At 72.1% G+C, this 110912-nt stretch carries 103 protein-coding genes and 4 pseudogenes; 54 read left to right on the forward strand and 53 right to left on the reverse strand.

The features are described from left to right. Window positions 1-107 precede the first annotated feature (107 nt). Window positions 108-605, forward strand: coding sequence for a hypothetical protein (locus AC3ETA_RS31390; protein WP_432196269.1), 498 nt, complete (start codon window positions 108-110; stop codon window positions 603-605). Between the two features lie 239 nt (window positions 606-844). Further along, complete coding sequence (locus AC3ETA_RS31395) at window positions 845-3079, forward strand: glycoside hydrolase family 95 protein (RefSeq protein ID WP_432196270.1); 2235 nt, start codon at window positions 845-847, stop codon at window positions 3077-3079. A 4-nt stretch (window positions 3080-3083) separates the two neighbouring features. Here AC3ETA_RS31395 and AC3ETA_RS31400 read toward each other — a convergent pair whose 3' ends face one another. Next, window positions 3084-4982 carry an N-acetylmuramoyl-L-alanine amidase gene (locus AC3ETA_RS31400; RefSeq protein WP_432196271.1) on the reverse strand — a complete coding sequence of 633 codons (1899 nt, stop codon included), beginning with the start codon at window positions 4980-4982 and terminating at the stop codon, window positions 3084-3086. A 347-nt stretch (window positions 4983-5329) separates the two neighbouring features. Then, window positions 5330-6472, reverse strand: coding sequence for an aminoglycoside phosphotransferase family protein (locus AC3ETA_RS31405; protein WP_432196272.1), 1143 nt, complete (start codon window positions 6470-6472; stop codon window positions 5330-5332). 244 nt (window positions 6473-6716) lie between these two features. Between AC3ETA_RS31405 and AC3ETA_RS31410 the strand changes: the two genes are divergently transcribed. After that, window positions 6717-8210 carry a DNA-binding protein NsdB gene (locus tag AC3ETA_RS31410; protein WP_432196273.1) on the forward strand — a complete coding sequence of 498 codons (1494 nt, stop codon included), beginning with the start codon at window positions 6717-6719 and terminating at the stop codon, window positions 8208-8210. An 88-nt stretch (window positions 8211-8298) separates the two neighbouring features. On the opposite strand, the gene AC3ETA_RS31415 is transcribed toward AC3ETA_RS31410, so the two are convergent. Further along, the gene (locus AC3ETA_RS31415) at window positions 8299-9696 is read right to left on the reverse strand and encodes a PP2C family protein-serine/threonine phosphatase (RefSeq protein WP_432196274.1); all 1398 of its coding nucleotides are present in this window, start codon (window positions 9694-9696) and stop codon (window positions 8299-8301) included. A gap of 430 nt (window positions 9697-10126) precedes the next feature. On the opposite strand from AC3ETA_RS31415, the gene AC3ETA_RS31420 reads away from it, so the two are divergent. Beyond that, on the forward strand, window positions 10127-10540 hold the full coding sequence (locus AC3ETA_RS31420; protein WP_432196275.1) for an SsgA family sporulation/cell division regulator: 414 nt from the start codon (window positions 10127-10129) through the stop codon (window positions 10538-10540). Window positions 10541-10606: 66 nt separating this feature from the next. On the opposite strand, the gene AC3ETA_RS31425 is transcribed toward AC3ETA_RS31420, so the two are convergent. Continuing rightward, the gene (locus tag AC3ETA_RS31425) at window positions 10607-11704 is read right to left on the reverse strand and encodes a baeRF3 domain-containing protein (RefSeq protein WP_432196276.1); all 1098 of its coding nucleotides are present in this window, start codon (window positions 11702-11704) and stop codon (window positions 10607-10609) included. 65 nt (window positions 11705-11769) lie between these two features. After that, a complete protein-coding gene (locus AC3ETA_RS31430) occupies window positions 11770-13353 on the reverse strand; it encodes an alpha/beta hydrolase (RefSeq protein WP_432196277.1) in 1584 nt (527 codons plus the stop codon). A gap of 270 nt (window positions 13354-13623) precedes the next feature. Here AC3ETA_RS31430 and AC3ETA_RS31435 point away from each other — a divergent pair, with 270 nt between their 5' ends. Further along, window positions 13624-14274, forward strand: coding sequence for a chaplin (locus AC3ETA_RS31435; RefSeq protein WP_432196278.1), 651 nt, complete (start codon window positions 13624-13626; stop codon window positions 14272-14274). 248 nt (window positions 14275-14522) lie between these two features. After that, window positions 14523-15377: a GNAT family N-acetyltransferase gene (locus tag AC3ETA_RS31440; RefSeq protein ID WP_432196279.1), complete on the forward strand. Its 855-nt coding sequence runs from the start codon at window positions 14523-14525 to the stop codon at window positions 15375-15377. A gap of 130 nt (window positions 15378-15507) precedes the next feature. On the opposite strand, the gene AC3ETA_RS31445 is transcribed toward AC3ETA_RS31440, so the two are convergent. Beyond that, complete coding sequence (locus AC3ETA_RS31445) at window positions 15508-15993, reverse strand: nucleoside deaminase (RefSeq protein WP_432196363.1); 486 nt, start codon at window positions 15991-15993, stop codon at window positions 15508-15510. A gap of 135 nt (window positions 15994-16128) precedes the next feature. On the opposite strand from AC3ETA_RS31445, the gene AC3ETA_RS31450 reads away from it, so the two are divergent. Beyond that, window positions 16129-16905 (forward strand): GNAT family N-acetyltransferase, encoded by a 777-nt coding sequence (locus AC3ETA_RS31450; protein WP_432196280.1) that lies wholly within the window; start codon window positions 16129-16131, stop codon window positions 16903-16905. Between the two features lie 110 nt (window positions 16906-17015). Continuing rightward, entirely contained in the window at window positions 17016-17960 is a 945-nt protein-coding gene (locus AC3ETA_RS31455) for an NAD-dependent epimerase/dehydratase family protein (protein ID WP_432196281.1), read from the forward strand. 77 nt (window positions 17961-18037) lie between these two features. Here the strand turns inward: AC3ETA_RS31455 and AC3ETA_RS31460 are convergent, their stop codons facing one another. Together AC3ETA_RS31460 and AC3ETA_RS31465 are read right to left on the reverse strand one after the other, a co-directional pair. Next, the gene (locus AC3ETA_RS31460; RefSeq protein ID WP_432196282.1) at window positions 18038-18301 is read right to left on the reverse strand and encodes a GlsB/YeaQ/YmgE family stress response membrane protein; all 264 of its coding nucleotides are present in this window, start codon (window positions 18299-18301) and stop codon (window positions 18038-18040) included. A gap of 70 nt (window positions 18302-18371) precedes the next feature. After that, window positions 18372-18947 carry a nucleoside/nucleotide kinase family protein gene (locus AC3ETA_RS31465; RefSeq protein WP_432196283.1) on the reverse strand — a complete coding sequence of 192 codons (576 nt, stop codon included), beginning with the start codon at window positions 18945-18947 and terminating at the stop codon, window positions 18372-18374. Window positions 18948-19026: 79 nt separating this feature from the next. Between AC3ETA_RS31465 and AC3ETA_RS31470 the strand changes: the two genes are divergently transcribed. Next, on the forward strand, window positions 19027-19767 hold the full coding sequence (locus tag AC3ETA_RS31470) for a phosphotransferase (RefSeq protein ID WP_432196284.1): 741 nt from the start codon (window positions 19027-19029) through the stop codon (window positions 19765-19767). A gap of 21 nt (window positions 19768-19788) precedes the next feature. On the opposite strand, the gene AC3ETA_RS31475 is transcribed toward AC3ETA_RS31470, so the two are convergent. Beyond that, entirely contained in the window at window positions 19789-20160 is a 372-nt protein-coding gene (locus AC3ETA_RS31475; RefSeq protein ID WP_432196285.1) for a hypothetical protein, read from the reverse strand. Window positions 20161-20348: 188 nt separating this feature from the next. Here AC3ETA_RS31475 and AC3ETA_RS31480 point away from each other — a divergent pair, with 188 nt between their 5' ends. Then, window positions 20349-21116 carry an ArsR/SmtB family transcription factor gene (locus AC3ETA_RS31480; protein WP_432196364.1) on the forward strand — a complete coding sequence of 256 codons (768 nt, stop codon included), beginning with the start codon at window positions 20349-20351 and terminating at the stop codon, window positions 21114-21116. 114 nt (window positions 21117-21230) lie between these two features. Here AC3ETA_RS31480 and AC3ETA_RS31485 read toward each other — a convergent pair whose 3' ends face one another. Further along, window positions 21231-21671 (reverse strand): SPW repeat protein, encoded by a 441-nt coding sequence (locus tag AC3ETA_RS31485; RefSeq protein ID WP_432196286.1) that lies wholly within the window; start codon window positions 21669-21671, stop codon window positions 21231-21233. A gap of 229 nt (window positions 21672-21900) precedes the next feature. Between AC3ETA_RS31485 and AC3ETA_RS31490 the strand changes: the two genes are divergently transcribed. The 5 genes from AC3ETA_RS31490 to AC3ETA_RS31510 are packed head-to-tail and all read left to right on the forward strand — an operon-like array spanning window position 21901 to window position 27497. After that, the gene (locus AC3ETA_RS31490) at window positions 21901-23202 is read left to right on the forward strand and encodes an NAD(P)/FAD-dependent oxidoreductase (protein WP_432196287.1); all 1302 of its coding nucleotides are present in this window, start codon (window positions 21901-21903) and stop codon (window positions 23200-23202) included. Next, the gene (locus AC3ETA_RS31495) at window positions 23196-23930 is read left to right on the forward strand and encodes a DUF1365 domain-containing protein (RefSeq protein WP_432196288.1); all 735 of its coding nucleotides are present in this window, start codon (window positions 23196-23198) and stop codon (window positions 23928-23930) included. The genes AC3ETA_RS31490 and AC3ETA_RS31495 overlap by 7 nt, the downstream gene beginning before the upstream one ends. Further along, window positions 23927-25336, forward strand: a complete 1410-nt coding sequence (locus AC3ETA_RS31500; protein ID WP_432196289.1) for a class I SAM-dependent methyltransferase — start codon at window positions 23927-23929, stop codon at window positions 25334-25336. Before AC3ETA_RS31495 ends, AC3ETA_RS31500 begins: the two co-directional genes overlap by 4 nt. Further along, window positions 25333-26694 (forward strand): class I SAM-dependent methyltransferase, encoded by a 1362-nt coding sequence (locus AC3ETA_RS31505; RefSeq protein ID WP_432196290.1) that lies wholly within the window; start codon window positions 25333-25335, stop codon window positions 26692-26694. The genes AC3ETA_RS31500 and AC3ETA_RS31505 overlap by 4 nt, the downstream gene beginning before the upstream one ends. After that, complete coding sequence (locus tag AC3ETA_RS31510; protein WP_432196291.1) at window positions 26691-27497, forward strand: DUF1295 domain-containing protein; 807 nt, start codon at window positions 26691-26693, stop codon at window positions 27495-27497. Before AC3ETA_RS31505 ends, AC3ETA_RS31510 begins: the two co-directional genes overlap by 4 nt. A gap of 36 nt (window positions 27498-27533) precedes the next feature. Here the strand turns inward: AC3ETA_RS31510 and AC3ETA_RS31515 are convergent, their stop codons facing one another. The 3 genes from AC3ETA_RS31515 to AC3ETA_RS31525 form a co-directional block, all read right to left on the reverse strand. Further along, window positions 27534-28283, reverse strand: coding sequence for an anti-sigma factor (locus tag AC3ETA_RS31515; RefSeq protein WP_432196292.1), 750 nt, complete (start codon window positions 28281-28283; stop codon window positions 27534-27536). Beyond that, a complete protein-coding gene (locus tag AC3ETA_RS31520; protein WP_432196293.1) occupies window positions 28280-28864 on the reverse strand; it encodes a sigma-70 family RNA polymerase sigma factor in 585 nt (194 codons plus the stop codon). The genes AC3ETA_RS31515 and AC3ETA_RS31520 overlap by 4 nt, the downstream gene beginning before the upstream one ends. A gap of 256 nt (window positions 28865-29120) precedes the next feature. Further along, entirely contained in the window at window positions 29121-29738 is a 618-nt protein-coding gene (locus tag AC3ETA_RS31525; RefSeq protein WP_432196294.1) for a sigma-70 family RNA polymerase sigma factor, read from the reverse strand. Window positions 29739-29918: 180 nt separating this feature from the next. Between AC3ETA_RS31525 and AC3ETA_RS31530 the strand changes: the two genes are divergently transcribed. Then, window positions 29919-30974 (forward strand): MerR family transcriptional regulator, encoded by a 1056-nt coding sequence (locus AC3ETA_RS31530; protein WP_432196295.1) that lies wholly within the window; start codon window positions 29919-29921, stop codon window positions 30972-30974. Window positions 30975-30992: 18 nt separating this feature from the next. Here the strand turns inward: AC3ETA_RS31530 and AC3ETA_RS31535 are convergent, their stop codons facing one another. Beyond that, a complete protein-coding gene (locus tag AC3ETA_RS31535; protein WP_432196296.1) occupies window positions 30993-32363 on the reverse strand; it encodes a cryptochrome/photolyase family protein in 1371 nt (456 codons plus the stop codon). 83 nt (window positions 32364-32446) lie between these two features. Next, the gene (locus tag AC3ETA_RS31540; protein ID WP_432196297.1) at window positions 32447-33979 is read right to left on the reverse strand and encodes an SDR family oxidoreductase; all 1533 of its coding nucleotides are present in this window, start codon (window positions 33977-33979) and stop codon (window positions 32447-32449) included. Window positions 33980-34091: 112 nt separating this feature from the next. On the opposite strand from AC3ETA_RS31540, the gene AC3ETA_RS31545 reads away from it, so the two are divergent. The 3 genes from AC3ETA_RS31545 to AC3ETA_RS31555 all read left to right on the forward strand — a co-directional run bounded on the left by AC3ETA_RS31545 (window position 34092) and on the right by AC3ETA_RS31555 (window position 37093). Next, window positions 34092-34598: a MarR family winged helix-turn-helix transcriptional regulator gene (locus AC3ETA_RS31545; RefSeq protein WP_432196298.1), complete on the forward strand. Its 507-nt coding sequence runs from the start codon at window positions 34092-34094 to the stop codon at window positions 34596-34598. A 161-nt stretch (window positions 34599-34759) separates the two neighbouring features. Continuing rightward, window positions 34760-36835, forward strand: a complete 2076-nt coding sequence (locus AC3ETA_RS31550) for an MMPL family transporter (RefSeq protein WP_432196299.1) — start codon at window positions 34760-34762, stop codon at window positions 36833-36835. A gap of 90 nt (window positions 36836-36925) precedes the next feature. Further along, the gene (locus AC3ETA_RS31555; protein ID WP_432196300.1) at window positions 36926-37093 is read left to right on the forward strand and encodes a hypothetical protein; all 168 of its coding nucleotides are present in this window, start codon (window positions 36926-36928) and stop codon (window positions 37091-37093) included. 60 nt (window positions 37094-37153) lie between these two features. On the opposite strand, the gene AC3ETA_RS31560 is transcribed toward AC3ETA_RS31555, so the two are convergent. Beyond that, window positions 37154-38194, reverse strand: coding sequence for an acyl-CoA dehydrogenase family protein (locus tag AC3ETA_RS31560; RefSeq protein ID WP_432196301.1), 1041 nt, complete (start codon window positions 38192-38194; stop codon window positions 37154-37156). A 99-nt stretch (window positions 38195-38293) separates the two neighbouring features. Between AC3ETA_RS31560 and AC3ETA_RS31565 the strand changes: the two genes are divergently transcribed. From AC3ETA_RS31565 to AC3ETA_RS31590, 6 genes and pseudogenes are all read left to right on the forward strand, one after another. Next, window positions 38294-38665 (forward strand): YciI family protein, encoded by a 372-nt coding sequence (locus AC3ETA_RS31565; protein WP_432196302.1) that lies wholly within the window; start codon window positions 38294-38296, stop codon window positions 38663-38665. Continuing rightward, complete coding sequence (locus tag AC3ETA_RS31570; protein WP_432196303.1) at window positions 38662-39855, forward strand: RNA polymerase sigma factor; 1194 nt, start codon at window positions 38662-38664, stop codon at window positions 39853-39855. Before AC3ETA_RS31565 ends, AC3ETA_RS31570 begins: the two co-directional genes overlap by 4 nt. 64 nt (window positions 39856-39919) lie before the next feature. Then, window positions 39920-40123: pseudogene (locus AC3ETA_RS31575) on the forward strand (ABC transporter ATP-binding protein); the annotation flags it as partial. 411 nt (window positions 40124-40534) lie between these two features. Continuing rightward, window positions 40535-40663 (forward strand): hypothetical protein, encoded by a 129-nt coding sequence (locus AC3ETA_RS31580; RefSeq protein WP_432196305.1) that lies wholly within the window; start codon window positions 40535-40537, stop codon window positions 40661-40663. 321 nt (window positions 40664-40984) lie between these two features. Further along, window positions 40985-41598: pseudogene (locus AC3ETA_RS31585) on the forward strand (chitinase); the annotation flags it as partial. Between the two features lie 37 nt (window positions 41599-41635). Then, on the forward strand, window positions 41636-42541 hold the full coding sequence (locus AC3ETA_RS31590; RefSeq protein ID WP_432196306.1) for an aldo/keto reductase: 906 nt from the start codon (window positions 41636-41638) through the stop codon (window positions 42539-42541). 19 nt (window positions 42542-42560) lie between these two features. On the opposite strand, the gene sph is transcribed toward AC3ETA_RS31590, so the two are convergent. Both sph and AC3ETA_RS31600 read right to left on the reverse strand, forming a co-directional pair. Further along, a complete protein-coding gene (gene sph, locus AC3ETA_RS31595; RefSeq protein ID WP_432196307.1) occupies window positions 42561-43547 on the reverse strand; it encodes a sphingomyelin phosphodiesterase in 987 nt (328 codons plus the stop codon). 120 nt (window positions 43548-43667) lie between these two features. Continuing rightward, a complete protein-coding gene (locus AC3ETA_RS31600; protein ID WP_432196308.1) occupies window positions 43668-44126 on the reverse strand; it encodes a pyridoxamine 5'-phosphate oxidase family protein in 459 nt (152 codons plus the stop codon). Between the two features lie 134 nt (window positions 44127-44260). Between AC3ETA_RS31600 and AC3ETA_RS31605 the strand changes: the two genes are divergently transcribed. After that, window positions 44261-44647: a VOC family protein gene (locus AC3ETA_RS31605; protein ID WP_432196309.1), complete on the forward strand. Its 387-nt coding sequence runs from the start codon at window positions 44261-44263 to the stop codon at window positions 44645-44647. Between the two features lie 71 nt (window positions 44648-44718). Continuing rightward, window positions 44719-45789, forward strand: coding sequence for an adenosine deaminase (locus tag AC3ETA_RS31610; protein WP_432196310.1), 1071 nt, complete (start codon window positions 44719-44721; stop codon window positions 45787-45789). A 16-nt stretch (window positions 45790-45805) separates the two neighbouring features. On the opposite strand, the gene AC3ETA_RS31615 is transcribed toward AC3ETA_RS31610, so the two are convergent. Both AC3ETA_RS31615 and AC3ETA_RS31620 read right to left on the reverse strand, forming a co-directional pair. Beyond that, window positions 45806-46315, reverse strand: a complete 510-nt coding sequence (locus tag AC3ETA_RS31615) for a mycothiol transferase (protein ID WP_432196311.1) — start codon at window positions 46313-46315, stop codon at window positions 45806-45808. 25 nt (window positions 46316-46340) lie between these two features. Continuing rightward, window positions 46341-47228 carry a LysR family transcriptional regulator gene (locus AC3ETA_RS31620; protein WP_432196312.1) on the reverse strand — a complete coding sequence of 296 codons (888 nt, stop codon included), beginning with the start codon at window positions 47226-47228 and terminating at the stop codon, window positions 46341-46343. Window positions 47229-47365: 137 nt separating this feature from the next. Between AC3ETA_RS31620 and mgrA the strand changes: the two genes are divergently transcribed. Further along, window positions 47366-48358, forward strand: a complete 993-nt coding sequence (mgrA, locus tag AC3ETA_RS31625; RefSeq protein ID WP_432196313.1) for an L-glyceraldehyde 3-phosphate reductase — start codon at window positions 47366-47368, stop codon at window positions 48356-48358. Here mgrA and AC3ETA_RS31630 read toward each other — a convergent pair. Then, window positions 48348-48617 carry a DUF1905 domain-containing protein gene (locus AC3ETA_RS31630; RefSeq protein ID WP_432196365.1) on the reverse strand — a complete coding sequence of 90 codons (270 nt, stop codon included), beginning with the start codon at window positions 48615-48617 and terminating at the stop codon, window positions 48348-48350. The genes mgrA and AC3ETA_RS31630 overlap by 11 nt on opposite strands. 91 nt (window positions 48618-48708) lie before the next feature. Continuing rightward, a pseudogene (locus AC3ETA_RS31635) lies at window positions 48709-48891 on the reverse strand (nuclear transport factor 2 family protein); the annotation flags it as partial. Window positions 48892-49250: 359 nt separating this feature from the next. Between AC3ETA_RS31635 and AC3ETA_RS31640 the strand changes: the two are divergent. The 4 genes from AC3ETA_RS31640 (at window position 49251) to AC3ETA_RS31655 (ending at window position 53699) form a co-directional block, all read left to right on the forward strand. After that, window positions 49251-49661 carry a hypothetical protein gene (locus AC3ETA_RS31640; RefSeq protein ID WP_125528862.1) on the forward strand — a complete coding sequence of 137 codons (411 nt, stop codon included), beginning with the start codon at window positions 49251-49253 and terminating at the stop codon, window positions 49659-49661. An 83-nt stretch (window positions 49662-49744) separates the two neighbouring features. Continuing rightward, on the forward strand, window positions 49745-52093 hold the full coding sequence (locus AC3ETA_RS31645; RefSeq protein ID WP_432196314.1) for an FHA domain-containing protein: 2349 nt from the start codon (window positions 49745-49747) through the stop codon (window positions 52091-52093). Window positions 52094-52102: 9 nt separating this feature from the next. Then, entirely contained in the window at window positions 52103-52648 is a 546-nt protein-coding gene (locus tag AC3ETA_RS31650) for an SH3 domain-containing protein (RefSeq protein WP_432196315.1), read from the forward strand. Then, a complete protein-coding gene (locus tag AC3ETA_RS31655) occupies window positions 52638-53699 on the forward strand; it encodes a serine/threonine-protein kinase (protein WP_432196316.1) in 1062 nt (353 codons plus the stop codon). Before AC3ETA_RS31650 ends, AC3ETA_RS31655 begins: the two co-directional genes overlap by 11 nt. A gap of 12 nt (window positions 53700-53711) precedes the next feature. Here AC3ETA_RS31655 and AC3ETA_RS31660 read toward each other — a convergent pair whose 3' ends face one another. Then, entirely contained in the window at window positions 53712-54998 is a 1287-nt protein-coding gene (locus tag AC3ETA_RS31660; protein ID WP_432196317.1) for a streptophobe family protein, read from the reverse strand. A gap of 224 nt (window positions 54999-55222) precedes the next feature. Between AC3ETA_RS31660 and AC3ETA_RS31665 the strand changes: the two genes are divergently transcribed. The 4 genes from AC3ETA_RS31665 to AC3ETA_RS31680 all read left to right on the forward strand — a co-directional run bounded on the left by AC3ETA_RS31665 (window position 55223) and on the right by AC3ETA_RS31680 (window position 58115). Then, window positions 55223-56365 (forward strand): DUF6777 domain-containing protein, encoded by a 1143-nt coding sequence (locus tag AC3ETA_RS31665; RefSeq protein ID WP_432196318.1) that lies wholly within the window; start codon window positions 55223-55225, stop codon window positions 56363-56365. A 99-nt stretch (window positions 56366-56464) separates the two neighbouring features. Further along, window positions 56465-56920: an ATP-binding protein gene (locus AC3ETA_RS31670; RefSeq protein WP_432196319.1), complete on the forward strand. Its 456-nt coding sequence runs from the start codon at window positions 56465-56467 to the stop codon at window positions 56918-56920. Between the two features lie 57 nt (window positions 56921-56977). Next, window positions 56978-57559 (forward strand): DinB family protein, encoded by a 582-nt coding sequence (locus AC3ETA_RS31675; RefSeq protein ID WP_432196320.1) that lies wholly within the window; start codon window positions 56978-56980, stop codon window positions 57557-57559. A gap of 67 nt (window positions 57560-57626) precedes the next feature. Continuing rightward, window positions 57627-58115, forward strand: coding sequence for a helix-turn-helix domain-containing protein (locus AC3ETA_RS31680; RefSeq protein ID WP_432196321.1), 489 nt, complete (start codon window positions 57627-57629; stop codon window positions 58113-58115). 18 nt (window positions 58116-58133) lie between these two features. Here the strand turns inward: AC3ETA_RS31680 and AC3ETA_RS31685 are convergent, their stop codons facing one another. From AC3ETA_RS31685 to AC3ETA_RS31695, 3 genes and pseudogenes are all read right to left on the reverse strand, one after another. Continuing rightward, complete coding sequence (locus AC3ETA_RS31685) at window positions 58134-58736, reverse strand: ClpP family protease (RefSeq protein ID WP_432196322.1); 603 nt, start codon at window positions 58734-58736, stop codon at window positions 58134-58136. Between the two features lies 1 nt (window position 58737). After that, a complete protein-coding gene (locus AC3ETA_RS31690) occupies window positions 58738-59376 on the reverse strand; it encodes an ATP-dependent Clp protease proteolytic subunit (protein ID WP_432196323.1) in 639 nt (212 codons plus the stop codon). A gap of 85 nt (window positions 59377-59461) precedes the next feature. Next, window positions 59462-59887 (reverse strand): annotated as a pseudogene (locus tag AC3ETA_RS31695) (alpha/beta fold hydrolase); the annotation flags it as partial. Window positions 59888-60068: 181 nt separating this feature from the next. Here AC3ETA_RS31695 and AC3ETA_RS31700 point away from each other — a divergent pair. After that, window positions 60069-60551 carry a VOC family protein gene (locus AC3ETA_RS31700; protein WP_432196324.1) on the forward strand — a complete coding sequence of 161 codons (483 nt, stop codon included), beginning with the start codon at window positions 60069-60071 and terminating at the stop codon, window positions 60549-60551. A gap of 10 nt (window positions 60552-60561) precedes the next feature. Here AC3ETA_RS31700 and AC3ETA_RS31705 read toward each other — a convergent pair whose 3' ends face one another. The 5 genes from AC3ETA_RS31705 to AC3ETA_RS31725 form a co-directional block, all read right to left on the reverse strand. Then, window positions 60562-61482: an SGNH/GDSL hydrolase family protein gene (locus tag AC3ETA_RS31705; RefSeq protein ID WP_432196325.1), complete on the reverse strand. Its 921-nt coding sequence runs from the start codon at window positions 61480-61482 to the stop codon at window positions 60562-60564. Between the two features lie 118 nt (window positions 61483-61600). Then, on the reverse strand, window positions 61601-62479 hold the full coding sequence (locus AC3ETA_RS31710) for a geranyl diphosphate 2-C-methyltransferase (RefSeq protein WP_432196366.1): 879 nt from the start codon (window positions 62477-62479) through the stop codon (window positions 61601-61603). Window positions 62480-62529: 50 nt separating this feature from the next. Continuing rightward, window positions 62530-63579, reverse strand: a complete 1050-nt coding sequence (locus tag AC3ETA_RS31715) for a family 2 encapsulin nanocompartment cargo protein terpene cyclase (protein ID WP_432196326.1) — start codon at window positions 63577-63579, stop codon at window positions 62530-62532. Between the two features lie 16 nt (window positions 63580-63595). Further along, entirely contained in the window at window positions 63596-65032 is a 1437-nt protein-coding gene (locus AC3ETA_RS31720) for a family 2B encapsulin nanocompartment shell protein (protein WP_432196327.1), read from the reverse strand. 304 nt (window positions 65033-65336) lie between these two features. After that, on the reverse strand, window positions 65337-66344 hold the full coding sequence (locus AC3ETA_RS31725; protein ID WP_432196367.1) for a zinc-binding alcohol dehydrogenase family protein: 1008 nt from the start codon (window positions 66342-66344) through the stop codon (window positions 65337-65339). A gap of 150 nt (window positions 66345-66494) precedes the next feature. Here AC3ETA_RS31725 and AC3ETA_RS31730 point away from each other — a divergent pair, with 150 nt between their 5' ends. Together AC3ETA_RS31730 and AC3ETA_RS31735 are read left to right on the forward strand one after the other, a co-directional pair. Further along, window positions 66495-67295, forward strand: coding sequence for a VOC family protein (locus tag AC3ETA_RS31730; RefSeq protein ID WP_432196328.1), 801 nt, complete (start codon window positions 66495-66497; stop codon window positions 67293-67295). A gap of 74 nt (window positions 67296-67369) precedes the next feature. Further along, window positions 67370-68059, forward strand: a complete 690-nt coding sequence (locus AC3ETA_RS31735; protein ID WP_432196329.1) for a ribonuclease H family protein — start codon at window positions 67370-67372, stop codon at window positions 68057-68059. Between the two features lie 15 nt (window positions 68060-68074). On the opposite strand, the gene melC2 is transcribed toward AC3ETA_RS31735, so the two are convergent. Together melC2 and melC1 are read right to left on the reverse strand one after the other, a co-directional pair. Beyond that, a complete protein-coding gene (gene melC2 / locus AC3ETA_RS31740; protein ID WP_432196330.1) occupies window positions 68075-68899 on the reverse strand; it encodes a tyrosinase MelC2 in 825 nt (274 codons plus the stop codon). A 34-nt stretch (window positions 68900-68933) separates the two neighbouring features. Further along, a complete protein-coding gene (melC1, locus tag AC3ETA_RS31745; protein WP_432196331.1) occupies window positions 68934-69353 on the reverse strand; it encodes an apotyrosinase chaperone MelC1 in 420 nt (139 codons plus the stop codon). A 361-nt stretch (window positions 69354-69714) separates the two neighbouring features. Here melC1 and AC3ETA_RS31750 point away from each other — a divergent pair, with 361 nt between their 5' ends. The 3 genes from AC3ETA_RS31750 to AC3ETA_RS31760 all read left to right on the forward strand — a co-directional run bounded on the left by AC3ETA_RS31750 (window position 69715) and on the right by AC3ETA_RS31760 (window position 72645). Next, a complete protein-coding gene (locus tag AC3ETA_RS31750) occupies window positions 69715-70926 on the forward strand; it encodes an FAD-dependent monooxygenase (protein ID WP_432196332.1) in 1212 nt (403 codons plus the stop codon). A 172-nt stretch (window positions 70927-71098) separates the two neighbouring features. Continuing rightward, a complete protein-coding gene (locus AC3ETA_RS31755; protein ID WP_432196333.1) occupies window positions 71099-72082 on the forward strand; it encodes an aldo/keto reductase in 984 nt (327 codons plus the stop codon). A gap of 80 nt (window positions 72083-72162) precedes the next feature. Then, a complete protein-coding gene (locus tag AC3ETA_RS31760; RefSeq protein WP_432196334.1) occupies window positions 72163-72645 on the forward strand; it encodes a DUF6328 family protein in 483 nt (160 codons plus the stop codon). A gap of 30 nt (window positions 72646-72675) precedes the next feature. On the opposite strand, the gene AC3ETA_RS31765 is transcribed toward AC3ETA_RS31760, so the two are convergent. Next, entirely contained in the window at window positions 72676-73719 is a 1044-nt protein-coding gene (locus AC3ETA_RS31765) for a hypothetical protein (RefSeq protein WP_432196335.1), read from the reverse strand. Window positions 73720-73942: 223 nt separating this feature from the next. Between AC3ETA_RS31765 and AC3ETA_RS31770 the strand changes: the two genes are divergently transcribed. After that, window positions 73943-75379, forward strand: a complete 1437-nt coding sequence (locus tag AC3ETA_RS31770; RefSeq protein ID WP_432196336.1) for a serine hydrolase domain-containing protein — start codon at window positions 73943-73945, stop codon at window positions 75377-75379. Here AC3ETA_RS31770 and AC3ETA_RS31775 read toward each other — a convergent pair whose 3' ends face one another. The 7 genes from AC3ETA_RS31775 to AC3ETA_RS31805 form a co-directional block, all read right to left on the reverse strand. Continuing rightward, window positions 75380-76993, reverse strand: coding sequence for a serine/threonine protein kinase (locus tag AC3ETA_RS31775; RefSeq protein ID WP_432196337.1), 1614 nt, complete (start codon window positions 76991-76993; stop codon window positions 75380-75382). A gap of 157 nt (window positions 76994-77150) precedes the next feature. After that, window positions 77151-78110: a threonine/serine dehydratase family protein gene (locus AC3ETA_RS31780; RefSeq protein ID WP_432196338.1), complete on the reverse strand. Its 960-nt coding sequence runs from the start codon at window positions 78108-78110 to the stop codon at window positions 77151-77153. A 137-nt stretch (window positions 78111-78247) separates the two neighbouring features. Then, window positions 78248-79318, reverse strand: coding sequence for a polyprenyl synthetase family protein (locus AC3ETA_RS31785; protein WP_432196339.1), 1071 nt, complete (start codon window positions 79316-79318; stop codon window positions 78248-78250). Further along, a complete protein-coding gene (locus AC3ETA_RS31790; protein ID WP_432196368.1) occupies window positions 79315-80367 on the reverse strand; it encodes a tetratricopeptide repeat protein in 1053 nt (350 codons plus the stop codon). The genes AC3ETA_RS31785 and AC3ETA_RS31790 overlap by 4 nt, the downstream gene beginning before the upstream one ends. Before the next feature lie 204 nt (window positions 80368-80571). Next, window positions 80572-81249, reverse strand: a complete 678-nt coding sequence (locus tag AC3ETA_RS31795) for an AIM24 family protein (protein ID WP_432196340.1) — start codon at window positions 81247-81249, stop codon at window positions 80572-80574. A 64-nt stretch (window positions 81250-81313) separates the two neighbouring features. Continuing rightward, window positions 81314-82693 carry a CAP domain-containing protein gene (locus tag AC3ETA_RS31800; RefSeq protein ID WP_432196341.1) on the reverse strand — a complete coding sequence of 460 codons (1380 nt, stop codon included), beginning with the start codon at window positions 82691-82693 and terminating at the stop codon, window positions 81314-81316. Between the two features lie 89 nt (window positions 82694-82782). Beyond that, window positions 82783-84018, reverse strand: a complete 1236-nt coding sequence (locus tag AC3ETA_RS31805; RefSeq protein WP_432196342.1) for a serine hydrolase domain-containing protein — start codon at window positions 84016-84018, stop codon at window positions 82783-82785. A 235-nt stretch (window positions 84019-84253) separates the two neighbouring features. Here AC3ETA_RS31805 and AC3ETA_RS31810 point away from each other — a divergent pair, with 235 nt between their 5' ends. The 4 genes from AC3ETA_RS31810 to AC3ETA_RS31825 all read left to right on the forward strand — a co-directional run bounded on the left by AC3ETA_RS31810 (window position 84254) and on the right by AC3ETA_RS31825 (window position 90907). Continuing rightward, the gene (locus AC3ETA_RS31810) at window positions 84254-85441 is read left to right on the forward strand and encodes an ROK family transcriptional regulator (protein ID WP_432196343.1); all 1188 of its coding nucleotides are present in this window, start codon (window positions 84254-84256) and stop codon (window positions 85439-85441) included. 23 nt (window positions 85442-85464) lie between these two features. Continuing rightward, entirely contained in the window at window positions 85465-87282 is a 1818-nt protein-coding gene (locus tag AC3ETA_RS31815; protein WP_432196344.1) for an alpha-galactosidase D, read from the forward strand. A gap of 62 nt (window positions 87283-87344) precedes the next feature. Further along, on the forward strand, window positions 87345-89720 hold the full coding sequence (locus AC3ETA_RS31820) for a glycosyl hydrolase family 95 catalytic domain-containing protein (protein ID WP_432196345.1): 2376 nt from the start codon (window positions 87345-87347) through the stop codon (window positions 89718-89720). 26 nt (window positions 89721-89746) lie between these two features. Beyond that, the gene (locus AC3ETA_RS31825; RefSeq protein ID WP_432196369.1) at window positions 89747-90907 is read left to right on the forward strand and encodes an SGNH/GDSL hydrolase family protein; all 1161 of its coding nucleotides are present in this window, start codon (window positions 89747-89749) and stop codon (window positions 90905-90907) included. A gap of 16 nt (window positions 90908-90923) precedes the next feature. Here the strand turns inward: AC3ETA_RS31825 and AC3ETA_RS31830 are convergent, their stop codons facing one another. The 4 genes from AC3ETA_RS31830 to AC3ETA_RS31845 all read right to left on the reverse strand — a co-directional run bounded on the left by AC3ETA_RS31830 (window position 90924) and on the right by AC3ETA_RS31845 (window position 97392). Beyond that, window positions 90924-93866: an ATP-binding protein gene (locus tag AC3ETA_RS31830; protein WP_432196346.1), complete on the reverse strand. Its 2943-nt coding sequence runs from the start codon at window positions 93864-93866 to the stop codon at window positions 90924-90926. Window positions 93867-93929: 63 nt separating this feature from the next. Further along, window positions 93930-94283 carry a UBP-type zinc finger domain-containing protein gene (locus tag AC3ETA_RS31835; protein ID WP_432196347.1) on the reverse strand — a complete coding sequence of 118 codons (354 nt, stop codon included), beginning with the start codon at window positions 94281-94283 and terminating at the stop codon, window positions 93930-93932. After that, window positions 94280-95719: an ATP-binding protein gene (locus tag AC3ETA_RS31840; protein WP_432196348.1), complete on the reverse strand. Its 1440-nt coding sequence runs from the start codon at window positions 95717-95719 to the stop codon at window positions 94280-94282. The genes AC3ETA_RS31835 and AC3ETA_RS31840 overlap by 4 nt, the downstream gene beginning before the upstream one ends. Then, entirely contained in the window at window positions 95716-97392 is a 1677-nt protein-coding gene (locus tag AC3ETA_RS31845) for an NAD(P)/FAD-dependent oxidoreductase (RefSeq protein ID WP_432196349.1), read from the reverse strand. Before AC3ETA_RS31845 ends, AC3ETA_RS31840 begins: the two co-directional genes overlap by 4 nt. A 204-nt stretch (window positions 97393-97596) precedes the next feature. Between AC3ETA_RS31845 and AC3ETA_RS31850 the strand changes: the two genes are divergently transcribed. Then, complete coding sequence (locus AC3ETA_RS31850; RefSeq protein WP_432196350.1) at window positions 97597-98469, forward strand: universal stress protein; 873 nt, start codon at window positions 97597-97599, stop codon at window positions 98467-98469. A gap of 1 nt (window position 98470) precedes the next feature. On the opposite strand, the gene AC3ETA_RS31855 is transcribed toward AC3ETA_RS31850, so the two are convergent. The 5 genes from AC3ETA_RS31855 to AC3ETA_RS31875 all read right to left on the reverse strand — a co-directional run bounded on the left by AC3ETA_RS31855 (window position 98471) and on the right by AC3ETA_RS31875 (window position 101965). Further along, a complete protein-coding gene (locus tag AC3ETA_RS31855) occupies window positions 98471-99745 on the reverse strand; it encodes a DUF4032 domain-containing protein (protein ID WP_432196351.1) in 1275 nt (424 codons plus the stop codon). Window positions 99746-99785: 40 nt separating this feature from the next. Continuing rightward, window positions 99786-100532, reverse strand: coding sequence for an MBL fold metallo-hydrolase (locus AC3ETA_RS31860; RefSeq protein ID WP_432196352.1), 747 nt, complete (start codon window positions 100530-100532; stop codon window positions 99786-99788). Window positions 100533-100581: 49 nt separating this feature from the next. Beyond that, on the reverse strand, window positions 100582-101007 hold the full coding sequence (locus tag AC3ETA_RS31865) for a hypothetical protein (protein ID WP_432196353.1): 426 nt from the start codon (window positions 101005-101007) through the stop codon (window positions 100582-100584). A gap of 60 nt (window positions 101008-101067) precedes the next feature. After that, the gene (locus tag AC3ETA_RS31870; RefSeq protein ID WP_432196354.1) at window positions 101068-101235 is read right to left on the reverse strand and encodes a hypothetical protein; all 168 of its coding nucleotides are present in this window, start codon (window positions 101233-101235) and stop codon (window positions 101068-101070) included. Between the two features lie 103 nt (window positions 101236-101338). Next, window positions 101339-101965: an alpha-ketoglutarate-dependent dioxygenase AlkB gene (locus AC3ETA_RS31875; protein WP_432196355.1), complete on the reverse strand. Its 627-nt coding sequence runs from the start codon at window positions 101963-101965 to the stop codon at window positions 101339-101341. A 141-nt stretch (window positions 101966-102106) separates the two neighbouring features. Between AC3ETA_RS31875 and AC3ETA_RS31880 the strand changes: the two genes are divergently transcribed. Both AC3ETA_RS31880 and AC3ETA_RS31885 read left to right on the forward strand, forming a co-directional pair. Beyond that, window positions 102107-102736, forward strand: coding sequence for a TetR/AcrR family transcriptional regulator (locus AC3ETA_RS31880; protein ID WP_432196356.1), 630 nt, complete (start codon window positions 102107-102109; stop codon window positions 102734-102736). 108 nt (window positions 102737-102844) lie between these two features. Next, window positions 102845-104518 carry an FAD-binding dehydrogenase gene (locus tag AC3ETA_RS31885; protein ID WP_432196357.1) on the forward strand — a complete coding sequence of 558 codons (1674 nt, stop codon included), beginning with the start codon at window positions 102845-102847 and terminating at the stop codon, window positions 104516-104518. 63 nt (window positions 104519-104581) lie between these two features. Here AC3ETA_RS31885 and AC3ETA_RS31890 read toward each other — a convergent pair whose 3' ends face one another. Further along, window positions 104582-104929: a DUF488 domain-containing protein gene (locus tag AC3ETA_RS31890; protein ID WP_432196358.1), complete on the reverse strand. Its 348-nt coding sequence runs from the start codon at window positions 104927-104929 to the stop codon at window positions 104582-104584. Between the two features lie 115 nt (window positions 104930-105044). On the opposite strand from AC3ETA_RS31890, the gene AC3ETA_RS31895 reads away from it, so the two are divergent. From AC3ETA_RS31895 to AC3ETA_RS31905, 3 genes are read left to right on the forward strand one after another with little or no spacing between them, the layout of a single operon-like run. Further along, window positions 105045-105785 (forward strand): hypothetical protein, encoded by a 741-nt coding sequence (locus AC3ETA_RS31895; RefSeq protein ID WP_432196359.1) that lies wholly within the window; start codon window positions 105045-105047, stop codon window positions 105783-105785. 52 nt (window positions 105786-105837) lie between these two features. Beyond that, the gene (locus tag AC3ETA_RS31900) at window positions 105838-106533 is read left to right on the forward strand and encodes a response regulator transcription factor (RefSeq protein WP_432196360.1); all 696 of its coding nucleotides are present in this window, start codon (window positions 105838-105840) and stop codon (window positions 106531-106533) included. Next, a complete protein-coding gene (locus AC3ETA_RS31905) occupies window positions 106530-108353 on the forward strand; it encodes a sensor histidine kinase (protein ID WP_432196361.1) in 1824 nt (607 codons plus the stop codon). Before AC3ETA_RS31900 ends, AC3ETA_RS31905 begins: the two co-directional genes overlap by 4 nt. A gap of 30 nt (window positions 108354-108383) precedes the next feature. Here AC3ETA_RS31905 and AC3ETA_RS31910 read toward each other — a convergent pair whose 3' ends face one another. Next, a complete protein-coding gene (locus tag AC3ETA_RS31910; protein ID WP_393506357.1) occupies window positions 108384-108617 on the reverse strand; it encodes a WhiB family transcriptional regulator in 234 nt (77 codons plus the stop codon). Window positions 108618-108724: 107 nt separating this feature from the next. Continuing rightward, window positions 108725-109942 (reverse strand): saccharopine dehydrogenase family protein, encoded by a 1218-nt coding sequence (locus tag AC3ETA_RS31915; protein WP_432196362.1) that lies wholly within the window; start codon window positions 109940-109942, stop codon window positions 108725-108727. A gap of 137 nt (window positions 109943-110079) precedes the next feature. Here AC3ETA_RS31915 and AC3ETA_RS31920 point away from each other — a divergent pair, with 137 nt between their 5' ends. Continuing rightward, window positions 110080-110781 carry a TetR/AcrR family transcriptional regulator gene (locus AC3ETA_RS31920; protein WP_432196370.1) on the forward strand — a complete coding sequence of 234 codons (702 nt, stop codon included), beginning with the start codon at window positions 110080-110082 and terminating at the stop codon, window positions 110779-110781. The last annotated feature ends 131 nt before the right edge of the window (window positions 110782-110912 follow it).

The raw sequence follows: 110912 nt of genomic DNA on the forward strand, positions 1-110912 counted from the left end.
TAGCGGGCGGCGCGGAGGTCAACTCCCGCTGGTCGAGGTACCGGGGCGCACGTCTCCAACGGCTGCCCGCACGTCATGGAACGGGTTCGGCCACGTACCATGGCGACATGTCGTTCCTCCGCCGCCGCAGCGCCACGCCCGCCGGGCCCGACTTCGACGTACTGGCCATGGACCCCGGTGACTGGCCCGGCAATCTGGGCGCCGGGCTGCTGCCTGCCCCCGACGGCAGCTGCCAGGGCGTCTTCCTGCGCTACGACCTCTTCGGCGGCCGCGGCCCGGCGATGATCATCGGCAATCTGCCCGAGGGCTCCCCGGCCCGCGAGGTGGAGCAGGACGAGGTCCCCTTCGAGGTCGCGCAGCTGCTGCTGGCGCTGGAGAACGAAGAGGAGGTCACCGTCGTCGGCGGCGAGGACGTGCCGGTGATGCAGGGCGACAACCTCCTGATCGTGCGGCGCCTGAAGCTCTCCGAGAGCCGGATCTCCTGCGTGCAGTTCGACCGCAGCGACAATGTGCTCGTCACCATCGCCGCCTGGGACCGTCCCATCACCGACGACCTGTACGCGCTGCTCAAGCCGCTGCCCGCGGAGCTCTTCCAGCAGGGCTGAATCGTCTCCCCACCCGCGCCGGCCGGACCGTCCCCCTCGTTTGTCTTTGTCATGACCCTTGCCGCTGAGTCATCGGATCTCTAGCGTCAAGGGTCATGTCGTATGAGCCGCAAGGGATCACTCGAAGAGCAACTCTGAAGGCAGTAGCGGCGGTCGGAGGAGCCGGAGGGCTCGCTCTGGGAGCAGGGGCGGGAGAGGCCGGCGCCGCTGATTCCTCCGATGTGTCGAGCGCGCCGTCCGTGCTCTGGTACGCCGCCCCGGCCGCCGACTGGGAGCGCGAGGCGTTACCCATCGGCAACGGTGCGCTCGGTGCCATGGTGTTCGGAACCCTCGCCTCCGAACACCTCCAGTTCAACGAGAAGACCCTGTGGACCGGCGGCCCCGGCTCCGCCCAGGGCTACGACCACGGCAACTGGCGCACGCCCCGCCCCGGCGCGATCACCGCCGTACAGGACGACCTCGACACGGGCACCACCCTCGACCCCGAGTCCGCCGCCGACCGCCTCGGCCAGCCACGGGTCGGCTACGGCGCCCACCAGACCTTCGGCGACCTCCACCTCGACCTGCCCGACGCACCGACCACGCCCCCGCCGGACTACCGCCGAGAACTCGACCTCGACAACGCGATCGCCTCCGTCGCCTACACCCACCAAGGCGTGCGCCATCAAAGGGACTTCTTCGCGTCCCACCCCGATGGCGTGATCGTGGGACGGCTCGGCGCCGACCGTCCCGGCAGCGTCACCTTCACCTTGCGCCACACCTCGCCCCGCACCGACTTCACCGCCACCGCCGCCGACGGGACCTTGACCGTGCGGGGTGCCCTCGCCGACAACGGGCTGCGCTTCGAGGCACAGGTCCGGGTGTACGCCGAGGGCGGCACCGTGACCTCAGGGGCCGGCGGCACCCTCACCGTGAGCGGGGCCGACAGCGCCTGGTTCGTCCTGGCCGCCGGCACGGACTACGCCGACACCTACCCCGACTACCGAGGCCCCGACCCGCACGCCGCCGTCGGCCGAGCCGTGCGCCGCGCGGGCCGGAACTACGAGAACCTGCTCGACCGGCACGTCCGCGACCACCGGGCCCTGTTCGCCCGAGTCGCCCTCGACATCGGCCAGTCGCTCCCCGCCGACCTCCCCACGGACCGGCTGCTGTCCACCTACACCGGCGGCACGAGGGAGACGGACCGCGCCCTGGAAGCCCTCTACTTCCAGTACGGCCGCTACCTGCTCATCGCCTCCTCACGCCCCGGCTCCCTGCCCGCCAACCTCCAGGGCGTCTGGAACAACAGCACCACGCCCCCGTGGTCGGCCGACTACCACGTCAACATCAACCTCCAGATGAACTACTGGCCCGCCGAGGCCGCGAACCTCCCCGAGACGACGGCGCCCTACGACCGGTTCGTCGAGGCCCTGCGCGCACCCGGACGCCGCAGCGCACAGGAGATGTTCGGTTCGCGCGGCTGGGTCGTGCACAACGAGACCAACCCGTACGGCTTCACCGGTGTGCACGACTGGGCCACCTCGTTCTGGTTCCCCGAGGCGGCCGCCTGGCTCACCCAGCAGATGTACGAGCACTACAGATTCGGCGGCTCCACCGACTACCTGCGCTCCACCGCGTACCCGGTGATGAAGGAGGCCGCCGAGTTCTGGCTCGGCAACCTGCGCACCGACCCGCGCGACGCAACCCTCGTCGTCACCCCCAGCTACTCGCCCGAGCACGGCGACTTCACGGCCGGCGCCGCCATGTCGCAGCAGATCGTCCACGACCTGTTCACCAGCACCCTCGAAGCCGCCCGCACCCTCGGCGACGCACCCGACTTCCGGCGCCGTGTCGAGGACGCCCTGGAACGGCTCGACCCCGGTCTGCGGATCGGCTCCTGGGGACAACTCCAGGAGTGGAAGCAGGACTTGGACGACCCCGCCGACACCCATCGACATGTCTCGCACCTGTTCGCCCTCCACCCCGGACGGCAGATCGAACCCGGCAGCCAGTGGGCGCGGGCCGCCGAGGTCTCGCTGACCGCGCGCGGGGACGGCGGCACCGGCTGGTCCAAGGCCTGGAAGATCAACTTCTGGGCACGGCTGCGCGACGGCGACCACGCCCACACCATGCTCGGCGAACAGCTCAAGTCCTCGACCCTGCCCAACCTCTGGGACACCCACCCGCCGTTCCAGATCGACGGCAACTTCGGCGCCACGTCCGGTGTCGTCGAGATGCTGCTCCAGAGCCAGCACGACATCATCGAGGTGCTCCCCGCCCTGCCCGCCGCCTGGCCGACCGGCTCGGTACGCGGCCTGCGCGCCCGCGGCGGCGCCACCCTCGACATCGAGTGGACGGGCGGCCGGGCGACCCGCATCGCCCTGAAGGCCTCCCGAACCCGCGAACTCACCGTCCGCAGCGACCTGTTCGGCACCGGACAGCACTCCTTGAGAGCCGTGGCCGGGCGACAGTACACCTGGGAGAGGGAGGCCTGATCCGCTAGGACCCCGAAGGCACGACGTCCACATCCGCCGCCCGCACGAACGCCACCCGGTGGCCGTACTGGATCTCGTAGTACAGGTCCTTGCCGGCCACCACCCGGTGCGACGCCTGGTCGAAGTCCACCGCGTAGAAGTACTCGCCCGGCACCTTGCCGCCCACCGCGTACCGCTGGCCGGCCGGCAAGGTGTACGGCAGCGGCGACACCGACTGCACGGGCACGTCCGCCGGATAGGCCGAAGCCTCGGGATAGGCGCGCCCGTACACCGGGACGCTCGTCCTGCCGTTCTTCGGTGTCACCACCTCGCCGGAGGCGTTCACCGCGGCCGGACTCTCCTTGGTGTTCTCGAACCAGGCCTTCTGGCCCAGGTACCAGATCGCCGTCCAGTCACCCTCCTGGCCGGCGACCGCGTACTGCTGCCCGGTCGACACCCGGGAGGACAGGTCGTTCACGCCCTTGGTCGGGGTCGAGCCCAGCCCGGGGTCCTTGATCAGGGGATACGTCTCACCGGGCCCGGAGTACAGCCGCACCGCGCTCGAACCGTGGTCCGCGCAGGCCTGACCGGCGGTCACACAGCCCGTGAACTCGGGCCGGTTGGCCGCGTAGTCGGGGCGGATCGTCACCAGTCCGCCGTCCGGGCCGGCGCTCGGCTCGATGGGCCGGCCGAGCAGCTCGAAGTAGTGCCGCCAGTCCCAGTACGGGCCCGGGTCGGTGTGCATGCCCCTGACGTTCGCCGCGGTCGGGCCCGGCACCGTGTCGTGGCCGAGGATGTGCTGCCGGTCCAGCGGGATGTCGTACTGCTTCGCCAAGTACGCCACCAGCCGCGCCGAGGAGCGGTACATCGCCTCCGTGTACCAGGCGTCCGGCCGCGCGAGGAAACCCTCGTGCTCCAGACCGATCGACTTCGAGTTGACGTACCAGTTGCCCGCGTGCCAGGCCACATCCTTCGCCTTCACATGCTGGGCGATGTGGCCGTCCGTGGAGCGCAGTGTGTATTGCCACGACACATAGGTGGGGTCCTGCACCATGGTGAGAACACCCTCCCAGGCGCCCTCTGTGTCATGGACGACGATGTAGTCGATGTCCTGCGTCGTCGGACGACCCCCCAGGTCGTGGTTGCCGTAGTCACCGTCGCCGAACTCCTCGTACGGCGCCGGGATCCACTCACAGGACACCGTGGGCGGGCACTCGGTCTCCCCGGCCCTGAGCGTGCGAAGGCCGGCCCGGCGCAGCTGCCCGGTGTCGGGGGACAGACCCGGCTGCGCGGCCAGCGCCACCAGCTGGCCCCCGTCGGTCTCACGCTCCTGGCCCGTGCGCAGCACGGCGTAGACGTCGTTCGCGTACGCCGCCGCCGTCGCGGTGTCGTCGGCACCGGAGAAGCGGGCCACCGCCGCGTACCAGTCCGCCGGATCCGAGCTCAGCGGTTCGCCGAGCTCCTTCTGCGCGGCGGCGAGCAGCGCGGCACCGCCCGCCACGTTGGCGGCCGGGTCCGTCCGCAGCCGCTCCCGGCTCAGCCCGGTCAGCTCGGCCGCCCTGGGCAGCGTCCTGAGACGGGCCGGGATCCCGGAGCTGCTCGGCAGCTTCACCTTCGGGGCCAGAGCCTTGCGGGCACCGTCGCCGCGCGCGTCCTCCGTGCCGTCGCCGTGATGCGACCCGGACTCGGCGAGGGCGGTCCGGGCGTCGGTGAGGTGCATGGGGCCGTAGCCGCCGGTCACGCTGGGCGCCCCGGCATGCGTGTCCCAGCGGGACTGGAGGTAGGAGACGCCGAGCAGCACGCTCTGCGGCACGTGGTACCGGGCGGCGGCGGAGGTGAAGGCCGACTGGAGGGCGTGCTCCGAGCCGTGCGAGTCGGACGGGGCCGCGCCGATCAAGGGGAACAGCAGTGTCGCAGCGGCCAAGGTGGTGACGGATCCACGCAATGCAGCCTCCTGGGACGGTCGGGCGCGAAGAGCCGTGCGGGGCCGGGCGTGGGTCTGTGGTACCGGCTGTCCGACGATCCGTCAATCATGCCAAGAGCTGCGTGAATTACCTTGTCAAGCGGGATTCCCGGGAGTTTCGTGCCACCGGCCTCCTGGCCTGCGGGGCGTCAGAGGCGTACCCCAATGGCTGCGCCCGGGCTGCCGAGGGGCCGCGCAGATCTCCATCGGCCGCACACACGAATGCGGCCGGACGTACGAAAGCGCCCGGACATACGAAAGCCCGCGGTACGCCTGTCTCCAGGGCGCACCGCGGACCACCGTCCCCGTCAGCGAGTGCCGACCGCCGCACGTACGGCCCGCCGGGCCAGCTGGCAGTCGTCGTGCAGCCGCCGCAGGAGCAGCCGCTGTTCCTCGCCGGACGGCGCAGCACCAGGGTGGGCCACTCCCGATGCCGCCGGGGCCGAGTCGTGCATCGAACGCTGCACGGCCGTCTCGTACGTACGGATCTCGCGGGTCAGCACGAGCATCAGGTTCACCAGGAACGCGTCCCGGGAAGCCGGACCCGCCGACTGCGCGATCTGGCTGATCTGCCGCCGGGCCACCGGTGCGTCCCCGAGCACCGACCACAGCGTCGCCAGGTCGTAGCCCGGCAGGTACCAGCCCGCGTGCTCCCAGTCCACCAGCACTGGACCGGCCGGTGAGAGGAGGATGTTGGACAGCAGCGCGTCGCCGTGGCAGAACTGGCCCATGCCCTGCCGGCCCGCGGTCGCCGCGATGCCGTGCAGCAGCTTCTGGAGATCACCCATGTCCCGGTCGGTGAGCAACCCCAGCTCGTGGTACCGGGAGATCCGGGCCGCGTAGTCCAGCGGCGCGTCGAACGTGCCCGCCGGCGGCCGCCAGGCGTTGAGCCGGCAGATCGCACCGAGTGCCGCCCTGATGTCCGCCCGCGGCGGTACCTCGATCGGGTGCCGCTGAAGTGCCGCCACCCGGCCCGGCATCCGCTCGATGACGAGCGTGCAGTTGTCCGGATCCGCCGCGATCAGTCTCGGCACCCGCACCGGGGGGCGGTGCCGGACGAACGAGCGGTATGCCGCTATCTCGTGCCGGATCCGCTCGGCCCAGGCCGGCGAGTGATCGAGTAAACACTTGGCGACGGCCGTGCTGCGCCCGGTCGTGCCGACCATGAGTACGGACCGTCCGCTGCGGCGCAGCACCTGCACCGGCGCGAACTCCGGGCAGATCCGGTGCACCGACGCGATCGCCGTACGCAACTGGGCGCCCTGGGGGCCGGACAAGTCGAGTCTCCCGCTGAGCGGTTGGGTGCCGAGCCCCGGGGCGCGCAGCGGCCGGCCCGTGCCGAGCACGGGGGCGGCCGCCGGCCGCGCGGGGGCGAGGTAGGGGCCGCCACCCGCCGGGCGGGCACGCAGCGACCGGGGCGGGGCGGACACGGAGGACGATGCTGCGTACATGGGAGAAACAGATCCCTTCGTGTGCCTTCGACGTCATTGCGCTACCCGGCCCGGCCCCTCGGGTGCACCCTGGGGAGTGCGGCCCGTTGTTCAAAAGGCGACCGGGTCGGGGTGGCGCGTTCCTACCTGACACCCGTTGCCCAGTGGCACACCATCTGGCGCACCCTGGCGAACCCTGGCGAATAGTCCCGGGGCAACTCTCACCGGGCTACTGTCAACTCAGCCGAGAACCTGGGGGCTTGACGTGAGCGGAGAACCCAACACCCGCCTGGCGGACCTGTTCGGCCTGGCCGGCTGGTCCAAGGGCGAGCTCGCGAGGCTGGTCAACCGGCAGGCGGCGGCCACGGGCCACCCCCAGCTGGCGACCGACACCTCGCGGGTGCGGCGGTGGATCGACATGGGAGAGATCCCGCGCGATCCGGTGCCGCGGGTGCTGGCAGCTCTGTTCACCGAGCGTCTCGGCCGTGTCGTGACCATCGAGGACCTCGGTCTGGTCCGGCACGGGCGTACGGGGAAACGGCAGGACGCCGGGAGTGTGGAGCATCCCGACGGTGTGCCGTGGGCGCCCGAGCGAACCGCCGCGGTCCTCACCGAATTCACGGGAATGGACCTCATGCTCAACCGACGCGGCTTGGTGGGCGCGGGCGCCGCGCTCGCCGCGGGATCCGCACTCAGCAGCGCCATGCACGACTGGCTGCACTCCGACCCGGCCCTCAAGGCCGACGCCCCCCAGTTCGACGACCCCCTGCACGCCGACCCCGCCGGGTTCGACCGCTACGAGGCCGCCCCCATCGGGTCGCAGGAGATCGAGGAACTGGAGCGCTCGGTGGAGGTGTTCCGGGCCTGGGACGCGGCCCGCGGCGGCGGGCTGCAACGCAAGGCAGTCGTGGGCCAGCTCAACGAGGTGGGCGGCATGCTCGCCTACCGACACCCCGAACATCTCCAGCGGCGCCTGTGGGGCGTCGCCGCCAACCTCGCCGTCCTCGCGGGCTGGATGTCGCACGACGTCGGCCTGGAGCCCACGGCACAGAAGTACTTCGTCATCGCCGCCCACGCGGCCCGAGAGGGCGGCGACCGGCCCCGCGCCGGGGAGGCGCTCTCCAGAGCGGCTCGCCAGATGGTGCACCTCGGCCGGCCCGACGACGCACTCGACCTCATGAAACTCGCCCAGTCCGGCTCCGGCGACGAGGTGCTGCCGCGCACCAGGGCCATGTTCCACACCATCGAGGCCTGGGCGCAGGCGTCGATGGGCAAGGGCCAGGCCATGCGCCGCACCCTCGGACGGGCGGAGGACCTCTTCGTCTCCGACCGGAGCGACGTGCCCCCGCCGAGCTGGATGCAGACCTTCAAGGACGAGGATCTGTACGGCATGCAGGCCCTGGCCTACCGCACGCTGGCCGAGTACGAGCCGGGCGCGGCCGTACACGCCCAGCACTTCGCGGAGAAGGCCCTGGCCCTGCGCGTCGACGGGCGGGAGCGGTCGAAGATCTTCGACCATCTGTCCATGGCGTCCGCCTGCTTCATCGCGGACGACCCCGAACAGGCCGACCGCTACGCACGGCTGGCCCTGATGTCGATGGGATCCAACTCGTCCGGCCGCACCTGGGACCGGCTCCGGCAGATGTACCGGCTCACCGCCGAGTACTCCAGCTACCCGAGGATCCACGAACTGCGGGAGGAGATCCGGATGGCGCTGCCCAAGACGAAGAGGCCGGGCGGCGAGAGCGCACGGGCGTGACAGCGCACAGTCACAGGGGGACTGTGCCACTGACCGCAACGCCCATGCCAAGGCTCCTGCGGGGCAGCGCCCTCGGGAGCGTCACCTTCTAGTACGTCACCCTGGCCACGAGCACGCAGGCGTCGCCCTCGAGCTCACTCTCGCCGAACTCGTCGACGACCAGTCGTACGCAGTCCTGCGCCGTGTCCGTCCCACCCAGGCGGGGGCCCAGGTCGAGGAGGAGGTTCACGGAGTCCGCCGCGCTGTGCCCCGGCACCAGTCCGTCGGTGTGCAGCACCAGCAGGTCGCCCACCTCCAGCGTCTCCTCGGCCTGCGCATAGACGGCACCCGGGGTGGCGCCCAGCAGGACACCGTCCGGCGCGCTCAGCCTGCGTCCCGTCCCGTCGCGGAACAGCAACGGGGCGGGGTGCCCGGCCTGCGCCCAGGTCAGGGTGCGGGTGTCGGGCCGGTAGCGGCAGCAGACGGCGCTGCCGAGGGCCGGCTGGACGGTGGCGTCGAGTAACTGGTTCAGCCAGGACATCAGCTGGCCCGGCTGGGTGCCGGCCATCGCCATGCCGCGTACGGCGCCCAGCAGGGCCGCCATGCCGGAGGCCACGGCCACGCCGTGGCCGGTGAGGTCGCCGACGCTCAACAGCGTCTGGCCGTCGGCCAGTTCGAGTGCGTCGTACCAGTCACCGCCGATCGTCGCGCTCGTCGACGACCGCAGGCAGCGAGCCGCGAGGTCCAGTGTCTGCGGGCCCCGGTGCGGGAGCCGCAGGGAGCCACGCCACGGCGGGAGCACGGCCTCCTGCAACTCGACCGCCAGCCGGTGCTCGGTGTGCGCCCGGTGACGCTGGAGCGAGTCACGGGTCTCGCTCACGGCGCGTTGGCTCCGGCGCAGTTCACTGACGTCCCGCAGCACGGCCCACATCGAGGAGGTGCTGCCGTCGGAGTCGAGCACGGGCTCGCCCATCATGTGCACGGTCCGGGCCTCGCCGTCCGGCCGTACGATCCGGAACTCCCCGTCGATGGGCTTGGCGTCGACGAGGCAGTCGGTGACCATCGCCGTGAGCCGGCGGCGGTCCTCGTCGAGTACGACGGACGGCAGCTCGTCGAGGGTGAGCGGCGCGGCGGCGGGGTCGCGGCCCAGGATCTGGAAGAGCTCGCCGGACCAACTGGCCTCGTCCGTCAGCAGGTTCCACTCCGCGCTGCCGACCCGGCTGAGCAGCGAGTCGCGCTCGGGCGGGGGAGGGGTGGCCGCGGGGGCCGGGGGCGGGCCGTCGCGCAGCTGCCCCAAGTGCGCGTCGAGGTCGTCGAGTTGGTGCAGCGCGAGGTCGCACAGCGCTCGCTGCCACCGCTCCTGCGGGTCCGATCCGTCGCTCTGCGTGTCCCGCCGCACGGCGTCGACATCGCCCTTGAGCCGCCGTGCCTGCGATATGAGCGCATCGACGGAGCCGCGACCTGGCGGCTGAGCGGCGGGGCGGTCCGCAGAGAGATGGGGCGGCATGACGCACTCCGATGCGGGGACGGTACGACCAAGGCTGACGGAAGGACCGTTACGACTGTTGCACAGCCCGCGACGCGCTGTAAGGGATTTGGCAACACCCGATCCGGTGGTGCGTCCGGCATATGCCAGAGTCTCCCCGGAGGGCTGGTGCGGTACGAACGGCGTACGTCGCGGAGGGCTTCAAGTCGTAGGTGGCATACGGGTTTTGATGGTCCGCAAGGGGGCTCGTACCGTCCTCATGCAGATGTTCGACGGTCGTGTGTTCCAGACGTGGAGCGGCGGTCCCGGTGCGGCGGGTGACTCCTCGGCGAGGGAGTGATGCAGCTCACAAAATTGGTGGGCTCCCGGGTGTACTGCGAGGGGCGCCTGCGGAGTCGTAAAGACACAGCGGCAAAACCGTCCCGACCGCCGACCGCAGGGGAGACCGCCCATGGACATCGCCCTCGAGCAGCCCGCCCGCGCCCGCCTCATCACGGGCGAGGAGCGCGAGGTCCCCGTGCACGCCACACTGCGGTACGCCTCCACGGACCCGCTGGCGGTGTACATCGACTTCCCGGGCGAGGTCTCCCTCGACGGCCGGGGCGCCACCTGGACCTTCGCGCGCGGTCTGCTGGAGACGGGCCTGCGCGGCCCCGCCGGCGACGGGGACGTGCACATCTGGCCGTGCGGCGACGAGCGGACCGTCGTGGAGCTGCACTCGCCGTACGGCATGGCGCTGCTCCAGTTCGACACCGGCGCCCTGCAGCGCTTCCTGCTGCGGAGCTACGCGGTGGTCGCGTCCGGCGAGGAGGACCTGGGGGCGGTCGTGGAGCGCGGTCTGAGCGCGCTCTTCGACGGAGTGTGAGGCCAGGCGCGAGGTGCCGCGCGAGGAGGCCGGCGAGCCACTGCCGGCCTCCCGCCCACGTCCGCGTCAGTAACGCAGCACCCCCGCGATCCGGCGGGCCTCGCTGAGAGTGCCGTCCGGTACGAAGCGGACCTCGGCGCCGGTCTCCAGGCACTGCTCGACGATCTCGTCCACGATGTCCTCGCGGGCGTCGAGATCACCGCTCGCGGCCGGGATCAGATGGTCGCCGCCCTCGCCGCGCACCGTCGCCCGGTAGTTCTCCTCCACGGCCAGCAGCCGTACCCGGCCCTCCCGGGCGCTGCGCCAGACCTCGTCGACGCCGGCCGCGAACGCCTTGCGGCCCTGGGCGTTCTCGAGCTCGCGCATGACGGCGCCGGCGCTCTCGCGGGCCTCCGCGGTGATCCGTGGCTGGATCGCCTGCCAGACCGCGTCGTGCGTGCCGTGCGCGAGGCCGCCGTGCGGAATGTGGACCGCGACCTTCGTGCTGCCGCCGATCTCGTTCAGCAGGGACAGCGCCGCGGGTTCGCCGGTGACGTAGAGCGGCCGCGGATCGCGCCGCAGGATCGTGCTCACCGCCGAGTCCGCGTCCTTGAGGAAGTGGCGGGTGTCCTCGTCGCGGAACGTGCTCGGGGTGTCCCCGATCTGCTCCCGGCGTTCGGCGTCGAAGTTCTCGGCACGCCGGGTCAGCGGGAAGCCGCCGAGGCGGGCCTCGGTGATGCGGTCGAGGCTGCCGTTCCACAGGGTGACACGGTCGGCGGAGACCGACAGCACCCAGTACGGGCGTTCGGCTGCCTGGGCGGAGACCAGGTTGCGGGTGAGGAAGGTGTCCGAGAGCACCACGCGCTCGGGCACGCTGCGGGCGAGCGACCACACCTGGTGCTCACCCGGCGCGGCGAAGATGACCAGGCCGTCCTCAGCGTAGGTGAGATCGACCTCCGCGAGCGCCTGGTCGAGCTGTCGCCCGACGTCCGTGCGCCGCTCGCGGGTGACCGAGGGATCGGCCTCCAGCTGCTTCTTGGCCTCGGCGACGACATTGCGCAGCCGGACCTGGTCCTGGGCCCGATAGGGCTCGCGGCGATGTGTCGGCGTCAGCACGGACACGGCCGGATACGGGCGCGGGCGCCGCAGCTCGGTGAGGGTTGTGGGACTGAGTGCGTGCTCCATAACAGCACGATAGGACCGATTCGCCGATCGGGCATTAGGGGCAATCCGATCACCCTGCCCGGGGTCTACTCCCGGCCCTCCTCCGGCCCGCAGGAGCTGCCGTCGGCCGGCAGCGTGCCGTACAGCAGGAAGGCGTCGACCTTGCCGTGCACGCACTTGGAGGAGGCGTAACCGGTGTGCCCGCCGCCCTTGTTGTCGAGGACCACGGCCGACGGTCCGAGGCGGCCGGCCGTCTCCACGGTCCAGCGGTAAGGCGTCGCGGGGTCCCCGCGGGTGCCCACGAGGAGCATCTTCGGGGTGTCCACGTCCTTCACCTCGTCGCGGATGAAGTCCGTGCCCCGGGGGCGGCCGTAGCACATCAGCACCCCGCTGAGCCGGTACGGGCCGAAGACGGGCGACGCCCGGTAGTACTCGGCGCGCAGCCGGTCGAGGTTGTCGACGATCTGCCGGCCGGTGGGCCGGTCCGGGTCGTCCGCGCAGTTGATCGCCATCAGGGCCGCGGGCATGTTGTCGAGAGGGACGTCCTCCTCGTCCACCAGGGCGCCGTCGGGATCGTCGGTCTCCTCGCGCCGCGAGGGCGCGGCCCCGCCGACCGCGAAGGACTCGATCGCGTGCGTGTCGCCGTCCTCGACCAGCGCGGCCAGGGCCCGCTCCAGGGAGGGCCACAACTCCTCGCTGTAGAGCGCCTGTCCCAGCGCGCCGACCAGGTCCTGACCCGTGAACGGCTCACCGAAGGCCGACGGTACCGGGTCCGCGTCCAGCGACTCCACGAGGCGTACGACCTGCTTGCGGGCCTCGCGCGCGTCCTGCCCGAACGGACAGGCGATGTCCTTCACACACCAGTTGATGAACTCGTCCAGCGCCTTCTGCTGCCCCTGCGCGCCCGCCACGCCCTGCTCGGTCAGCGGCTCCGTCAGCGTGTCCACACCGTCGAGCACCAACCGGCCGACCTTGTCCGGGAACTGGGCCGCGTACACCGCGCCGAGCCGCGTTCCGTAAGAGAAGCCCAGGTAGTTGAGCTTGTCGTCGCCGAGTGCCGCGCGCATCACGTCCATGTCGCGCGAGGCGCTGACCGTGCCTATGTACGGGAGTACGGGGCCGGAGTGGCGGGCGCACGTGTCGGCCGCCTTCTTCAACTGGGACAGAACGGCCCGCGGATCGCGGCTGAGGTCGGTGCCGTCCTCCGGCAGCTCGATCTCCTCCTGGCCGTCGCCGCAGCTGACCGGGGAGGACCTGCCGACGCCGCGCGGATCGAAGGTCACGACGTCGTAGTTGTCGGTGAGCTCCATGAACTCCTTGCCGCCGGCCGTGAACTCGGGGACGCCGGGCCCGCCCGGCCCGCCGAAGTTCAGCAGCACCGAGCCCCGCTTGTCGCCCGTGGCCCGATAGCGGGCCAGCGCCAGGTCCAGCGTCCCCTTTCGGGGGTGGGCGTAGTCGAGCGGGACGGTGACCTGGCCGCACTGAAGATCCTTGGGCAGCCCTTCGCCCGGGCACTTCGACCAGGTGACCTGCTGCCCGTAGAAGCGGCCCAGGTCGGGATCGGAGTCGGCGGTGTTCGCGGACAGGCCCGTGGCGGACAGGGCGAGACCGACCGCGCAGGTGACCGTGCAGCGTCGCAGCATGGGCCGCGTGGACAGCTTGGCCAGCATGGATGCCTCCAGGACGCCCGTCGCGGACCGGGAAACGGCGTCCTCGATCACGATAAGCGGGCCCCGGAAGGCACGCCTCCCGGGATGCGAGGTCGTACGGGCAGTCGTACTCTGCGCCCCTTGCGTTCCTATCGGGCGTTTTTGCCGCTAGTTCGACAAACGTGACACTCGATGGGGTGAAAGGCCGATAAGCCATAACTCCAATGGTTCGCCCGCGTTTTATCCGATGCGGGCGAGTGCTCGTGACCAAGTCTGGAAGGCAGGGAACCTATGAGACGGGTTACCCGAAACGGTGTGATCGCCTTCGCCTCTGCCGGGGCGATGGCCGTGACGGTGCCGGCGTACGCCGATTCCGCGGCGGACGGTGCCGCGACCGACTCGCCGGGGCTGCTCGCCGGCAACACCATCCAGGTCCCGGTGCACGTGCCGGTGAACGTGTGCGGGAACACCGTGAACGTGGTGGGGTTGCTCAACCCCACCGCCGGCAACAAGTGCGTCAACGAGGACGGCGGGCACAAGACCCAGGCGCCGTCGGGCGGCGGCGGGGCCTCGGCCGAGGGAAGCGGAAAGGATTCACCCGGTGTCGTGTCCGGGAACGTCGTGGAGCTGCCGGTCCACCTCCCGGTGAACGTCTCCGGCAACAGCGTGAACGTGGTCGGTGTCGGCAACGCGGCGGTGGACAACGAGTCGGTGAACACCTCCGTCCCGCCCCGCACCACCAAGCCCGCTCCGAAGCCGTCCACGGAGCCCAGGTCGCATCCACCGAGGTCGGTGCCGCCCGCCCACGTGCCGCACGCACCCGAGGCGACGCTGGCCTACACCGGAGCGGACCACACCGCCCCCACCGTGGCGGGCGCCGCGGCCCTCGTTCTGGGCGGGGCCGTCCTGTACCGCCGCTTCCGCCCGAGGGTGATGCGCTGACCTGCGCCGTGTCGCGGTACGGCAGGCCCCACCGGGCGCACGAGCGGTGGGGCCCTTGTCGTACGGGGACAAGGGGTCTCGTGGCACGGCGGTCGCCCGCGGCCGTACGAACTGTTGCCCGGCGGGTCCCCCGTGAGGTGCCGCAACGGCTTGATCATGCCGTGACGCCCTCCCAGGCGATCCGCGAGGATGCTGCGTACGCGGATGATCACCGCGCGTACGCACCCCCCACGGAACGGAGCGCATCCATGGCCTCTCCGGCCCCCGCAGACCTCGTCATCACCCAGGCCGCCCTCGACGACTGGCCGGTCGTCCGCGGCTGGGCCGTCGACGAGGGCTGGAACCCGGGAGTGTCGGACAGTGCGGCCTTCTTCGTGCAGGATCCCGGGGGCTTCTTCATCGGCCGGATCGACGGCGAGCCCGTCTCGGCGATCTCCGTCGTCAACTACGGATCCGACTACGCCTTCCTGGGCTGGTACCTGGTCCGCCCCGACGCCCGCGGCCACGGCTACGGCCTCACCACCTGGAAGACGGCGCTGGCGCACGCCGAGAACCGCACGGTGGGCCTCGACGGGGTCGTCGCCCAGCAGGACAACTACCGCCGCTCCGGCTTCGAGCTCGCCCACCGCACCTTTCGGTACACCGGCACCGCACCCGCCCGCCCGGCCCCGGCGGACGTGCGGGCGGTCCGGCCGGAGGACGTCGAGGACATCACCGCGTACGACGCGACCTGTACGCCGGCCGACCGGCCCGGTTTCCTCGCGCACTGGCTCACCGGGCCCGGACACCGTGCCGTCGTGCGCCGTGCCGGCGACCGTGTCACCGGTTACGGCGTGATCCGGCCCGGCCACGACTGCCCGCGCATCGGTCCGCTCTTCGCGGACACGCCCGACGACGCTCGCGCCGTCTTCGACGCCCTGACCGCGCAGGCGGCCGGCGGGCAGGTCGCGATCGATGTGCCGGAGACCAACCCGGCGGGCGTCGCCCTCGCCGAGGAGGCCGGCTTCACGCCCTCCTTCGAGACGGCCCGTATGTACACGGGTCCGGTACGGCCGTACGCCCAGGGACACGTCTTCGGCGTCACCACGCTGGAACTCGGCTAGGGCCTGTTGCGAAGGTGCCGTCGTCGCCCGGAGGACGGCCGTGCCGGGCGTCGCGCGGCAGGCGCCGCTTTCGCAACAGGCCCTGGCGGGCTTCCGGGAACGTCGGCGCTCGGACCGGCGGTGTCCGCCGTCAGCCCGAGCGCCGGTGGAACCGGAAGTGCAGCGCGCGGATGTCCTCCGTCAGCTCGGGCACCGGGCCGTCCACGGCCACGCCCGGCGCGACCTCCTGGATCGACAGCGTCCGCACCGGCGGAGCCGGCACGCCCAACTCACCCAGCCATGCGGAGAGTTGTTCCGACGAGGCGACGTAGAAGATGCGTCCCAGGCCCACCCACGCGTGCGCGGCCGAGCACATCGGGCAGTGCTCACCGGAGGTGTACACCGTCGCGGCCGCACGTTCCTCGGGCGACATGTGGGCGGCGGACCACCGCGCCAGTTCGAACTCGGGGTGCCGGGTGTGATCGCCCGAGGCCACCCGGTTGTGGTCCTCGGCGAGCACCTTTCCGTCCGCCCCCACCAGAACCGAACCGAACGGTTCGTCCCCGGCCTCCAGCGCCTCCGCCGCGAGTTCGACGCAGCGGCTCAAGTGCGGCAGTTCGGTGTCCTTCACGACCATGGCTCCCGGCCCTCCAGACGGCACGACTTCTCCCTGCGCCTCCCATGGTCGCCCACGCCGGGCCGCAAGGAGAGGCCGGGCCGCTGGAGCCGTAAAGGTCTTGCCGCGGCGGCGGCGCGGTGCTGGAGTGGCCCCATGGATCATGCCGCGGTACTCGCCCTGTTCGACCGGGACATGCGTGAAAGCGCACAGCCGGACGGCCCCGACGCCCGGGTCGAGCGGGTGGGCCGCATCGTCCGCCAGGTGTCGTCCGGGCACGGCTGGAACGGCGTCGTGTGGTCCGACCTGGACGCGGCGGGCGCCGACGCGGCGATCGCCGAACAGATCGCCCACTTCTCCGGGCTCGGCCGCGAGTTCGAGTGGAAACTCTACGGTCACGATCTCCCGGTGGACCTCGGGCAGCGGCTCAGGGCGGCCGGCTTCGTGGGCCAACCCGAGGAGACCCTGATGATCGGCGAGGTCGCCGACCTGAATCTGGACGCCGAGCCCCCGGAAGGCATTCGGATACTGCCGGTGACGGACGGCGCCGGCGTCGACCTCGTCGCCCGGGTCCACGAGAAGGCCTTCGGCACCGACGGCTCCCGGCTCCGGCACCAGTTGCTCGCCCGACTCGCGGCCGACGCGGACACCGTGGTCGCGGTCGTCGCCCTGGCCGGTGACACGCCGGTGAGCGCGGCCCGGATGGAGCTGGTGCCCGGCACACGGTTCGCCGGGCTGTGGGGCGGCGGGACCGTCGAGGGCTGGCGGGGCCGCGGCATCTACCGTGCGCTGGTCGCCCACCGCGCCCGTGCCGCCGTGGACCGCGGCTACCGGTATCTCCAGGTCGACGCCATGAGCAGCAGCCGCCCCATCCTGGAGCGGCTGGGCTTCGAACCGCTGACGACCACGACGCCGTACGTGTACACACCGTAGGACCACCGACACGGTCCGTGACCCGGCGCGACGGCCTGCTCGCGGTGCGGTGGCAGGGTCCGCCCGCGCCCGGATGTCACATCCGGGCCCGGCCGGTTCGTCGCAAGGTCATGACGACGAACCACAGCGACGACGGGGCCACCGGCCTGACCGTCCTCCTTGCGGGCGCCGGGGGTGTCCTCGGCCGGCACATCACCCGTGCCCTGACCGAGGCGGGCCACGAGGTCACGGGGCTCGGCCGCGGCGCGCGCAACGACATCCGGGCCGACCTGACGGACCGGGACGCCCTGCTGCGTGCCGTCGACGGCCACCACTTCGACACGGTGATCCACGCCGCGACCGCGCTGAGCAGGCCGCCCATGCGCCACCGCGACATGCACGCCACCAACGCCCTGCGCACCGAGGGAACCGCCCACCTCGTGGAGGCCGCGCGGGCCACCGGTGCCCGGCGTCTCGTGGCCGAGTCGATGGTCTTCGGATACGGCTACGGCGACCATGGCGGCCATGCGGTCACCGAGGACGATCCTTTCGGGCCGCGCGGCCGCTCCCGGGAGCTGGAACGGCACATCGAGGCGATGCGCGTGAAAGAACAACTCACCTTCGAATCACCGGGGTTGGACGGCATCGCCCTGCGATTCGGCCTCCTCTACGGCCTCGGCGGCACCGACGCCCTCCTGCCCATGCTGCGCAAGCGGCAACTGCCCGTGCCCGCCGACCACGGCCGGGTCCTGCCCTGGATCGAGCTCACCGACGCGGCCCGCGCGGTGGCCGCCGCCGTCGAACGGGGGCGGCCGGGCCAGGCGTACAACATCGCCGACCGGACGCCCATGGGGTTCGGGAACCATGTCCGCTGCGTGGCCGAGGAGTTCGGGCTGCCGAAGCCGGTGACCGTACCGCTGTGGCTGATGCGGCCCATGTCGTACGCGCACACGATGATGTCCACGACGCTGCGGGTGTCCACGGCGAAGGCCGAGCGCGACCTCGGATGGACGCCGGCCCATCCGGCGGCCCGCGACGGCCTGGCCGCGATGCGGGCCGCCGCGGCGGTCGCCTGACGTGGAACCGTGCCGAGTCGGGCGCCGTGGAGCCCGTAGCGCCGGTGCGGCCCCGCTCGTTCTCGTCGGGTGTGGTGTCAGCGGCGTGCCTTCGACCGGTCCAGTGCCGCGACGCCGAGTGCGGCGAGGCCGATCTGGATGAGCCACTCGATCCAGTCGACTCCGTCGGTGTCGGCCACGTCGAGGCCGGCCGCGAGCGCCGAGCCGAGCAGCGCGGCCACGATGCCGACGAGGATCGTCCACAGGACACCGATGCGCTGACGACCCGGAACGACGAGCCGGCCGAGTACACCGATGATGATGCCGATCACGATGGCACTGATGATGCCCGAGATCTCCATTTCGCCCCTCTTCCTCCAGTCCCCGCAGTAAGGCGTGTTCCCCGTGGAGAGAGGGACAGTCCGCTGCGCTTCAGTCGGTGGTCCGTGTCCGACCGGTCGTCACCGCGGGAACGTCCACGACCCATCCCGTCGCCGCCACCAGCTCCGCGGCGATGTCGATCACCGCGCGGCCGTCCGTCGCCACCCTCCGCACGTCCGCGGGCGTGTGCTCGTCGAGCAGCCGGGCCTTGCGCCGGCTGCTGCGTACCTCGTGCTCCAGCTCGGAGCCCAGCTCACGCCCGGTCAGGCGTTGTGCGGCCGTCTCGTCGGTCGCGGTCAGCAGCACCCGCACGAGCCGTACGTCGTCCCCCATGGCGCGGCGGAACATCGGCACTGCCATGTCCAGCACGCTCGCGGTGTTGGTGTAGACGAGCCGCCGGTAACCGAGGGCGGTGTAGTTCGCCCACACCGCGGCCAGGTTGCGTGCCGTGATGCCGGACCGGTGCGCGTCGTCCGGCGGCGCCGGATGGACGGCTCCCATGAAGTCGCCGTCGATCACCGCGTGGGCGACCTGCGCGGCCCGCAGCCGGGCCGAGACCTCCCAGCCGGCCGTGGTCTTGCCGACCCCGGCCCGTCCTCCGATCAGCAGTGCCTCGGCGCGCTCCATACCGGCAGCGTGCCCGGGTGCGGGCTTGCTTCGCGAGTGGTTTTGTGGGCAGATGATCGTCTGATCGGCGGAGGTGCGAATGGCGGAGCGGGTGCTCGGCGGCGGAGCCGTGAACGAGGTCGTGCGGGTCGGGACCACGGTGCGGCGTCCACCCCATGGGCGGTCGGGCTATGTGCGGGAGTTGCTCGCGCTGTTCGAGTCCCGGGAGTGGGCGGGCGCCCCGCCCTACATCGGGACGGACAAGCAGGGGCGCGAGGTGTTCGGCTACCTGGAGGGACGGGCGGCCGTCACTCCCGAGGAACGGGCCGCGGCCCGCACGGACACCGCGCTGGTGCGGGTCGCCCGACTCGTGCGCGCCGTCCACGACATGACGCACGGAACCGCACTGGCCGGCGACCGGGACGTCGTGTGCCACAACGACCTCGCCCCGAAGAACACGGTCTACACGGTCGAGGGCGGCGAGTGGTGGCCGACCGCCTTCGTCGACTGGGACCTGGCCGCACCCGGTGAGCGGGTGCACGACCTCGCGCACCTGTGCTGGCAGTACCTGGATCTGGGGCCGGGTGTCACCGATGTGCCCGGGGCGGCCCTGCGGATCGCCCTCGTGCGTGAGGCCTACGGGCCGTGCGACGGCGCCGAGGACCTCGTGGACACGATCCTGTGGTGGCAGGACCGCTGCCGGCGGGGCATCGAGGAGGGCGCGCGGCGCGGCGATCCGGCCATGGTGGCGCTGCGGCAGCGCGGCGTCCTGGTCGAGGTGCGCGACGCCTATGCGTGGACGGCCGAACACCGGGGCGCGCTGGGGGCGTTGCTGCGCTGACGCGGCGCACGGGCGCGGGGGCTAGGCCTCTTCGCCCCAGGACGCCAGTCTGCCGTCCGGGTGGAGCATGACGTGCAGTCCGCTGTTCTCACCGTGTGCGGCGCGGCCGTCGGCGACGAGGGTGTCCCGCCGCTTGCCGTCGGCGAAGACCTCGGCCTCGTAGTGGTCGGCCGTCAGTCGGTAGATCTTGGCCGTCGTCGACCCGTCCGCCAGCGTCGACGTGCCGATCAGGACGCGCTCGTCGGCCGGCTCGGGCCTCGGCTCGGCGTGCGCCACCCAGGAGGAGGCCCGGCCGTCCGGACGGAGCGTGACGTGCAGCCCGTTGTGCTGGGCCACCGGCGGGACGTGCGCGGGGGCGGCGAGGGCGGTGCGGAAGGTGCGGGAAGCGCGCATCTGGGAGCCGTTTCCTTCGGTGGGGTTCGTTCCGACGCCTTCGAAGCTACGGACCGCCTGTCAAGGGATCCGATACGTCATGTAACAACTATTCGACACATAAGCCTCGTAACCGGCATAAAGCTTCGATTGACATGCAGGCAATTACCTGCATAACGTTGAGTGTGCGAGCAGAGAGCGACCCCGCGATGGACAAGATCTTCAAGGCGCTGGCCGACGACACGCGCAGACGGCTCCTGGACCGGCTGCACGAGGACAACGGGCAGACGCTGGGCGAGCTGTGCGCGCGCATCGACATGACACGTCAGTCGGTGACCCAGCACCTGGGCGTCCTGGAGGCCGCCAATCTGGTCAGCACGGTGTGGCGGGGGCGGGAGAAGCTGCACTACCTCAATCCGGTCCCGCTCCACGAGATCCAGGAGCGGTGGATCGACAAGTTCGAGAGCCCGCGCCTGCGCGTGCTCGGGGTTGTGAAACGACGAGCCGAGGAAGCCATGACCGACAAGCCCACATTCGTCTACGTCACCTACATCGAGAGCACGCCCGAGAAGGTCTGGGACGCCCTCACCGACGCCGACCTGACCGCCGCCTACTGGGGCCACAGCAATGTCTCGGACTGGCGGCCCGGCTCCCGCTGGGAGCATGTCCGCACCGACGGCTCGGGCGTCGCCGACGTGGTCGGCACCGTCGTCGAGAGCGAGCGTCCGACCCGGCTGGTCACCACCTGGGCTGCGCCGGACGACGAAGGGCAGGAGGACAAGTGCTCCCGGGTCACCTTCGACATCCGCCGGCACGCCGAGATCGTCCGGCTCACCGTGACCCACGAGGACCTCGCGGACGAGAGCGAGCGTGCCGACGTGTCCTCCGGCTGGCCGGCAGTGCTGTCCAACCTCAAGTCGCTGCTGGAGGCCGGCCACGTCCTGCCGCAGGAGCCGTGGCTGATGCCGGCGCACTGAGCGGGGCCGCCGGGGTGATGGTGCGGCCGAGCCGGTCGCGCCGGGTCCGAGAATGGGCGCAGGCCGGTCCGCGGGTGCGGTCCGGCCTGCGCGTCTGTCTCTCCCCGTCTGCCGCTACGGCCTTGGAGTGCTCTTGGCCGCCGCGCCGGCGCACATCAGTCCCAGGAGCACTGCCAGCGCGCCGATGATGATGTTGTTCACGACGACACCGGCGTCCGGGCTGTCGCCGACCACCCACGGCGCGATGATCATCCAGACACCGATCGCGCTGCAGGCCCAGCTGAGGCCGTACATGCGTTCCGGGGCCCGGGTGAAACCGAGGGCGAGCAGGCCGATCGCTATCCCCACGATCAAGTTGTGGGTCACGAGCGGGGGCTGGCTCGCCGTGTAGTGGAGTATCCAGGGGGATACGGCGCAGTACAGACCGAGCAGGAACACCGGTCCGTCCAAGAGCGTCACATCACGACCGCCGAGCATGCGGGCGTAACGCTCCCGCATCTCCGATGCATCGGGGTGGCTGGATATGTCACCTCTGGTGGGCGAGACGTTGGCCATGACTCGTCTCCTTTGACTCGCAGGCCTGACCGCTACTGGTGCGGTGTGCGGTAAGCGCCGCCTCAGCCCATTCTGCGCTTATTTCTTCCTTATGTGTAGTGGTGAGGGCTCTGCGCGAGGGTGCGTCTCGCATCTGAACGCAGGAAGTTCCCCCACCGGCCAATCCGACCCGTCCGCAGCTTCGGATTACGCGGGACAAGCCGATCGCAGCCGGGTGGGAGGAGCGACGATGGCGCCAGCGTCACGGCCGGAGAGCGGGGACGGGCCCGGTGCGCCACGGCGTACGGCCGTCGTGGGAAGCGGCATCGCGGGACTGACCGCGGCCCATGTGCTGGCCCGCGCCCGGCACGTCACGCTGTACGAGGCAGACGACCGGCTCGGCGGACACGCGCACACCCATGAACTGACGTCGAGCGACGGCAGCCTTGACCGGGTCGACTCCGGCTTCATCGTGCACAACCGGCGCACCTACCCGCAGCTGCTGCGGCTCTTCGGTGAACTCGACGTCGCCACGCGGGAGTCCGAGATGAGCATGTCCGTGCGGTGCGAGGGCTGCGGTCTGGAGTACGCGGGCGCCCGCGGCCCCGCCGGACTGCTCGCCCGGCCCCGCAACGCCCTGCGCGGCACCTATCTGCGGATGCTCGCCGAAGTCCCCGCCTTCCATCGCGCGGCCCGCAGGCTCCTCGCCCGCCCCGCCGAGGACACCTTCACCCTCGGCGAATTCCTGGACCGGGAGGGCTTCTCGCCCTACTTCCGCAGCCACTTCATGACGCCGCTGGTCTCCGCTGTCTGGTCCTGCGACGCTGCGACCGCGGGACGCTACCCCGCCGCCTACCTGTTCCGCTTCCTCGACCACCACGGCATGCTCTCGATCGGCGGCTCGCCCCAGTGGCGCACGGTGACCGGCGGCTCGCGGACCTACGTCGACCGGATCGCCGAGCGGCTCCACCGGGTGCGGACCGGCGCCCCCGTACACGCCGTGCGACGGCACGCCGACGGGGCCGACGTCACGACACGCGACGGCACCACCGAGTCGTACGACTCCGTCGTGATCGCCGTACACCCCGACCAGGCCCTCACCCTCCTCGCCGACGCCTCCCCGGTGGAGAAGGAAGTGCTCGGGGCCTTCCGCTACTCGCGCAACGCCACGCTCCTGCACACCGACACGACGCTGCTGCCGCGTGCCCGTGCGGCCCGCGCGTCGTGGAACTACCTGATGCCCTCCTGCCGGGCGCCCGCCGACCGGGTCCGCGTCAGCTACGACATGAACCGCCTCCAGGGACTCGACACCGCCGAGACGTACGTGGTCACCCTCGGCGGCGAGGACCGCGTCGACCCGGCCCGGATCCGGGCCCGCATGGTCTACGAACACCCCGTCTACACGACCGGGTCGGTCGCCGCACAGCAGCGGCTGCCCGAACTGGACACCGCCGTCACCGCGTTCGCCGGCGCCTACCACGGCTGGGGCTTCCACGAGGACGGCTGCCGCTCCGGAGCGACGGCCGCCGCGGCACTGGGGGTGCGATGGTGACGGCGACCTCGGCCCTGTACTCCTGCACGATCACGCATGTGCGCACGGCGCCCACCCGGTACGGGCTGCGGCACCGCACCTACATGTGGCTGATCGACCCCGGCCTTCCGCCTCGACTCCCTTGGCCCGTACGCCCGTTGGCCGGATTCGACCCGCGCGATCACTTCGACGGCACACAGCCCTCCATCCGGGCCGGGCTCGACAAGTACCTCGCCGACCGGGGTGTCGACCTGCGCGGCGGACGCGTCGTCATGCTCACCCACGCGCGCGTCCTCGGGTACGTCTTCAACCCCCTCACCCTCTACTGGTGCCACGACCCCGACGGCCGGCCGCGCTGTGTGGTCGCCGAGGTCCACAACACCTACGGCGAACGGCACTGCTATCTCCTGCGCCCGGACGCGGAAGGCATCGCGTACACGGGCAAGGAGTTCTACGTCTCGCCGTTCTTCCCCGTCGACGGCCGCTACCGGATGCGCGTACCGGAGCCCGGCCGCCGGCTCGACCTCACCGTGCACCTGGACCGCGCGGGCGGCCGCCCCTTCACCGCAACCGTCCGGGGCCTGCGCCGGGAAGTGACGACGGGCACGCTGCTCCGGCTGGCGCTGCGGCACCCGTGGTCCACGGCCGCGGTGTCGGCGGCCATCCGGATGCACGGCATCCGCCTGTACCTGCGGGGACTGCCCGTCCAGCCCCGCACCCGTCACCGGACTCCGGAGAATGTGAAATGAGAGCCGCCGAGCCCCGCTCCGCCGCCGAGCAGGAGGACGCCCCCACGGACGACGTCGACGCCGAACGCTCCGGCACCGACGCCGCCACCGAGCACCGCAGCGCCGCCGCCGAGCACCGCAGCGCCGACGTCGAGCACCCCGGCGCCGACGTCGAGCACCCCGGCGCCACGCACACCGACCCCGAGCCCGGCCCGGCCCGGCTCGACGTGCCGGCCCCACCCGCGGCCACCTGGCCGCGGACCGCGCTGACCCGGGCCGTGGTGCGCCGCGCCCTGCGCGAGCTGCCCCTGCATGCCCGCTTCGCCGGAATGGGCAGTGTCGGCAAGGGCGGACCCCTGCTGGACGTCCACGATCCGGCGGCCTTCCACCGCCGCATCGGATCCCAGGGGCTGATCGGGTTCGGCGAGTCCTACCTGGCGGGGGAGTGGGACGCCCCCGACCCGGTCGCCGTCCTCACCGTGCTGGCCGCCCACGCGGCCGAGTTGGTCCCGGCACCGTTGCAGCGCCTGCGCGGCCTGTGGGCCCTGCGCCAGCCGCCGAACCGCCGCAACACGCCCGATCACGCCCGGGACAACATCAGCCACCACTACGACCTGTCCAACGAACTGTTCGCCCTCTTCCTGGACGACACCCTCACCTATTCCTCGGCGCTCTTCCGCGGCTTCCCCGCCCATTGGGACCTGCTCGCCGGCGCCCAGCACCGCAAGATCGACCGGCTGCTCGACCTCGCCGGGGTCGGCAACGGCACCCGGCTGCTGGAGATCGGCACCGGCTGGGGCGAACTGGCCATCCGGGCCGCCGCCCGCGGCGCGCACGTCACCTCGCTGACCCTCTCCCGGGAACAGCGCGACCTGGCCCGTGCGCGGGTCCGCGAGGCGGGCCTGAGCGACCGCGTCGCGATAGAGCTGTGCGACTACCGGGAGGCACGCGGCTGCTACGACGCCGTCGTGAGCGTCGAGATGCTGGAGGCGGTCGGCGAGGAGTTCTGGCCGGTCTACTTCCGCACCCTGGACGAGCGGCTGGTGCCCGGGGGACGTGCCGCGTTCCAGGTCATCACCATGCCGCACGAGCGGATGCTGGCCAGCCGGAACACCCACACCTGGATCCAGAAGTACATCTTCCCCGGCGGCCTGCTGCCCTCCGTGAAAGCGATCGAACGGACCGTCCGGGACCACACCCGGCTCGCCGTCACCCGCCGCGAGGGCTTCGGCGCGCACTACGCCGAGACGCTGCGGCTGTGGCGCGAACGGTTCACCGAGCGCGCCGGCGAGGTGGCCGACCTCGGCTTCGACGAGACCTTCCGGCGCATGTGGACCTTCTACCTGGCCTACTCCGAGGCCGGATTCCGCTCCGGCTACCTCGACGTCCAGCAGTACCTGTGCACGAAGGAGGACCCCGCCCGATGACCACCGCCGGAACCGACCGAGACGAGCGGACCCCCCGAACCGACCGGCCGAGCCCCGCCCCGGGGGACCGGCAAGGCGTCGCCCACCGGCTCGCCGCCCTGGCCGGAGAAGCGCTCGGTGGCCCGCTGCCGGTGCGGCTGCGCGCCTGGGACGGCAGCGAGTCCGGCCCGGCCGACGGACCCGTGGCCGTCGTACGTTCCCGGCGCGCCCTGCGTCGACTGCTGTGGGCACCCGGCGAACTGGGCCTGGCCCAGGCGTACGTGACCGGTGACGTCGACGTCGAGGGCGACCTGGCGCAGGCGCTGCGCATCATGTGGGCGGCGGCCCGGGACCACGGCTCGCACGCCCCACGGCTCACCCTCGCCGGCCGGGCCCGGGCGGTCGGCACGGCCGTACGGCTCGGCGCAGTCGGCCCCCGCCCGGCCGCGCCGCCGTCCCAGGCACGCCTGCGCGGCCGCCTGCACAGCAGGTCCCGCGACCGGGACGCCATCAGCCACCACTACGACCTGTCCAACGACTTCTACCGGCTCCTCCTCGACGACACCATGGCCTACTCCTGCGGCTACTGGGCGAACGACGACCCCGGCTTCGGTCCCGCCGACGCCCAGCGGGCCAAGCTGGAGCTGATCTGCCGCAAGCTGGCCGTCGTGCCCGGCGCCCGGCTGCTCGACATCGGCTGCGGCTGGGGCTCCCTCACGCTGCATGCGGCCGAACGCCACAAGGCGCAGGTCACCGCCGTCACCCTGGCCGCGGAGCAGGCCGCGTACGTGCGGGAGCAGGTGCGCGAACGCAGCCTGGAGCACCGGGTCGAGGTCGTGTGCCAGGACTACCGGGACATCACGGGCGGCGACTACGACGCGGTCGCCACCGTCGAGATGGGCGAGCACGTCGGCGACGCCGAGTACCCCGCCTTCGCCGCCGCCCTGCACCGGCTCGTCCGCCCGCAGGGCCGGGTGCTGGTGCAGCAGATGTCGCGTGCGGGCAACGCACCGGGCGGCGGCGCCTTCATCGAGGCGTACATCGCCCCCGACATGCACATGCGACCGCTCGGCGACACCGCCGGGCTCCTGGAGCGCGCCGGGCTGGAGGTGCGGAACGTCGAATCGCTGCGCGAGCACTACGTGCGCACGGTCGCGGCATGGCGGCGCACCCTGGAGGAACGCTGGGACGACGTCGTACGGATCACCGGCGAGGAGACGGCCCGAGTATGGCGGCTGTACCTGGCCGGCGGGGCACTCGCCTTCGAGGAGGGGCGTATGGGCGTCGACCAGGTGCTGTGTGTTCGCCCGACCTCGCGCGGCGGCAGTGGCATGCCGCTGTCGTCGGAGCACTGGTACACGGGCCTGGACCGGCCGTGAACGGCCTCGACTGGGGCGCTTTCGCCCTCAACCTGCTCTGGGCCGCGGTCGCCGTCCTCGCCGTCATGCTGGTCACCTTCGCCGTGGCCGTACGCCGAGGGGTCCACCGGGTGGTCGACATCGCCTGGGGCGTCGCCTTCAGCGTGGTCGCCGTCGTGACCTTCGTGGCGTCGGCCGGGGAGGGGGACGTGGGGCGCCGGGTCCTGGTCACCGTCCTGACGGTGGTGTGGGGGCTGCGGCTCGCCGTCCACATCGCCCGCCGGGGGCTCGGTGACGGCGAGGACCCGCGCTACGACGCCCTGCTGGCCAAGGCGCCCGGGAACCGCGACCTGTACGCGCTGCGCGTCGTGTACCTGCTCCAGGGCGCACTGGTGCTGCTCGTGTCGCTCCCGGTCCAGGCCGCCCAGTACGTACCGGCGGACATGACGGTCTTCGCCTGGGCCGGCACCGCGCTCTGGGCGGTGGGCCTGTTCTTCGAAGCCGTCGGGGACGCCCAGTTGGCCCGCTTCAAGGCAGATCCCGCCCACCGCGGCAGGATCATGGATCGTGGGCTGTGGCGCTACACCCGGCACCCCAACTACTTCGGGGACTTCTGCGTCTGGTGGGGGCTGTTCCTGATCGCCTGCGACTCGGGCGCGGCGGCCCTGGTGTCCGTCGTCTCCCCGCTGGTGATGAGCTTCCTGCTGGTCCGCGGGAGCGGGAAGCCGATGCTGGAGCGGCACATGAGCGGACGTCCGGGATACGCCGAGTACGTCGCCCGTACGAGCGGGTTCTTCCCTTGGCCGCCGCGTCGCCGTGTCTGACGGACCGCCCGTGCCGGGTCGCGCGTGACGGGCGCGTCAGGCCGGGAAGTCCATCACGGCGACAGGTGCCGAGGTGGGCTCCGGCGAGCCGCCCGCCGGCTCCACCGTGATACCCATGCCGTGCGCCCCGTCCACGGCGCCCCGGAGCAGCACCGTCTGGTCGGCGCGGCGCGGGTCCATCAGACCGGCGGGCCGCATGGTGCCGCGGTCGTCGAACCACAGCTGGTAGACCCTGCCGCGCGGTGGCTCCGCCATCCCGGAACTGACGAACACGGCCCGGTCCAGGCTCCGGGACACCACCACAGCGCCGGTCGCACCGCCCGCCAGCCGGGCCGTGCCGGTGCGCGCGTCGGGAGCGGTGAGCACCGCGGCCAGCTCGTCGGCGCTCGCCCGTGCCTGGCGGGCCTCGGCCCGCGCGTCCTCGGCACGCTCGTGCTGCCACACGGCGACGCCGCCCAGCCCGGCGCCGGCGAGACAGGCGGCCAACGCCCACCGCGACAGCCGGCGCGCCCGCGCACCGAACCGGCCGACACGGGCGGTCGACGCCGGCCCCGGCCTCTCCTGCCGTACGGCGGCTATGCGGTGCAGCACCTGCTGCCGTGTCTCCGGCGGCACCGGCCCGGCCGTCGCGAGGCCGAGCCTCGCCGCGGTCGCGGTGAACTCGGCGACCTCCTGCGCGCAGGCCGCGCAGTCCGCGAGATGCCGCTCGAAGGCGGCCCGCTCGTCGCGGCTGAGGGCGTGCAGGGCGTATGCACCGGTCAGCGCGTGCGGATCGGCGGCGATCACACGGTCACCCCCAGACAGTCACGCAGCCGGACGAGCCCGTCGCGCAGCCGCGTCTTGACCGTGCCGAGCGGCAGCGCGAGCGTCTCGGCGACCTGGCGGTACGTCAGCCCCCGGTAGTACGCGAGCGTGACGGCCTGCTTCTGGACGTCCGTGAGGGTCCGCAGACAGCGCCGCACCTGCTCCCGCTCCAGACGTGCCTCGACCTGCTCGGTCACATGGTCGTACTCGGGCAGCCGGTCCAGCAGCGCGGCCTTGTGCTCCCGCGCCGCGGCGGCCTCCACCGACCGCACCCGGTCCACGGCCCGCCGGTGCGCGAGCGTGAGGATCCAGTTCACGGGGGTGCCGCGGTCCGGCCGGTACCGCGGAGCCGTCCGCCACACCTCCACCAGCACCTCCTGGGCCACCTCCTCGGACTGGGCCCGGTCGCGCAGCACGCTGCGGACCACTCCGTGGACGGGACTCGCCACGCAGTCGTACAGCGCGGCGAACGCGTCCTGGTCGCCCAGGGCCACGCGGTGCAGCAATTCCGTCAGATCGGGCTCCGACGACGGGTTCGGGCCGATGTACACGGCTTCTTTCACGAGGTCCTCCGGGAGTGGGACGTGTCCGCGGCCATGGCCTGTCCGGCCGCCGAGCCGGCGGTCGGGCCGCGCGAGGGAAGCGGCCGCCGGCGGTTCGCCGGCGGACGTCCGACGGCAGGCCCGCCCCCGAGGAGCGCCGATCCTCCCCGGGGGCGAGCGGGGGAGCGGGGCCTGCTCCCCGGGTGCGGCGCGAGGGGATGCGCCGCTCGGTGTGGATTGTGTTGTCGGGCGCGCCGCCGACGTGCCGGCGTGCCGCTCAGACCTGGACGTCCTCCCGCAGACGGTGGTGCAGCCGGTGCAGGCCGCGCCGGGCGTGGCTCTTGACCGTCCCCAGGGGCCAGCCGGTGCGTTCGGCGATCTGGGTCTGGGTGAGGTCCTCGTAGAAGGTCAGCCGCAGTACCCGCTGCTGGGCGTCCGGCAGCCCGGCGAGCGCGTCGCGGACGAGCACCCGGTCCACGGCGGCCTCCGCGAACCGGTCGCTGCCGCTCTCGTCGAGGGAGAGGCGGGTGCCGGCCGAGGCGACGAGGTCACTGCGCCGGGTCCGTGCGCACAGGGCGTCGGCGATCTTGCGCCGGGTGATGCCCGAGATCCAGCCGGCGACCGAGCCGCGCTCGGGCCGGTAACCGTGCCGACCCCGCCACACGCCGAGAAAGACCTGCTGGGTGACGTCCTCCGCCTCCCGCGCGTCGCCGAGCGCCCGCCGGGCGAGCGTGTGCACCAGGGGCGACCAGCGCCGGTACAGGGCGGCCAGACACGCCTCGTCACCCGAGACCAGGCCCCGCACCAGCTCTTCCTCGCCGGTCGGTGCCGGGCCCTGATCGGCGGACCCGGCAGCCGAGCGGGCCGGGGGCACGAGGCTCGGAGGCGGTGTCATGTCGATGGCTCCTCTCCTGAGGGACGGCTCGGGCCGGCGGTCCGGTCACGACGGACGGATCAGGTCCCCGGGTCGGTCGGGGGGACCTCCGCCGGTCCGGCCGTGCTGGGTAACGCCATCGTGTGCTCCGGGGCGAGAGGCCATCAACACGCATCGGTTGTGCGTCGTATCGTCGGGACCATGGAGAAGACGGCGGGCGAGGCGGACGTCGGGACCGGGACCCGGCCGGAGGCGGCCTCGCGGGAGGCGGGCGCGGGTCTCACGACCGGTGCGCTGGCCCGCCGTCTCGGGGTGTCGCCCACCACGCTGCGGTCCTGGGACCGCCGCTACGGCATCGGGCCGGAGGTCCGCGGCGAGGGCCGGCACCGGCGGTGGGCGCCGCGGGACGTCGCCGTGCTGGAGACGATGTGCCGGCTGACGTCCGCCGGAGTACCGCCCGCGGAGGCGGCCCGCGCCGCGCGCCGGGGAGCGGACGGTGCCGCACCCCATGGCGTGACGCTCCCGGACGACGCGGCGGTCGCGCCGACCGGCGGCGCCCGGTCCCGCGCGAGCGGCACGCTGCCGCTCGGCGATGTGCGGCAGGAGTGCCGTGGGCTCGCCCGGGCCGCGGTGCGACTCGACGCTCCTGCCGTGGAGCAGCAGTTGGCCTCGGCGGTGGACGACCACGGAATCGTCGTCGCCTGGCAGGAGGTGATGGTGCCGACGCTGCACGCGGTGGGCCGCAAGTGGGCCTCGTCCGGTGACCGTTACGTCGAGGTGGAACACCTGCTGTCCTGGCACGTGTCCAGCGCGCTCCGCCGATGCACCCGCCCCCTGGGGACACCGGGCTCGGCGCACGCTCCCGGACCCGTGCTGCTGGCCTGCGTGCCCGGCGAGCAGCACAGCCTGCCGCTTGAGGCGCTCAACGCCGGGCTGTGCGAACTGGGCCTGCCCACGCGGATGTTCGGCGGCGCGGTCCCCGTGGAGGCGCTCACGGCCGCGGTGACCCGGATCGGCCCGGCGGTCGTCGTGCTGTGGGCTCAGACCCGGTCGGCGGCGAGCCTGCCGCTGGCCCAGCACATCGCGGGCGCGCAGTGGGGCGTGCGGGGCGCACGCGGCCGACCCCTGGTGATGCTGGGCGGTCCCGGCTGGCTCGGCCGCCCCGGGCCGGGGATGCTGCGGCCCAGCACCCTGAAGGAGGCACTGGACGTGCTCTCGGGGCTGTACGCCCAAGAGGCGGCCGCGAGTTCGCCGTGACCTCGGGGCAGGGACAGGTCATCTCCCCCGGGCCTGCTTGAAGCGGGCCAGCCCGTCGGACAGCTCGACGATCGGGTCCGGGTAGTCCAGCGCGGCACGCTCCTCGTCCGGCAGCCGCCACGGCTCGTGGACCGCGCGCCCCTCGATGCCCGCCAACTCCGTTACCCAGCGCCGGACATAGTCGCCGTCGGGGTCGTAGCGCTTGGCCTGCGCGACCGGGTTGAGGACACGGTTGGGCCGGGTGTCGGTACCCGTCCCCGCGACCCACTGCCAGTTGAGCTGGTTGTTGGCGACATCGCCGTCGACCAGCAGATCGAGGAAGTGCCGGGCGCCGACCCGCCAGTCGACATACAGGGTCTTGGCGAGGAAGCTCGCCGTCAGCAGGCGTCCGCGGTTGTGCATCCAGCCCTCGTGCCGCAACTGGCGCATCGCGGCGTCGACGACCGGGTAGCCGGTGCGGCCCTCTTTCCACGCCTCGACGTCGTCGCGCGCCTCCCGCTCGGAGCGCCAACGGTCGTGCCGGGGGCGGTAGTCGGCGCTGCCCGCGCCCGGCCGCGCCGCGAGGACCTGCCGGTGGAAGTCGCGCCAGGCGAGCTGCCGTACGAAGGCGTCGGCGCCCGGCCCGCCGGCCCGGCGCGCGCGGTGGACCAGCTCGACGGGGGAGAGCGTGCCGAAGTGCAGATGCGGGGAGAGGCGGGAGGTGGCGTCACCGGCGAGGTCGTCGTGGCGCTCCTCGTAGGCGGACACCGGGCCGCGCAGCCACGCGGTGAGCCGTTTGCGGCCCTCCTGCTCGCCTCCCGCGGCGAGTGACTCCGACAGGCCCCGTACCTCTTCGCGGGAGGGCAGCGGCTCGGAGCCGACGCCGTCCGGGACCCGTACCTTGCGCGGCGCGCCCAGCGCGTCCCGCACCAGCTCGTCGGACCAGCGGCGGAAGTACGGCGTGAAGACGGCGAAGTGGTCCGAGCCGCCCGGGGTCACCGCGCCCGGGGCGACGGCGGTGGTCACGGTGTCGTGGACGTGCAGCCGTACCCCTTGCGCCTCCAGGGCCCGCCTCAGCCGCTCCTCGCGCCGCTGGGCGTGGGCGCTGACGTCGGACGCCATGTGCACCTCGTCGGCGTCCGCCTCGACGACCACCTTGCACACCTGGTCGACGAGGCCGCCCTCGCGCACGACGAGCCGGCCGCCCCGCTCGCGCAGCCCGGCGTCCAGGTCGCGCAGACAGTCGGCGAGGAAGGCCAGCCGGTTCGGTACGGCGAACCCGGCGCCGTCCACCGCCCGGTCCCGCACGAACAGCGGGACCGTCAGCTCGGTGCCGTCGAGGGCGGCGCGCAGCGGCGGGTGGTCGTGCAGCCGCAGATCGGAGGTGAACAGGACGACCGAGATGCTCATGTCGGGTGCTCCGTGGGAGTCGGGGGTGTGGTCCGCTGCCCGGTCGATGCGGTCGATGCGGTCGGCGGGCGCGGTGGGGAAGGTCAGGGAACGCGGGCGCCGTCCGGGGCGGGGACGGGTGCGTTCGCCGCGGCCCGGGCGATGTTGCGGGCCATGCCGCCGAACACGACGGCGTGGAAGGGGGAGACGCTCCACCAGTACGCCTGGCCGAGCAGACCGTGCGGATGGAACAGGGCGCGCTGCCGGTACAGCGTGCGGCCGTCCCCGTCGGTGAGCACCCGCATCTCCAGCCAGGCCAGCCCCGGCAACCGCATCTCGGCCCGCAGCCGCAGCAGCCCGCCGGGCTCGATCGCCTCGACCCGCCAGAAGTCCAGCGAGTCGCCGACCCGCAGCCGGGATGCGTCGCGGCGCCCCCGGCGCAGCCCCACCCCGCCCACCAGCCGGTCGAGCCAGCCGCGCACCGCCCACGCGAGCGGGAAGGAGTACCAGCCGTTCTCGCCGCCGATCCCCTCGACCACCCGCCACAGCGCCTCGGGCGAGGCGTCGACCAGGCGCTCCCGGTCGTCGCTGTACAGGCTTCCGCCCGCCCAGTCCGGGTCGGTCGGCAGAGGGTCGCTCGGAGCGCCGGGCACGGACGCCGACGACCAGCGGGTCGTCACCCGCGCGTCCCGCACCCGCCGCAGGGCCAGCCGTACGGCCTCGTCGAAGCCGATCGGGTGCCCCGGCGGGTCGGGGACGTGGTCGGCGATGTCGTGCTCGGCGCACACCACCTCGTGCCGCAGGGACTCGGTGAGCGGGCGGGCGATCGAGGAGGGGACGGGGGTGACCAGGCCGACCCAGAGGCTGGACAGGCCGGGGGTGAGCATCGGCACGGTGAGGATGACCCGGCGCGGCAGTCCGGCGACCTCGGCGTAGCGGACCATCATCTCCCGGTACGTCAGCACGTCCGGCCCGCCGATGTCGAAGGTGCGGTTGACGTGCTCGGGCATCCGGGCGCTGCCGACCAGGGCGCGCAGCACGTCCCGCACGGCCACGGGCTGGATGCGGGTGTGCACCCAGCCGGGAGTGACCATCACCGGCAGGCGTTCGGTCAGATAGCGCAGCATCTCGAAGGAGGCGGAGCCCGAGCCGAGGATGACGGCCGCCCGCAGGACGGTCGTCGGCACCCCGGAGCCCAGCAGGATCCGGCCGACCTCGGCCCGCGAGCGCAGATGCGGGGAGAGCTCCCGCTCGGGCACGCCCGCGGGGGTGAGACCGCCGAGGTAGACGATCCGCCGGACGCCCGCGGCCCGTGCCTGGTCGGCGAAGATGCGTGCGGCCCTGCGGTCGGTCTGCTCGAATTCCTTCCCGGTCCCCAGGGCGTGCACCAGGTAGTACGCCACATCGACGCCCTTCAGCGCCCGGCCTACGGAAGCGGCGTCGGTGACGTCGCCGCGCATGACCTCGGCCTGGTCCGCCCAGGGGTGATCGCGCAACTTGTCGGGGGAGCGGGCCAGGCAGCGCACCCGGTACCCGGCGTCCAGCAGCTCGGGCACGAGGCGCCCGCCGATGTAACCCGTGGCGCCGGTCACCAGGCACCGCGGTCCCTCACGCACCTCGTCCTGCTCCATCTCCATCTGGCATCGGTCCTCACGTGTCGGAACCCCCTGGTGATCACTTCCCCGTCCGGGGCCGTTTCGGATGCGGCCACCGTCCGGCGGGGGAACGGCGGGTCTATAGGGTGATCGCGTGGGCACAGCGAACGACGGGCAACAGCGTGCGGCGGGACCGGAGTCCGGCGCGGACGGGACGCCGACCGACCTGTACTCCTTCGCGGTGCGGCTGCGGCGCATGAACGGAGAGATCAACCGGCTGGTCCATGGCTTCGCGGCCGAGCACGGTCTGCACCCCACGGACATCCAGGCCCTCGCGGCGATCATGGACGCGGACGAACCGATGACCCCCGGCCGCCTGCGGCAGCACCTCGGCCTCACCTCGGGGGCGGTCACGGCCTGCGTGGACCGCCTGGAGCGGGCGGGACACATCCGCAGGGTCCGGGAGAGCGCCGACCGCAGGGTCGTCCATCTGCACTACGCCCCCGACGCGCGGGCCGCGGCCCGGTCCTACTTCCGTCCGCTCGCCGCGGCGACGGAGGCCGCCCGCGCGCAGTTCAGCGAGGCCGAGCTGGCCGTGGTGCTGCGCTTCCTGACCGCGATGAACGAGGAACTGGGCACGGTCGGGCCGGGCGCCCGCTGAATTCGCCGGCCTGCGGGTGCATCCGACCCCCGGGCGGCAACGGAAGAACCGGTGTCGTCTACGATCACGGACGACAAATATCTCAATGGTTGAGATTGTTTGTTGTTGAGGTATCTGCCGTTGGGGCAGCCCTCCCGCCGTACGGACAGCCCTGGAGACCGATGTCCTCCCCCACTCGACGCGCCCGTGTGCTCGTCCCCCTGCTCCTGCTGGTCGGCTGGCTCATTGCCGGAGGTGTCCTCGGCCCTTATGCCGGGCGCCTCGGCGAGGTCGCGACCAACGACCAGGCCGCGTTCCTGCCGCGCAGCGCCGAGTCGACCGAAGTCATAGCGCAGCAGCGCGCGTTCCGGCAGGACGAGACCCTGCCCGTGATCGTCGTCTGGACCGGCGAGGAAGGCACCGGGATCACCGAACGGCGGACCGCCGCCACCCAGGCCCTCGCCTCCCTCGCCGGCTCGCCCGGAGTCGCCGGCGAAGTCTCACCGGCGATCCCGTCCGAGGACGGGCAGGCGCTGGAGGGCGTGGTCCCGCTGCGTCCCGACCTCGGCGACGAACTCGACGGCACCCTGGACCGAGTCCGGGCCGCCGCCGAGCGCGTCCCGGGCACCACGGTCCAGCTCGCGGGTCCCGCCGCGACCCGGGCCGACCTGTCCGACGCCTTCGCCGGCATCGACGGGCTGCTCCTCGCGGTCGCGCTGGCCGTCGTCCTGGTCATCCTGCTGCTCGTCCACCGCAGCCTGCTGCTGCCCTTGGTGATCATCGTCGGCTCGGTCTTCGCCCTCGGCGTGGCCTGTGCCGTGGTGTACGTCCTGGCCGACCACGACGTCGTCCGCGTCGACGGGCAGGTGCAGGGCATCCTCTCGATCCTCGTGATCGGCGCGGCCACCGACTACGCCCTGCTGCTCACGGCCCGCTACCGCGAGGAACTCGCCCGGCGCGGCGACCGGTTCACCGCCATGGCGGCCGCGCTGCGGCAGTCCTGGGCGGCGATCACCGCCAGCGCCGCCACCGTCGCGCTCGGACTGCTCGCCCTGCTGCTCAGCGACCTCACCAACAACCGCGCCCTCGGCCCGGTCGGCGCCATCGGCATCGCCTGCGCCGTCCTGACCTCGCTGACCTTCCTGCCCGCCGCGCTCGTCCTCCTCGGCCGGGCCGCCTACTGGCCCGCGCGGCCGCGCCCCGTGGACACGGGCCGGGAAGGCATCTGGCACCGGGTCGCCGCCCTGGTCGACCGGGCGCCGCGCAAGGTCTGGGCGGTCACCCTCGCCGTCCTGCTGGCCGGCGCCGCCTGCGCGCCCCTGCTCACCTCCAAGGGCGTCCCGCTCGACGAGACCTTCGTCAACGACGCGCCCTCGGTCGCCGCGCAGCAGACCCTCAGCCGGCACTTCCCGGCCGGTTCCGGCAACCCCGCCGTGGTCGTCGCCGACGCCGGGCGGGTCACCGAGGTCGTCCGCGCGGCCGAGGACACCGAGGGCGTCGCCTCCGCCGCCGCGGTCAGCGCCTCGGGCCGGCCCGGTGACGAACCCCTCGTCGTCGACGGCCGGGTACGCGTCGACGTCACCCTCACCTCCGCCCCCGACAGCGACGCCGCCAAGGACACCGTCGCCCGGCTCCGCGCCGCCGTGCACGACGTGCCCGGCGCCGACGCCCTCGTCGGTGGCTACACGGCCCAGCAGTACGACACTCTGCGCACCGCCGAGGCCGACCGCACCGTCATCGTCCCCGTGGTCCTCGCGATCATCCTGGTCATCCTGATCGCGCTGCTGCGCTCGCTCCTGCTGCCCGTGCTGCTGGTGGTGACGGTGGCCCTCAACTTCCTCACCGCACTGGGCGTCTCGGCGCTGGTGTTCCGTCATGTCCTCGGCTTCGAGGGGACCGACGCGTCGGTGCCGCTGTACGGGTTCGTCTTCCTCGTCGCCCTCGGGGTCGACTACAACATCTTCCTCATGTCCCGGGTGCGGGAGGAGACGCTGCGGCACGGGCCCGCGCGGGGCCTCTCCCGCGGCCTCGTCAGCACGGGCGGTGTCATCACCTCCGCCGGTGTGGTGCTGGCCGCCACCTTCGCCGCCCTCGGTGTCATTCCGCTGGCGTTCCTCGTGCAGATCGCCTTCATCGTGGCCTTCGGCGTCCTGCTCGACACCCTCGTGGTGCGGTCGCTGCTGGTGCCGGCGCTGGTGCGGGACATCGGGCCGCGCGTGTGGTGGCCGACGGCCGTCGGAGAAAACACGAAGGGGTGAACATGCTCACGTCGAAGGCGGGCAGGCGGAGGGTACGAGGCAATTGCTCGGCCCACGAGGCGAAGTCCGATTCTGGAGGTGTCTGCCGGTATGGGCGCGAAGGTGTTGGAGCGGTTTCCCGCGGGTGCTCCGCGCGGATCGTGGCCGGCGGAGGAGTACGCGGCCGAACGCCGCGCCCATGGTGAGCCGGCGACCGTCGTGATGGACCTGACGTCGGACGCCTTCCTCGTCGTCGTCCCGTCGCGCGAAGAGGACTGAGCGGGCGTCCGCACGCCGAGCGAGGTCGGGGCCCGCCCGGCGTGCGGACCCACAGCGGCTTCAGGAGGCGTCCGCCACCAGTGCCTCCAGATGGGCTGCGCGCGACCGCACGGTCTGGCCCTGCACCAGCAGGAACAGGGCCTCCCGCGCCAGGCGTTGCGCCGAGCCGGCCAGCGACAGCGACCGGCCGCCCCCGGCCACCACCGCCGCGGTGGTGGCCGTACGCATCAGCTCGGCCGCCCGGACGCGCAGCGCCAGGCGCTCCGTCAGGTGCTCGCCCGCGGCGGAGCGATCGGCCAACTCGTAGGCGCCGCGGCGGACTTCCTCCAGCCGGGTGCGCAGCGGCCCGGCGGTCTCCTCGTCGAGAAGGGCCAGCGCCGCCTCGGTCACCCCGAACACGGCCGGGGACGCCTCGACCGTCTTCGCGCGGTCGGTGAGGGCCCACTCCTCGTACGGTCTCCGCAGCGCCACCGAGTCCTCCGGCAGCCACAGCCCGTCCAGCTCCAGCGACACCGTGCGGGACGCGGTGAGCGCCGCGAGCCGCATCGGCTCCGAGGCCCGGAGCCCAGGCTGCTCCCGGGCCTCGGTGAACGCGAACACCACCTCGCCGCCCTCCGTGACACCCGCGAGCAGCATCACGTCGTTCAGACCCCAGCCGGTGTACCAGGGCACCGTCCCGTCGAACCGCCACCCGTCGCCCTCCCGGGTGACCCGCACCGGCATGCGCGGATACGACCGCAGATGCGCGTACGCCACCCCCGACAGCAGTTCGCCGCGGGCCAGCGGACCCAGCAGCCGTTCCCGCACCGGCCCCCTGCACCCGGTCAGTGTCGCGACCGGCGTGTGGTGCTGGGTCTGCACGAACCAGGTCGAGCAGCAGGCCCCGGCCAGGATCTCCCCGGTGCGCCGGGCCACCGCGGCAGGGGCCGCCCATCCGCCGTACGACTCGGGCGCGCTCACCCCGAGCAGCCCCGAGTGCCTGATCGCGTCGATGTGACTGGTCGGCACGCCCTCCTGGTCGACACGTTCGGCCAGTGGGGCGAGCACGTCGTGCGCGAGACGCTGGGCGCGGGCGACGAGGGGATGGTCTTTCGTGGTCATGGACGAAATTCTTACGGCGCGGTCGTGCGGGGTGTCGATTCGGGAGTGTGCCGTTCGTGTAGGAGGTGAGAGAACACGACGACGCCCGAGGAGGCCGTCATGAAGTACTACCTGCTCAATGTGATGCAGCCGGTGGGGGAGCGCCCGGCGCCGGAGGTGCTCGCCGGGATCGGGAAGAACCTCGACGCCCTCAACCGCGAGCTGCGCGAGGCGGGTGCCTGGGTGTTCGCCGGCGGGCTGCACGGCCCGGAGTCCTCCACCGTGCTGCGGCCCCGCGACGGCGACGTCCTGATCACCGACGGCCCCTATGCCGAGGGCAAGGAGATGCTCGGCGGCATCAGCCTCATCAAGGCGCCCGATCTGGACGCTGCCCTGGAGTGGGGCCGCAGGCTCGCCCTGGCGACGACCCTGCCGATCGAGGTACGGCCGTTCATGGGCGGGGCCGGGGACCCCGAAGCCGACGCCCGATGACGCACCCCGACGTCGAGGCGGCCTTCCGCGCGGAGTACGGCCGCGCGGTCGCCGTCCTCGTGCGCACCCTGGGCGACATCGACCTCGCCGAGGAAGCGGTGCAGGACGCGTTCACCACGGCCCTGCGGCGCTGGCCGGAGACCGGAGCGCCGCCGAGCCCGGCCGGCTGGATCATCACCACCGCTCGCAACCGTGCCCTCGACCGGCTGCGCCGCGAGGCCGGCCGGGGCGAACGCCAGGCCCAGGCCGCCCTGTTGTACGCCCCCGACGCCCCGCGCGAGGAGGGTCCCGTGCGCGACGAACGGCTCCGGCTCGTCTTCACCTGCTGCCACCCCGCCCTCGCCGTCCAGGCGCGGGTCGCCCTGACCCTGCGCCTGCTCGGCGGGCTCACCACCGCTCAGATCGCGCGGGCCTTCCTGGTGCCCGAGCCGACGATGGCCCAGCGCCTGGTGCGCGCCAAGGCGAAGATCCGCAACGCCGGCATCCCCTACCGCGTGCCGCGCGACGCCGACCTGCCCGACCGTCTCACCGCAGTCCTGGCGGTCGTCTACCTGATCTTCAACCAGGGGTACGAGGGCGAGGCGGCCCTGTGCGCGGAGGCCGTACGGCTCGGCCGTCTCCTCGCCGCACTCATGCCGGACGAGCCCGAGGTCACCGGACTGCTCGCGCTGATGCTCCTCGTCGAGTCGCGCCGAGACGCCCGGCAGGACGAGCACGGCGAACTCGTGCCGCTGCCGGAACAGGACCGGGGACTGTGGGACCGGGACCTGGTCGCCGAGGGACAGTCGCTCGTCCGCCGCTGCCTGCGCCTCGGCCGGCCGGGGCCGTACCAGATCCAGGCCGCGATCCAGGCCGCGCACAGCGACGCGCCGAGCGGGCGGGACACGGACTGGGGACAGATCCGCCGGCTCTACGACCAGCTCATGGCCGTCGCACCGAGCCCGGTCGTGGCCCTGAACCGGGCGGTCGCCGTCGCCGAGACCGAAGGCCCCGCGCGGGCCCTGGACCTCGTGGACGCGCTGGACCTCGACGGCTACCACGTCCTGCACGCCGTCCGCGCCGACCTGCTGCGCCGCCTGGGTCGCGACAACGAAGCCGTGCGCGAGTACGACAGAGCCGTCGAGCTCTCCGAGAACCCGGCCGAGCGCGCGTACCTCGGACGCCGGCGCCGCGAACTCGTCCGCGGGTGATGCGGCGAAGGCGGTGGCGAGAGTACCTCCACCGCCCGAGAAGGTGCAGATCAGCGATCAGGTGAGTGGTGCTCAGGTGGTGCTCTTCGGCGCCCACGACGCGGACGAGGCGCTGTTCCTCTGCGACCTGGTGGCACTGCCCGCCGACGGCGGCCCCACCGGGATCCGGCAGGTGCCACGGACCCGCGACCGCGCGGCCCACGACGATCCCGCGACTGCGGCCCTGCGCCGCGACGTCCTCGACTCCCTCGGCGGCCGCACGTCCTGACGACGGCGGGTCGTCACGCTTCCGGCCCATGGGCCCCCGGCCGTCCCGTAGGCCCTGACGACGGCCGGCCGCCGTGGTCCCGACCTGTGGGTCCCGGCCACGTACGCCCTGACGACGGCGGGTCGTCGTCACCCCTGTGGCCCACAGGTCCCCGGCCGTCCCGTACGCCGTGACGACGGCCGGTCGCCGTGCTTTCGACCTGTGGGTCCCGGCCACGTACGCCCTGACGACGGCGGGTCGTCACGCCTGCGGCCCATGGGCCCCCGGCCGTCCCGTACGCCCTGAGGACGGCCGGTCGCCGTGCTTTCGACCTGTGGGCCCCGGCCACGTACGCCCTGACGACAACCGGACAGCGCGCGCCCGCCCCCGAGTCCCCGGCCGACCGGTTGCCCCGAAGCGTTCCGCGCCACCGTGACCGCGGCCCTCGAAGACCCGGCTCGGCAGGTCCGCCTGGGTGCCGCGAAGGTCCTCGGCGGGGCCGGCGCGGTCGACGACCCCGACGCGGATGTGCGCGCGTACGCGGGGCGGGCGATGCGGTGATCCGGCGGTGCCCCCCCCGACTCCCGGCGCAGCCGGACGAGTTGCTTGGTCTATACCTTTTCTGGTCTACACCCTTGACTGGTACATACCAAAGCGGTTGAGTGTGTCACCACACCCCCCACCACGGCCGCCCCCACGCCGTGACCGACTCCGTCGGTGCGTGCGCACGAGGTGCCGATTTCCCCCGGCCCTCGTACGGGTGCGGCCGTGCTCCGCAAAGGAGTTGAACCTGTGAAGAGGCGCCGTATCGCCGCACTTGTCTCCTCACTGGCCCTGGGCAGCGCCGCGCTGCTGCTCCAGCCGGCCCCGAGTGCGTCCGCCGCCGGCTTCGTGGTCAGCGAGGCCCAGTTCAACCAGATGTTCCCGAACCGGAATCCCTTCTACACGTACAGCGGCCTCACCGCCGCGCTGAGTGCCTACCCCGGCTTCGCGAACACCGGGAGCGACACCGTGAAGAAGCAGGAGGCGGCGGCCTTCCTCGCCAACGTCAACCACGAGACCGGCGGCCTCGTGCACATCGTCGAGCAGAACACCGCCAACTACCCCCACTACTGCGACCGGAGCCAGCCCTACGGCTGCCCCGCCGGCCAGGCCGCCTACTACGGCCGCGGTCCGATCCAGCTGTCGTGGAACTTCAACTACAAGGCCGCGGGCGACGCCCTCGGCATCGACCTGCTCAACAACCCCTGGCGGGTGCAGAACGAGTCGGCCGTCGCCTGGAAGACGGGTCTTTGGTACTGGAACACGCAGTCCGGCCCATGACACCGCACAACGCCATGGTGAACCAGGCCGGCTTCGGTCAGACGATCCGCTCCATCAACGGCTCCCTGGAGTGCGACGGCAAGAACCCGGCGCAGGTGCAGAGCCGCGTCGACGCCTACAACCGGTTCACCTCGGTCCTCGGCGTCTCGCCGGGCGGCAACCTCTACTGCTGACGCCCCGCGTGCCCGGGGCGTGTGCGAGACTCCGCCGATGACCTCGGAAACGATCACCGCGGACGCCGCGGGCACCTGGAAACTCGGCGACCTCTCCGTGGGCCGCGTCGGCTTCGGCGCGATGCGGCTCACCGGCAGCGCCGCCTTCCACCACGGGACGCCGAGCGACCGTGAGCAATCGATCGCCGTACTGCGCAAGGCGATCGACCTCGGCGTCGACCACATCGACACGGCGGCGTTCTACTTCTCCGCCACCCGCTCCGCCAACGAACTGATCAACACCGCACTGGCGCCGTACCCCGACGACCTGGTCATCGCCACCAAGGTGGGCCCCTTCCGCGCCTACGACGGGGAGTGGGGCACGTCGGCCCGCCCCGACCGACTGCGCGGCCACGTCGAGGAGAACCTGCGCCAGCTCGGCCGCGACCACCTGGACGTCGTCTATCTGCGCCGCATGCGGCAGGACTCCATCGCCGAGCACTTCGGCGCGCTGGCCGAACTGCGGGAGGCGGGTCTCATCCGGCACCTCGGCATCTCCGGCGTGCAGCCGCGCCACCTCGCCGAGGCGCAGGCCATCGCGCCCGTGGTGAGCGTGCAGAACCGGTACGCGCTCGACCGGCCCGACCCGGAGGCCGACCAACTGCTGCGCCTGTGCGGCGAGCAGGGCATCGCGTTCGTGCCGTTCTACGCGGTGGCCGGGGACGCGGGGGAGCGGGGCGCGACCGCCGCCCACGACGACGAGGTACAGGCCGTGGCACGGGCGCACGGCGCGAGCCCCGCCCAGGTGCGCATCGCCTGGACCCTGCACCGCGGCCCGCACGTCCTCGCCATCCCCGGCACCGGCAACCCCGCCCACCTGAGCGAGAACGTGGCCGCGGGAGCGCTCCGCCTGACCGGCGAAGAGGCGGCCCGGCTCGACGCGGCGCGGGAACACGCCGTTTGAGCCGGACCGCCCCGACCGCTCAGCCCGCGTACCCGGTCACCGGGTAGTGGTCCGACAGGTTCGTGTACGTGTAGTCGGTGCCCCAGCTCGACACCGTCCAGGGCGCGCTCTGCTCCTCGACGACGTCGTTCTTCCAGACCGTGGGACGGGCGTGGCCCGCGCGGTGCAGGACATGGTCCAGGTCCTCGCGCGGGTCGTCGGGGTAGCGGTCGTGGGCTATGGAGTTCTCCGCCGTGTCGAACGAGTACGGGTGCCCGGTGCGCGCGTCGGCGCCCACCAGCCCGCCGTCGGCGAGCATCGAGGCGTACTCAGGCGTGCGCGAGTCGACGTTCAGGTCACCGGCGAGGATCACCTGCTCGTTCGCCGGGATGTTCTTGCCGTCCAGGAACGCGTCGATCGTCCTGAACTGCCGGCTGCGCATGGCGGCCGCCTCGCCGGCGTCACAGCCCGGGTCCGTCGACTGGGCGTGCGTGCCGACGACGTGCACCTTGGTGCCGTTCACGTTCAGTACGACGTACGCGAAGCCTTTGTTGGACCACCAGTCCGCGCCGCACGCGTCCTTGTAGACCCACTGTTCCTTGCGCAGGATCGGCCACTTGCTGACGACCGTGACCCCGCCGTCCTCCGGAGTGGTCGCCGAGTACGCGCCGCCGGTGGCGTCCCAGCCGCTCCTGGTGCGCCCGACCACCGGGGTCTGGTACGGGTAGCGGCCGGCGAGCGAGCTCTTCAGCGCGTCCGACGAGGAGTTGTCGAACGCCTCCTGGAACACGACGACGTCGTTGCCCTGCACGAACGGAGCCCTGGCGATCTCCGCGGCCCGGTGGTCCTGGCCCCAGTTCGGGTACAGAGTCCTGCTGAACAGGAAGACGTTGTACGTCAGCACCTTGAGCGGCGGCGTCTGTTCGGCGGCGGACGCGGCGGGCGCCGAACCGGCCAGGCCGGCGGCGGCGAGCGAGAACGCGAGCACGGCCGAGCCCTGTGCACGGCGATGTGCGAAGAGCGTCACTGGATCTCCCTGTGATCGAAGGGGGTTGAGTGGCGCCGCACATCAAACCATCAGGGATTACCCTCAGGTAACAGTCGTGCAGGCATTGGATGTCGCGGGAACGTACGCACCGGGACTTGTTCAGACAAGCCAGATTCCGTTTCGCATCAGATGCCGTTGCGGCAGCTCGCGCACCTCGTGCCAGGCCTGCACCGCATGCGGGCGGACCCGGTGGTAGGCGTAGGCGGCGGAGTCGCCGCGGGGATCCCAGCCCGTCTTCGCACGGAACGCCTCGGCGGCGGCAGCCGGCACTTCCTCGCGCGTGTGGACGTCCACCTCGCCGTCGATGAGGACGACGTCGCGCGTGTCCCCGAAGGCCGGCCGGGTGCGGCGGCCGGCGGCGAGGTCGCGGCCCGTGGGGTTGCCCGGGCGGGTGGCCGGCCAGAGCGCCTCGCCGACCCAGACGAACCACAGCGCGACCAGAAAGGGCACCCCGTCGCCGTCCGCCGACGCCACCCAGATGTCCGTCTCCCGTTCCAGCCGGTCGAGAAGGTCCTGCTTGCGGCGCTCGGGACTGCGGGGTTCGGCCGTGATCGTCATGCCGGGGACGCTGGCGATCGGCCGCCTGTCGCGCCTCGGGCGGCAGGCCCAGGACTCAGGTCCCGGTGATGACTGGCGCTGCGCACGTTTTACGTATAACCTCTCCCGTCAATCGAACCTCCCGGAAGGCCCCGATGAGACGCATCGCCCTGGTCACCCTCGTCGTCGACGACTACGACGAGGCGATCCGCTTCTACACCGAAGCCCTTGGCTTCCGGCTCGTCGAGGACACCCCGCGCCCGGACGGCTCCCGCTGGGTCGTCGTCCAGCCCGGCGAGCAGGGCACCGCGCTGGTGCTGGCCCGGGCCAAGGGGGACGGGCAGCACGCCCGGATCGGCGACCAGACCGGCGGGCGGGTCGGGTTCTTCCTGCACACCGACGACTTCGCCCGTGACCACGCCCGCATGATCGCCGCCGGCGTGACCTTCCTGGAGGAGCCGCGCCATGAGCCGTACGGCTCGGTCGCCGTCTTCCAGGACCTGTACGGCAACCGCTGGGACCTGCTCCAGCCCGCGGACTGATCGCCGGCCCGCTTCCCCCGCCGCTTCGAACCGCCCCGCTCAAAGAAGCCCGCTCAAAGAAGGACCGCACCATGACCGCTACGCGCGTAGACGCCACTGTGATCCGCCGCCTCCCCAAGGCCGTCCTGCACGACCACCTCGACGGCGGCCTGCGCCCCGCCACCGTGGTGGAGCTCGCGGCCGAGGTCGGCCACACCCTGCCCACCACCGACCCGGACGAGCTCGCCGCCTGGTACTTCGAGGCCGCGAACTCCGGCGACCTGGTCCGCTACATAGCCACCTTCGAGCACACCCTCGCCGTGATGCAGACCCGCGAGGGTCTGCTGCGCACCGCCGAGGAGTACGTCCTGGACCTGGCCGCCGACGGTGTCGTGTACGGCGAGGTGCGCTACGCGCCCGAGCTGAACACCAGCGGCGGGCTGACCATCCCCGAGGTCGTCGAGACTGTCCAGGAGGGTCTCGCCGCCGGTATGGCGAAGGCCGCGGCGGCGGGCACCCCGGTGCGCGTGGGCACTCTGCTGTGCGGGATGCGGATGTTCGACCGGGTGCGGGAGGCCGCCGACGCGGCCGTGGCCTTCCGGGACGCCGGAGTGGTCGGCTTCGACATCGCCGGTGCCGAGGCCGGTTTCCCCGCCGCCGACCACCGGGACGCCTTCGAGCACCTGCGTCGCGAGAGCGTGCCGTTCACCATCCACGCCGGTGAGGCCGACGGTCTGTCCAGCATCCACCAGGCCCTCCAGATCTGCGGCGCACAGCGCATCGGGCACGGCGTCCGCATCACCGACGACATCGTCGACGGCAAGCTCGGCCGCCTCGCGAGCTGGGTGCGCGACCGTCGTGTCGCCCTGGAGATGTGCCCGACGTCCAACCTCCAGACCGGCGCCGCCACCTCCATCGCCGAGCACCCGATCACCGAGCTGAAGGACCTGGGTTTCCGGGTCACCCTCAACACAGACAACCGTCTGGTGTCGGGCACGACGATGACCCGCGAGATGTCGCTGCTGGCCGAGCAGGCCGGCTGGACCGTCGAGGACCTGCGCACGGTCACGCTGAACGCCCTGAAGAGCGCGTTCATCCCCTTCGACGAGCGTAACGCCCTCATCGAGGACGTCGTCCTGCCGGGGTACGCGGCCGCGCTCTGAACCCGGCGGTGCTGGGCTAAGAGCCCAGCACCAGCCCTCGCACATAGGCGGCCTGCCCGACGTGCTGAAGATCGTCGGACAGGACGCTGACCAGCCGTACGCCCAGGGTGACCGGCGGATCCCAGCGCTCGTCCACGACCCGTTCCAGATCCTTGGCGGCCACCTCGCGCAGCCGGCTGACCGTCTGGTCGTGCACGGCGTCGTAGTAGCCGGTCAGCAGGTCACCGGAGTCGACCTGCACCTTGGCGACCTTCGCCGGGGTGTGGCCGTAGCCGGTGTCGCGGCGCGGCAGGTCGAGGCCGAAGGTCTTGTGCCAGTCCTGCGCCAGCCACACCTGGTCGAGCTCGAAGGCGTCGGCGATGTGATCGTCCTGGACCCGGGTCAGATGCCAGATCAGCCAGGCGACGGAGTTGGCGCCGGGGGCGGGGCGGGCACCGAGCTGGTCGGCGGCGAGGCCCCCGACGGCGGCGTGGACTTCTTCCTGGATGCGGTTGTACCCGTCGATGAGGATGTCCTTCGCATGCATGACTCCACCATCGCGCACCCCTTGCTCAGGCGCCTTCCGTTTCCAGCAGCGCCATCAGTGCCCGCGCCGCCGGGCTGGTGGCCTGCGCGGGCGGCAGCAGGGCCACCGTCTGGTAGACCGTCTCGCCCGCGTCCTTCACCGGCAGGGCGGTCAGCGACGGCCGCTTGTGCCGGAAGTGGCGCGGCACGACGGCGACACCGAGGTCCTCGTCCACCAGGTCCAGCAGGCTGTGCACGTCGTTGACCTCCAGGGACACCGTCCGCCGTACGCCCGCTGCGGCGAACACCGCGTCGGTGGCGCGCCGCGGCCCCCAGTCCGGGTGGAAGTCGACGAAGACCTCTCCGCCCAGGTCCTCCGGGGTGACCGCGGCCCCGGCCACGGCCAGCCGGTGGCTCGGATGGCACAGGACCGTCATCGGCTCACTGGTCAGCGGTACGACCCGCAGCTGATCGATGTCCTCCTGCGCCGTCCGGACCACGAAGGCCAGATCGAGGCGGCCGGCCGCGACCTCCTCCGCCAGCGCCCCCGAGCCCGCCTGCCGCAGACAGATCTCCACGTCCGGGTGCTCCCGCCGGAAGGCCGCGAGCAGTCCGGCCACATGCACCCCGGCGATGCACTGCTCGGACCCGAGCGCCAGCATCCCGCGCAGCACGCCCTGCACGGCGGCCACCGCCTCGTGGGCGGACCGCACCTGCGCCAGGATCCGCTCGGCCTCGCACAGCAGGGCACGGCCGGCCGGGGTGAGCGTCACCCGGCGGGTCGTGCGCACGAACAGCGGGGTCTGCAACTCCCGCTCCAGTGCCCGGATCGAGGCCGAGAGTCCCGACTGGGACACCATCAGACGCTCGGCCGCCCGGGTGAAGTGCTGGTCCTCGGCGACCGCGACGAAGTGCTGGAGATGGCGCAGTTCCATGATTGAGCAGCCTAGCCGCTCAATCCCATCTGATTTACCTGTTGGACCACTGCCCGCAGGTCGCGACAGCATGGACGGCGACTGGAACACCGGCTCTGCGGAGCCGTCCTTCGTGTGCCAACCCCTCTGGAGTCGCGTTGTACACCGCACACACCGACCGTTACGCGGACATGCCCTACCGGCGCACCGGCCGCAGCGGCCTGAAGCTCCCCGCGCTGTCCCTCGGACTGTGGCACAACTTCGGTCCGGACCGCCCGGTGGAGACCCAGCGGGCCATCCTGCGCCGCGCCTTCGACCTCGGCGTCACGCACTTCGACCTGGCCAACAACTACGGCCCGCCGCCCGGCGCCGCCGAGTCGGCGTTCGGCGAGGCCCTGCGGACGGACTTCGCGCCGTACCGGGACGAGATGATCATCTCCACCAAGGCCGGCTATCTGATGTGGCCGGGCCCGTACGGCGAGTGGGGCTCGCGCAAGTACGTGCTGTCCTCGCTCGACCAGAGCCTGAAGCGGATGGGCCTGGACTACGTCGACATCTTCTACTCGCACCGCCCGGACCCGGATACTCCGCTGGAGGAGACCATGGGCGCGCTGCACTCCGCGGTGCAGCAGGGCAAGGCGCTCTACGTCGGCGTCTCCAACTACTCGCCCGAGCAGACCCGCGAGGCCGCCCGCATCCTGGGCGAACTGGGCACCCCGCTGCTCATCCACCAGCCCGCGTACTCGATGCTGGACCGCCGCCCCGAGGAGGAGGGACTGCTCGACGCCCTGGACGAACTCCAGGTCGGCTCGATCGTCTTCTCCCCGCTGGCGCAGGGCCGGCTGACCTCCCGCTACCTCGACGGCATCCCGAAGGACTCGCGGGCGGCGAGCGGCAGCCCGTTCCTGAACGCCGACGCGATCACCGACGAGCTGCTCGGCAAGCTGCGCGCGCTCGACGAGATCGCCAAGTCCCGTGGCCAGACGCTGGCCCAGCTGGCACTGGCCTGGGTGCTGCGCGGCGGCCGGGTCACCTCCGCGCTGGTCGGCGCGAGCAGCGCGCAGCAGATCGAGGACAGCGTGGCCGCGACCCGCAACCTCGACTTCGACGCCGAGGAGCTGGCGCGGATCGAGGTTGTGCTCAACGGCTGATCCGTTCGGTGAGGTGGACGGTCACGGAGTCACCCTCCCCCTTCCCGATGGCCTTGCGGACATCGGCCTTGACGGGGAGCTTGTGGGTGCCGTCCCCGAGGGCCATGAACGAACTGCGGAAGGGATGTCCGTCGATCGTCCCGCTGACCTTGACCAGTCCCCGGGTGCCGAAGAAGCCGACGGACTCCGGCCACACGACATAGGTCCAACCACTGTTGTTCGGGCTCTTGCGCAGGACGGCGGTGAATTCCGCGTCCATGTGCGTGCTCGTGGTCATGATGCCCTCCGTATCGCGGCGGTCTCTCCTGGCTGCATCGGGGCAGACCGCCGCGGCGCGCGGAACTCATCGGTCAGGCCCCGGCGGGCACCCGGTCCAGGAAGCCGAGGACCGAGGCGATCCGCCCCTCGGTGTCCAGCGTGATCACATCCGACGCCGCCACCGGGGCCGCCCGGTCGGCCTCGGCGCGCTCGTGGGCCGCCGATATCACCGCGGCCGGCTGCGCGTGACCGCGGACGGCCGCGAGGGGATCGGTGCTCGCGGGCATGGGTGATCAGCCACCATCGAGGGCGTAACTGCTGCTCAGGACCCCGATCCGGTGTCGGTGACCCGGTACCGCAGCGATGCCCGCCCGCGCCGGAAAGCTCGATTGCGCCCGAGGTGATGTCCGCCGGTGATCAAGGCTTGACGTGTTCCCGTCGCATTTCGGCCAACCGGACCTGTGAATATGCCAGGAGAGTGGCCGGAAAACCGTGGTGACAGTGTTTCAGTAGTGAACATACTCAACTACGTGGGCGCGTCACATGGGGCGACGGCGCCCTCACGCACCGCTCACGAGCCGCACCGAAAGCGAGGTCCGCCGACAGGCGAACACGGCACCACGGGGGAGGCTACATGCACGACGAGTTCCTTTGCCATGTCACCGCGTACGGCGTCTGCGGCGGTCGCCGCATCGGGGTGCCCCTGGGAACCTACCGGGCGCCCACCCTCGCGCTCGCCCTGTGGTGGTTACGCGACCGGGCGTCCTGGATGGCCGAGCGATTAGACCCGCGACCGGAGGCCGAGCACTTCCCGCCCAGCTCGCTCGTCCCGGTCGCCGACACCGTTCCCGACGTCCCCGCCGCCCTGCGCGACTGGTGCGGCGACGTCGACCGGCAGGAGCTGGTCGCCGACGAGCTGGCGGCCGGCCGACTGGTTCGGATCGCCGTGAGCGACGAGACCACGGAGTACGAACTGCTCGCCGAGTCGGTGGACGCGCTGCGTATGCAGCGGACGCTCCCGGCTCTGGTCGTCCCCGTCGCCTGAACTCCCCGCCGCGAAGCGATCCCGCCCGCCGAACCCCCTCGCCCACGCAGGCGCATACAGGGACGGATCGATAGAATCCTGGCATGGCGGAGCGTTCGTTCGCACCGACCGCGCCCGTACTCGTCCTGGAGACCGACTCGGGCTCGACCGTGATGACCCCGGGCCGCGACTATCACGTGGGCCGCGACCCGCTGAGCGACATCGTCATCGACGACGCCCGTGTCTCCTGGCACCACGCGGTGCTGCGGCCCGAGGCCGACCACTGGACCCTCGCCGACGAGAACAGCACCAACGGCACCTACACCGACGGCCACCGCGTCCAGGAGTGGGACGTCGGCCCCGGCACCGTCATCCGCTTCGGCAACCCCTCCGACGGCCCCCGCGCGACCCTGCTGGACCGCCCCGCCCCGACCCTGGCGCCCGGGCGTCCCTCCGCGGTCTCCATGCCGGCCCGCACCGGCACCTTCCGGCAGCCCACCAACGTCCGCCCGCTGCCGGCCCGGACCGTCCGCATCGGCCGCGCCCCCGACAACGACCTCGTCATCGACGACCTGGTCGTCTCCCGTCACCACGCGGAACTGCGCGCCCTGCCGGACGGCGGCTACGAGATCGCCGACCTGGGCAGCCACAACGGCACCTACCTCAACGGCAGCCGGGTCACCGGCACCGCCCCGATCGGCGCCGGTGACATCGTCGGCATCGGCCACTCCGCGTTCTGCCTGATCGGGGACGAGCTCCAGGAGTACGTCGACACCGGCGAGATCTCCCTGGAGGTGCAGGACCTCGCGGTCACCGTCGACCGGGGCGCCAAGACCCTCCTCGACCACGTCTCCTTCCCGGTGGGGGAGAAGTGCCTGCTCGCCGTCGTCGGGCCGAGCGGCGCCGGCAAGTCCACCCTCCTCAACGCCCTCACCGGACAGCGCCCCGCCGACCACGGCACCGTGCTCTACGACGGCCGTGACCTCTACCGCGACTACGCCGAACTGCGCCAGCGCATCGGCCTGGTCCCGCAGGACGACATCCTGCACGCCCAGCTCACCGTCCGCAGCGCCCTGTCCTACGCCGCCGAGCTGCGCTTCCCCCAGGACACCGCCAAGGACGAGCGCCGGGCCCGGGTCGACGAGGTCATCCACGAGCTGGGCCTGGAGCAGCGCGCCGGGCAGCCCGTGCACAGCCTCTCCGGCGGGCAGCGCAAGCGTGTCAGCGTCGCCCTGGAACTGCTGACCAAGCCCTCGCTGCTGTTCCTCGACGAGCCGACCTCCGGGCTCGACCCGGGCATGGACCGCTCGGTGATGCACATGCTGCGGGGCCTCGCCGACGACGGCCGCACCGTCATCGTCGTCACCCACAGCGTGCTGAGCCTCGACGTCTGCGACCGGCTCCTCGTCCTCGCGCCCGGCGGACGCATCGCCTACTACGGGCCGCCCGAGGAGGCGCTGGCCTACTTCGGCTTCGAGAACTGGCCCGAGGCCTTCGAGGCGTTCGAGCACGCCCAGGACCGGGACTGGGCGGGCGACTACCGCACCTCCCTCTTCCAGCAGCAGTACATCGCCGACGCCACCGCACAGCCCCGCCGGCCCGGCGCCGAGCCGGTCGCCGTCGGCCGCCCGCCCCGGCCCCGCGGGCGAGCCGCCCAGCTCGGCACGCTGATCCGCCGCTACTCCGCGGCACTGAGCGCGGACCGCACCTTCCTGATCATCATGATCGCCCTGCCCTTCGTGATGGGCGCGATGGCCCGCGCCCTGGCGGGCGGCCGGCTGACCCAGGAGACGGCGATGAACGCGCTGCTGATCCTGTGCGTCGGCGGCGTCCTGACCGGCGCGGCGAACGCGGTCCGCGAGCTCGTCAAGGAGCGGGTCATCTACCGGCGCGAACGCGCGGTCGGCCTGTCCAGATCGGCGTACCTGATGTCCAAGGTGGTGGTGCTCGGGACGATCACCGTGCTCCAGGCCGTCGTGCTGACCCTGGTCGCCCTGCTCGGCGTCGATCTCAACGCCCCGGGCGGCAAGGGCGTGTTGCTGCCGCCCCTCGTCGAGATCACCGTGGCCGTGGCCCTGCTGGCCTTCACAGCGATGATGCTCGGCCTCGTCGTCTCCGCGCTGGTGCGCAAGGAGGAGGTGACCATGCCGCTGCTGGTGCTGCTCGCCATCGTGCAGGTCGTCTTCTGCGGCGCCCTGCTCAAGCTGCACGGGGTCCCCGGCCTGGAGCAGCTGTCCTGGCTGGTGCCCTCGCGATGGGCGCTCGGCGCGATGGCCGGCACCGTCGAACTGTCCCGGATCGTGCCCGGCGACCTGACGGGCGACCCGCTGTTCGAGCACTCGGCCGGGGTGTGGCTGTTCAACATCGCCATGCTCGTCGTGCTGTCGGTGGTCTTCGGCTTCCTCGTCTCCCGACTGCTGCGCCGACGCGAACCCGTCGTGATGCGGAAGTAGGCGCGCGTGATGGCTACCCCCGGCTTCCGGCCCACTCACGTCGTACCCGGCCGCGGCATGCCCGCCTGGGAGACCCCGGACCCCACTCGGCCCACCGTGTCCCTCGACGCGTACCTGCCGGTCCAGCTCGTCGAACGACGCGGCGACTGGGGGCACATCCTGTGCGCCAACGGCTGGTCGGCCTGGGTCGACGGCCGCTTCCTGGTCGCCGTACCGCAGGACCCGCCCACCGCCGACGACGGCCCGCTCGCCCGCACCGCCGATCCGCGCCCGCTGCTCGCCCGGACCGAGCGGGCGCTTTCCGGGTACCGGTCCGCGGTGGAGGACCTGGCGGCCGGCGGCCTGGACGGCGAGTCCTTCCACGGCCGTACGCACGGCGTGCGGGTCGGCGTCGTCGTCGACGGGGAGTCGGTGTGGCTGTACGACGCCGAGCACGGACGCTGGGTGTACGCGGACGGCACACGGCTGAGCACCTACACGACGGACGAGGCGCCCCGCGCCGAAGCGGAGCCCGGCCCCGCCCCGACCCAGGTCGTGACGCCCGATGGCCCGTGACACGAGCCTGTTCTCCGGCCGCCCCTCCGAGCTGATCGGCCGACAGGTCGCCGGCTACCGCATCGAGCGCGAGATCGGCCGGGGCGGCATGGCGGTGGTCTACCGGGCACGGGACCTGCGCCTGGAGCGCACCGTCGCGCTGAAGCTCCTCGCCCCCGAGCTCGCCCGCAACGACACCTTCCGCCGCCGCTTCACCCATGAGTCCCGGGCCGCCGCCGCGATCGACCACCCCCACATCGTGCCCGTCTTCGAGGCGGGCGAGACCGACGGCGTGCTGTACATCGCCATGCGCTACGTCGCCGGCAGCGACCTGCGTCATCTCCTTGACCGTCAGGGTCCGCTGCCGCCCGGGACGGTCCTGCGCATCGCCGCCCAGGTCGCCTCCGCCCTCGACGCGGCGCACGAGCACGGGCTGGTGCACCGGGACGTCAAACCCGGCAACATCCTCGTCGCGCGCGGCACCGACAGCGACCACCCCGAGCACGTCTACCTCACGGACTTCGGCCTGACGAAGAAGTCGCTGTCCCTGACCGGCTTCACCACCGTCGGCCAGTTCGTCGGCACTCTCGACTACGTGGCCCCCGAGCAGATCTCCGGCAAGCCGGTCGACGCGCGCTGCGACGTCTACGGCTTCGCCTGTGTGGTCTACGAGTGCCTGGCGGGCCATCCGCCGTTCCGCCGCGACGACGACATGGCCCTGCTGTGGGCGCACCAGTACGACGAGCCGCCGCCCCTGACCGAGGCCCGCCCGGACCTCGCCGCGGCGGTCGACGCCGTGTTCGCCGACGCGCTGGCCAAGAACCCCGACCGGCGGCAGGACTCCTGCCTCGCCTTCGTCGCCGAGCTGCGGGCCGCCGTGGCCGGTGGCGCGGGGGCGGGACACGCGCCGACGGAGGTGGACCTCCGGGTCGCGGGAGCCGGGGAGGAGCGTGCCGCGGCCGAGCCGCCGAAGGAGTCCAAGGGGCGCGCCGCCGCAGAGCCGTCCGAGGAGTCGGCGCGGTACGAGCCGAAGCCGCCGCCGCGCTGGGCCGAGCCGTTCTTCCGGCGGTGAACGGCGACCCGCTCAGCCCTCGGGCCGCGCCGCGACCTCGCCCCGGTGCCGCAGCGGCCGCGCCAGCAGCCCGCCGAGGAACCCGGTGACCAGCCCCCACAGCAGCGCCAGCCCGATGGCACCCCACACCTCGGGCTTAAGGAACAGCTCGCCGGCCAGATCACCGCCGAGGTCGCCGATGCCCAGCACCGACAGGCCGTAGTGCGCGGAGATCCGGCCGACGAGGCAGATCATCAGCACCGTCAGCGCCAGTGCGACCGCCATGTGCACGGCGTGCTGCCAGGCGCGGATCCGGGCCGGTGAACGCCGCGCCATCACGAACGCGGCGGCCAGCAGCAGCACAGCGTCCACCACGATCAGCCACCACACCCGCCCGTCCTGCTCGGCGAGCGTCCCGAGGTTGACCTCGGCCACTTCCCTGCCGCGCAGCACCTCGTCCAGCACCTGCGGCATGGGCAGTCCGAACGGCCCGTCCACCCGCCCGTTCCAGGTCGCGCCGAGCCCGATCGTGAGGGCGAACCACACCAGGTTCGGCATCCCGAGCAGGATCACGGCGAAGGTCTCGGCCGCGTGACCGCGCGTCGCCGCGACCACCAGCCCGACGACCACGCCGAGCCCGACGTACACCAGCAACAGCACCACCATGGCGTAGGCGGCCGGTCGCACCGACTCCTGGAAGCGCAGCAGCCGCCCCGGCAGCGGCGCCCCGCGCGAGACCAGCAGGGCCAGCACCAGCACGCCCGCCAGCCACAGCAGCCCGAAGAACACGGTCGCCGCAACGTCGGTGGTGAAGCCGATCCGGGGCGAGATGCCGAACAGGTCACCGAGGTCGCCGAGCACGTCCTGCCCGAGGTCGCGCAGGGAGAGGGTGAAGGTCTGGCGGGCGGTGAAGGCCAGCACCAGCAGGGCGACCAGCCACAGCACGGCGATCCGGGCGGCCCATCCCGCCAGCTCCCGGGCACCGGCGACCGCCCGGTGCCGCAGCGGCCACAGGAAACCGGCGGCCAGCACGAGAGCGCCGGTCAGGGTGACGGACAGCGGGATCACGGTCAGCCCGGCATCGGACTCGGCGAGCCCACCGGCGTTCCCCGAGAGCTCGACCGTGCCGCCGACCGCCGTGACCACGGTCGCCGCGACGACCCGGGGGAAGGCGCCGTCGGGGAGGTCAGCCGCCCCGGCCGCCCACAGGCCCAGCGCCGCGACGACCGCCATCGCGATCAGCCCGGCCAGCACCACGGCGAGGGCATGCACCCAGCCATGGGCGGCCACGGCCGGACGGGAAGGGGGCGCGACACTCACTCTGCCCACGCTAAGCAGCACCCGCGCGGTGCGCCCGCCGGAAGGTCCGTATGCGTCGGCTTGCGGGCGGCGCGGTATCGGAACACAGAATGGGAGCGTCGCGAAAAACCGCAAAAGATGGCAGATGCGGTGAGAACGGATCAGGCGTCGCGGGAGCCTCGTACAGCGCAAGGGGTTTCCGCGGCACGGGACTCGCAGGAGTCCCCCGTCGGGAAGAAGGCTTCGTGAGCGTCGAACCTCCGTCGTCCGACCGGCCCACAGGACCGCCCTCGGGCCCCCTGTCGGGCCCCTCGCAGCCGCCGTCCGGCCCGCCCTCGCAGCCCCCGTCCGGCGGAGGCGGTGCGCCGGAGCCCGGCGGCCCAGGACCGCAACGCCCGTGGTGGCGGTCGGCGCCCCGCATCGCGGCAATCACCGCCGTGGTGGTGGCCGCCGTGATCCTCGCCGTCGTCCTCTCCCGCGGCGACGGCGACGGCGGCACCGGACAGAGCGGCGAGGTCTTCCTGCAGGCCGCGGACAAGACGGGCCCCGACCCCTTCACCGAGTCCACCGCCAACGACAGCTCCGCCCCGCCCGCCACCCCGTCCCCGCCCACCGGGTCGACGTCGTCGAACCAACTGCGCGGTGTCGACGGCGGCGCCCCCGGTCTGTACGGCGGCACACGCAACACCGCCGCCTGCGACGTGGAGAAGCAGGTCGACTACCTCAGGTCGGCGCCGGACAAGAACAAGGCGTTCGCGTCGGTCGCCCGCGTCGGGGCCGCCGACGTCCCCGCCTACCTGCGCTCGCTCACCCCCGTCCAGCTCCGCCTGGACACCCGCGTCACCAACCACGGCTACGTCGACGGCGCCGCCACCAGCTACCAGGCCGTCCTTCAGGCCGGCACCGCGGTCCTGGTCGACGACCGGGGAGAGCCCCGGGTGCGGTGCGCCTGCGGCAACCCGCTGACCCAGCCCGTCGCCCAGCAGGGCACGCTCAAGCGGACCGGCGACTCCTGGCCGTCGTACCGCTCCTCGGACGTCGTGGTCGTGACCCCTTCGCAGACGGTCATCAACGTGTTCGTCATCTACGACGCCGCCGCCGACGAGTGGGTCGCCCGCCACCGGGGCGACGACGGCGACAAGGACCGCAAGACCGACCGCCCGGCGAAGCCCACCCCGTCGGTGAGCGCCTCGACGCCGACCACGCCGACCACGCCGGAGAGCTCCACGCCCGAGACCGCGACCAGCGAGCCCACCACGAGCGAACCCCCGACGACCGAGCCCGAAACGCCCGACACGTCCACCCCGCCGCCCCCTCCGGAAGAAGACACGGCCACCACTTCGCAGTCGGCGCCCACCGAGGCCGCCACCCCGTCCCCGGAGCTGTGACGTACGGCGCCACCTGCAGGGTGACTGCCCCGCCGCGCTCTGGGTAACAGGACTGGTGCAGCAGCATCCGGCCAGTGCCGGCTTCCGAGAGAGAAACGCATGATCGAGCACGCGGACGGGGCAGTGATTCCTACTGGTTTCGACGTGCCCGTGGAACCACTGAGGCGGGCAGCGCACTACAGCGGTGAACCGGGATGCATCGCCGAGGCGCGGTCCTTCGCCGCGCTGTTCCTCGGCCGGCTCAGGACCGAGTGGTGCGCCACCATCGGCGCGCCCGTCGAGGACAAGGTGCTCCTGGTGGTCAGCGAGCTGGTCACCAACGCCGACCGGCACAGCAACGGCCCGTACATCCTGGACCTGGAGGGCACGGACGACGCGGTGTCGGTCTGCGTGTACGACAGCAGCTCCGCCCTGCCGCGCCGGTACCCCAAGGACCCGGAGCGGGTCGGCCGGCACGGCCTGGAGATAGTCCACGCGCTCGCGGCCGAGGTGGCCGTCGAGCGCGTACCGGTCGGCAAGCGGGTGCGGGCGCTACTGCGGCTCGCCGACGAGTGAGGGGCGCGGCCGGAAATCCGGTGGCGGTCCGGACGCCGACCGCCCATGCTCGCCCGTATGACCGATGTCACGGAGCCTGAAGGGGCGCTGCCCGAACGCACCTTCGGGTGGTGGGACATGTGGGTCGCCCCCGACGACGACCCCCGCGGCGACGGCGGCTACGTCGGCGAACTCGCGACCCTCGTCGGCTACCTCGGCGACCAGCGGCTGACGTTCGAGATGAAGTGCGCCGACCTGGACGCCGAGGACATGGCCCGCCGCTCGGTCCCCCCGTCCGACCTCTCCCTGCTGGGCCTGCTGCGCCATCTCGCCGGCGTCGAACAGGCCTGGTTCCGCCGCGTCATGGCCGGGCAGGACGTCCCCCGGCACTACCGCACCGAGGACGACCCCAACGGCGAGTTCACCGGCGCCGTGCCCGCCCCCGACGTCGTCGCCGAGGCCTGGGCGACCTGGCGCTCGGAAGTCGCCTTCGCGGAGCGCTTCGTGGCCGAGGCACCGAGTCTCGACGTCATCGGCAACGGCGGCGACGAACCGATCGCCCTGCGCGAACTGCTGGTCCACATGATCGAGGAGTACGCCCGGCACAACGGGCACGCCGACTTCCTGCGCGAGCGGATCGACGGGCGCGTCGGGCAGTAGCCGCGATTTCCCCCAGGGCGGAACGCCGACCCCTTCCCCTCGCGCCAGGCGTTCCTAGGCTGGGAAGGTGAGCGAACAAGCGCCGAACGAAGCCCGCGTCATTCCCCTGCGCCCGCCGGCCGCCCGCCCGCCGGTGACCCGGCCCTCGGCCGCGCGCCCGGGCACGACCCGCCCCGCGTCCGAACGCCCTGCCACCGCCCCGCCGACGACCGCCCCGGGTGCCACCCCGTCCCGGGCACCCGCGCCCAGGGAACCCCTCTGGCGCGACCTCGTCGGCGACGTGCTGCGCCGTGAGCGCCTCACGCAGGAGCGGACGCTCAAGGACGTCGCCGACGCCGCCCGGATCTCCATGCCGTACCTCTCGGAAGTGGAGCGCGGCCGCAAGGAGGCCTCCTCGGAGGTCCTCGCGGCCGCGGCCCACGCCCTGGGGCTCGGACTCGGTGACCTGCTGACGCGGGCGCAGGGCGAACTCGCCCGGGTCACCGGCCGCCGGGTGCCGGGCGCCGGCCGCGGCAGGACGGGTTCGTCGTACGACGGGCTGTGCCTGGCGGCGTGACGGACGCGGGCCGGCGCCTCAGACCCGCACGAGGCGCCGGCTCACCACCTCGTCGGCGAGGCCGTACGCGACGGCCTCCTGCGCGGTGAACACCTTGTCGCGGTCCATGTCCGCGCGCAGCGTGGCGATGTCGTGATGGGTGTGCCGGGCCAGCACCTCCTCGACCTGCGAGCGGATCCGGACCATCTCCTGCGCATGGAGCGCGAGGTCGGACACCATGCCCCGGCTGCCCCCGGAGGCGGGCTGGCCGAGCAGCACACGCGCGTGCTCCAGCACGAACCGCCGCCCCGGGTCCCCTCCGGCCAGCAGCACCGCGGCCGTGGAGGCGGCCTGCCCCACGCAGAACGTGGAGATCGGCGCCTGCACGTACGTCATCGTGTCGTAGATCGCCATGAGCGAAGTGAACGAGCCGCCGGGGGAGTTGATGTAGATCGCGATCTCGTTCTCGGGCGCCGAGGACTCCAGGTGCAGGAGCTGAGCGATGACGACGTTGGCGACGCCGTCGTCGATCTCGGTGCCGAGGAAGATGATCCGCTCCGACAGCAGCCGGCTGAACACGTCCGAGGAGCGCTCGCCGTGCGCGGTCCGCTCGATCACATACGGAATCGTGTAGTTCCCCATGTCACAGCCCCATCCGTCGCTTCGAGGAGGCCGGGCGGACGTCCGCGAGGGACTCCACGACCCGGTCCACCAAGCCGTACTCAGTGGCCTCTTCGGCCGTGAACCAGCGGTCGCGGTCGCCGTCCCGGGAGATGGTCTCCGGGGTCTGACCGGTGTGCTCGGCGGTGATCCGCTCGATGGTCCGCTTGGTGAACTCCAGGTTCTCCGCCTGGATCTCGATGTCCGCGGTCGTGCCGCCGATCCCGGCGGACGGCTGGTGCATCATGATGCGCGCGTTCGGCAGCGTGAACCGCTTGCCCGCGGTGCCCACGCTGAGCAGGAACTGGCCCATGCTGGCCGCGAATCCCATGGCCAGCGTCGCGACGTCGTTCGGGATCAGCCGCATCGTGTCGTAGATCGCGAGCCCCGCGTGCACGGAGCCGCCCGGGCTGTTGATGTACAGACCGATGTCGGTGCGCGGGTCCTCCGCCGACAGCAGGAGCAACTGGGCGCAGATCCGGTTCGCGGACGCCTCGGTGACCTCGGTGCCGAGGAACACGATGCGCCGGCCGAGCAGTTGGGCGGCGAGATGGTCGTCGAACCGCGTCGGCGGGGCGTCGCCCTCCTCGGCACGCGGCGCGAACGTCGAGAGTGGTGTCATCGGTTCTCCTCGTGGTGATGGATGCCGGTGACTCCACTGTTGACCTCGGACGATGCCGACGGCGGATTTCTCTGCCCTCGGCAGATCAGCTGAGGGCAGATCCCTCCCGCAGCTGCCGGAAGAACGCCCGCACGTCGCCCACCAGAAGGCCGGGTTCCTCCATTGCCGCGAAGTGGCCGCCCCGGTCGAACTCGGTCCGGCGCACCAGGTTCTCGGTGCGCCGCGCCTTGTGCCGGAGCGGGATCCGCGGTTCGGCGGGGAAGAGGGCGAGCGCGGTCGGCACTGCGGACGCCTCGGAGGGCTTCACCACTCGTTCCCGGTGATGCGCCCGCTCGTAGCCGAGCCGGCGCAGCAGCTCGGCCCACGCGTCGGCGACCCGGCGCGCCTCCCAGCCCGCCTCCCAGCCCGGCTCCGTCGTCGGCCCGGACAGCCCGAACCCCGGAATGCCCGGCACCACCACATGGCAGGCGTCCGCCGGATCGCCCCCGTGCGCGGCCGGGTCGGCGAGCGGGCGCTCTGCGGGATGCCGAGACGGAAGGGCCGGACGCTGTCCCGGGGCGATGAGGTCATGCCGGGACGCTGGTTCGTGCGGGTGTATCGGCCACCTGAATATGGCGACGCCCCCGGCGATGAGTTTCGCGGCGCGGACCGGTCGACACACATGACAGCGGATCCACGCCCAGGAGGTACTCATGGCAACCGACGGTTTCACCACGTGTCTCTGGTACGACGGCCAGGCCGAGGAGGCCGCCCACTTCTACGTCTCGGTCTTCAAGAACTCCGGCATCGGCAAGATCGCCCGCTATCCCGAGGGCGCGATGCAGCCCGCCGGAAGCGTGATGACCGTCGAGTTCACGGCCAACGGCCACAAGTTCCTCGGCCTCAACGGCGGCCCCGAGTTCAAGTTCACCGAGGCGACCTCCTTCATGATCTTCTGCGAGAACCAGGAGGAGATCGACCACTACTGGGCCAAGCTCACCGAGAACGGCGGCGAGCCCGGCCCCTGCGGCTGGCTCAAGGACCGCTTCGGGGTGTCCTGGCAGGTCGTCCCGGACCGGCTCGACGCGATGATCACCGACCCGGATCCGGCCAGGGCCGCCCGTGTCACCAAGGCGTTCATGGCGATGCACAAGTTCGACATCGCCGCCCTGGACAAGGCCTACGCCGGGGAGTGAGCCCGCCTGGCTAAGGGTTCTCACGGATCACCCGGGTGATCTCCAGGGCGATCCGCAGGATCCCGGGCGAGCGGACCGGGCACGGCTTGGGCGTCGAGGTCGTGGGCGCCAGACAGAAGTGCAGGTAGTCGTCGTCGCGATGCAGGGCCGTGCGGTCCCGGCCCGGCTGGGTGCAGTACTCGCCGTGCGCGTGCTCGTACGCCGTGCACGGCAGGTACTGGACCCAGGAGTAGCGGGCCCCGGCCGCGCTCACCGCCCTGCCCGCGTCGGCGACCAGTTCCCCCGAGGCGGCGGACCGCTCCTGGTACAGGGCGTTGACGCGCCGGACCCGGTCGGGAGTGATCGGGTCCGGGCCCTGGAGCACCCAGACGATCCGCGCGTCCCCGGCGCCGGCGATCTGGTCGGCGAGCCGCTTCATGTCGGCCGCGTACCGCTCGAAGTACCGCTGCGGGGAGGCGTCATGGGTGATGCCGTCCATGCACGGCGTGTAGCCCCAGGCGTTGCCCCAGAACTGGAGCACCACGAAGTCCGGCCGCAGCCGGCGCACCAGGGCGGCCGCCTTGTCCCCGTCCGGCACGAGAGAGCGCTCGCCCGTGCCCTCCAGGTAGTCGCACAGAGTGGTGCCCGAGTAGGGCGCGCTCGTGTACGTCGCCCGCAGCCCCCCGCGCAATTCCCGGCCGAGCACCTTCTGCGCCTCCATCGCGAGCGAGTCGCCGAGGTACAGCACGCTCGGCGCCTTCGCCGGAGCGGCATTCGGAGCGGCACTCGGAGCGGCACTCGGTGACGCCGAGGCCGGTGCCCGCTGCTGTGTGGTGACCGGCGTCCCCGGCACCTCCGGCGGGGGCGCGGCCTGCGCCCCGGACGACGGATCCCCGCACGCGCCGAGCAGCACGGCTGCCAGCAGCACCCCCACGATCCACGGCTTGCGCATACGGCGACTCCCGCCCCGGACACCGAAAACGGCTCCCCAGGCAAGCACGGCCGGGCCCAAGGGGGAAGACACGCGTCGGCCACGGAACACCCGTGGCCGACGCGTGTCGGGTCGTCACTCAGACGCGGTCCGCCGCGATCAGCAGGTACTGGAAGCTGCCGTTGCGGTACGCGTCGATGAAGGTGTCCTCGATCCCGGTCACCAGGTGGTCCGCCTCGCGCCGCAACTCCCAGTAGGGGACGGCCGCCTCCGTCAGATCCTCCACATGGACCGGTACGAGGCGGTTGCGGGCCATCGCGCGGAAGTACTCCGAGCGCGGGTGGATGTCGCAGATGTAGTGGGCGTTGATGAGGGACACCTCGCGCGAGGCACGCCCGTAGGTGTCGTTGTAGCAGCCGGTGATCACCACGTAGCGGCCGCCGCGGCGCAGCAGCCGGGCGTGCTCGGCGAACAGCAGGTCGAGTTCGACGTACATGGTGGACTCGTTGTTCCAGGACGCCGCGTACGCCCCGGACTCCAGCCCGGTGTCCAGCATGTTGCGGTGGTGGTAGCGCACCCGGCCGTCGATGCCCCGCTTGCGGGCCTGCGCGTTCGCGAACTCGGCCTGCTTCTCGGAGATGGTGACGCCGTCGGCGTGGCAGCCGTAGCGCAGATTGGCCACGACGCTGCCGCCGCCGCGCCCGCAGCCTGCGTCGAAGACGCGGTCGGCGCGGGACAGCGGACCGAGGGTACCGGCGAGCAGCTCTGCCTGGGCGTGCTCCAGCCGGTGCAGTTCGGCGGTGACGCGCTCACGGCGCAGTTCGGGATCGGGTTCGTCGAGCACGGAACGGTCGGCGTTCCCGATGCCGTAGTGGTGGTGGTACAGGTCGTCGAGCTTTCCGAGTTCGAGGTTGACCGGGTTCTCCTCGGCGTTCCAGTAGTCCGCGACGCGGTTCTGGTACGTGGACTGGGTCGGCACCGACTTGGCCTTGGTGCCGGCTTCGGGGGCGATGGTCAACTGTGACTCCTCGTGCTGGTGCATGTGACGTTCTGTCATGAAGTCGTGCTTTACCAGTAGTTGGGCAGGTGGTAGCGGTGCGTGTTGGTGGCGTGCCACTCGTGGTTCCCGGCCACCCAGTCGTCCAGGCCCCGGGCGTAGCGCTCGACGAGCGGCGAGGTGGCGGCGAGCACCGCGGACTCCTCCTCGAACGCCGCCATGATCTGGTTGTGGATCTCGACCGCCTTCAGATAGGCGGCCTTCAGACCGCAGCGCTCGTTGGCTGCGACGACCTGCGGCAGGTTCAGATGGGTGGGGTCGCCGGCCAGTTCCTTGGTGAAGGAGTACAGGTCGTTGACGATCGTGGTGGCGTTGCAGGCGAGCGCGGTGATCCGCTGGATCTCCGGGCGGGCGTACAGCGCCTCGGGCAGCTCGTAGCCGTCGACGGCGTCGACGATCGACAGACAGGGCCGGAAGTTGTTGAACTGCCGCATCACCAGGTACTCCCACACCCGGGGGACGTGCCGCGTCTCGCTCCAGGCCGCCTCGGCGAGGTAGCCCATGTGCAGCCGGGCGAGGTCGTGCACGAGCCGGTCGGTCTGGCTCGGCGTCGCGACGGCCGCGTAGTCCTTCAGCGCCCAGTGGTACGAGCGCAGCGGACCGTCCGCCTGCATGCCCTGCGCCCACTCCTGCTGGAACTCGGGCGTGGCGTGGAAGGGGTCCAGCGCCGACTGGGCCATGATCAGCCGCCCGCCCAGGCCGCTGCGGGTCGCGCCCCTGCCCTCGTCCTCCTCGCAGTAGCAGCTGTCGACGATGTTCTCCGCCAGCAGCAGCTTCCCGGCCGCCGTCAGCCGGTCCAGGTCGGCGCCGGCCGGATGCTGGAGCACCACGGCCCGCCCGAACTGGAACCCCGAGAAGTCCCCCGACCAGGCCGGCGGGAACAGGTCGAGACGGCGGGCCCACTCCTCCAGCCTGCGGTCGACCTCCGCGGCCTTCTCCGGGTCGGCGGGGCCCACCTGCCGGTAGCGCAGCCCCGGGATCGCACCGCCGCGCCGCGTCCGCAGCGTGCGGGCGAGGTTCGGCGGCCCGGGCAGGGCCCAGGTGGAGGCGGTCGTACTCATCGCGTTCTCCGCGGGCTCACTCAGCGGTCCGGCCGATCTGGGCGTTCTCCAGGATCCCGACCGCGTCGGGCACGAGGATCGCCATCGAGTAGTAGGCGGTGACGAGGTAGCGGATGATCGAGTTGGCGTCGATCCCCATGAACCGCACGTTCAGGCCCGGCTGGTACTCCTCCGGGATGCCGGTCTGGTACAGCCCGATGGCGCCCTGGTCGCCCTCGCCCGTGCGCAGCGCGATGATGCTGCTGGTGTGCTGCGCACTGATCGGGATCTTGTTGCAGGGGAAGATCGGGACACCGCGCCAGGCGGGGATCTCGTGCCCGTCGACATTCGCCGTGCCGGGCACCAGGCCGCGCCGGTTGCACTGCCGGAAGAAGGCCGAGATCGCCTTCGGATGCGCGATGAACAGCTTGGTCTTGCGGCGCATCGACAGCAGCTCGTCCATGTCGTCCGGCGTCGGCGGCCCGGTGAAGGTGCTGATCCGCTGCCCGTAGTCGGCGCTGTGCAGCAGCCCGAAGTCCCGGTTGTTGACCAGCTCCCACTCCTGGCGCTCGCGGATCTCCTCGATGGTCAGGCGGAGTTGCTGCTCGGTCTGGTCCATCGGGTTGTTGAACAGGTCGGCGACCCTCGTGTGCACCCGCAGCACGGTCTGGGTGAGCGACAGCTCGTACTCGCGCGGGGCGAGGTCGTAGTCGACGTAACCGCCGCCGATGGTCGGCTCGCCGACATGGCCGGCCTGCACCGGAACGTCGGCCTCGCCCTTGCGGTTCATGGGCAGTTGCTGACGCTCGGCGTACGCCGACAGGTGCTCAGCGAGGGACGGCGCCCGGTCGGTGAGCTCCTGGACCACCGTCCAGGGCAGCACCATCAGCACGCCCGCCGTCTCGGCGCGCACCGAGCTCAGCCACAGCGGGTCGGGCTGGCCGATGGCCTCGTCGCCGATCTGGTCGCCGCCGGTGACGATGCCGACGATCTCCTCCTCGCCGTACTTGCCCTCGGTGAAGCGGGTGAAGCGGCCGTGCACGACGAGGTAGGCCTCGTGGACCGGCTGCCCGGCCTCCACGAGCACCTGGCCGGCCCGGATCTCGCGCACCCGGAACCGGCTCGCGATCTCCTTCAGCACCTCCGCGTCGGAGTAGCCCCGCAGGACGGGCAGTTCGGTGAGCGTCTGGGGGATGACCTTGATGTCGTCGGCGCCGTTCTGCTCGAACTGCACCCGGCCGCGGCCGACACGCAGTTGCAGACGCCGGTTGACCCGGTAGGTGCCGCCCTTGACGTCGACCCACGGAAGCATCTTCAGCAGCCATCGCGAGGAGATGGCCTGCATCTGGGGTTCGGACTTGGTGGTCGTGGCGAGCTGGCGCGCCGCCTGGGTGCTGAGACTGGTCAGTGGTCCGTCGGTGGTGGGGGCGGGGTCGTCGGCGGCGGGGCCGGCGGCGCTCTCGGATACGGACACGTGATCCCTTCCTGGACGGTGAACAGGAGTGAACGAAGTGGTCGGTGACGACGGCAGCCTCTGGACGCGAAAACGGCTGCCTCGTGACACGGATGGGCCGTACGCGTCGCAGGGACAAGCCAAACAGCGGGGGCGGTTCGCCCGGTACGGCGTGAAGGGGGCGGTTTCGTCACCTGGGTGGTGTAAACCCTTTGTTGAAGCGGAGTGATCACGTCCGAGTGCTCCCACGCCGGTCGGGTCCACCCGCCGCGCCATGACGCCGGGCAAACCGCATGGCGTCGCACATCCTGCGGAGCGCTGTGTCTCAGGACAGGTCGTTCACCAGCACGGCGGCCCCGTCGAACCGACCCGCCTCGAGATCGCGCAGCGCCCGGTCCGCCCGCGACAGCGGATACGTGTGCGTCGTGGCGTGCACGGAGTGCTCCGCGGCCAGCGCCAGGAACTCACGGGCGTCCTCGCGCGTGTTGGAGGTGACGCTGCACACCTGCTTCTCGTAGAAGAGCTCGCGCTCGTAGCGCAGCACCGGGATGTCGCTGAGGTGGATCCCGGCGATCGCCAGCGTCCCGCCCCGGTCCAGGGCCCGCAGCGCGACCGGGACCAGCTCGCCGGCGGGCGCGAACAGGATCGCGCTGTCCAGCGGCTCCGGCGGCTTCGCGTACGCGTCCCCGGCCGAGGCGGCGCCCAGATCCAGCGCCAGCCGCCGTGCGTCGGCCCCGCGGGTCAGGACGTGCACCGTGGCGCCCTGGGCGAGCGCCACCTGCGCGCACAGATGAGCGCTGCCCCCGAAGCCGTACAGCCCGAGCCGCCCGCCCGGCGGCAGCGCCGAGCGGCGCAGTGCGCGGTATCCGATGATCCCGGCGCACAGCAGCGGCGCGAGCGACACGTCGTCCAGGGCGCCGGGCAGCCGGTGGGCGAACGCGGCCGGCACGGTCGTGTACTCGGCGTATCCGCCGTCGGCGTCCCAGCCCGTGTACGCGGAGGACGGGCACAGGTTCTCCGACCCGCGCAGGCAGTAGCCGCAGGTGCCGTCGGTCCGCCGCAGCCAGGCCACGCCGACCCGCTCCCCGACGTCGAAGCCGCTGACCGCGGCCCCGAGGCCCGCGACGACCCCGACGACCTCGTGCCCGGGCGTCACACCGGGCCGGTGCACCGGCAGATCGCCCTCGGTGACATGCAGATCGGTACGGCACACCCCGCACGTGCGCACCCGCACCAGCAGCTCGTCGTCTCCGGGCACCGGAACCGGCTTCTCCACCAGCCGCAGCGGCCCCGCCGCGACCGGCCCCGGTTCGAGAACCGACCATGCCCGCATCGTCGTGTCCGCCATCGCGAGTCCCGTCCGCCGTCCGGCCGCTCTCCCCTCCAGTCTGGAACGGAACCAGGCATTCGGCGCGCGACCCGACGGCCCGGTGACTAGCGTAAGAATCCGGACAACTCACCGAGCCGGGAGAGGGCCGCAGCCATGGCCGCGAAACCTGAAGGAACCCCCATCTGGGCCGACGCGATGTTCAGCGACATCGAGGGAGCCAAGAACTTCTACGGCGACGTCCTCGGCTGGACGTTCGGCGAGCAGTCGTCGGAGTACGGCAACTACACACAGGCCTACGCGAACGACAAGGCGGCCGCGGCGGTCGTGCCGCCCATGCCCGGCCAGGAGGGCCAGTCGCAGTGGTGCCTCTACTTCGCCACCTCCGACGTGAACGCCACCGCCGCCAGGATCCGTGAGAACGGCGGCGAGATCCTGATGGAGCCGATGGCGGTCGGCGAGTTCGGCAGCATGTGTCTGGCCCGCGAACCCGGCGGCGCCGTCTTCGGACTGTGGCAGCCCGGCACGCACGAGGGCTTCGAGGCTCCGATGGAGGAGCCGGGCGCGTACTGCTGGGGCGAGGTCTTCACCCGCGAGCGGGACAAGCCCGACACGTTCTTCCCGGCGGTCTTCGGGTACGGCGCGAAGCAGATGGAGGACGACGCGGTCGACTTCCGGATCTACTCGATCGGCGAGGACATGGTTCTCGGCCGCATGGTCATGACCGACGAGTTCCCGCCCGAGGTTCCCTCCTACATCAACGTCTACTTCACCGTCGAGAACTGCGACGACGCCGTGGCCCGCGCCACCAAGCAGGGCGCCGTGCTCCGCTTCGGCCCGATGACCTCGCCGTTCGGCAGGTTCGCGGCGCTCACCGACCCCCAGGGCGCCAACTTCTCGGTGATCGACGTCACCACGACCGAGGGCGAGATGCCGAAGACCACCGACGTCTCGTGATCGGCGGCTGACCACGACCGGACAGGACCGATCGGCCATCGCACCCGCGACCGGTCGGCCCGCCGGCCCATGGCATGATCGGGCACATGCGTGAACGTGTTGTGGCCGCGTGCGACGGGGCTTCCAAGGGAAACCCGGGGCCGGCGGGCTGGGCGTGGGTCGTCGCCGACGAGACGGAGACCCCGGCCCGCTGGGAGGCGGGGCCGCTCGGCAAGGCCACCAACAACGTCGCGGAACTGACCGCGCTGGAACGGCTCCTCACGGCGATCGACCCGGGCGTACCGCTGGAGATCCGCATGGACTCGCAGTACGCCATGAAGGCCGTCACCACCTGGCTGCCGGGCTGGAAGCGCAACGGCTGGAAGACGTCCGCGGGCAAGCCCGTCGCCAACCAGGACCTGGTCGTGCGCATCGACGAGCTGCTCGACGGCCGCAAGGTCGAGTTCCGCTACGTCCCCGCCCACCAGGTCGACGGGGACCCGCTCAACGACTTCGCCGACCGCGCCGCCAGCCAGGCCGCCACCGTGCAGGAGTCCGCGGGCAGCGAACTCGGCTCGCCGGAGCCGCCGCCCTCCCCGGACACCCCGCAGACCAAGGCACCCCGCCGCAAGGCTGCCGCCCGGAAGAACGGCAGCTCCTCGCGGACCATCAAGGCCAAGTTCCCCGGCCGCTGCCTGTGCGGGCGCGGCTACGCGGCCGGCGAGCAGATCGCCAAGAACGCGCAGGGGTGGGGCCACCCGGAGTGCCGCACCGCCGACGCCTGACCGGCCCGGCCGGGCTCAGGCCGCGTCGAAGGTGTAGTGCGCGGTGTGGTCCAGCAGATCGGCGGGGCGCACGTCGTTCCACGGCTTCATCGTGTCGCCCAGATCGATCACGTTCGGCGTCCCGGCGGTCGGCAGATAGCCGGAGCCGGGGTGGCGCCGCTGCCAGTCCGCCCACAGCTTGTCGATGTAGGCGTGGTGCAGCCAGAACACCGGATCGTTGGGCGACGCGCCGGTGGCCATCTGCCCGCCGACCCACACATGGACCCGGTTGTGCAGATTGACCCCGCGCCAGCCTTCGAGGTGGTTGCGGAAGCCGTCCGAGGCGCTGTTCCAGGGCGCCATGTCGTACGTGGCCATGGCCAGCACGGACGCCACCTCGGCCGGGGTCGGCAGGTCCCGTACGGCAGTGCCCAGCGAGCGGCGCAGGAACGTACGGCCGTCGACGCGCACCTTGATCGGCCAGTTCCCGGTCGACGCCGCGAACGGCCCGTCCAGCACCTGTCCGTCGCGGCTGCGCCCGGTGCCGCCCATGAAGTCCGGCGCCCACAGCGAGGACCGTATCGAGCGGTCGGTGCTCCAGTCCCAGTACGGCAGCGCGACCGAGGCGTCCACCTCCTGCAGGGCGCGCTCGAACTCGAGGAGGAATCTGCGGTGCCAGGGCAGGAACGACGGTGACCGGTGGCCGGTGCGTTCGCCGTGGTCGGTGTCGCTGACGATGAAGGCGTTGTGGGTCGTGACGAAGGAGTCGTAGCGGCCGCTGCGCTTCAACTCCAGGAGGGCGGCGACGAATCGGCGCTTCTCGTCGGCGGTCAGGACGGCCTGGTTCTTGCGGACGGTCATGGTTGCGGGTGCTCCAGAGTGCGGGTGCGGCGGTTCAGTTGGCGGGGAAGGGCAGCAGGGCCGCGCCCTGGAGCTCGTCCACGGCGGCGCGGGCGGCGGCCCGCGGGCCGGGCACCGGGTCGTAGTGGCTGACGACGCTGATCCAGCTGCCGTCGGCGTTGCGCATGACGTGCAGCTCGACGTCGTCGACGAACACGGCGTAGCCGCCGCCGTGATGCTGGTGGGCGCCGCCCGAGGCGGGCCGGCCCTGGATCCGGCGGCCCTTGTAGACCTCGTCGAAGGGTGCCGGGGTGTGCTGGACGTGCTCCTGGTGGCCGGTGTGCTCCGAGTGCCGGCGCTGTCCGGTGGCGGATGCGGCGGGGGCGTTGAGCGTCTGGACGAGGCCACCGGCGCCGGCGGCGGTGGCGAGGGCGGCCGTGGCGGTGAGCGCGCGGCGACGGCTGAGTTCCGGCATACGGATCTCCTGGGTGGGTTCGATGGTGCGTTCGGGTGCTGACTCCGCATGCCTATCGGGCCCCACGAGAGTGGGAGAAATCGGTTGCGAGCGGTTGGCTTCGATCCGGACAAGTGGCTACATGTCGTGCAAGCTTGAACAGAGATGATCTTGCTGCGAGTGGGTGCCCCGCCTACCCGGAACGGGCAATTCCTTCTCCCGGGAGCCGTGTTCCCGGTGGTCCTTGGCTGGCGGACGGGGCGTCAGTGGTGTGTCTCACCCGCTGAAACTGGCGCGATCCGGAACGTCACGAGAAGTCGCCACGGCCCTGCTAACCTGCGGATCCGAATTGACCGTATTGGGGAAATATCTAGGGGTATGTGTGAAGGTCGCCTGTGTCGGTGGCGGGCCCGCCGGTCTGTATCTCTCGATCCTGCTCAAGCTGCGGGACCCGTCCCACGACGTCACCGTCCATGAACGCAACGCCGAGGGCACCACCTACGGCTGGGGCGTGACGTACTGGCGCGGACTGCTCGACCAGCTGCGCGCCCACGACCCCGAGACGGCTCGCGCCATCGAGGAGAACTCGGTCCGCTGGAGCGAGGGCGTGGCCCACGTACGGGACCTGACGACCCGTCGGCCCGGCGACGAGGGGCACGGCATCGGCCGCCACCGGCTGCTGGAGATCCTCGCCGAACGCGCCCGCTCGCTCGGCGTACGCCTGGAGTTCGGCAGCACGATCACCCCGGACGACCTGCCCGCCGCCGACCTCGTCGTCGCGGGCGACGGCGTCCACAGCGCCCTGCGCACCCGCCACGCCGACCACTTCGGCACCCGGATCGACAGCGGCCGCAACCGCTACCTCTGGCTCGGCACCAGCAAGGCCTTCGACGCGTTCACCTTCGCCTTCGTCGAGACCGACCACGGCTGGATCTGGTGCTACGGCTACGGCTACGGCTTCGGCCCCGACGCCGGCACCTGTGTCGTCGAGTGCGCTCCGCGGACCTGGACCGGCCTCGGCCTCGACAGGGCGCCCGAGGCCGACGGACTGGCCCTGCTGGAGAAGCTCTTCGCCGGGATCCTCGACGGCCACCCGCTCATCGGCCGCCCCTCCGCCGGCGCCGGCGCGCAGTGGCTGACCTTCCGCACCGTCACCAACCGCACCTGGCACCGCGGCAACGTCGTCCTGATCGGCGACGCCGCTCACACCACCCACTACTCCATCGGCGCCGGTACGACGCTCGCCCTGGAGGACGCGATCGCCCTGGCCGGCGCGCTGCACGAGCGGCCCGCCCTGCCGCAGGCACTCGCCCGGTACGAACGGGAGCGCAGGGCGGCGCTGTTGTCTCTCCAGAGCGCCGCCCGCCACAGCGCCCTGTGGTACGAGAGCCTGCCCCGCTATATCGACCTGCCCCCGCAGCAGATGTTCGCCCTGCTCGGACAGCGCCACTCACCCCTGCTGCCGTACGTACCGCCCCAGCTGTACTACCGGATCGACAGGGCGGCCGGGCAGCTCGAGGCGCTGCGCCGCCTCAAGCGCTGGCTGGGGCCGAAGGTCGCAAGCACCGTGCAGAGCAGGATGACCCGCAGGTAGCGGCGCTACGTGAACAGCCGGTCCAGGAAGGCGTCTGTCCGAGCCCGGGTGCGCCCCGACAGCAATCGCTTGCCCGTCGAGCCGTTTCGCTCGTGCGGGTGAAGGCTTCGCAGGGGACGGCAGCGGAGGGGCCCGCTCCGCGCCGGCGGCCGGCGAATGACACACTGACGCCATGGACGAGCGTGTAATCGGTAGGTCGGGTCAGCGGGCATCCGTCGTCGGACTCGGTACGTGGCAGCTGGGCGCCGACTGGGGAGACGTCGACGAGAAGCAAGCCCTTGCGGTGCTGGACGCCGCGGTCGAGTCGGGGGTGACCTTCTTCGACACGGCCGACGTCTACGGCGACGGGCGCAGCGAGCAGACCATCGCCTCCTTCCTGCGCGGCAGGCCCGAGCTGGACATCTTCGTCGCGACCAAGATGGGCCGCCGCGTCGACCAGATCCCCGAGAACTACGTCCTCGACAACTTCCGTGCCTGGAACGACCGTTCGCGGCGCAACCTCGGCGTGGACCGCCTCGACCTGGTCCAGCTGCACTGCCCGCCGACGCCCGTCTACTCCACGGACGAGGTGTTCGACGCCCTGGACACGCTGGTCGAGGAGGAGCGCATCGCCCGGTACGGCGTCAGCGTGGAGACCTGCGCCGAGGCACTGACCGCCATCGCCCGGCCCGGGGTGGCCAGTGTGCAGATCATCCTCAACGCGTTCCGCATGAAGCCCCTGCTGGAGGTGCTGCCCGCCGCCCGGGAGGCCGGCGTCGGCATCATCGCCCGCGTCCCGCTGGCCTCCGGCCTGCTGTCCGGCAAGTACACCAAGGACACCGTCTTCCCCGCGAACGACCACCGCACCTACAACCGGCACGGCGAGTCCTTCGACCAGGGCGAGACCTTCTCCGGCGTCGACTACGAATCCGGCGTGGAGGCGGCCGTCGAGTTCGCCGGCCTCGTCCCGGAGGGATACACGCCGGCCCAGCTGGCGCTGCGCTGGATCATCCAGCAGCCCGGCGTGACCACCGTCATCCCCGGCGCCCGCTCGCCCGAGCAGGCCCGTGCCAACGCGGCCGCCGCCGCACTGCCCGAGCTGTCCGCAGACACGCTCGCCGCAGTCCGCGACCTCTACGACCGGCGGATCAGGGACCAGGTGGAGAGCCGCTGGTAGACGTGGCACGGCTCCCGGGGCGTCCCGCCGTTCCCGGAGCCCGCCGTTTCACTGCCCGGCGCCGCGGTTACTCGTATCGCATGTCTGAGCAGGAGAGGCGCAAAGGACGCGACGAGAGCACGGACGAGCGCGCCGACCGCATGTGGGGCGAGCTCCTCCAAGAGGTCCGGGTGGCCCAGATGGGCGTCCAGATCCTGTTCGGTTTCCTGCTCACCGTCGTGTTCACGACGAAGTACGACACCCTCGCGGACACCGACCAGACCATCTACATCGTGACGGTCGTCCTCGGTGCCTCCGCCACCGGCGCCCTGATCGGCCCCGTGTCCCTGCACCGGCTCGTGTCCGGGCGCCGGATCAAGCCGCAGGCGGTCGAGTGGGCTTCCCGGCTGACGTTCGTCGGCCTGCTTCTGCTGCTCGCCACGATGACGGGCTCGCTCCTGCTGATCCTGCGCGTCGCGACGCACGACGACTACGTGCCCTGGCTGGTCGCCGGTGTGGTCGTCTGGTATCTGGTGTGCTGGTTCGTGCTGCCGCTGTGGGCACGCCGCCGCCACACGGAGTGAACGGCGGCGCACCGCTGTGACGAGGCCGGACTACTCGGGCGACGCCGCCTCGCCCCGCGTACCCTGAAGTGCGGCGATGCAGGTGGCGATGGCCTGCTGGAGCTCCTCCAGCTGCTGGACCATGTCGTCCTCGACGAACTCCTGCACATCGTCGAAGGTCAGCTCCTCGAAGACCTTCGTCGCCCGCTGGAGGCTGTTGTAGAACTTCGTGCGCCGCTCCTGGACCCGCAGCTCCGGGTCGGCCTCCACGGCCTCGACGACGAGGGACTTCATGGTGTCGTAGGCGTCGGTGGCCCACTCGCCGGTGTCCTCGTCCTCCTCCAGCTCGTCGATGAGCGACAGATGCCGCTCGGCCTCCTGGCGCAGGTCCACCGGCGCGTCGACGGTCTGCCCGGCCGGCGTCTTGATCTGACCCGACTCGGCAATCTGACGGACGTAGCCGATGCGGTCGGCCGACCGGCTCTCGGTGGCGACGGCCTTCTTCAGGTCGTCGGTGCGTACGACGTCGCGCGCCAGCTCGGCCTGAAGCTCCGGGTCCTCGCGCACGCGGTCCAGGAGCGCCTGGCGGGCCGCGCGGGCGGTGGAGGGGTCGGCGAGGATCGCCGCGCGCAGCGCGGTGGGGTTCTCGGCGACCTCCAGGGCCTTGGTCGGGCGGATGCCCTCGGCCTCGGCGGCCCCGGAGATGGCGGTGCCGCGCTCGGAGGTCGCGCTGTTGCGGGAGACGTAGTAGCCGAGCCACACGTCGGCGTCCGGCAGCTCGACCTCCTGGCCCGGCGCGAGCGCCTCGAACTGCGGGACGAGACCGTCGTCGGCTGCCCGGTCCCAGGCCTTGTAGTAGCGCATGACGCGCTCGGCGGAGCAGCCCGCGAGCTCGGCGAACTCCTTCGCGGACACCTTCGGCGTCTCGTCGGCGCCCTGCCCGCCGGGGCGGACGCTGCGCGCCACCTTCAGGCCGAAGGCCCAGCCACCGGTCCGTGCGTAGACCCCGAACTCGCGCGCGTCGCGTGCGACGAGGTCGGACAGCGGGGCCGGGGATGCGGAGGACGTCTCGGGCGGGACGAACGCCAGTGTCACGGGTGACTCTCCTGTACGAGCTGCTCGGAAGGCGAAAAGTGCAGACCGGCAGCTTATGGCACTCGCCGCACGCCGCTCGCGTGGTGCGCAGGACTGCTCCCTGACGCGGAGGCACATCACGCCCCCGGACAGAAGCCTCGAAAACGGTACGCACGGGGCGGGTTTCCGGACTGAAGTGCGAGGACTCCCGGACGACGTCGGGATGTCGGGGGAGGATGCACGTATGTCTGCCCGCGAGCTGCCTTCGAGCACCCCCGCCGCCCAGGGCGTCGACGCCGCCGGTGTCCTCGCCTTCCTCGACGCCCTCGACGCCGCCCCCACGATCGAGCCGCACAGCCTGATGATCATGCGGCACGGCCGGCTGGTCGCCTCCGGCTGGTGGGCGCCGTACACCGCCGAACGCCCCCACCTGCTCTACTCGATCAGCAAGAGCTTCACCGCGACCGCCGTCGGGATCGCCGTCGGCGAGGGACTGATACGGCTCGACGACCCGGTGATCTCGTACTTCCCCGAACTCGACGCCGACATCACCGACCCGCGCAGCCGCGCCATGCTGGTGCGGCACGTGGCGTCCATGGCCACCGGGCACGAGACGGACACCATCGCCGAGGCACGCGAACGCGACCTGGAGAACCTCGTGCGCGGCTTCCTCCTGGTGCCGCCGCAGCACGACCCCGGCACGGTCTTCGCCTACAACCAGCCCGCCACCTTCACCCTCTCCGCCATCGTGCAGCGCACGAGCGGCCAGTCGCTGACCGAGTATCTGCGTCCGCGCCTGCTGGATCCGCTCGGCATCGGCGAGATCGCGTGGCTGCGTCACCGCAGCGGCCAGGAACTCGGCTTCAGCGGCCTGCACGCCACCACCGACGCCGTCGCCCGACTCGGCCAGCTGTATCTGAACCGCGGTGTCTGGGAGGGCGAGCGGCTGCTGCCCGAGTCGTGGGTCACCGAGGCCACGCGCGTGCAGGTCGCGAACGCCGGTGGGATGCCGGGGGACGACTGGCAGCTGGGCTACGGCTTCAAGTTCTGGATGTCCCGGCACGGCTATCGCGGCGACGGCGCCTTCGGCCAGTTCTGCATCGTGCTGCCCGAGCACGACGCCGTGATCGCGACGACGGCGGACACCTGGGACTTGCAGACCGTGCTGAACCTGGTCTGGGAACACCTGCTGCCCGCGTTCGGGCCCGCGCCCCGCACGGGCGGCGAGGCTGCCGACGCGGCCCTCGCGGCGCGGCTGGCCGGACTGGCGCTGCCGCCCGCCTCCGGTGAGCCCGCGCCGCCCGAGGGGGCCGAGACCTGGTCCGCCGCCGCGTTCACACCCGACGGCGGTGTCTGCGCACCGCTTCCGAAGCTGACGGCGATCGACCTCGCACCCGGCGCGGACGGCTGGACGCTGACGCTCACCGAGGACGGGCACCCGCTGGAGGTGCGGCTCGGGGAGACCGGATGGACCGTCACCGAGGGGCCGGTGCCCACCGCGGCGAGCGGTGGCTGGACCGACGCCGACACCCTCGCCGTCGACGTCGCCTTCCTGGAGACCCCGCACCACCTGGAAGTGACGTGTTCGCTCAAGGACCGTACGTTCACGGCCCGTTGGCGCACGGACCCGCTCCACGCCAGGTCGCTGCGGGCGATGAGTGCCCCTCGCGCGTCGGCCTGATCAGTCGCCGGGAACCCGGAAGGTCCGCAGGAACGTGTCCAGGGCCTTCCGGTTCACGGCGTCGTCCCAGTCCTCCTCCGGCGTCGTCCAGCGCAGCGAGTAGCCACGGTGGTCGTCGACGAGGAACCCGCGCCCGAGAGTGCGCAACCGGGTGCCGTCCTTGTCCGAGACCCACTCCATGTCGGCGGCCCGGTAACCCTGGTACGTGGTCGCCTCGATGTCGCCGATCCGCTCGAAACCGCTGCGCTCCTCCAGATCGGGCTGGACGTCGTCACGCCATACCGCGACGGGGTCCGGTCCGAGAGCCTCGCTGTAGGTGATCGTCAGCCTGCGATCGTCGCCCTCGGCGCCGAAGAAGACGCGGTACGCCACGTCCGAGGCGCGGCTGGTGGCCACGGGCTCCCAGCCCTGGGGCAGGGCGATGGAGAAGCCGTCGGGTGATGTGTACGTGCGGAATCCGTCGGGCAGCGCCGTACCCGAGGGGGAGGTGCTGGGGGATTTCGACCCGGACCCGGACTCCGTCCCCGTCTCCTCCCGGGTGGGGGAGGTGCTGGGCGTGACGGTGGGGGACTGGCCCGTCGGCGCGCCGGCGGAGGCGGACGGGGTGGGCGCCGCACCCGTCGCCGAGGAGTCCGAGTCGTCCTGGGTGCCGTTGGTCACGACGAGGACGGTGGCGGCGACGGTGACCACGGCCAGCGCCGTGCCGATGACCATGGCGCGTCTGCCCCAGGTGGGGGCGACGGTGTACCGACCGCGCAGCCGGGGGCGGTGCACGGCCTGCGCGGCCGTCTCCGGGTCGTCGCTGATGACGCGGTCCAGGGCCTCGCGGACCACCGGTCTGCTCAGCCGCTCCCGCGAGTCCTTGCGCAGCAGCCCCTGCACGGCCTGGGTGAGCGGCCCGGCGCGCACCGGGGCGCGCAGCGGAAGGCGGTCGACCCCCTTCAACGTGGTCTCGGGCCGGTCCCGTTCGCGGTACGGCGGGCGCCCCTCGACCATCGTGTAGAGGATCGCGCCCAGCGCCCACAGATCGGAGGCAGGCCCGATCCGCTCGTCGCGGGCCTGCTCCGGCGAGGCGTACGACGGTGCTGCGACCCGGGGCGCGAGGGTGGCGCCGGCCAGGCCGAAGCCGGTGACCACGACCGACCCGTCGGCGCCCACGAACACCTGGCCAGGGCTGAGTTCGCCGTGCGTGATGCCCGCGACATGCGCGGCCTCCAGCACATCGAGCAGTTCGAGACCGATACGCGCGGCCCGTACATAGTTGAACGTGCCCTGCTGGGCGAGGAGTTCCCCCAGCGGTGTGCCGTCGATCCATTCGGTGACGATCCACAGGCTGCCGGACGCCTCGACGGCGTCCAGCACGGTGGCCACCCGGCCCGGGCGCAGCAGCCCTATCCGCTCCGAGGTGCGCAGGATGCGCGAGGTGGCCCGGCGCGTGTCGTCCGGGCCCGGATCGCCGGGAAGCCCGATCTGCGTCAGAAGGCACGCACGTTCGGTTTCCAGGTCCTCGGCGTAGTAGCCGACGCGGTTCGTCTCGCGATGGACGACATTGACGAGACGGTACCTTCCGGCAACCAACTCGGATGTGGAGACGCGCGCCTTGACCATGGCCATCCCTTGCTGAACCGCCGGCTCTCATTTCCCACAGGAAGTACGCGAGACGTCACGGGAAGCGTTCAACGAAATCCTCAACCAAAGGGCGCTTCTTTTCATTTGCTTTCTGACGCCTGAGTAAGCTGACGAAAAGGCGACGGAATTGGGCTCGAATGCCTCAGTGAAGTCCGAAATCCGTCGCCCAGCGGAGCACGTCGGAGGTCGTCGCGTTGCCTCCGCACACGACCAGCCCGAGCCGGGCGCCGCCCCCGACCCGCTCCAGGACGTGCCGGGCGGCCGGCAGCAGACAGCCCGCGGCCGGCTCGGTCCACACCTTGGCGTGCTCGGCGAGGTCGAGCACGCCCCGTACCGCCTCCCGGTCCGGGACCACGAGCACCTCGTCGACCTGGGCGGACACATGGTCGTACGTCAGCTGCGACACCGTGGGCGCGCTGAGCGTCGACACGATCGACGCGAGCTCCACCGGCACCGGCCCGCCCGCCGCCAGCGCCCGGGACATGGCCTCGGCGCCCTCGGTCTCCACGCCCCAGATCCGCACGTCGGGACGCCGGGCCCGCAGCGCCGCCGCGACCCCGGCGATGAGCCCGCCGCCCCCGACGCTGACGATCACGTCGGTGAGTTCACCGGCGTCTGCGTCCAGCTCGAGACCGACGGTGCCCTGACCGGCGATCACCAAGGGGTCGTCGAAGGGGTGGACGAGGGTCAGCCCCTCGTCCCGCAGCCGGGTCACGAGCGAGAAGGCTCCGGCCATGTCGTCGGTGAGCCGCACGGACGCCCCGGCGTCCTCGGCGATCCGCACGGCGTGCGCGGGCGCCGAGCGCGGCATGACCACCGTGGCCTTCACGTCGAGGACGGCGGCGGTCATCGCCAGGGCGATGCCGTGGTTGCCGCCGCTGACCGCCACCACCCCGGCGGCCCGCTGGTCCTCGCTGAGCGACAGCAGCTTCGCCGTCGCCCCGCGCGCCTTGAACGACCCGGTGCGCTGGAGGAGTTCGAGCTTGGCCGTGACCGGGACGCCGAGCAGGGCGGACAGGCCGGGGCTGGGTACGGTCGGAGTGTGTACGACGCGTCCGGCGATGAGGTCGGCCGCGGCTTCGACGTCCGAGATCCCGATCAAGGCAGTCACCTTTCCGGCGTGGGGCGGGGATCCACGCCGCTGGCACCCTGACGCGCGGGACGCCGCCGGTCAAGCCGGTGTCGCGGGCGGCGGCGCGGCCCCGGAGAAGACCACCGCCGCACACGGGGACCGGGTGCTCACAGATCGCGCCGCACGAGGAAGTCGAGCAGCGAGCGCAGTTCCTCGGCGGGCCCCTCCCGCAGTGGTACGTCCGCCAGGGCCGCCTCCACGGCGGCGACATGACGCCGTGCCTCCGCGAGCGCGGCGGAGCGGCCGCCGGCCTCCTCGATCAGCGCGGCCGCCTCGCCGGGCCCGGCGGCCGACTCCAGCAGTACGGCGAGCCGGCCGGCGAGGGGCGTGTCGAGCGCGGCCAGCACGGGATACGTCTTCTTGCGCTCCCGCAGATCGCCGTGCACCGGTTTGCCGGTGACGGCGGGGTCGCCCCAGATGCCCAGCAGGTCGTCCACGATCTGGAAGGCGATGCCCAGGTGCCGGCCCACGCGGTCGAGCGCGTCGACGGTCGCGGTCGGGGCGCCGCCGAGCAGGGCGCCGAGTGCGGCGGCGCAGCCCAGCAGGGCGCCCGTCTTGTGCTCGGCCATCGTCCGGTACTCGTCCGGCCGCACCCGCTCCGGCCCGGTCCAGGGGCGCGTGGTGAACAGCAGGTCGTCCGCCTGTCCGCGCACCAGGTCCTGCAGGGCCACGGACAGCAGCCGCACCGCCCGGGGGCCCTCCGGTGCCGCGGCGAGCGTCTCGACGGCCAGCGCGAACAGCGCGTCCCCGGCGAGGACGGCCGGTCCGGTGCCGTACGCCTTCCACACCGTGGGGCGGCGGCGCCGTGCCTCGTCGCCGTCCATGATGTCGTCGTGCAGCAGGGAGAAGGCGTGCACCAGCTCCACCGCGACCGCACCGGGCACCGCGGCCCGGCCGGGCGCGCCGGCCGCCTCGGCGCCGAGTACGGCGAGTGCCTGCCGGACGCCCTTGCCGCCGGAGGCCACGGCCGGCGCGCCGCCGACCTCGCACCAGCCGAAGGAGTACGCGGCCATCTCGCCGACCCACGGATGGGTCCGCTCCACGGCCTCCCGCAGCGCGGGCCCCACCAAGGTCCGGCAGCGGTCGAGAACTTCACCGGCGTCCACCGCGAACTGGACCGTCGAGGTGCGCCGGCGGGCGCCGGACGGAGCCCGCAGGGCCGAAGAGGAGCCGGTCATCGGGCGCCCACCGCCTCCGCGCCCGCGTCGATGCCGAACTCCCGCTGGGCCCGTCCCACCATCTCCCGCGCGTGCCGCAGCCCGATCCGCTCCAGCACGTCGGCCAGCTCGGCCAGTTCGGCGGCCGTCTCCGCGCGGTCGCACCCGAGCTGGGCACGCGACTTCGCCAGCCCCAGCCGGGACAGCGCCTCCCCGCGCGGCTCGCTCATCGCCCGGAACTCCGACAGCGCCTGCTCGTACATCGACCGCGCCTCGGTGTAACGCCCGGCCCGGTAGAGGACGTTGCCGCGCATCTTGTGGTTGTAGGCCAGCGCGCTGGACAGCTTCATGGCGCGACACGTGGTCTCCGCATCGGACAGCAGGGCCAGCGCCCGCTCCACGTCGCCGTCGCGCACGGAGACGACGTCGGCGAGCCCGCGCAGCGCCCAGGCGTGGCCGCGGCGGTCCTCGGCGCCCGCGGCGATCTCGGCCGCCTCCTCGAACAGGGAGTACGCGGTGTCGTACGAGCCGGTGTTGCGGTGGATCTGCGCGATGCCCTCCAGCGCCCACACGGTGTGCCGGGCCTCGCCGCGCCGCCGTGCCTCGGCCAGCAGCTGCTCGTGCAGCCGGTGGACGGCCGCGTAGTCGCCCTGGATCCGGCCGGTCTCCGCGAGCCCGGCCAGCGAGTAGCCGCGCACGACGATGTCGCCGCCGTGTTCACCGAGGTCCGCCGCGAGCTGGAGGAGCCGCCGGGCCAGCGGGAACGCGCCGCGCTGGCGGGCCAGCGTGCCGCCGCTCCACAGCGCCCAGGCCATCGCCCCCCGGTCGTCGGCCTCGCGGGCCGCGCGGTAGCTCGCCTTCCAGGCGCGGTCGGCGTCCCCGATCTGCCCCAGCCGGCGGTGCGCCTCGGCGACCGCGAGCCCGGAGCGGGCCGCCTCGCCGTGCTGTCCGGACCGCTCGGCCGCTCTCAACTGCTCGGTGCCGGCGGCCAGCACGTCGGTGAGGGACGCGTTCACGGACAGAGTGGTCAGGGCGCCCTGGTACTCCGGGGCGAATGCCTTGCCGTACATCGATGCCTTTCGATCGATATACACGCCGTGTCTACTCGCTGGGTATACATGGTGCGTATACGTCATCGGTATACATGGTGTGTATAGAGCATTGAGAACCGGCCCTGGCCACATGCTCGGCCAGGGCTTCACCTGTTGTCGATCAAGACGTCGGCAGGGTGGAGTGGGTTGCTCGTGAGGCGCAGATCACCTCGCGGGGACGCTTCAGTGCTGCTGCGGCTTCTGCGGTGTCGCCTCGCTCGGCCGTACGACGACATAGCCCTGACCTTGCAGCATCAGCTGCACGGCCTCACCGGAACCGCCGCGCAGCATCGAGCCGAGGGACTGCGAGCGGTGCAGCGAGGTCTGGAGCCCGGCGGTCCAGCCGACGACCGCGTCGGTGTCGACGTACACGGGGTACTGCTGCGAGACCGGGATGACCAGCGGGTTGCCGTCGCAGATCAGGCCCAGCCGGCCCTGACCGGTGAAGACGCTGTTGAACAGACCGCCGCCGGTGATGCCGGCGCCCTTCACCGTCGCTATCCGGTACGACAGCGAGGCGTCGAAACACAGCACGTTGCGGCCGTTGACCGTGAACTCGTCGCCGGGGTCGACGTCGACGATGAAGCAGTTCTGCGCCTCGTGCGCGAACCAGGCCTCGCCCTGACCGCGCACCGCCATCAGCGGCAGCCCCTCACCGGTCACGGCCCGCTTGAGCATGCCGCCCACGCCCTGGCCCTTGCGCTCGAACTGGAGGTTGCCGCGGTAGGCGACCATGGCGCCCTGGCGGGCGTGCATCTCGCCGTTGACCGCGTACCTGATGCACTTGGCGTTCTCGATCGTCATGCCCGGCGCCGCGGCCGGCTGGACCATGTGCTCGCTGGAAAAGAGGTCACCCTTCATGCGGGCATCGTGTCCCGGACGGCACCGTTCCGCCTAGATCGCGGCGTGTCGCGGCCCCGATTTGTCAGCCGCCGAAGAGTTGTGTCCAGTACGTGCCCGCCGGGCCGCCGCCCGCGAAGCCGATGCCTATGTGGGTGAAGTCGCGCTTGAGGATGTTGGCGCGGTGTCCCGGGCTGTTCATCCAGCCTTCCACGACCTCGGCGGGGGAGCGCTGGCCGCACGCGATGTTCTCGCCGATCGCGCGCATCCGGGAGCCCGCCGCGGCTGCCCGGTCCCACGGCTGGGTCCCCTCGGGCGAGGTGTGGGAGTAGAAGGCACGGGCCGCCATGTCGGCGCTGTAGGACTGCGCGGCCGTGGTCAGCGAGGGATCGGCGGACAGCGGGCGCAGCCCGGCCCTGACCCGTTCCCGGTTGGTCAGGTCGACGACCTCGGCAGCGGTACGGGGCAGATCGCCCGGCGCGAGCGGCCTGGCCCACAGCGCCGTCCAGTACATGTCGCCGGAGCGGCCGCCGCTGACCGACGCCACGGCGGCGTGCGTGAAGGCCGCGTCGTGCAGGGTGCGGCGAGCGCCTTCGGTGCGCAGGCAGTACGCGACGAACTCGGCCGGGGTGCGCGGACCGGAGACCAGGTGCTCGCCGACGGTCGTGTACGCGTATCCGGTGGCGGTGAGGCGCTGGTACACGGAGACGCCGTCGCCGCCCTCGACGCCGAGCCGGCCGGCCGCGGCCATCGCGCAGGCGTGGGCCCGCGCGGCGGAGGCGAGTCGGGAGTCGAGGGCGACGGGCGGCGAACCGACGCCTGCCCGGGCGGAGTTGACCAGCCCCAGGAAGCCGTCCGGATCGAGGGAGGGAAGGTCCGGGACGGTCAGGCCGGCCAGCGTCTGCATCGTGGAGCGTGTCGTGGGCATCGGCGGAACACCGGGCATGGGAGGGACGGCCGTCCGCCCGGCCGGCGAGGGCGTGGCGTCCTCGATCACGTCCACCCCGAAGTCGCGCGCGAGCCCCGCCAGTCCGTCCGCGTACCCGTGCCCGAGGGCCCGCAGCTTCCAGCCGTCGCCGCGCCGGTAGACCTCGGCGAGCAGCAGCACGGTCTCCGGCCCAGGGCGCGGCGGGGCGAACCGGGCGATCGGGCGCCCGCCCGCGTCGGTGACCTGGAGCACCGGTGCGGGCAGCCGGCCCAGGGGAGTGCCGGGGTCGGCCGGGCTGACGACCACCGTGACCCGGGTCGCCCCGGAGCGCAGCCGCGGCGGGTCGACGGTCAGCGTGTCGCCGTGCAGGCGTGCGCCCGGCGCGGACGGCTGGTTGTAGAACACGAAGTCGGCGTCGCCCCGCACCTTGCCGCTGTCGTCGGTGACGAGTGCGGACACGTCGAAGGGGCCGGGCACCCGGACGGTCACGCCGCCGCCCGGGAGGGGCAGGTTGCCCCCGGGGACCAACTCGCTCATCGGGCCGTCCTGGTGGGTCGTTCGGGATCCGGTGGGGATGTCCGCAAAACGCACACCGGATCCCGAGGGTTCCCACCCGACGTGCGACGTCAGTCCTCGTCGTCGAGGTTGAGCGTGTGGTCCGGCGCGATCTCCTCGTGCCGTTCGACGGGCGTCGCGGCGGGCCGCGCCTTCTTCGTCGGCTTGCCGCAGAAGGCGGACTCCAGCGTGCGCAGCATCGTGTTGTGCAGCGTGCCGTTGTTGGAGGCGGTGGCGACCGCGGCCAGGCTGCGCTTGCCGTCCTTGGACGCGAACGCGTAGGAGTAGTAGCCCTGTACGGCGCCGGTGTGGCCGTAGACGGAGACCCCGCACGGCAGATCGCGCCGCCGCAGCCCCAGTCCGTACGCCGTGGTCGTGCCCGCCGGCACCCAGCGCTGCATCTGGGCCAGCTGCGCCTTGGAGGTCAGCCGGCCGCCGAGCAGCGCCGACAGGAAGGTGTTGAGGTCCCGGGTGCTGGAGATGACCGCGCCCGCGCTCTGCGCCCAGGACGCCGTCTGCTCGGTGGCGTCGACGAGCGCCGCGCCCGCGGTGTCCGGGGTGAGATAGCCGCGGGCGTACCGGCCGGGGATCTTCGTGCCGGGGTGCACGTAGAAGGTGTCGGTCAGCATCAGCGGCTCGATGATCCGGTCGCGGTACTCGGTCGCCACCGGGCGCCCGGTCAGCTTCTCGATGAGCATGCCCGCGACGACGAAGTTGGTGTTGGAGTACGAGTACGCCCCGCCCGGCTTGGTGGTCCGCGGCTTGGCCAAGGAGCGGTTCACCAGCTGACGGTAGGTGAAGACCTTCTTGCGGACCGCCTCGAAGCCGGGAACCGTCCGGGCGAACATGTCGTTGGTGTAGTCGTACAGGCCGCTGCGGTGGCTGAGCACATGGCGCACCGTGATGCGCTTGTCGGGCAGCAGCCCCGGCAGATAGCGGTCGACCGGGGCGTCGAGCGTCAGCTTCTTCTCCTCGGCCAGTTGCAGCAGGACGACCGCCGAGAAGACCTTGGTGATGCTGCCGATGCGGAACCGGTCCGAGTTGCTGAGAGCCCGTCCGGTCTTCCGGTCGGCGACGCCGACGGCCGCCCAGTGGACCGTGTCGCGGTCCTGCAGACGCGCCATCGCGCCGGGCGCGCCGTTGCGCTGCGCCGTGCGCAGGACGTTCCACAGACCCGTGACGTCCGGGGCCGGGGCACCGGCCCTCGTGGTGCCGGGCTTCAGGGGTGCGGCCTGCGCGGGGACCGTCAGGAGCGACACGAGGGCCGCCGTCACCGCCGTACCTCTGACCACCGCTGCTGAGACCATGCGGGTTCCTCCCGTTTCCTTCGACGTGCTGCCGATACCGATGTGCTGCCGATACGAGAACGATCATCTGCGTGCGGGGCAACCTTCTCGCATCCCGTCACATCGCCACGGACGACGCACAGTTGGACAGACCTCGATCACCGGGTAGGAGTCCTCGAACGGCCGGATCCGGAGCCCTCGAACGAATCCTGCTTCTTTTATTGACGACAGAAAATAAGCGCTCTAGGTTCCGGTCATGCCCTCGATCCACCGCACCGAGACGTTTCCGGCCAACACGCCGGCCGCCTCGCAGATCTTCACCACCGTCCTCAGTCACGGGCCCCTCACCCGTCTGGAGGTGGCCCGGCGCGCGGGACTGTCCCCGGCGGCCGTCACCAAGGCGGTACGGCCCCTGATAGAGGCCGGCTACCTGGTGGAAGACGTGGACGAGACCGCCCGCCCCGCGCTCGGCCGCCCCGCCAACCCGGTACGGGTCGACGGGGGACGGGCGCTGTTCATCGGCCTGAAAGTGACCGGTGACGAGGTCATCGGCGTGCTCACCGACCTGTGCTGCCGCATCCGCGTCGCCCGCCACGCCCCGCTCCCCGACCGGGAGCCGGGGAGCGTGCTGGCCTCCCTCGCCGAACTCACGGGCACCCTCCTCGCGGAGGCCGGCGAGCTCGGCGTCCCGGTCCTCGGCCTCGGCATCGCCGTCTCCGGAGACGTGGAGCGCGGCGCCGGAGTCGTCCGCTACTCGCCGTTCCTGGAGTGGCGGGACGTGCCCCTCGCCGAACTCGCCGCCACCACCACCGGGTTGCCGGTCACCGTCGACAACGACGTACGGGCCCTCACCGTCGCCGAGCAGTGGTTCGGCGCCGGAGTCGGACTGTCCGACTTCGCCGTGGTGACCGTCGGTGCCGGCATCGGCTGCGGCCTCGTGGTGCACGGCCGGGTCGTCGCCGGGGCGCACGGCGTGGCCGGGGAGATCGGGCACGTGACTGTCGACCCGGCCGGCCCGCCCTGCCACTGCGGCAACCGCGGCTGCGTGGAGGCGATCGCCGGGGACGCCGCGATCGTCCGGCGGATCCGCGAGAGCACCGGTGTCGAGGTCGCCGACACCGCCGAGGCGGCAGCGCTCGCCCACCGGGGGAACGCCGGAGCCCGTGAGGCCTACGCCCGCGCGGGCGAGGCGATCGGCCGGGGCATCGCCACCGTGGCCAACCTGCTCGGACCCGAGCGGGTGATCATCTCCGGCGAGGGCCTCGCCGCCTACGACCTGTTCGCCGAACAGATCCGCGACGCGTTCGCCGCGGCAGCGTTCGGCACCGCCGCCCAGTGCGATGTACAGACCCGCCCACTGCCCTTCGAGGAGTGGGCGCGCGGGGCCGCGGCCACCGCGATCCAGTCCTTCATCCGAGCCGACGACCAGCGCCAGAGCCGCTGAACCAACCCAGGGAGGCCCGACCCATGAGGTCATCCTCGTACTCCGCCATGCCCGCACGCGCCCTGAGAGCCGTGGTGGTCCTGGCCCTCACCGCCGGTGTCACCGCCGCCGTCCCCGCCGCGCAGGCCGAGACCACCACGCCCCCGGCCGCCCCGGCCGGCACCGAAGTGGCCGCCAAGCCCTACATGGGCTGGACCAGCTGGACCATGCAGTCGTCGAGGTACCCGGGCCTCAACCCGAAGGGCGACTACAGCTACCTGTCCGAGGCCAACGTCATCAAGCAGACCGACGCCATGGCCGCCAAGCTCAAGAAGTACGGCTACGAGTACGTCAACATAGACGCCGGCTGGTGGATGGACTGGTCCTGGAAGTCGCGGTTCGACGAGTACGGCCGGCAGAAGGCCGACCCGGTGCGCTTCCCCAGCGGCATGAAGGCCGTCGCCGACCGCATCCACGCCAAGGGCCTGAAAGCCGGCATCTACCTCCCGGTCGGCCTGGAGAAGGGGGCGTACAACGACGGCAAGAACCCCATCTGGAACGCCGAGGGCTGCACCACAGGCGACATCGTCCACGACGACCTGCGCACCACCAACGGCTGGGACAGCGCCTACAAGATCGACTTCTCGGATCCCTGCGCGCAGAAGTACATCGACTCCCAGGCGCAGATGTTCGCCGACTGGGGATACGACTTCCTGAAGCTCGACGGCGTCGGCCCCGGCTCGTTCAAGAACGGCGACAACTACGACAACGTCGCCGACGTCGCCGCCTGGCAGAAGGCCATCAGGACGGCCGGCCGCCCGATCCACCTGGAACTGTCCTGGTCCCTGGATTACGGGCACGTCGCGGACTGGAAGAAGTACTCCAACGGCTGGCGCATCGACACCGACGTCGAGTGCTACTGCAACACCCTGGTCACCTGGGAGAACTCGGTCGACGACCGCTGGGACGACGCCCCCGCCTGGACCGACCACGCCGGCCCCGGCGGCTGGAACGACCTCGACTCCCTCAACGTCGGCAACGGCGAGATGGACGGCCTCACCAGGGCCGAACGACAGAGCTACGCCACCCTCTGGGCCATCGCCAAGTCCCCGCTGTTCACCGGCGACGACCTCACCAGGCTCGACTCCTACGGCCTGTCGCTGCTGACCAACCGCGAGGTCATCGAGATCAACCAGAGCAGCGCCCCGCCCGCCGAGCCGGTCACCGCCTCCGACCCGCAGCAGGTGTGGGCCGCGAAGAACCCCGACGGCACCTACACCGTGGCCCTGTTCAACCTCGCCGACGCACCCGCCTCGGTGACCGCGAACTGGCAGGCCCTCGGCTTCAAGGGCAAGGCCGCCGTGCGCGACGTGTGGAACAAGGAAGGCCTCGGCACCTACACCGACAAGATCACCCAGGCCCTCCCGGCCCACGGCTCCCGCCTGTTCACCGTCACCCCGCGCGGCACCGACCTCGCCTGGACCGCGTACGAGGCCGAAGCCGGCTCCAACACGCTGAGCGGCAACGCCTCCGTGGCCGACTGCTCCGCCTGCTCCGGCGGCAAGAAGGTCGGCAACCTCTACGTCGGCGGCAAGGTCACCGTCAACGACGTCGTGGTGGCCAAGGCCGGCATCTACCAGATCAAGGTCGCCTACGTCAGCGGTGACGCCCGCTCGGTCCTCGTCTCCGCGGGCGACGGCGGCGCCACCTCGCACAAGCTCCCCTCCACCGGTGACTGGGGGACCGTCAACAGCGTCTACGTGCCGGTGAAGCTCAAGGCCGGGACCAACACCGTCACCTTCGACAGCGGCACCGGCTACGCGCCGGACATCGACCGGATCGACGTACCGAAGTCCCTCTGATCTCCCCCCGCCGGGGCCCGGCCGCGCGCCGGGCCCCGGCCCGGACGACCCCGGAGCCGCACATGGACACCAGCCCGAACGAGCCGAGCAGAAGAACCGTCCTCTCCCTCGCCACCACCGCGGGCCTCACCGCCGCCCTCGGCACGCTGCCCGCCTTCACCGCCACCGCCGCACCCGCCCGCCCCGCCGAAGTCCCGCTGCCCGCCGACGCCGCACGCCACCGGCTGTGGTGGCAGGCACCGGGCGACAAGGGCTCGCTCATCGAACAGGGCCTGCCCGTCGGCAACGGCCGCATCGGCGCCCTCGCGAGCAACGACCCCGGCCGCGAACTCCTCCTGATCACCGACGCCACCATGTGGACCGGCGGCCTCAACGACACCCTCGACCAGGACGGCCAGTTCCCCTACGGCCGCGACGACTTCGGCTCGTTCACCCTGCTGGCCGAGCTCACCGTCGACATCCCCGACCACGACCTCGGCGGCGTGAGCGGCTACCGTCGCACGCTCGACCTCGCCCAGGGCCTGGTCACCAGCTCCTACGTCCGCTCCGGCATCACCTACCGGCGGGAGCTGTACGCCAGCCGGCCCGACGACGTCATCGTGCTGCGCTTCACCCAGAGCGGCGGCGGCCGCTACACCGGCACCATCACCCTCACCGGCACCCACGGCGAACACCCCACCGCCGCCGACTCCTTCGCCGCGACCCTCCCCAACGGCCTGCGCTACGGTGCCGCCGTCAAAGCCCGCGGCACCGGAGGCAAGGTCACCGTCGACGGGACCCGCATCGACTTCACCGGCTGCAAGGACCTCACCGTCGTGGTCACCGCCGGAACCAACTACGCGCCCGATGCCGGTTCCGGCTTCCGCGACCCCTCGCTCGACCCCGAGCGACTCGCCCGCACGAAGGTCCGCGCCACCGCCGCGGAGTCCGCCGACGCCCTGCGGCGCACGCATGTCGCCGACTACCGCACCCTGTACGGACGATTCGGCCTCTCCCTCGGCACGTCCTCCGCCGAGCAGCGCGAACTCGACACCTGGGAGCGCCTGCACGCCCGCAGCCGTGACCCCGAGCCCGATCCCGAACTGGAGGCGGCCTACCTGCAGTTCGGCCGCTACCTGATGATCTGCGGCTCCCGCGGCAGCCTCCCGCTGGGCCTGCAGGGCCTGTGGCTGGACGGCAACGACCCGGACTGGATGGGCGACTACCACACCGACATCAACATCCAGATGAATTACTGGATGGCCGACCGCACGGGCCTGTCCCCGTGCTTCGACGCCTTCACCGACTACTGCGTCGCCCAGCTGCCGTCCTGGAACGACCTCACCCGCCGCCTGTACAACGACCCGCGCAACCGCTACCGCAACTCCAGCGGCAGGAACGCCGGCTGGGCCGTCGCCTTCTCCACCAACCCCTACGGCGGCAGCGGCTGGTGGTGGCACCCGGCGGGCAACGCCTGGCTGTGCACCACCCTGTGGGAGCACTACGAGTACACCGGCTCGCGCGAGTACCTGGCGAAGATCTACCCCCTCCTCAAGGGCGCCTGCGAGTTCTGGGAGGCGCGACTGCTCACCATCACCCTCCCCGGCACCTCCAAGGAGGTGCTCGTCGACGACAGCGACTGGTCCCCGGAACACGGCCCGCAGGACGCCAAGGGCATCACCTATGCTCAGGAAGTCGTGTGGACACTGTTCGGGAACTACTGCACCGCGGCCGCCGAGCTCCGGCGGGACGCAGGCTTCGCGGACACCGTCGCCGCACTGCGCAGAAAGCTGTACCTGCCGCACGTCAGCCCTGCCAGCGGCTGGCTGGAGGAGTGGATGTCGTCGGACAACCTGGGAGAGACCACGCACCGCCACCTGTCCCCGCTGATCAACCTGTTCCCGGGCGACCGCATCCGCCCCGACGGATCCACCCCGGCCGACCTCGTCGCCGGTGCCACCGCGCTGCTCACCGCACGCGGCATGGAGAGCTTCGGCTGGGCCAACGCCTGGCGCAGCCTGTGCTGGGCCCGCCTCAAGAACGCCGGCAACGCCTACCAGCTCATCGTCAACAACCTCCGCCCCTCCACCGACGGCAGCAACGGCACGGCCTTCAACCTCTTCGACATCTACGAGGTGGAGCGCGGCCGGGGCATCTTCCAGATCGACGCCAACTTCGGCACCCCCGCCGCCATGGTCGAGATGCTGGTGTACTCCCGGCCCGGACACGTCGAACTCCTCCCGGCCCTCCCGGACGCCTGGGCCGCATCGGGCTTCGTCGAGGGCGTCCCCGTGCGCGGCGGCTTCGAGGCCGACCTGCACTGGCGGGACGGCAAGCCGACCGAGGCGCGGATCCGCAGCGTCGGCGGCCGCACCACGACGGTCGCCCACGGCAAGGACTCCCGCACGGTCTCGCTGCGGCCCGGCCAGTCCGTGACCCTGAAGGACTTCGCCCGGTGAGATCCAAACTGCCCCTGGCCGCTGTCCTGTTCACGGTCGTCGCCTGCCAGTCCGCGCCCGGCGAGGCGACCGGCGGCCCGAGCGGCGTCGTCACCTGGGCGGCGAGCGCGGACCGGCTGGGCGACGGTGTCGCAGGCCGCAGCTACCGGCTCGTCGTGCACACCAGCGTCGGCGGCACCGGCGTCCGGGTCCGGCTCTCCAACGCCTTCGGCGACCGGCCGATCACCTTCGACAGCGCCTACGCGGGCCTCCAGAAGCAGGGCGCCGAACTGCGGCCGGGCACCAACCGGCGCCTGGCCTTCGGCGGCGAGCGCACCGTGACCGTGCCGGCCGGCGCCACCGTGTGGAGCGACCCGCTGCCCGGGAAGCTGCCCACCGCGTCCAACCTCGTGGTCAGCCTGCACAGCCCGGACGCGGCCGGCCCGGCGAGCGGGCACTGGATGGCGCTGCAGACGTCGTACGCCACCCAGGGCGACCACACCGCCGAGGACAGCGGCACCGCCTGGACCATCCCGACCGGGTCCTGGTTCTACCTCGACGCCGTCTCCGTGCAGGCCCCCAAGGGCACCGGCGCCGTGGTCGCCCTCGGCGACTCCATCACCGACGGCTGGCAGTCGACCTTTGATGTGAACCGCCGCTGGCCCGACTACCTCGCCCGTCGGCTCCAGAAGTCGGACACCGCGGTCAAGGGCGTCGCCAACGAGGGGATCTCCGGGAACCAGGTCCTCGCGGACGGCGCCGGTCAGAGCTCCCTGAACCGGCTGGAGCGCGACGTGCTGTCCCAGCCGGGCGTGCGGACCGTGTTCCTCTTCCAGGGCGTCAACGACATCAAGGCCCACACCGGCGTCACGGCCGACGACCTCATCGAGGGCTACCGCGAGATCGTCGACCGGGCGCACGCGGCCGGCAAGTGCGTCGTCGGCGCGACCGTCGGCCCGTTCAAGGGCTGGCACGAATGGGACCAGGCCGGCGAGGCCGTACGCCAGGAGGTCAACACCTTCATCCGCACCAGCGGCGAGTTCGACGCCGTCACCGACTTCGACCGCATCCTGCGCAGCCCCTACGACCAGGAGAAGATGCTGCCCGCCCTCGACGGCGGCGACCACATACACCCCAACGACAAGGGCATGCAGGCGATGGCCGACGCCGTCGACCTGACCGCCCTGGACTGCGACCCCACCGGCTGATCCGCGCGACGGCGGGTCAGCCCACCGTCTCCTCACGGGTGATCAGACCCTCCCGATAGGCGACCGCGACCGCCTCGGTACGGCTCGCGGCGCCCAGCTTGGCGAGGATGTTGGAGACATGGACGCTCGCCGTCTTGCCGGTGATGTACAGCTCCTCGCCGATCTGCCGGTTGCTGCGGCCGACGGCGAGGAGCCGCAGGACGTCCTGCTCGCGGGCCGTGAGCGGCGAGGAACCGTCGGCGCGGGCCTCCGCCAGACGACCGCGGCGGATCAGCGCGTCCACCCGCTCCAGCAGCGGTGTCGCACCGAGCCGGGCCGCCGTCTCCCGGGCGGCCCGGGCCTCGGCACCCGCGGCCTCACGGTCGTCCGCCACCAGCAGGGCCTCGGCGTGCCGCAGCCTGCACCGGGCCCGCTCGTAGTCGTCGCCGTAGTCGAACGCGGCCACCGCCCTCGCCCATGCCTCCGCGTCCGGCCCGCGCACGGCCCGCGTCCACTCCGCCTCCGCACGAGCCAGCCACGCCATGCCCTCCGGGCCCTGCGGTACGCCGACCTCATCGCGTACGGCCGCCGTCCGCGCCTGCTCGACCAGTTCGGTCGCCGTGTCCGCCCAGCCGCGGGCACCCTCCTCGTCACCGGTCAGGCGCAGTGCGGCGGCCCGGTCGGCGACCGCGGACAGGGCGAGGGCGGCCAGCCGGACCGTGACGTCGGGCAGCCTGCCCAAGTCGTCGGTGAGAGCAGCGACGGCGGTCCCCATCCGCTCCACCGCCTCCTCCGCGTCACCGCGCAGCGCGGCGGCGTCGGTCAGCGCGATGCCCGCGACGAGCGTGCCCATCCAGTCGAACGGCCCCTTGAGCAGGGCGGCGGCGCGTTCGGCGGTCCGCAGATCGCCGCGCGCGAGGGCGACGTACAGCGCCGGACCGGCCGTGAAGCCGCCCGCCGCGGGCAGCACCTCGGCGTCGGCAGATGCCACGCTCAGGCACTCGTCCCAGCGGCCCAGCGCGTACAGCACCAGCAGCCGCAGATAGCGCATCTCCAGCGGATACGGCGAGGACAGCAGTCCCGCACGCCGGGCCCGGTCGAGGCCCTCCGCCAGCCATGGCAGGCACTCCTGAAGGTCACCGGACTCGAAGGAGCCGACGGCGAGGTTGAACAGGGCCCGCATCTCCACCGGCCCGTTCCCCGACGTCCTCGCCAGCTCCCGGGCCTCCCGCAGCCGTTCCCGGCCCCGCGGCGTGCGCCGGCCGCCGGCCTCCAGCGCGGCCAGCGAGATCAGCAGATCCGCCTGGGCATCCGTCACCCCCAGCTCCTCCGCGGTGCGCAGGGCCTCACGGGCGATCCGCAGCGCGGTCTCGTCCTCGCCGACCTGGCGTGCGGCCATGACATGCGTGGCAGCCGCCCACACCCACGTCCGCGACGGGGGGTCCGCCGGGATCAGGGCGAGCGCCTCACTGCTGTAGGCGTAGGCGGCGGTCAGGCTGTCCACGCCGAGCAGATTGCCGGCGAGGGTGTAGCGGACCCGGGCGGCGAGCTCGGCGTCCGTGTCCTGGCCGACGCCCGCGAGCGCGGAACGGGTCAGGGAGACCGCCCGGTGCGACTCACCGGCGTGCGCGGCCGCGGCCGAAGCGCGCAGCGTGAGGGTCACCCGGTCGTTGCCCTCGCCCGAGGGCCGCGCCGCCGGCTCCACCGACGACCACAGGTCGAGCGCGGTCTCCAGATGCCGCAGCTCCTCCGCCGGAGCGCCGACCCGGTGCGCGTGCGAGGCGGCCTCCAGCGAGGCGGCGAGGGCCTCGGCCAGGTCGTGGCTCTCCCGGTAGTGGTGCGCGCGCTCCGCAGCCGTCTCCTCCGGCCGGCCGCGCCCCGCGAGCAGCCGGGCGAACGCGCCGTGCAGCCGGGCCCGTTCACCGGGCAGCAGATCGGCGTACACCGCCTCGCGGGCCAGCGCGTGCCGGAACGCGTACGTGTCACCGGCGCCCGGCACCAGCAACTGCCGCCCCACGGCCTCGCGCAGCGCCGACTCCAGCTCGTCCTCCGGGATCCCCACGGCACCCCGCAGCAGCTCGTGCTCGACACGCCGCCCGGCGACCGCGGCCGTACGCAGCACCTGCTGAGCGGTGTCGGAGAGCTGCTCGAACCGGATCAGGAGGACGTCGGCCAGCCCGCTGGGCACCCCGCCCGCCTCCGTGTCCGTGGCGGCGACCAGCTCCTCGGCGTAGAAGGCGTTGCCCTCGGCCCGCTCCACGATCCGCCGCACGGTCGTGTCGGGGAGCGGCTGTTCCTGCACGGCCCGCACCAGCCGTGCCACCTCGGCGTCGGCCATGGGCCGCAGCTCCAGACGCTCGACCGCGGGGAGCCGTACCAGCTCGGCGAGGAGCGGCCGCAGCGGATGGCGTCGATGCAGGTCGTCCGCGCGGTAGGACGCGAACACGGCCAGCCGGTGTCCTGGCGCCGCACCGGCAGCCCGCTGGAGGATGCCCCGGCTCAGCAGGAACCGCAGCAGGTCCCGCGACGACTGGTCGGCCCAGTGCAGGTCCTCCAGGACGAGCAGCACCGGCGTGATCTCCGACAGGTCGGCCAGCAGCCCGGCGATGCCCTCGAACAGCCGCAACCGGTCGCTCACGGCGTCCGTGCCACCGCCCAGCAACCGGCCCACGACCGGATGCCCTTCGAGGACGCCCGCGAACCGCTCGTCACCCGCGAGCACCCCGAGGACCTCGGTGAACGGCAGATACGGCAGCCCGACGTCGCCCAGGTCGACACAGTGCCCGGTCAGCACGGTCATCCCGTCCGCCGCGGCCCGTCCGGCGACCTCGTCGAGCACCCGGGTCTTGCCCACTCCGGCGTCCCCGGCGACGAGAACACCCTGTGCTTCTCCGGAACGGGCACGCTCCAGTACCGCGGAGAGCCGGGCGAGTTCGACGTCCCGCCCGATGAGCGGAGTGCTGAAGGAGGCCTGTGACATGCAGACATCCTGTCACTGTGGCAACCTCAGGGGCGCGGGGCTGTAGCTGAAAGCCGCGAGCCGTCAGGCGCGCAACGTCTTCGCCCAGTCCGCCGGAACCCGCCCCGCCGGCCCCGGCGTCGGCTGGTCCGCCGGATGGCTCGCCGGGGGAGCCAGCTCGGGCCCCGACTCGAACATCTCGTTGGTGTCGTAGTTCCAGTACCAGGCCTCACCCGGCTCGAAGCTCTGCACCAACGGGTGCCCGGTGTCGCGGAAGTGTGCCGTCGCGTGCTTCGCGGGGGAGCTGTCGCAGCAGCCCACGTGCCCGCACTGCGCACACCGGCGCAGATGGAACCACCAACCGCCGGCCTCGTCGCACTCGCTGCAGCCGCTGCCGCTCGGCGCCGCGCCGGGATCGATGCCGTTCGCGCTGGTCATGAAGCCTCCTCGGACGTGAACGGAAGGAGCACCTGGAAACGGGTGTCGCCCGGCTCGGACTCCACCTGGATCGTGCCGTGATGCTTGTTGGTCACGATCCGCCAGGAGATGTCGAGGCCGAGCCCGGTGCCCTCGCCCACGGGCTTGGTCGTGAAGAAGGGGTCGAAGATCCGCCCCCGGTTCTCCGCCGGGATCCCCACCCCCGTGTCGCGGAACTCCACCAGCAGCCGGTCGTGATCCGACGCCGTGCGCACGGTCAGTGTCCCTTCGCCGCCCGCGCTGTTGATCGCCGCGACCGCGTTGTCGATCAGGTTCGTCCAGACCTGGTTGAGCTCCGCCGGGTACGCCGGGACCTTCGGCAGCGTGCGGTCGTAGTCCTTGACGACGTCGATCCGCTGCCCGATCTTGCCCGACAGCATCAGCAGGGTGCTGTCCAGGAGTTCGTGCACATCGGCGTTCTGGAAGGGCGCGCGGTCGAGCTGGGAGTACTGCTTGGCGGCGTCGACGAGGTGCGAGATGCGCGTGGTCGAGTCGTTGATCTCGTCCATCAACAGTTCGGTCTCGACGGTGTAGTTGAGCCACCCGATCGCGTTCGGCAGGATCTCACCGTCCACCGCCGCCGCGACCTGGTCCAGCCAGTCCACGTCGATACCGGCCTGGACGAAGGTGGGCGCGATCCGCCAGCCCTCCGGGATGTCGTGGTCGTCGAGCCAGTCGGTGACCGCGTCCTCCCGGTCGGCGGCCTCCAGCGGACTGAGCGTGGGCGCCTTGGCGACCCGCTCGGCGGTGCGTTCCTGGAGATCGATGAGGTTCGCCATCACCTCGGGGGAGTACGAACCCTGGGCGATGATCGCCAGCTTGTGCCGCATCTTGCCGACCCGCTCGCGCAGCGTCGCGGTCGCGCGTACGGCCGCCGCGGCGGGGTTGTTGAGCTCGTGTGTGAGCCCGGCGGACAACGAGCCGAGCGCGAGGAGCCGTTCGCGCTGCCCGATGGCCTGCTGGGTGCTCTTCGAACCGAAGAACAGGCCCTCCAGCAGATGCACCGCCATCGGGAACCACTCCTGCATGATGTCGGCGAACGTGTCCGCGGGCAGCACGAAGAACCGCGTCGGCTCGGTGACGCGCATGGAGTTGTTGTACACCTGCCGGACCCGGTCGCCCAGGTACGCCTGCATCGACCCGGCGTACACCCCGCGCTGGGACGTCCGGGTCACCTCCACATCGTCCCCGCCGACCCTGCGGTACAGCACGACCGTGCCCTCGATCATCACGTAGAAGCAGGTCGCCGGGTCACCCTCGGTGTACACGGGCCCGGGCTCGAACCGTTCCACCCGGCCCTCGCCGCACAGCCGGCCGAGCTGCTCGGGCGTCAGCTTCTCGAACAGGAACAGCGAGCCGATCTCGGCGGGCTCGCACGGAATCAACTGCCCGCTCATGACTGCTCCAGATAGCGGTGGACGAGCATCACGGCCATGGCTCCCTCTCCGACGGCGGACGCGACACGCTTGGCGGACTCGGAGCGCGCGTCGCCCGCCACGAACACGCCGGGGACATTGGTCTCCAGGTGGTACGGCGGCCGGTCCAGCTCCCAGCCGGACGGCGGCCGCCCGTCGGCGGTGAGGTCGGGCCCCGCCAGGATGAACCCGCGCTCGTCCCGCAGCACCGTCGCATCCAGCCAGTCCGTCAGCGGGGCCGCTCCGATGAACACGAACATCCACTGGGCGTCGACGCTCTCGGTCCGCCCGCTGTCCATGTCGCGCAGCGTGAGCTGCTCCAGATGGCCGGCTCCGTGCGCGGACTCGACGACGGTCCGGGGGCGCACCGAGATGTTCGGCGACTCCTCGATCTGCTGGACCAGGTAGTGCGACATGGACGCCGACAGCGACGCCCCGCGCACCAGCAGTGTCACGGACTTCGCGCCCCGCGACAGATACATCGCCGCCTGCCCCGCGGAGTTGGCGCCGCCGACGATGTACACGTCCTGGCCCTGGCACGCGGGTGCCTCGGTGAGCGCGGATCCGTAGTACACGCCGCAGCCCGTGAGGTCCTCGCAGCCCGGCGCCTGCAACTGCCGGTAGGACACGCCGGTCGCGAGGATCACGCTGTGCGCGGCGACCGCCGACCCGTCGGAGAACCGTACGATCCGGGCGGCGCCGCTGACCTCCAGCCCTGTCACCTCGCGCGCGGTGAGGATCTCGGCGCCGAACTTGGCCGCCTGCCGCCGGGCCCGGTCGGTGAGCTGGGCGCCCGACACGCCGTCCGGGAAGCCGAGGTAGTTCTCGATGCGGGAACTCTGCCCGGCCTGCCCGCCGGTCGCCGACCGCTCCACCAGCACGGTCCGCAGGCCCTCCGACGCCCCGTACACGGCGGCGCCGAGCCCGGCGGGACCGCCGCCGATGACGACCAGGTCGTAGAAGTCGGCCGTCGGTGTCGTGGCCAGCCCGACCCTCGCCGCCAGCTCGGGTGCCTCCGGCGCCACCAGGGGCGTCCCGTCGGGCGTGACCACCAGCGGCAGCCGCTGTCCGTCGTGCCCGGCGGCGGCCAGCAGCCGCTGTCCCTCGGGCTCCTCGGCTGAGTACCAGCGGTAGGGCACCTGGTTGCGGGCCAGGAACTCGCGCACCTCCGAGGAGCGCGCCGACCAGCGGTGTCCGACCACCTTGGTGCTGGGCACCGGCCGGTAGTCGCTGCGCCGCCACGCCTCCAGCAGGTCGTCGAGGACCGGGTAGAGCTTCTCCTCCGGCGGGTCCCAGGGCTTGAGGAGGTAGTGGTCGAGGTCGACGACGTTGATCGCGTCGATCGCCGCGCTCGTGTCCGCGTACGCGGTCAGCAGCACCCGCCGCGCACCCGGGTACACGTCCAGGGCCTGTTCCAGGAACTCGATGCCGTTCATCTGCGGCATGCGGTAGTCGGCCAGGATCACCGCGACGAGGTCGCCGCGCAGCTTCAGCTCGCGCAGCGCCTCCAGCGCGGACTCGCCGGACTCCGCGCGCACGATCCGGTGCGACTCGCCGTAGCGCCGCCGCAGATCGCGGGCGACCGCCCGGGAGACTCCGGGATCGTCGTCCACGGTCAGGATGACGGTCCGCGCTGCCTCGGCGGCCTGTGTCATACGTCTCCCACCCCGAGAGTCCGGTGTCAGGGCACGGTTTCGCCGTCGGCACCGGCCCGGTCCTGCCCATCGTATGTTCGATCGCCCCGCTCCGCGCGGGTATGCCGGACCCTGCCGGTGTCAGCCACCGGCCTGCCGGGGCCACGGGGCCGTAGTGAAGACTGGGCCCCACGGATGTGACCGTGACACGAGGAGGCAGCCGGAATGACGCGCCCGATCACCGCAGGGGTGGACGGATCGGAGGAGAGCCTCGCCGCGCTGGCGTGGGCCGCACGTGAAGCCGTCCGCCGGGGGCTCCCCCTGCGGGTGGTGCACGCCTGGCGGTTCCAGCCGCACGACGCGATCGACGTGGGGGACGAGGACACCCAGGCCCAGTGGGTGCGCGACGGACTGGCGGAGGTGGTTCGTGGCGTCGCCGAGCGGCACCCGGGCCTGGAGGTGACCACCGACGTCGTCGAGGGCCCGCCCGCCGAGACGCTGATCGCCGCCGCGGGCGGGTCCGAGATGCTGGTGCTGGGGTCGCGCGGCCACGGCCGGGTCGTCGGGTTCCTGCTGGGCTCCGTCGGCCAGCAGGTGATCGCCGGGGCCACCCGGCCCGTCGTGCGCGTACGGGCCGGGGACGAGCCGTCCGGCGAGGCCGCCGGGCGCGAGATCGTCGTGGGTCAGCAGGGCGACCCCGAGGACAGCGCCGCTGCCCTGGGGTTCGCCTTCGAGACGGCGGCGGTGCGCGGCGCGACCGTGCGTGCCGTCCGGGCCTGGACGCTGCCGCCGCTGTTCGCCTACAGCCCGGCCTCCCTGAAGATGCTCGACGAGGCCGGCGGACTGGAGCCGCACGAGAAGGAGGCCCTGGGCGAGGCGCTGCGGCCGTGGCGGGCGCGCTACCCCGACGTCCCCGTCGTCGAGCACGTGGAGATGGGCAGCGGCGGGCAGGTCCTGCTGTCGGTGTCGGGGCGGGCCCAGCTGATGGTCGTGGGGCGCCGCGTGCACCGTACGGCCGTGGGTGCCCGGATCGGCTCGGTGGCGCACGGCATGCTGCATCTCGCGGACTGCCCGGTGGCCGTGGTCCCGCACGACTGAGTCAGTCGGACACGGTCGGCCGCAGCGTCTCCCGGGCCGTGGGCAGGATGTTGCTGATGTAGTCCTCGACGGCCGTGTCCAGGCCGATGTCGTGCTGCGCGTGCTCGGACAGGTACCAGCGGTGTTCGAGCAGCTCGTGGTAGATCTCGGCCGGGTCCATGGAGCCGCGCAGGTCCGGCGGAACCGCCCGCACCGTGGGCCGGAAGACGTCCCGCACCCAGCGGTGCGCGAGTACCTCCGGGCGGGCACCATGGGGGTCCCCCCTGTTCGAACGAAGTTGAGAGCTTGCGGGAGGGTCGCCCGGGGCGTAGTCGTCCTGGGTGGCCATCCAGCTCTCCAGGTCGTTCAGCAGCCGCCGGGCCTGGTTCTCCTCGGTGTCCAGGCCCGTCAGGCGCAGCAGCTGGCGCTGGTGGTGGCCGGCGTCGACGACCTTGGGCACGAAGGTGACCGTGTCGCCGTGCGTCGCGTGCTCGATCTGCATCTCGGCCACATCGAATCCGAGCTCGTTCAGGCGGCGGATCCGGCGTTCGATGTAGTGGTACTTGCCCGCCGGATAGACGGAGGTACGGGTCAGCTCCTGCCACAGGCCCTGGTAGCGGGCGCAGATCTCGGTGCCGAACTCGACGGGGTCGACGGAGGGGTGCAGCGCCCCGGACGCCTCCAGGTCCAGCAGCTCGCCGCTGATGTTGACCCGGGCGAGGTCCAGGTCGTAGTCGCGCTGGCCGTCGCTGAGACGCGGATGCAGATCGCCGGTCTCGGCGTCCACCAGGTAGGCGGCGTAGGCGCCCGCGTCGCGCCGGAACAGCGTGTTGGACAGCGAGCAGTCGCCCCATGCGAACCCGGCGAGGTGCAGGCGCACAAGCAGCACGGCCAGCGCGTCCATCAGCCGGTGCATGGTCGCCGGGCGCATCGTCGTCTCGAACATCGAGCGGTACGGCTGCGAGCCACGCAGATGCCGGGTGACCAGCACCGACTCCAGCGGGGCGCCGGCGGCGTCGACGCGCCCGGTGACCACGGCGAGCGGGTCGACCGCGGGGATACCGAGCCGGTCCAGGTCGCGCAGCAGCTCGTACTCGCGCAGGGCCGGGCGCTCGGCGAGTTCCTTGACGGCGATCACCTCCTCGCCCGCCCGGGCGTAGCGCACGATGTGCCGGGAGATACCGCGCGGCAGCGGAACCAGGATCTCCTCCGGCCACTCCTCCAGCGGCAGCTGCCAGGGCAGCTCCAGCAGGAGGGCGGGGTGCTCCGGATTCGTCGCGCTGATCTGGAGTGCCATGGGCCGTTCGTCCTCGCCTCGCGGTGATCGTCAGCCCAGCCTAGACGGCGCGCTCCCTGGCCTGAAGAGCGGCTTCCCGCACCGGGCCCCGGTGCAACGGCCCGTGCCCGGGCAGCAGCACGTCGCCCTTGAGCCCTTCGAACACGGCCAGCGAGGCCACGGCCCGGGTCCGCTCGTGGTGGAACATGTCCGGCAGCAGCTGGGGGCCCTTGACCCGGGAGGTGGGGTGCCCGCTCACCAGGGCGTCGCCCGCGACGACCGCACCGGCGTCCGGGAGGTGGAAGGCGCAGTGGCCGTCGGTGTGGCCGGGCGTGTGCACGGGTACGGGGCGGCCGGGCAGGTCCAGCGGGCCCGTCGAAGGGAACGCCTCGGGGGAGGTGACCGGGACGTGCGCGGTGCCGCCGGAGCGGATCGCGTGGATTGCCCAGGGCAGCACACCGGGCCGCCAGCCGTTGCGCAGGACCGTCCCGACGCTCACCTGCTGCAGGAAGTCCCGGCGGGCGTGCGGGACTTCGGCCTCGTGGAGGTATATCGGCGTGCCGTAAGTGGTGCGCAGGTACTCGGCGTTGCCCAGATGGTCGGTGTGCGCGTGGGTGATCAGTACGGCCGCGACCGCCTCCGGCGCACTGCCGACCTCCGCGAGCGAGGCGAGCAGTCCGGCCCGGTCACCGGGGTACCCGGTGTCGATCAGCGTGACCGCGTCCCCCTCGGTCAGGATCACCCAGTTGGTGTTGCTGCCGTGTACGAGATAGGTGTTGTCCGCGACTTGCTGCACATCTGCCCGCATGATCGTCCCGCGTGGTGAGGTCCGTGCCCGACGGACCCAGCAAAGCAGATCAACGGGCCGGTGCGACCGGCGGGTCCGGAGGCCGGACAGGAAGGACGACCGGCGGACCGGCACGCATTCCGAACAGCAGCCGCGTCCGCCGCACCACACCCTCGTACCGCACCAGGATCAGCGTCGGCGAACCGGCCACGATCACCGCGTACTCGACCGCGATCGGCGCCGGCCGGCCCACCACGACCGGCTGGTGCAGCACGTACACGGGCAGGGCGGCGGTCCCCGGGTACACCATCACGCGTGAGGGAGGCCGGACCTCGCGCGGCCGGTCCAGCAGTCCGAGGACGGCCGCCACCCGGCACCAGCCCGCCGCCCCGAACAGCGCCCGTGTGACCAGCGCGAACGGGCTCCACACGGTGAACGGGTCGTCCAGCGCCATGAATCCGGGCGCCGTACCCGCGAACAGGGCGAGCCCCGCCACACCCGTCGGCACCGCGAGCCGGCGCAGGGCGGCACGGACACGTTCGTCGTCGGCGAGGGCTTAGCCGAAGAGGAAGAACACCGGTCGTCCGGCGAGAAGACGAGGGCCGAGCGGAAGAAGAACAGGGGCCGAGCGGAAGAAGACCAGGCCGAGGACGACGAACACCCGCAGTGCGTCGAGTTCGATGCGACGGGGAGCGGTGGCCGGGAGCTGCGTCCTCGTGCTCATCCGGACAGTGTGGGGGCGGGGCCGCGCCCAGAGGAAGGGCTGCCTCCGGCACCGTCCGCCGGAGGCAGCCCCCGCGTGCACCCGAAGCGGCCGCCTCTCCGCCTCAGTGCACGCCGTGCGGGCGGAACTGCACGCTGATGCGCGGTCCCGCTGCGCGGGTGGTCTTCGGTACCGAGTGCTCCCAGGTCCTTTGGCAGGAGCCGCCCATCACGATGAGGTCGCCGTGCCCCAGCGGACGCCGTACGGTCTCGCCGCCGCGCATCGGGCGCAGCAGCAGATCCCGGGGCGCGCCCACCGACAGGATCGCGACCATGGTGTCCTCCCGCGCGCCCCGCCCGGTGCGGTCCCCGTGCCAGGCCACGCTGTCGCGGCCGTCGCGGTAGTGGCAGAGCCCCGCCGTGGTGAACGGCTCGCCCAGCTCCTCGGCGTAGTGCGCGGACAGTGCGTCGCGCGCCTCCGTGAGGACGGGGTGCGGCAGGGCGTCGTCGACTCCGTAGAAGGCGAGCAGCCGCGGTACGTCGACGACGTCGTCGTACATCGTGCGCCGCTCGGCACGCCACGGCACCTCGGACGCCAGCTGTTCGAACAGCGCGTCCGCGCCGCTGAGCCAGCCCGGCAGTACGTCGATCCAGGCGCCATGGGTGAGCCGCGTACGGCGGATCCCGGCGAGGGAGCCGAGCCGCAGCTCGTCGGTCTGGTCGAACAGGGAGCCCTGGAGGTGCGTGGCCATGCATTCAGCGTACCCCTGAAATCGAAAATATGTTCCCTTCGGCGTTCCGGGGTGAGCCCGCGTGGTGGGCCGACTTTCCGGCGGACCCTTTGGATACACAGATGTATCGGATACATTCACGTATCGAACGGAGGTCCGGCCATGACGGTGGAGGAAACGACCCGACGTGTCACCAAGCGCCGCGTCCGCACACGGGCCAATCTGCTGGAGGCCGCGTTCGCCGTGTTCGCCGCCAAGGGGTTCGGGCGGGTCTCCATCGAGGAGGTCTGCGAGGCCGCCGGCTACAGCAGGGGCGCCTTCTACTCCAACTTCGACAGCCTGGACGAGCTCTTCTTCGCCCTCTACCGGGAACGCGCGGACCTGATCGCCGACCAGGTGGCCGGGGCCCTCGCCCTCGACGGACCGGGCCTGGACGTGCCCGCCGCCGTGGACCGGGTGACCGAGGTGCTGCTCCTGGACCGCGACTGGCTCCTGGTGAAGACCGACTTCCTGGTGCACGCCGCGCGGGACCCGGCCGTCGCCCGGACCCTGCTGGAACACCGTGCCCGACTGCGCGGCGCGATCGCCGAACGGCTCGCCCGCGCGGGAGGCCGCACCGCACTGCCCGCCGTGCTCGGCGACATCGACGGCGCCGCCCACGCCGTGGTGGCCGCGTACGACGGCGTCACCACCCAACTGCTGCTGGACGGGGACGTCGAGCGCGCCCGTCTCTGGCTGGGCCAACTGCTCACCGCACTGCTCACCGACGGCGGCAACGACACCACGGCATAGCCGCAGCCGGACCACCGAACAACCCGGTCGCCGAAGGCCGGACCACCGAACAGCGCCACCACCGGGTACCGAACAGCGCCACCACCATGTGAGGAAGGGACGGTCGCCATGGATGCCGACGTCATCGTCGTCGGAGCGGGACTCGCGGGCCTGGTCGCCGCGAGCGAACTGACCAGCCGGGGCCGCAGGGTCGCGCTGGTCGACCAGGAGAACGCCGCCAACCTCGGCGGGCAGGCGTTCTGGTCCTTCGGCGGGCTGTTCCTCGTGGACTCCCCGGAGCAGCGCCGCCTCGGCATCAAGGACTCCTTCGATCTGGCGTGGAACGACTGGCAGGGCAGCGCCGGGTTCGACCGGGTCGAGGACGAGGACTCCTGGGCGGTGCGCTGGGCGCGCGCGTACGTCGAGTTCGCGGCCGGTGAGAAACGGTCCTGGCTGGAGACGCACGGCATCAAGTTCCTGCCCACGGTCGGCTGGGCCGAGCGCGGCGACCTGCGCGCCGACGGCCACGGCAACTCGGTGCCGCGGTTCCACATCGCCTGGGGGACCGGCACGGGCGTGGTGGAGCCCTTCGTGCGGTACGCCAAGCAGGCCGCCCGCGACGGACTTCTCACCTTCTACCACCGCTACCGGGTCGACGAGCTGGTCATCGAGGACGGTACGGCGCGCGGGGTGCGCGGGACGGTGCTCGCCGAGGACGACTCGCCCCGCGGCGTCGCCTCCAACCGCGACGGCGTCGGCGAGTTCGAGCTCACCGCACAGGCCGTCGTCGTCACCACCGGCGGCATCGGCGCCAACCACGACATAGTCCGCCGTTACTGGCCCGAGCGGCTCGGCACGCCGCCCGGCGAGATGGTCACCGGCGTCCCCGCCTACGTCGACGGGCGCATGCTCGACATCAGCGCGCAGGCCGGCGTACGGCTGGTCAACCGCGACCGCATGTGGCACTACACCGAGGGCCTGCAGAACTGGGACCCGATCTGGCCCGGCCACGGCATCCGCATCCTGCCCGGCCCGTCGTCCATGTGGTTCGACGCCCTCGGCCGCCGGCTGCCCGACCCGTGCCTGCCGGGCTACGACACCCTCGGCACCCTCAAGCACCTGCGCACCGACGCCGACATCGCCGGCTACGACCACTCCTGGTTCATCCTCTCCCAGAAGATCATCGAGAAGGAGTTCGCGCTGTCGGGCTCCGAGCAGAACCCCGACATCACCGCCAAGGACCGCGCCGGATTCCTGAAGGAGCGAGTGCTCGGCAAGGGCGCACCGGGACCGGTGGCGGCCTTCCTGCGCAACGGCGCGGACTTCGTGACCGCACCCACCCTGGAGCAACTGGTCGAGAAGATGAACCAGCTGACGGACAAGGCGCTCCTCGACGCGGAGACCGTCCGGCGCCAGATCGAGGCCCGCGACCTCCAGATCGCCAACCCGTACAGCAAGGACTCCCAGGTGCAGGGCATCCGCAACGCCCGCCGCTACATCGGCGACCGCCTCGGCCGGGTCGCCACCCCGCACCGCATCCTCGACCCGGCGGCCGGCCCGCTGATCGGCGTCAAGCTGCACATCCTGACCCGCAAGACCCTCGGCGGCATCCAGACCGACCTCGACTCGCGCGCGCTGGGCGCCGACGGGACGCCGATCGAGGGCCTGTACGCGGCCGGTGAGGTCGCCGGGTTCGGCGGCGGGGGCGTCCACGGCTACAACGCCCTGGAGGGCACCTTCCTCGGCGGCTGCCTCTTCTCCGGCCGCACCGCGGGCCGGGCGGCGGCGCGGCAGACGGCCTGACGGCGGTGCGACAGATGGCCTGACGGCTCAAGCCCGACGGCGGCCCGCGGCCCGTCTCCTCGGTCAGGCGAGGAGACGGGCCAGTACGGCGGCGTGACTCTGCTCGGGAGACTTGGACGCGGTCAGCAGCGTCACAGCGCCCTTGCCCGCCAACTCCCGCACATGATCGAGGAGTTCGGCCGCCTCGGGTGCGTCGAGTTCAGCCTCGTACCGGTCGGCGAACTCCTCGTACGACCCCTCGCCCGCGTGGTACCAGCGCCGCAGCTCGGTGGACGGGGTGAGTCCCTTGGGCCACTCGTCCACATGGGCCGCGTCCTTCGACAGGCCGCGCGGCCACAGCCGGTCGACCAGGACGCGCACCCCGTCCTCGGGCTCGGGTGCTTCGTACACGCGGCGGATGCGAACGCTCATGACCTGGCCTCTCCGGGGGCACGCCTCGCGGGCTGTCGCGTGGGTTCTCGGGCGGAACGGGGGCACTCGTCGAACACCTGACGAGTTCCTCACAAGTGTCGGTCAAGGTCGAGGCATGATCACGCACAAACCCCGTGTCGCACTGCTGGCCGCCTCCCTGCTGCTCACCGGCTGCGGCGGCGGTGCCATGGCGACGCCGGACCACGAACCGGCCGCCACCAGGCCCACGACCGCCACGCCGCTGCCCGACGTCGCCCTGGAGGTCGCTCCGCAGCAACTGCCCGGACTGGGTCCCAAGACCTGGGCCGAGGTGCCGGCCGAGGCCAGGCAGGCCGTCGTCGTGACCGGTGCGGGCCGCGACTCCGCGCAGTCGGAGGTCGTGCTGTACGAGCGCAGCGACATCGGCTGGGAGGCCGGTGCGCGATGGCCCGCGCACAACGCCCTGCGCGGCTGGACCGACCAGCACCGTGCCGGCGACCTGCGCTCACCCGTCGGCGTCTACACGCTCACGGACGCCGGTGGCCTGCTGCGCGACCCCGGGACCAGGCTGCCCTACGACCACGGCGTCGGCTTCACCGCGACCGGCACCGGCTTCGAGGGTGAGCCCCTCGCGGGCTCCTTCGACTACGTCATCGCCATCAACTACAACCGCAAGCCGGGCACCACACCCCTGGACTGGACCCGCCCGCTCGGCGCCGGACGCGGCGGCGGCATATGGCTCCACGTGGACCACGGCGGCCCCACCCAGGGCTGCGTCAGCATCTCCCGCGCACACATGCGGCAGCTGCTGCGGGCGCTGCACCCCGACCGGAATCCGGTCGTCGTCATGGGCGACGCCGAGTCGCTGGCCCGCTGAGTCCACCGACGACCGCCGCCCAGCCCACCCACGACCGCTTAGGATCCGCCGCGTGTGCGCACATGTGCTGGTCGCCGAGGACGACGAGATGCAGGCCGAACTCATACGCCGCTCCCTGCTGTCGGAGGGGCACACCGCCACCGTGGTCCACGACGGGTCGGCCGCCCTGGACGCCGCCCGGCGGCTGCGGCCCGACCTCGTCGTGCTGGACCTGATGCTGCCGGTGATCGACGGCTTCGGGGTGTGCCGGGTGCTGCGCCGGGACGACGACATCCCGGTGCTGATGCTGACGGCCCGGTCGGCGGAGGACGACGTCCTGCTCGGCCTCGAACTCGGCGCCGACGACTACCTGACCAAGCCGTACAGCCCGCGCGAGCTCATGGCTCGCATCCGCACCGTGCTGCGCCGCAGCGGGTACGCCGCAGGCCGCCGGGAGAACCCCGTCGTACGGGCCGCCGGGATCGCCGTCGACCCCGAGCGGCACGAGGTGCGGTGCGACGGGGCCGCGGTGGAGTGCACGCCGGCCGAGTTCGAGATCCTGCTGGCCATGGTCGCCGAACCCGAACGGGTCTTCTCCAGGCGGCAGTTGCTGGAGTGCACCCGGGGCACCGACCGGGCGTCCACCGAGCGGGCCGTCGACGTCCACATCATGAACCTGCGCAGGAAGATCGAGGCCCACCCGCGCAGCCCCGCACGGCTGCTCACCGTGTTCGGCGTCGGCTACAAGCTCAGCGGCGGCCGCGGATGACCCGGCGGATACCGCTGCGCAAGCGGCTGCTGGTCCGGCTGCTGATCACCTCGGTGCTGATCGCCGTGTGCTCGGTGGCCGCCACGGCCTGGCTCGCGGTGGAGACCACCACCCGGGCGCTGCGGGAGGAACAGGGGCAGGTCCTCGCCGAGGACATGGACGTCCTCGCCCGGCTCAGCGGGTACGCCGCGACCCACCCCGACTGGCGGGGCGTCGAGAAGACGGTCCGCGAGCTGTCCGCCAGCACCGGCCGCCGTATCGCCCTCACCACCACCGACCGTACGGCCATCGCCGACTCGGCCCCGGCCGGCACCTCCCTGCCGCCGCGCGCCGCCGCCACCGTCGACCCCCTGCACATCGACACCTACACGGAACGCGGAGCGCAGCGTGCCGGCGTCGACCCCCGGGTCGTGGGCCCGTACCGGGTGACCGACGCGGAGCGGGCCAAACTGGAGAAGCTCGCCGACACACGGCAGCGGTGCTTCGCCCGCAACGGCTACGAGGCCGTCGTCGTGCAGACACCGAGCGGCCGGCCGGTCGTCACCGACCACGACGGGCCCGTCGCCGGCGGGGTCGTGCCCGACGAGTGCGCCGACGGCCTGCTCAACACCACGACACCGACCGAGAACAAGGCCCTGTCCGACCTGTCGGAGCGGGCCAGGAAGTGTCTCGACCGGCGCGGACTGAACCCCGGTTCGCAGCCGTTCGTCACGGTCGACGTGACCGAGAAGCGGCTCGGCACCCGCTACCTCCTGGGGAAGACCAAGGGGACCGACGACCAAACGGCCGTGCGGGAGGCGGACCGCTGCGTCGAGGAGGCACGCCGCGCCCAACTCGACCCCTACGTCGCCCCCGTGGCCGAGCTGTTCCTGGGCGGCGGCGACACGACCGCCGTCCGCTTCGACATGTCCCCGGCGAACAAGGCCAAGGTCGTCGGCGCCGCCGGACTCGTGCTCGCGGTCACCGTGGCCGTGACGGCCGTGGTCGCCACCCGGCTCGTCAGGCCGCTGCGGGCACTGACCGAGGCCGCCCAGCAGCCGCCCGAACTGCATGCGCGGGTACCCGTCACCACCCGCGACGAGACCGGCATCCTCGCCGCGGCCTTCAACGAACTCGCCGAGCGCCGCGAGCGGCTGGAGGGCCAGCGCAAGGCGATGGTCAGCGACGTCGCCCACGAACTGCGCACCCCGCTCACCAACATCCGCGGCTGGCTGGAGGTGACCCGCGACGGCGTCGTCGACCCTGACCCCGCCCTGCTCGCCTCCCTGCACGAGGAGGCCCTCGTCCTGCAGCGCGTCATCGACGACCTCCAGGACCTCGCCGCCGCCGACGCCGGAACGCTGCGCCTGCACCGCGAGCCCGTCCGCGCCGACGAACTCCTCGACCAGGTCGCCGCCGCCCACCGCGTCGCCGCCGACACGGCCGGCGTCGCCCTGCGCACCCAGGCGGACGGCACCCCCTGGCTGGACGCCGACCCCGTCCGCATGCGCCAGGCCCTCGGCAACCTCGTCTCCAACGCCCTGCGCCACACACCGGCCGGCGGCACCGTCGCCCTCGCCGCCCGCCGCGACGGCGACGACGTCGTCCTCGACGTAACCGACACGGGGACCGGCATCGCCGCCGAGGACCTGCGTTACGTCTTCGACCGGTTCTGGCGTGCCGAGAAGTCCCGCAGCCGGCGTACCGGAGGCAGCGGGCTCGGCCTGCCGATCGTCCGGCACCTGGTCGCCGCGCACGGAGGTACGGCGGGGGCGGCGAGCGAGCCCGGTGCCGGATCCGTGTTCAGCCTGCGGCTGCCGGCCGCGGCCCCGCCCTCGTGAGGGCGGGGCCGCGGGGTGCCGACGGGAGCGTCATCCGGCCCGTTGCCGCAGCGCCCGTCGCTCCGCCTCGCTCGTGCCGCCCCATATCCCGATGAACTGGTCCATGTCGAGTGCCCAGCGCAGACACTGGTCCCGCACCGTGCAGCGCCGGCAGACCGCCTTCGCCTGCTCGGTCTGCAGCACGGTCGGACCGGACGTGCCGATCGGATAGAAGAGGTCGGGGTCCTCATGGCGGCAGGCGGCGTGGTCTCGCCAGTCGTCCATCAAAGTCACCTGCGATCGTCGAACGTGCCCTCGGTGGATGCATTTACTCGTTTTCGAGTCGCCTGTCGATGCGCAAGTGAAACCCAGTCGGACACCGGCGAATCCGGTCACTGTTCCCGCATGCCCCAGGGGGAGCCGTACTCGGTCAGCAGATCCAGGAAGGGCCGGGCCGGGAAGGCCTCCGGGCCGAGCACGCCGGCGCCCGACCAGGCGCCGCCGGCGAGGAGTTCGAGGGCGACGACGGGGTTGACGGCCGTCTGCCACACCACGGCCTGCGAGCCGTACTCCTTCATGGACCACTGGTTGTCGACCACGTGGTACAGGTACACCTCGCGCGGCTTTCCGTCCTTGGCGCCCCGTACCCAGGTGCCCGCGCAGGTCTTGCCGTGCATGCGGTCGCCCAGCGTCGCCGGGTCCGGCAGACACGCGGCCACGACGTCCCGGGGCGAGACCCGCACCGGCCCGTCGGCGCTCGGCACGGTCACCGGCTCGGTGCGGTCCAGGCCCAGCAGGTGCAGCGTCTTGAGGGTGCTGATGAACTCCTCGCCGAGGCCGTACTTGAACGTCACCCGGTTCGCCTCGACCCAGCGTGGCATCAGGAGCACCTCCTCGTGCTCCACGTTCACGCACTCGACCGGACCGATTCCCTCGGGGAAGTCGAACACCTCGGGCTCGCTGAACGGCTCGGTGGTGAACCAGCCGCGGGCGTCCTCGTAGACGACCGGCGGGTTGAGGCACTCCTCGATCGTGGTCCAGATGCTGAAGGACGGCGCGAAGTCGTAGCCGTCGACGGTCAGGTTCGCGCCGTCGCGGACGCCGAGCTCCTCGATCTCGTCGAAGAGCTCGTCGGCGGCGTACCGGGCGAACACGTCCGACAGACCGGGCTCCACGCCCATGCCGACCAGCGCCAGCGCGCCCGCCTTCTCCCAGTCGGCCGCCTGCTCGAACTGGGCGTCGCCCAGCTTGACCCCGCACTCCTCGTACGGCCGCTCCGGATGCGGGTGCGACAGCGACATCGCCATGTCGACATAGGTGGCCCCGGCGGCGCGCGCGGCCTGGAACAGCGGCATCACGAAGCGCGGGTCGGTCGCGTTGAGGAGCACGTCGCACGCGTGGCGCCCCAGCAGCGCGGTGACCGCGGCCTCGTCGCTCGCGTCCACGCGTTCGGCGAGGAACCGGGCGTCGCCGCCGAGGGCCGCCACGGCCGCCTCGGCACGCGCGAGGTCGTAGTCGGCGACGACCATCGCCTCGAAGAACGGACGGCGGGCCGCGATCCGGGTGATGGCGGTACCCACCCCGCCGGCACCCACGAGCAGTACACGCATGACAAGACTCCCTCGGCTCAAGGTCCAGGACGTGATGGGGCCCCGCGCCAGATACAACGCCCGCCGCTCACGTAAGGTCAATGGCGTTGGCATAAGGCGCAGGGGTCGTCGTGAGCGGCACCAGGACGGAGAGCATCGTGCCCAAACCGGTCGTACCGGAGGAGAAGCGGCGCCGTAGGCGTCCCACGAAAAGCGGCACCGTGCTGTCCGAGCGGCTGATCGTCGAGACGGCGCTGCGGATGCTGCGCGAGCACGGCAGCGCCGGTCTCACCGCCCGTCGCCTCGGCCTGGCCCTCGACGCCGACCCGAGCACGCTGTACCGGTACTTCCGCGGCATGGACGAGCTGACCCTCGCCATCGGCGACGCGCTGATGGGGCAGGCGCTTGAGGGCTGGACGCGGACGGGGGAGTGGCGCGAGGACCTGCGCGCCGTCGGGCTGCGCATCCACGCCGCCTATGTGGCCCATCCGCAGGCGGCGGTGCTGACGACCAGCCGGGTCACCGGGCGGGCGAACGAACTCGCCGCCGACGAGACGGTGCTGGACGTTCTGCGCACGGCGGGGTTCCCGCTGCCGGACACCGTGCGCATCTATCACGCGTTCATCGACCAGACCCTGGCGTTCGCCGCGCTGGACGCCGCGTCCCTGGCTCTGCCCAGTGCGGCTCTGCGGGCGGACGAGGACATGTGGCGCTCGACGTACGCGCGGTTGCCGCGGGCCACGCATCCACGGATCGCGGAGGCGGCGCCGTTGCTGGCGGCGCGGATGGTGCACAGTGCCTATCCGGCGGCGTTGGACATGCTCCTGGCCAGTGCGGCCGCGGAGCTGGAGTCGAAGTAGCGCCCGCTGGTGGTGCCGCGGTGCGCCGTCGGGGGCTGCGGCGCCGTCGTGGCCGCTCGCGCCCGCGCGGCGGAGCCGCAAAACGATACAGCCCCGCGCCCGTGGCGGAGCTGCCGAGCCTTAGCTGTCTG

Source organism: Streptomyces sp. bgisy027 (assembly GCF_057710365.1).

Excerpts from the sequence above, each read along its gene's own strand:
- AC3ETA_RS31390 (WP_432196269.1), top strand. The coding sequence starts at position 108 with ATGTCGTTCCTCCGCCGCCGCAGCGCCACGCCCGCCGGGCCCGACTTC.
- AC3ETA_RS31405 (WP_432196272.1), bottom strand. The coding sequence starts at position 6,472 with ATGTACGCAGCATCGTCCTCCGTGTCCGCCCCGCCCCGGTCGCTGCGT.
- AC3ETA_RS31415 (WP_432196274.1), bottom strand. The coding sequence starts at position 9,696 with ATGCCGCCCCATCTCTCTGCGGACCGCCCCGCCGCTCAGCCGCCAGGT.
- AC3ETA_RS31420 (WP_432196275.1), top strand. The coding sequence starts at position 10,127 with ATGGACATCGCCCTCGAGCAGCCCGCCCGCGCCCGCCTCATCACGGGC.
- AC3ETA_RS31425 (WP_432196276.1), bottom strand. The coding sequence starts at position 11,704 with ATGGAGCACGCACTCAGTCCCACAACCCTCACCGAGCTGCGGCGCCCG.
- AC3ETA_RS31430 (WP_432196277.1), bottom strand. The coding sequence starts at position 13,353 with ATGCTGGCCAAGCTGTCCACGCGGCCCATGCTGCGACGCTGCACGGTC.
- AC3ETA_RS31435 (WP_432196278.1), top strand. The coding sequence starts at position 13,624 with ATGAGACGGGTTACCCGAAACGGTGTGATCGCCTTCGCCTCTGCCGGG.
- AC3ETA_RS31440 (WP_432196279.1), top strand. The coding sequence starts at position 14,523 with ATGGCCTCTCCGGCCCCCGCAGACCTCGTCATCACCCAGGCCGCCCTC.
- AC3ETA_RS31445 (WP_432196363.1), bottom strand. The coding sequence starts at position 15,993 with ATGGTCGTGAAGGACACCGAACTGCCGCACTTGAGCCGCTGCGTCGAA.
- AC3ETA_RS31450 (WP_432196280.1), top strand. The coding sequence starts at position 16,129 with ATGGATCATGCCGCGGTACTCGCCCTGTTCGACCGGGACATGCGTGAA.
- AC3ETA_RS31455 (WP_432196281.1), top strand. The coding sequence starts at position 17,016 with ATGACGACGAACCACAGCGACGACGGGGCCACCGGCCTGACCGTCCTC.
- AC3ETA_RS31460 (WP_432196282.1), bottom strand. The coding sequence starts at position 18,301 with ATGGAGATCTCGGGCATCATCAGTGCCATCGTGATCGGCATCATCATC.
- AC3ETA_RS31465 (WP_432196283.1), bottom strand. The coding sequence starts at position 18,947 with ATGGAGCGCGCCGAGGCACTGCTGATCGGAGGACGGGCCGGGGTCGGC.
- AC3ETA_RS31470 (WP_432196284.1), top strand. The coding sequence starts at position 19,027 with ATGGCGGAGCGGGTGCTCGGCGGCGGAGCCGTGAACGAGGTCGTGCGG.
- AC3ETA_RS31475 (WP_432196285.1), bottom strand. The coding sequence starts at position 20,160 with ATGCGCGCTTCCCGCACCTTCCGCACCGCCCTCGCCGCCCCCGCGCAC.
- AC3ETA_RS31480 (WP_432196364.1), top strand. The coding sequence starts at position 20,349 with ATGGACAAGATCTTCAAGGCGCTGGCCGACGACACGCGCAGACGGCTC.
- AC3ETA_RS31485 (WP_432196286.1), bottom strand. The coding sequence starts at position 21,671 with ATGGCCAACGTCTCGCCCACCAGAGGTGACATATCCAGCCACCCCGAT.
- AC3ETA_RS31490 (WP_432196287.1), top strand. The coding sequence starts at position 21,901 with ATGGCGCCAGCGTCACGGCCGGAGAGCGGGGACGGGCCCGGTGCGCCA.
- AC3ETA_RS31495 (WP_432196288.1), top strand. The coding sequence starts at position 23,196 with ATGGTGACGGCGACCTCGGCCCTGTACTCCTGCACGATCACGCATGTG.
- AC3ETA_RS31500 (WP_432196289.1), top strand. The coding sequence starts at position 23,927 with ATGAGAGCCGCCGAGCCCCGCTCCGCCGCCGAGCAGGAGGACGCCCCC.
- AC3ETA_RS31505 (WP_432196290.1), top strand. The coding sequence starts at position 25,333 with ATGACCACCGCCGGAACCGACCGAGACGAGCGGACCCCCCGAACCGAC.
- AC3ETA_RS31525 (WP_432196294.1), bottom strand. The coding sequence starts at position 29,738 with ATGACACCGCCTCCGAGCCTCGTGCCCCCGGCCCGCTCGGCTGCCGGG.
- AC3ETA_RS31530 (WP_432196295.1), top strand. The coding sequence starts at position 29,919 with ATGGAGAAGACGGCGGGCGAGGCGGACGTCGGGACCGGGACCCGGCCG.
- AC3ETA_RS31535 (WP_432196296.1), bottom strand. The coding sequence starts at position 32,363 with ATGAGCATCTCGGTCGTCCTGTTCACCTCCGATCTGCGGCTGCACGAC.
- AC3ETA_RS31540 (WP_432196297.1), bottom strand. The coding sequence starts at position 33,979 with ATGGAGATGGAGCAGGACGAGGTGCGTGAGGGACCGCGGTGCCTGGTG.
- AC3ETA_RS31550 (WP_432196299.1), top strand. The coding sequence starts at position 34,760 with ATGTCCTCCCCCACTCGACGCGCCCGTGTGCTCGTCCCCCTGCTCCTG.
- AC3ETA_RS31555 (WP_432196300.1), top strand. The coding sequence starts at position 36,926 with ATGGGCGCGAAGGTGTTGGAGCGGTTTCCCGCGGGTGCTCCGCGCGGA.
- AC3ETA_RS31560 (WP_432196301.1), bottom strand. The coding sequence starts at position 38,194 with ATGACCACGAAAGACCATCCCCTCGTCGCCCGCGCCCAGCGTCTCGCG.
- AC3ETA_RS31565 (WP_432196302.1), top strand. The coding sequence starts at position 38,294 with ATGAAGTACTACCTGCTCAATGTGATGCAGCCGGTGGGGGAGCGCCCG.
- AC3ETA_RS31570 (WP_432196303.1), top strand. The coding sequence starts at position 38,662 with ATGACGCACCCCGACGTCGAGGCGGCCTTCCGCGCGGAGTACGGCCGC.
- AC3ETA_RS31590 (WP_432196306.1), top strand. The coding sequence starts at position 41,636 with ATGACCTCGGAAACGATCACCGCGGACGCCGCGGGCACCTGGAAACTC.
- AC3ETA_RS31600 (WP_432196308.1), bottom strand. The coding sequence starts at position 44,126 with ATGACGATCACGGCCGAACCCCGCAGTCCCGAGCGCCGCAAGCAGGAC.
- AC3ETA_RS31605 (WP_432196309.1), top strand. The coding sequence starts at position 44,261 with ATGAGACGCATCGCCCTGGTCACCCTCGTCGTCGACGACTACGACGAG.
- AC3ETA_RS31610 (WP_432196310.1), top strand. The coding sequence starts at position 44,719 with ATGACCGCTACGCGCGTAGACGCCACTGTGATCCGCCGCCTCCCCAAG.
- AC3ETA_RS31615 (WP_432196311.1), bottom strand. The coding sequence starts at position 46,315 with ATGCATGCGAAGGACATCCTCATCGACGGGTACAACCGCATCCAGGAA.
- AC3ETA_RS31620 (WP_432196312.1), bottom strand. The coding sequence starts at position 47,228 with ATGGAACTGCGCCATCTCCAGCACTTCGTCGCGGTCGCCGAGGACCAG.
- AC3ETA_RS31630 (WP_432196365.1), bottom strand. The coding sequence starts at position 48,617 with ATGGACGCGGAATTCACCGCCGTCCTGCGCAAGAGCCCGAACAACAGT.
- AC3ETA_RS31640 (WP_125528862.1), top strand. The coding sequence starts at position 49,251 with ATGCACGACGAGTTCCTTTGCCATGTCACCGCGTACGGCGTCTGCGGC.
- AC3ETA_RS31645 (WP_432196314.1), top strand. The coding sequence starts at position 49,745 with ATGGCGGAGCGTTCGTTCGCACCGACCGCGCCCGTACTCGTCCTGGAG.
- AC3ETA_RS31650 (WP_432196315.1), top strand. The coding sequence starts at position 52,103 with ATGGCTACCCCCGGCTTCCGGCCCACTCACGTCGTACCCGGCCGCGGC.
- AC3ETA_RS31655 (WP_432196316.1), top strand. The coding sequence starts at position 52,638 with ATGGCCCGTGACACGAGCCTGTTCTCCGGCCGCCCCTCCGAGCTGATC.
- AC3ETA_RS31670 (WP_432196319.1), top strand. The coding sequence starts at position 56,465 with ATGATCGAGCACGCGGACGGGGCAGTGATTCCTACTGGTTTCGACGTG.
- AC3ETA_RS31675 (WP_432196320.1), top strand. The coding sequence starts at position 56,978 with ATGACCGATGTCACGGAGCCTGAAGGGGCGCTGCCCGAACGCACCTTC.
- AC3ETA_RS31685 (WP_432196322.1), bottom strand. The coding sequence starts at position 58,736 with ATGGGGAACTACACGATTCCGTATGTGATCGAGCGGACCGCGCACGGC.
- AC3ETA_RS31690 (WP_432196323.1), bottom strand. The coding sequence starts at position 59,376 with ATGACACCACTCTCGACGTTCGCGCCGCGTGCCGAGGAGGGCGACGCC.
- AC3ETA_RS31700 (WP_432196324.1), top strand. The coding sequence starts at position 60,069 with ATGGCAACCGACGGTTTCACCACGTGTCTCTGGTACGACGGCCAGGCC.
- AC3ETA_RS31705 (WP_432196325.1), bottom strand. The coding sequence starts at position 61,482 with ATGCGCAAGCCGTGGATCGTGGGGGTGCTGCTGGCAGCCGTGCTGCTC.
- AC3ETA_RS31715 (WP_432196326.1), bottom strand. The coding sequence starts at position 63,579 with ATGAGTACGACCGCCTCCACCTGGGCCCTGCCCGGGCCGCCGAACCTC.
- AC3ETA_RS31725 (WP_432196367.1), bottom strand. The coding sequence starts at position 66,344 with ATGCGGGCATGGTCGGTTCTCGAACCGGGGCCGGTCGCGGCGGGGCCG.
- AC3ETA_RS31730 (WP_432196328.1), top strand. The coding sequence starts at position 66,495 with ATGGCCGCGAAACCTGAAGGAACCCCCATCTGGGCCGACGCGATGTTC.
- AC3ETA_RS31735 (WP_432196329.1), top strand. The coding sequence starts at position 67,370 with ATGATCGGGCACATGCGTGAACGTGTTGTGGCCGCGTGCGACGGGGCT.
- melC2 (WP_432196330.1), bottom strand. The coding sequence starts at position 68,899 with ATGACCGTCCGCAAGAACCAGGCCGTCCTGACCGCCGACGAGAAGCGC.
- melC1 (WP_432196331.1), bottom strand. The coding sequence starts at position 69,353 with ATGCCGGAACTCAGCCGTCGCCGCGCGCTCACCGCCACGGCCGCCCTC.
- AC3ETA_RS31755 (WP_432196333.1), top strand. The coding sequence starts at position 71,099 with ATGGACGAGCGTGTAATCGGTAGGTCGGGTCAGCGGGCATCCGTCGTC.
- AC3ETA_RS31760 (WP_432196334.1), top strand. The coding sequence starts at position 72,163 with ATGTCTGAGCAGGAGAGGCGCAAAGGACGCGACGAGAGCACGGACGAG.
- AC3ETA_RS31770 (WP_432196336.1), top strand. The coding sequence starts at position 73,943 with ATGTCTGCCCGCGAGCTGCCTTCGAGCACCCCCGCCGCCCAGGGCGTC.
- AC3ETA_RS31775 (WP_432196337.1), bottom strand. The coding sequence starts at position 76,993 with ATGGCCATGGTCAAGGCGCGCGTCTCCACATCCGAGTTGGTTGCCGGA.
- AC3ETA_RS31785 (WP_432196339.1), bottom strand. The coding sequence starts at position 79,318 with ATGACCGGCTCCTCTTCGGCCCTGCGGGCTCCGTCCGGCGCCCGCCGG.
- AC3ETA_RS31790 (WP_432196368.1), bottom strand. The coding sequence starts at position 80,367 with ATGTACGGCAAGGCATTCGCCCCGGAGTACCAGGGCGCCCTGACCACT.
- AC3ETA_RS31795 (WP_432196340.1), bottom strand. The coding sequence starts at position 81,249 with ATGAAGGGTGACCTCTTTTCCAGCGAGCACATGGTCCAGCCGGCCGCG.
- AC3ETA_RS31800 (WP_432196341.1), bottom strand. The coding sequence starts at position 82,693 with ATGAGCGAGTTGGTCCCCGGGGGCAACCTGCCCCTCCCGGGCGGCGGC.
- AC3ETA_RS31805 (WP_432196342.1), bottom strand. The coding sequence starts at position 84,018 with ATGGTCTCAGCAGCGGTGGTCAGAGGTACGGCGGTGACGGCGGCCCTC.
- AC3ETA_RS31810 (WP_432196343.1), top strand. The coding sequence starts at position 84,254 with ATGCCCTCGATCCACCGCACCGAGACGTTTCCGGCCAACACGCCGGCC.
- AC3ETA_RS31815 (WP_432196344.1), top strand. The coding sequence starts at position 85,465 with ATGAGGTCATCCTCGTACTCCGCCATGCCCGCACGCGCCCTGAGAGCC.
- AC3ETA_RS31820 (WP_432196345.1), top strand. The coding sequence starts at position 87,345 with ATGGACACCAGCCCGAACGAGCCGAGCAGAAGAACCGTCCTCTCCCTC.
- AC3ETA_RS31830 (WP_432196346.1), bottom strand. The coding sequence starts at position 93,866 with ATGTCACAGGCCTCCTTCAGCACTCCGCTCATCGGGCGGGACGTCGAA.
- AC3ETA_RS31835 (WP_432196347.1), bottom strand. The coding sequence starts at position 94,283 with ATGACCAGCGCGAACGGCATCGATCCCGGCGCGGCGCCGAGCGGCAGC.
- AC3ETA_RS31840 (WP_432196348.1), bottom strand. The coding sequence starts at position 95,719 with ATGAGCGGGCAGTTGATTCCGTGCGAGCCCGCCGAGATCGGCTCGCTG.
- AC3ETA_RS31845 (WP_432196349.1), bottom strand. The coding sequence starts at position 97,392 with ATGACACAGGCCGCCGAGGCAGCGCGGACCGTCATCCTGACCGTGGAC.
- AC3ETA_RS31850 (WP_432196350.1), top strand. The coding sequence starts at position 97,597 with ATGACGCGCCCGATCACCGCAGGGGTGGACGGATCGGAGGAGAGCCTC.
- AC3ETA_RS31855 (WP_432196351.1), bottom strand. The coding sequence starts at position 99,745 with ATGGCACTCCAGATCAGCGCGACGAATCCGGAGCACCCCGCCCTCCTG.
- AC3ETA_RS31860 (WP_432196352.1), bottom strand. The coding sequence starts at position 100,532 with ATGCGGGCAGATGTGCAGCAAGTCGCGGACAACACCTATCTCGTACAC.
- AC3ETA_RS31870 (WP_432196354.1), bottom strand. The coding sequence starts at position 101,235 with ATGAGCACGAGGACGCAGCTCCCGGCCACCGCTCCCCGTCGCATCGAA.
- AC3ETA_RS31875 (WP_432196355.1), bottom strand. The coding sequence starts at position 101,965 with ATGGCCACGCACCTCCAGGGCTCCCTGTTCGACCAGACCGACGAGCTG.
- AC3ETA_RS31880 (WP_432196356.1), top strand. The coding sequence starts at position 102,107 with ATGACGGTGGAGGAAACGACCCGACGTGTCACCAAGCGCCGCGTCCGC.
- AC3ETA_RS31885 (WP_432196357.1), top strand. The coding sequence starts at position 102,845 with ATGGATGCCGACGTCATCGTCGTCGGAGCGGGACTCGCGGGCCTGGTC.
- AC3ETA_RS31890 (WP_432196358.1), bottom strand. The coding sequence starts at position 104,929 with ATGAGCGTTCGCATCCGCCGCGTGTACGAAGCACCCGAGCCCGAGGAC.
- AC3ETA_RS31895 (WP_432196359.1), top strand. The coding sequence starts at position 105,045 with ATGATCACGCACAAACCCCGTGTCGCACTGCTGGCCGCCTCCCTGCTG.
- AC3ETA_RS31905 (WP_432196361.1), top strand. The coding sequence starts at position 106,530 with ATGACCCGGCGGATACCGCTGCGCAAGCGGCTGCTGGTCCGGCTGCTG.
- AC3ETA_RS31910 (WP_393506357.1), bottom strand. The coding sequence starts at position 108,617 with ATGGACGACTGGCGAGACCACGCCGCCTGCCGCCATGAGGACCCCGAC.
- AC3ETA_RS31915 (WP_432196362.1), bottom strand. The coding sequence starts at position 109,942 with ATGCGTGTACTGCTCGTGGGTGCCGGCGGGGTGGGTACCGCCATCACC.